The 112587-nt window shown below is 69.4% G+C and carries 102 protein-coding genes (2 of these 102 cut by a window edge); 45 read left to right on the top strand and 57 right to left on the bottom strand.

Annotation, left to right across the window (positions count from 1 at the left end):
- Positions 1-810, top strand: partial view of a YbdK family carboxylate-amine ligase gene (locus tag BM004_RS16085; protein WP_093127082.1) — the 3' portion only. Its footprint begins 399 nt before the window's first position; the window shows 810 of its 1209 coding nt (coding positions 400-1209); its start codon lies off the left edge, out of view; its stop codon occupies positions 808-810.
- Position 811: 1 nt separating this feature from the next.
- Here the strand turns inward: BM004_RS16085 and BM004_RS40655 are convergent, their stop codons facing one another.
- Positions 812-1282, bottom strand: coding sequence for a hypothetical protein (locus BM004_RS40655; protein WP_143072437.1), 471 nt, complete (start codon positions 1280-1282; stop codon positions 812-814).
- 99 nt (positions 1283-1381) lie between these two features.
- On the opposite strand from BM004_RS40655, the gene thiL reads away from it, so the two are divergent.
- Positions 1382-2338: a thiamine-phosphate kinase gene (gene thiL, locus BM004_RS16075; RefSeq protein WP_093214775.1), complete on the top strand. Its 957-nt coding sequence runs from the start codon at positions 1382-1384 to the stop codon at positions 2336-2338.
- 44 nt (positions 2339-2382) lie between these two features.
- On the opposite strand, the gene BM004_RS16070 is transcribed toward thiL, so the two are convergent.
- Positions 2383-3090: a DUF3053 domain-containing protein gene (locus tag BM004_RS16070; RefSeq protein ID WP_093127091.1), complete on the bottom strand. Its 708-nt coding sequence runs from the start codon at positions 3088-3090 to the stop codon at positions 2383-2385.
- Between the two features lie 35 nt (positions 3091-3125).
- Positions 3126-4022, bottom strand: coding sequence for a LysR family transcriptional regulator (locus tag BM004_RS16065; protein WP_093127093.1), 897 nt, complete (start codon positions 4020-4022; stop codon positions 3126-3128).
- 137 nt (positions 4023-4159) lie between these two features.
- Between BM004_RS16065 and BM004_RS16060 the strand changes: the two genes are divergently transcribed.
- Together BM004_RS16060 and BM004_RS16055 are read left to right on the top strand one after the other, a co-directional pair.
- A complete protein-coding gene (locus BM004_RS16060) occupies positions 4160-5176 on the top strand; it encodes a Bug family tripartite tricarboxylate transporter substrate binding protein (protein ID WP_093215005.1) in 1017 nt (338 codons plus the stop codon).
- 66 nt (positions 5177-5242) lie between these two features.
- Positions 5243-6955: an FAD-dependent oxidoreductase gene (locus tag BM004_RS16055; RefSeq protein WP_093127099.1), complete on the top strand. Its 1713-nt coding sequence runs from the start codon at positions 5243-5245 to the stop codon at positions 6953-6955.
- A gap of 46 nt (positions 6956-7001) precedes the next feature.
- On the opposite strand, the gene BM004_RS16050 is transcribed toward BM004_RS16055, so the two are convergent.
- The gene (locus tag BM004_RS16050; RefSeq protein WP_093214772.1) at positions 7002-8480 is read right to left on the bottom strand and encodes an MFS transporter; all 1479 of its coding nucleotides are present in this window, start codon (positions 8478-8480) and stop codon (positions 7002-7004) included.
- A 199-nt stretch (positions 8481-8679) separates the two neighbouring features.
- Here BM004_RS16050 and BM004_RS16045 point away from each other — a divergent pair, with 199 nt between their 5' ends.
- The 4 genes from BM004_RS16045 to BM004_RS16030 are packed head-to-tail and all read left to right on the top strand — an operon-like array spanning position 8680 to position 10613.
- Positions 8680-9207 carry a phosphatidylglycerophosphatase A family protein gene (locus BM004_RS16045; protein WP_093127104.1) on the top strand — a complete coding sequence of 176 codons (528 nt, stop codon included), beginning with the start codon at positions 8680-8682 and terminating at the stop codon, positions 9205-9207.
- A gap of 5 nt (positions 9208-9212) precedes the next feature.
- Positions 9213-9776: a CinA family protein gene (locus BM004_RS16040; RefSeq protein WP_093215004.1), complete on the top strand. Its 564-nt coding sequence runs from the start codon at positions 9213-9215 to the stop codon at positions 9774-9776.
- Positions 9777-9804: 28 nt separating this feature from the next.
- A complete protein-coding gene (locus BM004_RS16035) occupies positions 9805-10299 on the top strand; it encodes a nuclear transport factor 2 family protein (protein ID WP_093127107.1) in 495 nt (164 codons plus the stop codon).
- Entirely contained in the window at positions 10296-10613 is a 318-nt protein-coding gene (locus BM004_RS16030) for a GNAT family N-acetyltransferase (RefSeq protein WP_093214769.1), read from the top strand. The genes BM004_RS16035 and BM004_RS16030 overlap by 4 nt, the downstream gene beginning before the upstream one ends.
- A gap of 104 nt (positions 10614-10717) precedes the next feature.
- Here BM004_RS16030 and BM004_RS16025 read toward each other — a convergent pair whose 3' ends face one another.
- Together BM004_RS16025 and BM004_RS16020 are read right to left on the bottom strand one after the other, a co-directional pair.
- Complete coding sequence (locus BM004_RS16025) at positions 10718-11899, bottom strand: MFS transporter (RefSeq protein ID WP_093128076.1); 1182 nt, start codon at positions 11897-11899, stop codon at positions 10718-10720.
- A 52-nt stretch (positions 11900-11951) separates the two neighbouring features.
- Positions 11952-12767, bottom strand: a complete 816-nt coding sequence (locus tag BM004_RS16020) for a YecA/YgfB family protein (RefSeq protein ID WP_093127112.1) — start codon at positions 12765-12767, stop codon at positions 11952-11954.
- 55 nt (positions 12768-12822) lie between these two features.
- Here BM004_RS16020 and BM004_RS16015 point away from each other — a divergent pair, with 55 nt between their 5' ends.
- Entirely contained in the window at positions 12823-14520 is a 1698-nt protein-coding gene (locus BM004_RS16015) for an FMN-binding glutamate synthase family protein (protein WP_093214766.1), read from the top strand.
- Positions 14517-15422, top strand: coding sequence for a BUD32 family EKC/KEOPS complex subunit (locus BM004_RS16010; RefSeq protein ID WP_093214762.1), 906 nt, complete (start codon positions 14517-14519; stop codon positions 15420-15422). The genes BM004_RS16015 and BM004_RS16010 overlap by 4 nt, the downstream gene beginning before the upstream one ends.
- A 34-nt stretch (positions 15423-15456) precedes the next feature.
- Here BM004_RS16010 and BM004_RS16005 read toward each other — a convergent pair whose 3' ends face one another.
- The 15 genes from BM004_RS16005 to BM004_RS15935 form a co-directional block, all read right to left on the bottom strand.
- Positions 15457-17730: a spermidine synthase gene (locus BM004_RS16005; RefSeq protein WP_093214759.1), complete on the bottom strand. Its 2274-nt coding sequence runs from the start codon at positions 17728-17730 to the stop codon at positions 15457-15459.
- Entirely contained in the window at positions 17730-18929 is a 1200-nt protein-coding gene (locus BM004_RS16000) for a TadE/TadG family type IV pilus assembly protein (protein ID WP_093214756.1), read from the bottom strand. Before BM004_RS16000 ends, BM004_RS16005 begins: the two co-directional genes overlap by 1 nt.
- Positions 18930-18950: 21 nt before the next feature.
- Positions 18951-19298 (bottom strand): DUF192 domain-containing protein, encoded by a 348-nt coding sequence (locus tag BM004_RS15995; RefSeq protein ID WP_093127125.1) that lies wholly within the window; start codon positions 19296-19298, stop codon positions 18951-18953.
- A gap of 19 nt (positions 19299-19317) precedes the next feature.
- Positions 19318-20208 carry a type II secretion system F family protein gene (locus BM004_RS15990; RefSeq protein WP_093127127.1) on the bottom strand — a complete coding sequence of 297 codons (891 nt, stop codon included), beginning with the start codon at positions 20206-20208 and terminating at the stop codon, positions 19318-19320.
- Positions 20209-20226: 18 nt separating this feature from the next.
- Positions 20227-21084: a type II secretion system F family protein gene (locus BM004_RS15985; RefSeq protein ID WP_093214753.1), complete on the bottom strand. Its 858-nt coding sequence runs from the start codon at positions 21082-21084 to the stop codon at positions 20227-20229.
- Positions 21081-22724 carry a TadA family conjugal transfer-associated ATPase gene (locus tag BM004_RS15980; protein ID WP_093214751.1) on the bottom strand — a complete coding sequence of 548 codons (1644 nt, stop codon included), beginning with the start codon at positions 22722-22724 and terminating at the stop codon, positions 21081-21083. Before BM004_RS15980 ends, BM004_RS15985 begins: the two co-directional genes overlap by 4 nt.
- An 11-nt stretch (positions 22725-22735) precedes the next feature.
- Positions 22736-24379 carry a type II and III secretion system protein family protein gene (locus tag BM004_RS15975; RefSeq protein ID WP_093214748.1) on the bottom strand — a complete coding sequence of 548 codons (1644 nt, stop codon included), beginning with the start codon at positions 24377-24379 and terminating at the stop codon, positions 22736-22738.
- A gap of 52 nt (positions 24380-24431) precedes the next feature.
- Complete coding sequence (cpaB, locus tag BM004_RS15970) at positions 24432-25391, bottom strand: Flp pilus assembly protein CpaB (RefSeq protein ID WP_093127139.1); 960 nt, start codon at positions 25389-25391, stop codon at positions 24432-24434.
- Between the two features lie 6 nt (positions 25392-25397).
- Positions 25398-25622 carry a hypothetical protein gene (locus BM004_RS15965; protein ID WP_093127141.1) on the bottom strand — a complete coding sequence of 75 codons (225 nt, stop codon included), beginning with the start codon at positions 25620-25622 and terminating at the stop codon, positions 25398-25400.
- 11 nt (positions 25623-25633) lie between these two features.
- Positions 25634-26365, bottom strand: coding sequence for a hypothetical protein (locus BM004_RS15960; protein ID WP_093214744.1), 732 nt, complete (start codon positions 26363-26365; stop codon positions 25634-25636).
- Complete coding sequence (locus BM004_RS15955) at positions 26365-27327, bottom strand: hypothetical protein (RefSeq protein WP_256219914.1); 963 nt, start codon at positions 27325-27327, stop codon at positions 26365-26367. Before BM004_RS15955 ends, BM004_RS15960 begins: the two co-directional genes overlap by 1 nt.
- A gap of 70 nt (positions 27328-27397) precedes the next feature.
- Positions 27398-29311, bottom strand: coding sequence for a pilus assembly protein TadG-related protein (locus tag BM004_RS15950; protein ID WP_093214741.1), 1914 nt, complete (start codon positions 29309-29311; stop codon positions 27398-27400).
- A 36-nt stretch (positions 29312-29347) separates the two neighbouring features.
- Positions 29348-29653, bottom strand: a complete 306-nt coding sequence (locus BM004_RS15945; protein WP_093127150.1) for a Flp family type IVb pilin — start codon at positions 29651-29653, stop codon at positions 29348-29350.
- A 136-nt stretch (positions 29654-29789) separates the two neighbouring features.
- The gene (locus tag BM004_RS15940) at positions 29790-30728 is read right to left on the bottom strand and encodes an AraC family transcriptional regulator (protein WP_093127153.1); all 939 of its coding nucleotides are present in this window, start codon (positions 30726-30728) and stop codon (positions 29790-29792) included.
- Positions 30729-31117: 389 nt separating this feature from the next.
- A complete protein-coding gene (locus tag BM004_RS15935; protein ID WP_093127156.1) occupies positions 31118-31561 on the bottom strand; it encodes a putative toxin-antitoxin system toxin component, PIN family in 444 nt (147 codons plus the stop codon).
- Positions 31562-31680: 119 nt separating this feature from the next.
- Between BM004_RS15935 and BM004_RS15930 the strand changes: the two genes are divergently transcribed.
- Complete coding sequence (locus BM004_RS15930; protein WP_177206513.1) at positions 31681-32175, top strand: surface-adhesin E family protein; 495 nt, start codon at positions 31681-31683, stop codon at positions 32173-32175.
- On the opposite strand, the gene BM004_RS15925 is transcribed toward BM004_RS15930, so the two are convergent.
- Positions 32161-33417 carry a THUMP domain-containing class I SAM-dependent RNA methyltransferase gene (locus BM004_RS15925; protein ID WP_093214737.1) on the bottom strand — a complete coding sequence of 419 codons (1257 nt, stop codon included), beginning with the start codon at positions 33415-33417 and terminating at the stop codon, positions 32161-32163. The genes BM004_RS15930 and BM004_RS15925 overlap by 15 nt on opposite strands.
- 82 nt (positions 33418-33499) lie before the next feature.
- Here BM004_RS15925 and BM004_RS15920 point away from each other — a divergent pair, with 82 nt between their 5' ends.
- The 4 genes from BM004_RS15920 (at position 33500) to BM004_RS15905 (ending at position 37406) form a co-directional block, all read left to right on the top strand.
- Positions 33500-35299: an ATP-binding response regulator gene (locus tag BM004_RS15920; RefSeq protein WP_177206512.1), complete on the top strand. Its 1800-nt coding sequence runs from the start codon at positions 33500-33502 to the stop codon at positions 35297-35299.
- Positions 35300-35464: 165 nt separating this feature from the next.
- Complete coding sequence (locus BM004_RS15915) at positions 35465-36067, top strand: cytochrome b (protein WP_093214731.1); 603 nt, start codon at positions 35465-35467, stop codon at positions 36065-36067.
- Complete coding sequence (locus BM004_RS15910; RefSeq protein WP_093214728.1) at positions 36064-36699, top strand: YceI family protein; 636 nt, start codon at positions 36064-36066, stop codon at positions 36697-36699. The genes BM004_RS15915 and BM004_RS15910 overlap by 4 nt, the downstream gene beginning before the upstream one ends.
- A 71-nt stretch (positions 36700-36770) precedes the next feature.
- Positions 36771-37406, top strand: coding sequence for a YceI family protein (locus BM004_RS15905; RefSeq protein WP_093127169.1), 636 nt, complete (start codon positions 36771-36773; stop codon positions 37404-37406).
- A gap of 54 nt (positions 37407-37460) precedes the next feature.
- Here the strand turns inward: BM004_RS15905 and BM004_RS15900 are convergent, their stop codons facing one another.
- Positions 37461-37724 (bottom strand): hypothetical protein, encoded by a 264-nt coding sequence (locus BM004_RS15900; RefSeq protein ID WP_143072436.1) that lies wholly within the window; start codon positions 37722-37724, stop codon positions 37461-37463.
- A 136-nt stretch (positions 37725-37860) separates the two neighbouring features.
- On the opposite strand from BM004_RS15900, the gene BM004_RS15895 reads away from it, so the two are divergent.
- Positions 37861-38511 carry a LysE family translocator gene (locus BM004_RS15895; protein ID WP_093214726.1) on the top strand — a complete coding sequence of 217 codons (651 nt, stop codon included), beginning with the start codon at positions 37861-37863 and terminating at the stop codon, positions 38509-38511.
- Positions 38512-38536: 25 nt separating this feature from the next.
- Here the strand turns inward: BM004_RS15895 and BM004_RS15890 are convergent, their stop codons facing one another.
- The 7 genes from BM004_RS15890 to argS all read right to left on the bottom strand — a co-directional run bounded on the left by BM004_RS15890 (position 38537) and on the right by argS (position 46675).
- A complete protein-coding gene (locus BM004_RS15890; RefSeq protein ID WP_093214724.1) occupies positions 38537-40138 on the bottom strand; it encodes a phospholipase D family protein in 1602 nt (533 codons plus the stop codon).
- A 10-nt stretch (positions 40139-40148) separates the two neighbouring features.
- The gene (rpoN, locus tag BM004_RS15885; protein WP_093214722.1) at positions 40149-41750 is read right to left on the bottom strand and encodes an RNA polymerase factor sigma-54; all 1602 of its coding nucleotides are present in this window, start codon (positions 41748-41750) and stop codon (positions 40149-40151) included.
- A gap of 18 nt (positions 41751-41768) precedes the next feature.
- Positions 41769-42563 carry an LPS export ABC transporter ATP-binding protein gene (gene lptB, locus BM004_RS15880; protein ID WP_093127181.1) on the bottom strand — a complete coding sequence of 265 codons (795 nt, stop codon included), beginning with the start codon at positions 42561-42563 and terminating at the stop codon, positions 41769-41771.
- On the bottom strand, positions 42560-43267 hold the full coding sequence (gene lptA, locus BM004_RS15875; RefSeq protein ID WP_093214721.1) for a lipopolysaccharide transport periplasmic protein LptA: 708 nt from the start codon (positions 43265-43267) through the stop codon (positions 42560-42562). Before lptA ends, lptB begins: the two co-directional genes overlap by 4 nt.
- Positions 43268-43430: 163 nt before the next feature.
- The gene (locus BM004_RS15870; RefSeq protein ID WP_093127187.1) at positions 43431-44078 is read right to left on the bottom strand and encodes a thiol:disulfide interchange protein DsbA/DsbL; all 648 of its coding nucleotides are present in this window, start codon (positions 44076-44078) and stop codon (positions 43431-43433) included.
- A gap of 150 nt (positions 44079-44228) precedes the next feature.
- The gene (locus BM004_RS15865; RefSeq protein WP_093215000.1) at positions 44229-44978 is read right to left on the bottom strand and encodes an SPOR domain-containing protein; all 750 of its coding nucleotides are present in this window, start codon (positions 44976-44978) and stop codon (positions 44229-44231) included.
- An 11-nt stretch (positions 44979-44989) separates the two neighbouring features.
- The gene (argS, locus tag BM004_RS15860; RefSeq protein ID WP_093214719.1) at positions 44990-46675 is read right to left on the bottom strand and encodes an arginine--tRNA ligase; all 1686 of its coding nucleotides are present in this window, start codon (positions 46673-46675) and stop codon (positions 44990-44992) included.
- Between the two features lie 134 nt (positions 46676-46809).
- On the opposite strand from argS, the gene BM004_RS15855 reads away from it, so the two are divergent.
- A complete protein-coding gene (locus BM004_RS15855; protein WP_093127192.1) occupies positions 46810-47151 on the top strand; it encodes a hypothetical protein in 342 nt (113 codons plus the stop codon).
- A gap of 134 nt (positions 47152-47285) precedes the next feature.
- On the opposite strand, the gene BM004_RS15850 is transcribed toward BM004_RS15855, so the two are convergent.
- From BM004_RS15850 to BM004_RS15825, 6 genes are all read right to left on the bottom strand, one after another.
- The gene (locus BM004_RS15850) at positions 47286-49328 is read right to left on the bottom strand and encodes a fused MFS/spermidine synthase (RefSeq protein ID WP_093214715.1); all 2043 of its coding nucleotides are present in this window, start codon (positions 49326-49328) and stop codon (positions 47286-47288) included.
- Between the two features lie 22 nt (positions 49329-49350).
- A complete protein-coding gene (locus BM004_RS15845) occupies positions 49351-49803 on the bottom strand; it encodes a DUF2214 family protein (protein ID WP_093127197.1) in 453 nt (150 codons plus the stop codon).
- Between the two features lie 75 nt (positions 49804-49878).
- Positions 49879-50805, bottom strand: coding sequence for a LysR family transcriptional regulator (locus tag BM004_RS15840; RefSeq protein WP_093127199.1), 927 nt, complete (start codon positions 50803-50805; stop codon positions 49879-49881).
- A gap of 63 nt (positions 50806-50868) precedes the next feature.
- On the bottom strand, positions 50869-51855 hold the full coding sequence (locus BM004_RS15835; protein WP_093127201.1) for a Bug family tripartite tricarboxylate transporter substrate binding protein: 987 nt from the start codon (positions 51853-51855) through the stop codon (positions 50869-50871).
- Between the two features lie 4 nt (positions 51856-51859).
- Positions 51860-53062 carry a CaiB/BaiF CoA transferase family protein gene (locus BM004_RS15830; protein ID WP_093127203.1) on the bottom strand — a complete coding sequence of 401 codons (1203 nt, stop codon included), beginning with the start codon at positions 53060-53062 and terminating at the stop codon, positions 51860-51862.
- Positions 53055-54002 carry a hydroxymethylglutaryl-CoA lyase gene (locus tag BM004_RS15825; protein ID WP_093214713.1) on the bottom strand — a complete coding sequence of 316 codons (948 nt, stop codon included), beginning with the start codon at positions 54000-54002 and terminating at the stop codon, positions 53055-53057. Before BM004_RS15825 ends, BM004_RS15830 begins: the two co-directional genes overlap by 8 nt.
- 148 nt (positions 54003-54150) lie before the next feature.
- Between BM004_RS15825 and BM004_RS15820 the strand changes: the two genes are divergently transcribed.
- Positions 54151-54891: an IclR family transcriptional regulator gene (locus tag BM004_RS15820; RefSeq protein WP_093214710.1), complete on the top strand. Its 741-nt coding sequence runs from the start codon at positions 54151-54153 to the stop codon at positions 54889-54891.
- A gap of 146 nt (positions 54892-55037) precedes the next feature.
- Here BM004_RS15820 and BM004_RS15815 read toward each other — a convergent pair whose 3' ends face one another.
- Both BM004_RS15815 and hisC read right to left on the bottom strand, forming a co-directional pair.
- Positions 55038-56006 (bottom strand): Bug family tripartite tricarboxylate transporter substrate binding protein, encoded by a 969-nt coding sequence (locus tag BM004_RS15815; protein WP_093214708.1) that lies wholly within the window; start codon positions 56004-56006, stop codon positions 55038-55040.
- 96 nt (positions 56007-56102) lie between these two features.
- On the bottom strand, positions 56103-57080 hold the full coding sequence (gene hisC / locus BM004_RS15810; protein WP_093214705.1) for a histidinol-phosphate transaminase: 978 nt from the start codon (positions 57078-57080) through the stop codon (positions 56103-56105).
- Positions 57081-57286: 206 nt separating this feature from the next.
- On the opposite strand from hisC, the gene BM004_RS15805 reads away from it, so the two are divergent.
- The 4 genes from BM004_RS15805 (at position 57287) to BM004_RS15790 (ending at position 62285) form a co-directional block, all read left to right on the top strand.
- Entirely contained in the window at positions 57287-59461 is a 2175-nt protein-coding gene (locus tag BM004_RS15805) for a malate synthase G (RefSeq protein WP_093214702.1), read from the top strand.
- Positions 59462-59603: 142 nt separating this feature from the next.
- Positions 59604-59846, top strand: coding sequence for a hypothetical protein (locus BM004_RS15800; protein ID WP_093214700.1), 243 nt, complete (start codon positions 59604-59606; stop codon positions 59844-59846).
- 2 nt (positions 59847-59848) lie between these two features.
- A complete protein-coding gene (locus tag BM004_RS15795; RefSeq protein WP_093214697.1) occupies positions 59849-60883 on the top strand; it encodes a hypothetical protein in 1035 nt (344 codons plus the stop codon).
- Between the two features lie 67 nt (positions 60884-60950).
- The gene (locus BM004_RS15790) at positions 60951-62285 is read left to right on the top strand and encodes an MFS transporter (RefSeq protein ID WP_093214694.1); all 1335 of its coding nucleotides are present in this window, start codon (positions 60951-60953) and stop codon (positions 62283-62285) included.
- Between the two features lie 27 nt (positions 62286-62312).
- On the opposite strand, the gene BM004_RS15785 is transcribed toward BM004_RS15790, so the two are convergent.
- Together BM004_RS15785 and BM004_RS15780 are read right to left on the bottom strand one after the other, a co-directional pair.
- Positions 62313-63116, bottom strand: a complete 804-nt coding sequence (locus BM004_RS15785) for a hypothetical protein (protein WP_093214692.1) — start codon at positions 63114-63116, stop codon at positions 62313-62315.
- On the bottom strand, positions 63109-63336 hold the full coding sequence (locus BM004_RS15780) for a hypothetical protein (RefSeq protein WP_093214689.1): 228 nt from the start codon (positions 63334-63336) through the stop codon (positions 63109-63111). The genes BM004_RS15785 and BM004_RS15780 overlap by 8 nt, the downstream gene beginning before the upstream one ends.
- Positions 63337-63532: 196 nt before the next feature.
- Between BM004_RS15780 and BM004_RS40650 the strand changes: the two genes are divergently transcribed.
- Together BM004_RS40650 and BM004_RS15775 are read left to right on the top strand one after the other, a co-directional pair.
- Entirely contained in the window at positions 63533-63754 is a 222-nt protein-coding gene (locus BM004_RS40650) for a hypothetical protein (RefSeq protein ID WP_143072435.1), read from the top strand.
- Positions 63751-64335: a fasciclin domain-containing protein gene (locus BM004_RS15775; RefSeq protein ID WP_093214687.1), complete on the top strand. Its 585-nt coding sequence runs from the start codon at positions 63751-63753 to the stop codon at positions 64333-64335. Before BM004_RS40650 ends, BM004_RS15775 begins: the two co-directional genes overlap by 4 nt.
- 47 nt (positions 64336-64382) lie before the next feature.
- Here the strand turns inward: BM004_RS15775 and BM004_RS15770 are convergent, their stop codons facing one another.
- Positions 64383-65345: a LysR substrate-binding domain-containing protein gene (locus tag BM004_RS15770; protein WP_093214684.1), complete on the bottom strand. Its 963-nt coding sequence runs from the start codon at positions 65343-65345 to the stop codon at positions 64383-64385.
- A gap of 82 nt (positions 65346-65427) precedes the next feature.
- On the opposite strand from BM004_RS15770, the gene BM004_RS15765 reads away from it, so the two are divergent.
- The 3 genes from BM004_RS15765 (at position 65428) to BM004_RS15755 (ending at position 67903) form a co-directional block, all read left to right on the top strand.
- Positions 65428-65778: a DUF2917 domain-containing protein gene (locus tag BM004_RS15765; protein ID WP_256219913.1), complete on the top strand. Its 351-nt coding sequence runs from the start codon at positions 65428-65430 to the stop codon at positions 65776-65778.
- 128 nt (positions 65779-65906) lie between these two features.
- Positions 65907-67085 (top strand): acetyl-CoA C-acetyltransferase, encoded by a 1179-nt coding sequence (locus BM004_RS15760; protein WP_093214998.1) that lies wholly within the window; start codon positions 65907-65909, stop codon positions 67083-67085.
- A 2-nt stretch (positions 67086-67087) separates the two neighbouring features.
- Entirely contained in the window at positions 67088-67903 is an 816-nt protein-coding gene (locus tag BM004_RS15755; RefSeq protein WP_093127241.1) for an enoyl-CoA hydratase-related protein, read from the top strand.
- Positions 67904-67956: 53 nt separating this feature from the next.
- Here BM004_RS15755 and BM004_RS15750 read toward each other — a convergent pair whose 3' ends face one another.
- Positions 67957-68862 (bottom strand): DUF4261 domain-containing protein, encoded by a 906-nt coding sequence (locus tag BM004_RS15750; protein WP_093214682.1) that lies wholly within the window; start codon positions 68860-68862, stop codon positions 67957-67959.
- Positions 68863-69019: 157 nt separating this feature from the next.
- Between BM004_RS15750 and BM004_RS15745 the strand changes: the two genes are divergently transcribed.
- Together BM004_RS15745 and BM004_RS15740 are read left to right on the top strand one after the other, a co-directional pair.
- On the top strand, positions 69020-70282 hold the full coding sequence (locus tag BM004_RS15745) for a 6-phosphofructokinase (RefSeq protein WP_093214679.1): 1263 nt from the start codon (positions 69020-69022) through the stop codon (positions 70280-70282).
- Positions 70279-70515: a cysteine-rich CWC family protein gene (locus BM004_RS15740; protein WP_093214676.1), complete on the top strand. Its 237-nt coding sequence runs from the start codon at positions 70279-70281 to the stop codon at positions 70513-70515. The genes BM004_RS15745 and BM004_RS15740 overlap by 4 nt, the downstream gene beginning before the upstream one ends.
- Here the strand turns inward: BM004_RS15740 and BM004_RS15735 are convergent.
- Positions 70506-71834: a zinc-binding metallopeptidase family protein gene (locus BM004_RS15735; RefSeq protein WP_093214673.1), complete on the bottom strand. Its 1329-nt coding sequence runs from the start codon at positions 71832-71834 to the stop codon at positions 70506-70508. The genes BM004_RS15740 and BM004_RS15735 overlap by 10 nt on opposite strands.
- A 123-nt stretch (positions 71835-71957) precedes the next feature.
- Here BM004_RS15735 and BM004_RS15730 point away from each other — a divergent pair, with 123 nt between their 5' ends.
- The 5 genes from BM004_RS15730 to BM004_RS15710 all read left to right on the top strand — a co-directional run bounded on the left by BM004_RS15730 (position 71958) and on the right by BM004_RS15710 (position 79155).
- Positions 71958-73487, top strand: coding sequence for a DHA2 family efflux MFS transporter permease subunit (locus tag BM004_RS15730; protein WP_093214670.1), 1530 nt, complete (start codon positions 71958-71960; stop codon positions 73485-73487).
- A 72-nt stretch (positions 73488-73559) separates the two neighbouring features.
- Entirely contained in the window at positions 73560-74699 is a 1140-nt protein-coding gene (locus BM004_RS15725; protein ID WP_093214667.1) for an ABC transporter substrate-binding protein, read from the top strand.
- Positions 74700-74774: 75 nt separating this feature from the next.
- Positions 74775-75542 carry a class II glutamine amidotransferase gene (locus tag BM004_RS15720; protein ID WP_093127256.1) on the top strand — a complete coding sequence of 256 codons (768 nt, stop codon included), beginning with the start codon at positions 74775-74777 and terminating at the stop codon, positions 75540-75542.
- 120 nt (positions 75543-75662) lie between these two features.
- Complete coding sequence (locus tag BM004_RS15715; protein ID WP_093214664.1) at positions 75663-77879, top strand: TonB-dependent receptor; 2217 nt, start codon at positions 75663-75665, stop codon at positions 77877-77879.
- Positions 77880-77886: 7 nt separating this feature from the next.
- Entirely contained in the window at positions 77887-79155 is a 1269-nt protein-coding gene (locus tag BM004_RS15710) for a PepSY-associated TM helix domain-containing protein (protein WP_093214661.1), read from the top strand.
- A gap of 24 nt (positions 79156-79179) precedes the next feature.
- Here BM004_RS15710 and gshB read toward each other — a convergent pair whose 3' ends face one another.
- From gshB to BM004_RS15685, 5 genes are read right to left on the bottom strand one after another with little or no spacing between them, the layout of a single operon-like run.
- A complete protein-coding gene (gshB, locus tag BM004_RS15705; protein ID WP_093214658.1) occupies positions 79180-80139 on the bottom strand; it encodes a glutathione synthase in 960 nt (319 codons plus the stop codon).
- Entirely contained in the window at positions 80139-81458 is a 1320-nt protein-coding gene (locus BM004_RS15700) for a benzoate/H(+) symporter BenE family transporter (protein WP_256219912.1), read from the bottom strand. The genes gshB and BM004_RS15700 overlap by 1 nt, the downstream gene beginning before the upstream one ends.
- Positions 81459-81494: 36 nt before the next feature.
- Positions 81495-83996, bottom strand: coding sequence for a branched-chain amino acid ABC transporter ATP-binding protein/permease (locus BM004_RS15695; RefSeq protein ID WP_218152698.1), 2502 nt, complete (start codon positions 83994-83996; stop codon positions 81495-81497).
- Complete coding sequence (locus BM004_RS15690) at positions 83993-84868, bottom strand: branched-chain amino acid ABC transporter permease (protein ID WP_093127266.1); 876 nt, start codon at positions 84866-84868, stop codon at positions 83993-83995. The genes BM004_RS15695 and BM004_RS15690 overlap by 4 nt, the downstream gene beginning before the upstream one ends.
- A 30-nt stretch (positions 84869-84898) precedes the next feature.
- A complete protein-coding gene (locus BM004_RS15685; protein ID WP_093214652.1) occupies positions 84899-86095 on the bottom strand; it encodes an ABC transporter substrate-binding protein in 1197 nt (398 codons plus the stop codon).
- 266 nt (positions 86096-86361) lie between these two features.
- Between BM004_RS15685 and BM004_RS15680 the strand changes: the two genes are divergently transcribed.
- From BM004_RS15680 to BM004_RS15670, 3 genes are all read left to right on the top strand, one after another.
- Positions 86362-86790, top strand: a complete 429-nt coding sequence (locus tag BM004_RS15680; RefSeq protein WP_093127270.1) for a hypothetical protein — start codon at positions 86362-86364, stop codon at positions 86788-86790.
- Positions 86791-86800: 10 nt separating this feature from the next.
- Complete coding sequence (locus BM004_RS15675; RefSeq protein WP_093214649.1) at positions 86801-87724, top strand: polysaccharide deacetylase family protein; 924 nt, start codon at positions 86801-86803, stop codon at positions 87722-87724.
- Positions 87725-87795: 71 nt separating this feature from the next.
- Positions 87796-88584 (top strand): GntR family transcriptional regulator, encoded by a 789-nt coding sequence (locus BM004_RS15670; RefSeq protein ID WP_093214646.1) that lies wholly within the window; start codon positions 87796-87798, stop codon positions 88582-88584.
- Between the two features lie 42 nt (positions 88585-88626).
- Here BM004_RS15670 and BM004_RS15665 read toward each other — a convergent pair whose 3' ends face one another.
- The 6 genes from BM004_RS15665 to leuS all read right to left on the bottom strand — a co-directional run bounded on the left by BM004_RS15665 (position 88627) and on the right by leuS (position 97796).
- Positions 88627-90495: a potassium transporter Kup gene (locus BM004_RS15665; protein WP_093127278.1), complete on the bottom strand. Its 1869-nt coding sequence runs from the start codon at positions 90493-90495 to the stop codon at positions 88627-88629.
- A 178-nt stretch (positions 90496-90673) separates the two neighbouring features.
- Entirely contained in the window at positions 90674-92008 is a 1335-nt protein-coding gene (gshA, locus tag BM004_RS15660) for a glutamate--cysteine ligase (RefSeq protein ID WP_093214643.1), read from the bottom strand.
- Positions 92009-92134: 126 nt separating this feature from the next.
- A complete protein-coding gene (locus BM004_RS15655) occupies positions 92135-93427 on the bottom strand; it encodes a glutamate-5-semialdehyde dehydrogenase (protein ID WP_093214991.1) in 1293 nt (430 codons plus the stop codon).
- Between the two features lie 73 nt (positions 93428-93500).
- Positions 93501-94571, bottom strand: coding sequence for a DNA polymerase III subunit delta (gene holA, locus BM004_RS15650; RefSeq protein ID WP_093127283.1), 1071 nt, complete (start codon positions 94569-94571; stop codon positions 93501-93503).
- 28 nt (positions 94572-94599) lie between these two features.
- Complete coding sequence (lptE, locus tag BM004_RS15645) at positions 94600-95145, bottom strand: LPS-assembly lipoprotein LptE (protein ID WP_093214641.1); 546 nt, start codon at positions 95143-95145, stop codon at positions 94600-94602.
- 11 nt (positions 95146-95156) lie between these two features.
- On the bottom strand, positions 95157-97796 hold the full coding sequence (leuS, locus tag BM004_RS15640; protein WP_093214638.1) for a leucine--tRNA ligase: 2640 nt from the start codon (positions 97794-97796) through the stop codon (positions 95157-95159).
- Positions 97797-97956: 160 nt separating this feature from the next.
- Here leuS and BM004_RS15635 point away from each other — a divergent pair, with 160 nt between their 5' ends.
- Entirely contained in the window at positions 97957-98931 is a 975-nt protein-coding gene (locus tag BM004_RS15635) for a Bug family tripartite tricarboxylate transporter substrate binding protein (RefSeq protein ID WP_093214636.1), read from the top strand.
- A complete protein-coding gene (locus tag BM004_RS15630) occupies positions 98924-100003 on the top strand; it encodes an NAD/NADP octopine/nopaline dehydrogenase family protein (RefSeq protein WP_093214633.1) in 1080 nt (359 codons plus the stop codon). The genes BM004_RS15635 and BM004_RS15630 overlap by 8 nt, the downstream gene beginning before the upstream one ends.
- Here BM004_RS15630 and BM004_RS41980 read toward each other — a convergent pair whose 3' ends face one another.
- The 3 genes from BM004_RS41980 to BM004_RS15615 are packed head-to-tail and all read right to left on the bottom strand — an operon-like array spanning position 100004 to position 102567.
- Positions 100004-100600, bottom strand: a complete 597-nt coding sequence (locus tag BM004_RS41980) for a peroxidase-related enzyme (RefSeq protein WP_093214631.1) — start codon at positions 100598-100600, stop codon at positions 100004-100006.
- The gene (locus BM004_RS41975; RefSeq protein WP_093214628.1) at positions 100597-101112 is read right to left on the bottom strand and encodes a CMD domain-containing protein; all 516 of its coding nucleotides are present in this window, start codon (positions 101110-101112) and stop codon (positions 100597-100599) included. The genes BM004_RS41980 and BM004_RS41975 overlap by 4 nt, the downstream gene beginning before the upstream one ends.
- Positions 101113-101115: 3 nt before the next feature.
- The gene (locus BM004_RS15615; RefSeq protein ID WP_093214625.1) at positions 101116-102567 is read right to left on the bottom strand and encodes an NAD(P)-binding domain-containing protein; all 1452 of its coding nucleotides are present in this window, start codon (positions 102565-102567) and stop codon (positions 101116-101118) included.
- A 142-nt stretch (positions 102568-102709) separates the two neighbouring features.
- Between BM004_RS15615 and BM004_RS15610 the strand changes: the two genes are divergently transcribed.
- The 6 genes from BM004_RS15610 to BM004_RS15580 all read left to right on the top strand — a co-directional run.
- Positions 102710-104377 carry an alpha-glucosidase gene (locus BM004_RS15610; RefSeq protein ID WP_093214623.1) on the top strand — a complete coding sequence of 556 codons (1668 nt, stop codon included), beginning with the start codon at positions 102710-102712 and terminating at the stop codon, positions 104375-104377.
- 5 nt (positions 104378-104382) lie between these two features.
- Positions 104383-106554, top strand: coding sequence for a 1,4-alpha-glucan branching protein GlgB (gene glgB, locus BM004_RS15605; RefSeq protein ID WP_093127306.1), 2172 nt, complete (start codon positions 104383-104385; stop codon positions 106552-106554).
- Between the two features lie 607 nt (positions 106555-107161).
- Positions 107162-109312 carry a glycogen debranching protein GlgX gene (gene glgX / locus BM004_RS15595; RefSeq protein WP_093214620.1) on the top strand — a complete coding sequence of 717 codons (2151 nt, stop codon included), beginning with the start codon at positions 107162-107164 and terminating at the stop codon, positions 109310-109312.
- An 83-nt stretch (positions 109313-109395) separates the two neighbouring features.
- Positions 109396-110718, top strand: a complete 1323-nt coding sequence (gene glgC, locus BM004_RS15590; RefSeq protein WP_093127311.1) for a glucose-1-phosphate adenylyltransferase — start codon at positions 109396-109398, stop codon at positions 110716-110718.
- Positions 110719-110720: 2 nt separating this feature from the next.
- Entirely contained in the window at positions 110721-112217 is a 1497-nt protein-coding gene (gene glgA / locus BM004_RS15585; RefSeq protein WP_093214617.1) for a glycogen synthase GlgA, read from the top strand.
- Positions 112218-112307: 90 nt separating this feature from the next.
- Positions 112308-112587, top strand: partial view of a glycogen/starch/alpha-glucan phosphorylase gene (locus tag BM004_RS15580; RefSeq protein ID WP_093127316.1) — the 5' end (the start) only. The gene runs 2204 nt beyond the window's last position; the window shows 280 of its 2484 coding nt (coding positions 1-280); the start codon lies at positions 112308-112310; its stop codon lies beyond the right edge, outside the window.

Raw genomic sequence — 112587 nt, 5'->3', positions numbered from 1 at the left:
TGGCACGAGCGGCGCATCTATGACAAACCGCGCTTTCGCGAACTGTCGGAGCTGTACGGCTACCTGAGCAAGCAGTTCACCATCTTCGGCCAGCACGTGCACATCGGCTGCCCCGATGCCGACGCGGCGCTGCTCATGCTGCACCGCATGTCGCGCTACATCCCGCACTTCATCGCGCTGTCGGCGTCCTCGCCCTTCGTGCAGGGGCAGGACACGCAGTTCGACTCGGCGCGGCTGAACTCGGTGTTCGCGTTTCCGCTGTCGGGCCGCGCGCCCTTCACCACCAGCTGGAAGGAGTTCGAGGCCTACTTCGAGCGCATGACCCGCACCGGCGTCGTGCGCAGCATGAAGGACTTCTACTGGGACATCCGCCCCAAGCCCGAGTTCGGCACCATCGAGATCCGCGTGTTCGACACGCCGCTCACCGTGGAGCGCGCCGCCGCGCTGGCGGGCTACGTGCAGTCGCTGGCCGCGTGGTTCCTGCAGGAGCAGCCCTTCGAGCCGAGCGAGGACGACTACCTCGTGTACACCTACAACCGCTTCCAGGCCTGCCGCTTCGGGCTCGACGCGGTGTACGTCGACCCGGCCACCGGCCAGCACATGCCGCTGCGCGACCACATCCTGATGACGATGACCCAGCTCGAATGGCACAGCGAGGCGCTCAACGCCACGCAGGCATTGGGCGAGTTGCGCACCAGCGTGGAGGCCAACCGCAACGATGCGCGCTGGCTGCGCGAGAAGCAGGGCAAGGAACGGCTGCTGGCGGAGGTGGTGCGGCAGGCGGCGTTGAGGTTCCGCGGGAAGGCCTGAGTCAGGCTTCGTCGTCCAGGAACGGCGCGGCGACCGTCCTGCATTGCGGCAGCAGCGCCGGGAGTTCGTTGCGCACGAATGCAAGGGCGGCCGCTTCGTCCTCGCAGTCGATGAGCAGGTGGTCGAGCCGGTAGCCGAACGCCACCGCGGGCTCGGACAGCTCCTCGCCCATGCAGCCGCGCGCAGCCCAGTGGGCGAAGGCCAGCGCCGACACCGGCGAGTCGAGTTCCGTCTCGATGGCACGAACGCAGAACTGCTGCAGGTAGCTCATCCGTGCAGGCCGTGGAGAAAAATCGTGCCGGGCCCGCTTCAGGCATTGCTCGGGGCCGTAGGTGACCAGCTCGAAAAGCTCCTGCCTGGAGTCATCGGGCATATCGGGCCTGGCAACGGCCGTGCCGGCCCAGTCGACAATCGCCTGCGACGATCGCAGACCCGAAGCCCAGAGGCCGAGCATGTTCTCGATCGATCGCATCAACGAAGTCCTGTTTCGGGCATGGCGCGTTTGTAGCATTGCACCCCGCCTGCCCACTCCGACCACTCGGCCCAGTCCCACCCCTTATGCTCGCTCCCCATGGGTGAATTCGACCTGATCACACGCTACTTCAAGCGCCCCGCCACGCGTTCCCCGCTCGGCGTGGGCGACGACTGCGCCTTGCTTGCGCCGGCGCCGGGCATGCAGCTCGCCGTCTCTTCCGACATGCTGGTCGAGGGGCGGCACTTTCTGTCCACCGTCGAGCCCGCGCGGCTCGGCCACAAGGCGCTGGCGGTGAACCTCAGCGACCTGGCGGCCTGCGGCGCGAAGCCGCTGGCCTTCACGCTGGCGCTGGCGCTGCCGGGTGTCGACGAGCACTGGCTCGAAGGCTTCTCGCGCGGCCTGTTCGCACTGGCCGACGCGCACGGCTGCGAACTGGTGGGCGGCGACACCACGCGCGGCCCGCTCAACATCTGCATCACGGTGTTCGGCGAGGTGCCGGCCGGCGCGGCGCTGCTGCGCTCGGGCGCGCGCGCGAGCGACGACATCTGGGTGAGCGGCACGCTGGGCGACGCACGGCTGGCGCTCGAGGTGTTTCGCGGCACGATCGCGCTGTCGGCCGAGGCCTTCGAATCGGCCCGCGCCCGCATGGAGCAACCGGCGCCGCGCGTGGCGCTCGGGCAGGCCCTGCGCGGCATCGCCACGTCGGCGGTGGACGTGAGCGACGGACTGATCGGCGACCTGGGCCACATCCTCGCGGCCAGCCGCGTGGGCGCCACGCTCGACGCCGACGCAACCACGGCGCTGATCGCCGCCGAGGCGCCGGGCCTGAGCACCGAGATCCTGCGCACCTGCGCGCTCTCGGGCGGCGACGACTACGAGCTGGTCTTCACCGCACCGGCCTCGGCGCGCGATGCGGTCGAAGCGGCCGGCTCACGCAGCGCCACGCGCGTCACGCGCATCGGCCGCATCGAGGCCGATGCCGGCCTGCGCATCGTCGACGCGGCCGGCGCGCCGGTGTCGCAGCGCTTCGGCTCGTTCGACCACTTCGTCTGAGAAGCCTGGCGCGCGAAGCCGAGAGACAAGCCTGGAAGCCTCGGTTAGCCGCGCACCATTGCCTGCATCTTGCGCTGCGCGGCGTTGATGGCGGCCGACTGGCCGTTGAGCTGCTGCAGCATCTTGTTGAGTTCCGCCTGCACGGCCGGATCGCTCACGGTCACGCTGCTGCCCGAGATCTGGATCTTCGACTTGTTCTTCTCGAGGAAGTCGCCGATGGCCAGCGCGCTGTCGAACACGGTGTCGAGCGCGGGGAACACTTCCTTGAAGGTGGTGGACGGCGCGGTCACGGTCTTGTCGTAGGCCTTGTCGTAGACCTGCTTCAGGTCGTCGGGCTGCTTGAGTTGCGCGTGCGCGGCGTCGGCCTTGGCGGTCTGCTGGTCGAGCGCGGTGCGCAGGCCGCCCAGCCCTTCCTTGGCGGCCTTGAGGTCGTCGCGGCGCGAAGACAGGTCGGCAATGGAACGCAGCGCGCCCTTGGCCATGATCTGCGTCATGGGCTGGCTCACCGACTGGTTCATGCCTTCGTTGAAATCGGTGATCACCGCGTAGTGCTGCGCGTAGTCGCCGAACGAGGTCTTCTCTTCGGCCGTGGGCGTGGGCACGCGCAGGCCGGGCTTGTCGAGCACGCGGGTCTGCAGGAACGAGATGAAGGCCTTGCGCTGCTCGGCCTCCTTGTTGCCGCAGCCCGCCAGCGCGAAGCTGAAAGCCACGAGGAGCGACAGGGCCCCGAGACGTTGAATGAAAGTTCTCATGGAGCGAAGACTCCCGTATGTTGTGAATCGAAAAATTATAGGGAGCGCTTCAGTGCGTCGATGAAGGCGCGCGCCGCGGCCGAGAGCGAGTGGCCGCGCTTGGTGACGATGGAAATGTCGCGCGCCACGCGCGGCGAACTCAGCATCTTGATGACCAGCGACGGATCGGCCTCGGCGCGCGCGAAGGCCGAGGGCATGATCGACGCGCCCATGCCGGCCGCGGTCATCCAGATGGCGGTGGACAGGAACGACACCTCGTTCACCACGTCCAGCGCCACGCCCGCCTCCGCGGCGGTGCCGTCGATGAGCGGGCGCACGCCGTAGCCCGGGCGCACGGTGATGACGGGGTGGTGCGCAAGGTCGGTCCAGCGCACCACGCGCGCCTTGGCCAGCGGATGGTCTTCCCGGCACACCAGCGCGAGGTGGTCGCGCATGAGCCGCTGCACCTCGACCTCGGCGCCGGGGCGTTCGGGCGTGCCGATGCCGAAGTCGACATGCTCGCCGAGGATGCGCGAGATGAACTGGTCGGGCGCGCAGTCGTTCACCAGGATGCGCACGCCGGGATGCTGTTCGGTGAACGCGCGCACGGCGTCGGGCAGCAGGAAGCCCGCGAGCGTGGGCGTGATGGCCAGCGTGACGCGCCCGCGCTCCAGCGTGGCGAGCTCGCGGAAGTCCGCCGACAGCGAATCGACGTCGCGCAGGATGCGCTCGACCGTCACCATCATCTGCTCGCCCGCGGCCGTGGCCTTCAGCGAACGCGTGGTGCGGTCGAACAGCCGCGTGTCCAGCCCGTCCTCGAGCTGGCGGATCAACATGCTCACCGCCGACTGCGTGACGAACAGCTTCTGCGCCGCCGCGCTGAGCTTCTTCAGCTGGTAGACGGCGAGGAACGCACGCAGCTGGCGGATCGTAGGACTGAAGTTCGCATTCATCAGGAAAGATGATATTTCATTAGAAATTTCTTGATTTACGAATGAATCGGCGCATCGTTCAATCTTCGCCGGAACCGACCACGGCACCACGGCACCATGGCACCACGCAAGACGCGCACGACACGCAAGGAGTCTCGATGACCGCACCCCTGGCTGGCGGGACGAACGCACGGCGCCGGCAGCTGACGCTGGCCGCCGCGTGCACGCTGCTCGGCGGCGCGGCCTTCGCGCAAGCACCTTCGCCGTCGGCGGTCGACTTCCCGAACCGGCCGATCCGCCTGGTCGTCACCTTCCCGCCCGGCGGCAGCGCCGACGCGGTGGTGCGCCTGCTGGTGCCGCGGCTCAACGAGAAGCTGGGCCAGCCCGTGGTGGTCGACAACAAGCCCGGTGCCGGCGGCAACGTGGGCCTCTCGCTGGTGGCCAAGACGCCGGGCGACGGCTACACGCTGGGCCTGGGCGCGGCCGGTGCGCTCACCGCCAACGTGAACCTCTACGCGCAGATGCCCTTCGACCCGGTGAAGGACTTCAGGCCCGTGGGCATGGTCGCGGCCACGCCCTTCGTGATCGTGGGGCATCCGTCGATCGGCGCGCGCACGCAGCGCGAGCTGATCGCGCTGGCCAAGGCGAAGCCGGGCACGCTGTCGATCGGCCACGGCGGCAACGGCACAGCCATGCACCTGTCGGCGGCGCTGTTCGCGCAGATGGCCGACGTGAAGCTGGTCGAGGTGCCGTACCGCGGCTCGGGCCCCGCCGCGCTCGACGCCATGGCGGGGCAGATTCCGCTCGCGCTGGTCGACCTGCCCGCCTCGCTGCAGCAGATCAAGGCCGGCAAGCTGGTGGCCTTCGCGGTGACGAGCGCGCAGCGCGTGCCGATGCTGCCCGACGTGCCCACGGTGGCCGAGGCCGGCCTGCCCGGCTACGACTCCACCGGCTGGTTCGGCGTGGTGGCGCCGGCCGGCACGCCCGCGCCGGTCGTGGCGCGGCTCAACGCAGAAATCAACGCCGCGCTGGGCGACGAGCAGATCAAGGCGTCGATCCGCAACCTGGGCGCGGAGCCCGCGCCGACCTCGAGCGAGGCCTTCGAGGCCTACATCCAGTCCGAGACGAAGAAGTGGGCCAAGGTGATCCAGGCGGCGCACATCCGCCTCGACTGACGCACATCCTCCGTACCTCCCTCCGTCCTCCTGCGTTCCTGCGCCCGTGCATTGCCACCTTTCGACATGACCGACAACACCGCCACCACACTGAAGGCCGACGTGCTGATCGTCGGCGCGGGGCCCGTGGGCCTCACCCTGGCCATGGACCTCGCCTCGCGCGGCGTGTCGGTGGTCATCTGCGAAACGCGCCGCTTCGCCGAGCCGCCGAACGTCAAGTGCAACCACGTGGCCTCGCGCACCATGGAGCAGTTCCGCCGCCTGGGCGTGGCGCAGAAGCTGCGCGACGCGGGCCTGCCGGCGGACCATCCGAACGACGTGGTGTTCCGCACCAGCGTGACGGGCATCGAGCTCACGCGCATTCCCATTCCGTGCCGCCGCGACCGCTACACCGAGACCGAAGGCCCCGACGCCTGGTGGCCCACGCCCGAGCCGCCGCACCGCATCAACCAGATCTACCTGGAGCCGATTCTCCTGAAGCACACGGCCGCGCTGCCGGGCGTGCAGCTGCTCAACCGCACGCGCTTCGAGGCCTTCACCCAGGACGCCGACGGCGTGTGCGCGGTGGTGAGCAACCTGGACGACAGCAGGATGCGCACCGTGCGCTGCCGCTACATGGTGGGCTGCGACGGCGGCAGCTCGGTGGTGCGCAAGCAGATCGGCGCGAAGCTCGAGGGCACGGCGGTGATCCAGCGCGTGCAGTCGACCTTCATCCGCGCCCCGCAACTGCGCGGCATGATTCCCGGCAAGCCGGCGTGGTCGTACTACTCGATGAACCCGCGCCGCTGCGGCACGATGTTCGCCATCGACGGGCACGAGACCTGGCTGGTGCACAACCACCTGAACGCCGAGGAGCCCGAGTTCGATTCGGTCGACCGCGACCAGTCGCTGCGCAGCATCCTCGGCGTGGGCCCCGACTTCGCGTACGAGGTCATCAGCAAGGAAGACTGGGTCGGCCGGCGGCTGGTGGCCAACCGCTTCCGCGAAGGCCGCGTGTTCCTCGCCGGCGACGCGGCGCACCTGTGGGTGCCCTACGCGGGCTACGGCATGAACGCCGGCATTGCCGACGCGCTCAACCTCTCGTGGCTGCTGGGCGCGGCGGTGCAGGGCTGGGGCGACGAAGCCATCCTGGACGCCTACGAGGCCGAGCGGCAACCGATCACCGAGCAGGTGTCGAACTTCGCGATGGACCATGCGCAGAAGATGATCCGCGCACGCCGCGCGGTGCCGCCCGACATCGAGGAACCCGGCCCGGCCGGCGACGCGCTGCGCGCCGACATCGGGCGCGAGGCCTACGAGCTCAACGTGCAGCAGTTCTGCTGCGGCGGCCTGAACTTCGGCTACTTCTACAGCGGCTCGCCGATCATCGTGGCCGACGGCGAGCACACGGCGCCGCCTTATTCGATGGGCGATTTCACGCCCTCGACCGTGCCGGGCTGCCGCGCGCCGCACTTCTGGCTGGCGGACGGCCGCTCGCTCTACGACGCCTTCGGCCCCGGCTACACGCTGCTGCGCTTCGACCGCAGCGTGGACGTGCGCCCGCTGGAGCGCGCCGCGGCCGCCTACAGCATGCCGCTCACGCTGCTGGACATCGAGACCGAGGACGTGCCCAAGGCCTACACCCACGCGCTGGTGCTGTGCCGCGCCGACCAGCACGTGGCCTGGCGCGGCGCGCACCTGCCGGCCGAGGTCTACGACCTGGTGGGCCTGCTGCGCGGCGAAGGCCTGCGGCTGCGGGCACGCCGGCGGGCGCTGGCCTGGGAGGGCGTGGTGGCCTGAACCTGATGCGGCTGGTGAATCTGGTGGACCCGGCGGTTCAGCCGGTTCACCAGCCGCGCCGTGCCAGGGCCCGGTACGCGAGCCACACCGCCACGGCGGGTGCGAGCGCAAAGCTCGCGAACAGCCACACCGCGGCCGACTGCGCACCCGCCACGCCGCCCGGCGCGGTGAGCCCGGCCGCGTTCGCCACCAGCCCCGCCACCGCCGCGCCCACGGCCATGCCGTAGAGCTGCACGGTGGTGATGGAGGCCGACGCCAGGCCCTCTTCGCCCTTGGGCGCCAGCGACATCACGCGCGTGAGCAGGTGCGGCCAGCCGATGCCCACGCCGAGCCCCACGGCGGCCAAGGCGATGGCGACGATCGAGGTCTCGACGCCAGCACCGAGCACGCCCGGCGACGGCAACAGCCACGCCAGCGCCACCAGCCCCAGCGTGCAGATCACCGGCCCGGCGCGCAGCATGCGGTCGGCGCCGGCGCCGCTGCGTCCCGACGACAGCAGCGACCCCGCGCTCCAGCCGCCCGCCATCGCGGCCGTGAGGTAGCCCGCCGCCAGCGGCGAATGGCCGTGCAGCAGCTGCAGGAAGTACGGCACGAAGATCTCTGTGGTGGTGCCGACCAGCAGCAGCGCCACGCTCGTGTAGATGGCGCCCAGCGGCGCGCTCATCGAATACGCGCCGCTGGGCAGCACGCGCACGGTGGCGCGGCTGTCGATGCGGGTGGCGGCGAAGCCGATGGCCAGCCCCAGCACCACGCCGGCGGCCTGCCAGCGCAGGTCGGGCCACAGGCCGCTGGCCGCGATCACCAGCACCGACAGCGCGAGCAGGCCGATCTGCGGGCCCGGCACCCGCGGCAGGACCGCGGGCCGCGCGTGCGTCACGCCGGCCGAGGGCCGCAGCTGCACCAGCACCAGCAGCGCCTGCGCCGCGGCCACGGGCAGCAGGAACCAGAAGGCCCAGCGCCAGTGCCCGGCCTGCGCGAACAGGCCGCCCACGGCCGGCCCGCAGAGCGTGGCGACGCCCCACATGCCCGACACCAGCGCCACCGCGCGCGGCCACAGCCGCTGCGCGAACACCAGCTGGATCAGGCCGTAGCTCAGCGCCGCGAGCAGGCCGCCGCCCAGCCCCTGCACCGTGCGGCCCGCGAGCATCCAGGGCATGGACGACGCCATCGCGCAGCCGATGGAGCCGGCGCTGAACACCGCCAGCGCGGCCAGGCAGGCGCCGCGCGGCCCGAGCACGGCGAGCAGCCGCACCGACAGCGTGGCGCCCAGGATCGAGCCGACCACGAACAGCGTGGTGCTCCAGGCATACCAGTCGAGCCCGCCGATCTCGCGCACCACCGACGGCAGCACGGTGGTCACGATGTGCACGTTGACGGCATGCAGCGCGACGCCGCCGGTCAGCGCGAGCGCGCGCCAGCCGTTGCGGCCGGTGAAGAGTTCGCGCCAGGCTGCGGGGGCGGGAGGGGCGGCAGGAGCGGCAGGGGGCGAAGAAGCGGGCCGCAGGGCGGCGCAAGGCGAAGACATGACGAGATGCAGGAAGCGGAAAGAAGCCCGGATACTAGGCGGCGGGCGTTAATTAAACAAGCTATTGCTTTGATTAATAAAGCCATGGCCACGCGGGCGCGACACGGGCGCCGCCGCAGAATGCGCGACACTCCTGCCCCTGATGCACGCTGCTTCTTCCTCTCCTTCTTCCGCCGCCACCACATCCGCTTCCGGCGCCATGCCCCAACCCTCGATGCGCCGCCCCACGCTGCGCTTCATGCTCTCGCACCCCGCGCACTTCATCGCGCTGGGCTTCGGCTCGGGCCTGCCGCGCATCGCGCCGGGCACCGTGGGCACGCTGTGGGCCTGGGTGGCCTTCGTGGTGATGCAGCTGTGGTTCACACCGGCCACCATCGGCTGGATCATCCTGGCGTCGCTGCCCATCGGCTGGTGGGCCTGCACCGTGACCGCGCGCGACATGAACATCGCCGACCCCGGCGCGGTGGTGTGGGACGAAGTGGTCGCCTTCTGGATCGTGCTCTGGCTGGTCACGCCGGCCGGGCTGCTGGCGCAGGCCATCGCCTTCGGGCTGTTCCGTTACTTCGATGCCGCCAAGCCCGGCCCCGTGGCCTGGGCCGACGGCCTCTTCAAGCAGCGCGACGCGGCGCAGGTGCGCTGGTGGCACGCCGGCTTCGGCATCATCCTCGACGACCTCGTGGCGGCCTTCTGCACGCTGCTGGTCATTGCGCTGTGGCGCGCCTGGTGAACACGATGGCTTCCTTTTCGACGACCCCCTCGACGCCCCCCGCGACGACTTCCTCGACATCCGCTGCGTCACCGGCCCTGGCCGACCTGGACACCCCCGACCTCGTCGCCGCGCTGGCCGCCCTGCTGCAGCGCAAGGGCTGGATGCTGACCACCGCCGAAAGCTGCACGGGCGGGCTGATCGGCGCGGCCTGCACCGAGCTCGCGGGCTCTAGCGTGTGGTTCGAACGCGGCTTCATCACCTATTCGAACGAAGCCAAGACCCAGCTGCTGGGCGTGGACGCGGCAACCATCGCGGCGCACGGCGCGGTCAGCGAGCCGGTGGCGCGCGCCATGGCCACGGGTGCCATCGCGCATTCGGCGCCGTCGCGGGTGGCCCTGGCCGTCACCGGCGTGGCCGGCCCGACCGGCGGCACCAGCGAGAAGCCGGTGGGCACGGTGTGGTTCGGCTGGTCGGTCGACGGCGACGTGCGCACCGAGCGCCGCCGCTTCGACGGCGACCGCGCCACCGTGCGCGCGGCCACGGTGCGCCACGCACTGCAGACGCTGGTCGAGTTGCTCGGCCGCTGACCCGATTTTTCACAACCCCAGAGGCCTCATGACCGCAGCCACCAACGCACAGACCATCGAGCGCTTCTACAGCGCCTTCGCGAAGCTCGACGCCGCCACCATGCAAGCCTGCTACGCCAGCGACGCGGTGTTCGACGACGAGGCCTTCTCGCTGCGCGGGCGCCGCGAGGTCGGTGGCATGTGGCGCATGCTGTCGGAAGCCACCAAGGCCAAGGGCGCGGACGTGTGGCGCCTGACCTGGCGCGACGCGAAGGCCGACGACACCACGGGCAGCGCCCACTGGGACGCGCACTACCGCTTCAGCGCCACCGGCCGCATCGTGGACAACAGCGTCGACGCGCGCTTCACCTTCACGCCCGACGGGCTCATTGCGACGCACCGCGACACCTTCCCGTTCTGGACCTGGTCGCGCCAGGCGCTGGGCACGCCGGGCCTGCTGCTCGGCTGGACGCCGGTGCTGCGCAAGAAGGTGCGCGCCACCGCGGCCGCCAACCTCGCCAACTACCTCGCACGCCAACCATGAGCAACGACATCGCCCTCGCCTTTTCCAGCAACGACGCGCTGCACCGCTACGAGGCCGCGCTCGACGGCAAGCTCGCGGCCTATGCCGAATACAACCTGCTGACCGACGCCATCATGTTCACGCACACCGAGGTGCTGCCCGCGTACGAAGGCAAGGGCGTGGGCTCGGCCATTGCGCGGCACGTGCTCGACGAGGCCCGCACGAAGGGGCTGCATGTGATTCCGGTGTGCCAGTTCATCGCGGGCTACATCCGCAAGCACCGCGAGTACGCGGACCTGGTGCGCCCCGACATCCAACGCGCCTTCAAGATCTAGACAAGGCTCGCCCCCAGGCTTCGCGCACCTCGTGTCGCGTCTCCAACCCCCTGCCGGGGGCAACACCAGCGGCCCGGCAAGGCCGGCTGCGCGGTGTTCCTTGATCAGACAGCCGTCGACTTCGGCGCGGGCAGCCAGGCGAAGGCCGCGATGCCCACCACCAGCAGCACGGCGATGGTGGCCAGCACGGCCGTGAGCGGGTCGCCGCCATGCGCCGAGGCCACCGAGGCGGCCACGCCGGTGCCCCACTGCATGAGCGCCACGCCCAGGAACATCGCCATCGTGAACACCGCCATCGCGCGGCCGGTGAGGGTGGTCGGGTAGGCGCCGCGCACGTCGGCGTACTGCCACACGATGAAGCCCGAGAGCACGCCGATCAGCACCATGCCGGTGATGTCGAGCCAGGCCGAATGCAGCACCGCGATGAGCGCGAAGAGCGCCGCGTAGCCGAGCGCGCAAATGACGATCCAGCGGCGGCGCCCGGCGCCGTCGCGGTCGAGGCGGCCGAACAGCGGCGCGCCGAACAGCGAGATCACCGACACCGCCAGCGCGACGTTGCCGCTCTGCACCAGTGAATAACCATGGCGCTCCATCATCAGCGGGCCGAGCCACAGGCCGCGCAGCGAGATGAAGGCCGCATACGTGACCGCGCCCAGCACGATGATGCCGAGCGTGTGCGGCATGGCGAACAGCGCGCCGAACTGCCGGATGGCCTCGGGAATCGATTCCTTGGTCTGCGGCACGGCGGAAGCGGGCTCGTGCACCCAGCGCCAGATGGCCAGCCAGGCCAGCGCCGCGGCCACCGCCAGCACCACGAAGCCCGCGCGCCACGAGTACGCCTGCACCAGCCACGCGAGCGGCGTGCCGGTGACCAGCATGCCGAGGCCGCCGATGGCCAGCACCATGCCCGAGACGGTGGCGAAGCGCGCCGCCGGAAAGTGCCGCGCGATGAACACGGTGCACACCAGGAAGGCCGGCGCGCAGCCCACGCCGATCAGCGCCTGCCCGGCCACCAGCATGAGGTAGCTGGACGACACCGCCGACAGCAGCGCGCCCGCGATGGCAATGGGAAACGCCACCAGCACCGTGCGGCGCACGCCGTGCAGGTCGATGCCGATGCCCATGAAGAGCTGCATTGCGCCGAACGCAAAATGAAAAGCCCCCGAGAAGATCCCGAGGGCCTGGGCGGACAGGTGGAAGTCGGCCTGCAGCGGGCTGGCCATGATGGCGCCGACCGTGCGAAAGGCCTGGCTGAGCGCCACCCCGGCGCACAGCGCCAGGACCATGACCCACGCCGAGCGCAGCGTCAGCGGCGTGGCATCACCGTCCGGACCGGTGCTAGCCGGCACCGTGGCACTTCTTGTACTTCTTGCCGCTGCCGCAGGGGCAGGGGTCGTTGCGGCCGGGCTCGGCTTCCTTGCGGATCGTCTCGACTTTCGGGCCCAGGCTCTTCCAGAGCTGGCGCAGGTCGTACACGGCCCAGATGGCGGCGCCGAAGTCGTCCAGCCGCTGCTGGCTCACGCTGGGCGGCGCGTCGTCGCTGTACATCGACAGCGTGGGCTTGGCCTTGTCGTCCTCGGTGAGCGCGACGATGTTGTCGAGCGCGTCGTCCAGCATCTGCGCGGCGTCCTTGTCGCGCGGCGTGGCCCAGTCTTCGGGCCAGTTCTCCACGGCGTACATGAAGCCCAGCGCCCAGACCTGCGCGAACGAGGGAATCTCCTCGCCGGCGATCTCGGCACGTTCTTCTTCCGGCAGGGAGGCGATGGCGCCGCGGGTGTCGAGCACCTCGGGCTGCCAGCTGCGTTCGTCGTCGAGGGTCTCGACCGGGGCGTCCAGGCCTTCCTCGATCTCGATCCAGCGGCGCTTCCAGTTCCAGACGAACTCCATGTGCTGGGCCGACGAGAAGCTGTCGCCCAGCAGCACGGGCCAGTATTCGGAGGGCAGGATGGGGCGGCGGGTGCAGATCAGCGCGGCCATGAAGCCTTCGCAGAACTCCCACTGGGGAATTTCCTCGTCGTGCTCGCGCATGGCGTCCAGCGCCTGGTCGAGGGCGTCGAAGTCATCGGGGCCGAGGGGCGTCTGGGCGGATGTGGCTTCGGCAGGGGTGTCAGGGGTGGCTTCAGGAGCCGGAATGGGGTCGGGAATGGTCGTCATGGCAAGTTCGGGGCAGCCCTCTATGATGCAGCAGGCTTCGGTCGACACTATTTCTATGCCCACGATTATTCCGTTTCCGGCGCGCTACAGCGCTTTCGCCCTGTGCGTGGCCGGTCTGGTGGCCTGCCTTGCCTTCGTGCTGGTGTCACCGCACCTGTGGCTCGCCTGGATCGGCGTGGTCGCTTTCGCGGTACTTTCAGGTACCGGCATCCACGACCTGCGGCAGGCCCGGCACGCCATCCTGCGCAACTACCCGGTCATCGGGCACCTGCGCTTTCTGCTGGAGTTCATCCGCCCGGAAATGCGGCAGTACTTCATCGAGAGCGACTCCGAGGCAGCCCCCTTCTCCCGCGCGCAGCGCTCGCTGGTCTACCAGCGCGCCAAGGGCGACCCCGACAACCGGCCCTTCGGCACCCAGCTGAACGTGACCATCGCGGGCTACGAGTGGATCAACCACTCGATGCAGCCGACCAAACTCGCGAACCACGATTTCCGCATCGTGATCGGCGGCACGCCGCAGCCGGCCGGCGCCAACCCGGCGCAGGTCTGCACGCAGCCCTACAGCGCCAGCGTGTTCAACATTTCCGCCATGAGCTTCGGCGCACTGTCGGCCAACGCCATCCTCGCGCTCAACCAGGGCGCCAAGATGGGCGGCTTCGCGCACGACACCGGCGAAGGCTCGATCTCGCAGCACCACCGGGTGCACGGCGGCGACCTGATCTGGGAAATCGGCTCGGGCTACTTCGGCTGCCGCAACGACGACGGCAGCTTCAACCCCGAGCGCTTTGCCACCAACGCGCGCGACCCGCAGGTCAAGATGATCGAGGTCAAGCTGAGCCAGGGCGCCAAGCCCGGGCACGGCGGCGTGCTGCCGGCGCCCAAGGTCACGCCCGAGATCGCGGCGGCGCGCGGCGTGCCGGTGGGCGTGGACTGCATCTCGCCCTCGTCGCACAGCGCGTTCTCCACGCCCACGGAGATGATGCATTTCATCGCCAAGCTGCGCGAACTCTCGGGCGGCAAGCCGACCGGCTTCAAGTTCTGCCTGGGCCACCCGTGGGAATGGTTCGGCATCGTCAAGGCGATGCAGGCCACCGGCATCACGCCCGACTTCATCGTGGTCGACGGCGCCGAGGGCGGCACCGGCGCGGCGCCGGTCGAGTTCAGCGACCACGTGGGCGCGCCGCTGCAGGAAGGCCTGCTGCTGGTGCACAACACGCTGGTGGGCGTCAACCTGCGGCACCGCATCAAGATCGGCTGCGCCGCCAAGGTGATCACCGCCTTCGACGTGGCCCGCATGATGGCGCTGGGCGCCGACTGGTGCAACGCGGCGCGCGGCTTCATGATGGCACTGGGCTGCATCCAGGCGCAGAGCTGCCACACCGGCCACTGCCCCACCGGCGTGACCACGCAGGACCCGCTGCGCCAGCAGGCACTGGTGGTGCCCACCAAGGCCGACCGCGTGCGCAACTTCCACCGCAGCACGCTGCATGCGCTGCAGGAGCTGGTGCAGGCCGCCGGCCTGGACCATCCGCAGCAGATCACCGCGCACCACATCGTGCGCCGCATTTCCGACACCGAAGTGCGCCTGTTGAGCAACCTGGTGATGCAGGTGCAGCCGGGCGCCTTGCTCGGCCCGCTCGACGAGCAGCACAATGTCTTTCGCACCTACTGGCCGCTGGCCAGTGCGGAGAGTTTCCAGCCCTTGACACAGGGCCCGCAAGGGCTGGTGGCGGGCTTTGCAATGGCCGCATGAACCCACTGAGACGAGGAGGCGCCAACGGGCGCCTGCAATCGCGCAAGGGCGCCGCTTCGGCGCCCGCGCCCCTGGACGCGCTGGCGCGCACGCCGGCGCCCGGCGACTACGCCGAGTTCCTGCGCACCACCCTGCCCCGGCAGGAGAAGAACGTGGCCAGCCACCGCTTCGGCAGCGAACGCGTGTGGCTCAAGAAGGCCGGCCCGCGCCACGGCAAATGGGGCTACCGCGTGATGGCGGCCGTGGCGCGCATGGCGCGGCTGGACATCATCAAGCCCGTGCCCAACCCGGGCGGCGAAGCGGCCATCGCCACCGAGGCGCGGCGGCTCAAGCAGTTGGCCGCCGCCGGCCTGCGCGTGCCGACGGTGCTGGCGCAACAGGCCGACGGCCTGCTGATCTCGGACCTGGGCGAAAGCGGCCGCGCCACCGTGGTGCTGCAGGAGCGCATCGACCAGGCCGCCGCCGCCGGCCCCGCCGCGCTGCTGGCGGTGTGGCGCGAAGGCCTGACCGCCATTGCCGCCGTGCACGTGTGCGGCCAGCACCTGAGCCAGGCCTTCGACCGCAACCTGGTGCAGTGCCCCGACGGCGTGATCGGCTACATCGATTTCGAGGACGACCCCGCCGAGGTCATGACGCTGGCCGAATGCCAGGCGCGCGACTGGCTGAGCTACCTGCACTCCACGGCCATGATGCTCGAGGCCGCCGCACCGCAGGCCGCGGGCCAGCACTGGCATGCCGCGCTGAGCGGCGTGAGCGACGAGGTGCGCGAGCGCATCCAGAACGCGGCGCGGCGCATGAAGTGGGCGCAGAAGCTGCCGGCCAGCCGGCGCTGGGGGCGCGACACGCAGCGGGTGCGCGCCGTGGCGCGGTTGCTGGGGCAGTGGCACCCGGCCACCACCTGAGCCCACACCATCTGAACTCACTACGGCTTGCGCCTCACTGCCACTTCAGCACGCCCAGCAGGTTGCTGAAGTCGTCCGTCCACAGCGCCGCACGGGCGCCGCTGGCTGCTTCCATGGGTTCGGCGCGCTCCCGCACCATCGGGTCCGCCAGGAAGCGCGCGTCGCGCGTGAGCAGCACGTAGTCCGAGGTGTGCTCCAGCGTGGCGTTGCCGCGCTCGGGCTCGAAGCGCACGCGCAGCGCCTGCAGGCCCGCGTCGTCCCCCAGGCGCTTCAGCACGGGCGCCAGGTCCAGGTGCCGGTTGCTGATGTGGAACGCGATCACGCCGGTGGGCTTCAGGTGCCGCAGGTACAGCGCCAGCGCTTCGCGCGTCATCAGGTGCATGGGAATCGCATCGCCGGAGAACGCATCGACCACCAGCACGTCGAAACGCTGCGGCCCTTGCGCGTCGAGCTCCTGTTGCAGCAGCAGCCGCGCGTCACCCGGCACCACCTCGACATGCGCGGCCGAGTCCGCAAGAAACGTGAAGTGCGCGCGCGCCGCCGCCGTCACCAGCGGGTTGATCTCGTAGAAGCGCATCGTGTCGCCCGCGCGCCCGTAGGCCGCGAGCGTGCCCACGCCCAGGCCGATGACACCCACGCGCTGCGGCGCGGCCCGGTTCGCGCGCAGCGCCACGCCGGCGCCCGACTGGGGTCCGTAGTAGGTCGTCGGCAGCCGCCGGTAGATGGCGCCCATCACCTGCTCGCCGTGCGAGATCACGCCGTGCATCAGCCGGCGCGACGAGGTCAGCGCACCCGGAATGCCGAACTGCTCCACGCGCAGCGCGCCGTAGAAATTGCGCACGCGCAGCAGGGTCCGGTTGTCGGCTTCGAGCACGCTGGACACCGACAGCCACGCCACGGCCGCCGCAGCCAGCGCACCGGCCAGCCCCGCGCCCGCGGCCCATGCGCGCGCGCGCCATGCGGTGTAGCCGGCCGCGAAGCAGGACAGCGCGGCCACCGCCGCATGAAAGACGTTCAGCGACACCGCGACCGCATCCATCTTCAGGAAGGCGCCGAAGCCCAGCACCACCGCGAAGGCGAACACCAGCCACACCCACTGCTGGCGCGCACGCGCGAGCCACAGCATGACCAGCCCCGGCACCGCCAGGCTCGCCGGCAGCTCCCAGTAGCCGTTGAAGAAGTGCGGCGCGAACACGCCCGCGAAGAGGCCGCCCACGGCACCGCCGAGCGCCAGCAGCAGGTAGAAGCGCGTGAGCCGCGCGGGCCCGGGCCGCGCCCGCGCAAGCTCGCCGTTCGCGAACATGCAGATCGCGAACAGCCCCGCGCAGTACAGCCCGATGGCCGCGGCAATCGGCAGCGAGCGCTGCGGCGTGTTCAGGTACCAGCCCATCACCGGCGTGAGCAGCAGCACCGCGGGCCAGAAGAGCCAGCGCCGGTACCAGAAGTCGCTGTCGAAGCACAGCACGAAGCTCAGCAGGTACAGCGCGAGCGGCACGATCCACAGCATCGGCACCGAGGCGATGTCCTGCGTGATGAAGGCCGACACCGCGAGCAGCGCGACCGTGCCGAGCGCGGCCAGCACCAGCCACAGGAGCTGGTCGCGCCACGACAGCGGCGCCGCGGGTGCAGCCGATGCCGCCGCGGCTTCGGCGCCGGCCTGTGCTGGCCGCGCCTTCTCCACCGCCACCACCGCCACCACCGACGCGATCGCCAGCACCGCGAACAACCCGAAGCCCGCCGACCACGCCACGGCCTGCACGCGCAGCGCGAACACCGGCTCCAGCACGAAGGGGTACACCACCAGCGCCGCCAGCGCCGCGAGGTTCGACAGCGCGAACAGCCGGTAGACCTTCGCCTGGCGCAACTCGGCGCCCGCATGCAGCCGCGCGACCCAGCTCTGCACCAGCGGCCCGGTGGTGCACACGGCGAGGTACGGCAGCCCGACGGTGGCGGCCAGCACCGCGAGCACGCCCGCCGCGGGGTCGCCCTGGCCGGTCGGCTTCCATGCGGCATCGGGGATCACCGGCAGCATCGTGCAGGCCGCGAGCAGCAGCAGCGCGTGCACCACGGCCTGCGTGCGCAGCGGCCGGCGCGACAGCCGGTCGGCATAGAAGTAGCCCAGCAGCAGCACCACCTGGAAGAACACCAGGCACAGCGTCCACACCGCGGCCGAGCCGCCGAACCACGGCAAGATCTGCCGCGCGATCAGCGGCTGCACCAGGAACAGCAGGAAGGCCGAGACGAAGATCGTCGATGCGCACAGCGCCAGCGCGCCCCCACCGCGCGCAGCGTTCGCCGCCTTGCGCATCAGGGGGCGGTGCCCGGGTTCGGCACCTTGTCGAGCTGGCCCTTCACCGAGCCGTCCCAGATGGCCGGGCAGAAGGAATTGCCATCGCCGATCTTGTCGGCCGCCGCGTCGACGCCCTTGGCCAGCAGCTGCGAGGCCCACTCGGTGCTGTTGTTGCGCACGAAGGCGAAGATGTTGGTCATGGCGTCCTGCGGCTTTTCCAGCACGTTGATGCCGGCGTTGTTGCTCCACGCCGGGTCCCACTGCAGGTCGATGCTGCGGTCGCTCTTGGGCCCGAACGAATAGAACGGGTGCCAGTACATCGGCGACTCCATGCCCGCCACGCCGTCGGCGGCCAGCGGGATCTTGCCGTTGGCGATGTAGTAGGCGTCGAGCTGGTTCAGGCGGAAGTCGGTGCCCGGCGCGCTGGCGCCGTCGGTCGACAGCAGCTTGAACCATGCCTCGGCCGCGAACTGGTAGCCCTTGAGCGCCGTCAGGATGATCCTGTTGGCCACCGGAATCCCGAGGCGGTAGCCGTAGTGCACGCGCAGGTGCAGCACGCTGGATTCACCGAGCGTCTTGTTCGACACGTTGCCGCGCAGCTCCGCGTCGGGCGGCAGCGGATCGTCGATGCCCACGGTGGTGCTCATGGCCTTGGCCTTGAAGTCGTAGGGCAGCGGCTTGCGATAGCGCATGGTGTCGTTGGGGATCTGCATGATCCAGCGGTTCTCGCCGAAGTTCTCGATGAAGGCCCAGTCGACGAAGGCGGTCTGCGTCGGGTTCAGGTACTCGATGCAGGCCGACTCGATCAGGTCGGTGTTGGTGTCTATCCATCCCTTGAACATGCCGCCCACGCTGGCGTCGCGCACGTTCAGCGGCATCATGCCCTTGACCAGCCCCTGCCACACGCTGCCGCGCGTGAGCGCGTTGGTGGTGAGCTCGAGCGCGGCGCTGTTGAGCGTGCTCAGGCCCGGCGTGGTCGAGTTGCCGATGCGAAAGACGAAGGGCAGTGGCATGCCGTTGTTGAGCGAGCCGGCGCGCGCGGCCTCGTGCGCGGCGTACTCCAGCGTGAGGCGCGCGCGGTAGATCAGGCCGAACTGCACCACGCACATCACGAAGAGGATCAGCAGCGGCAGCGCGATCATCGTCTCGGTCATGGAGGCGCCGCGCTGCGCACGCGCCAGGCGATGCCCGCGAAGCTTGTGAGGGATGGAATGCATGGCCTTCTCCTTCGAGTGTGTTCACCAGCCCGACAACTGCAACCCCGGACTCAGCGCCAGCCGGCGCGCCTGGCCCGCGGCCAGCTCGAGCACGCTGGCCGCGCCCAGGCACATGGCCATGCGCATCGGGCGCAGGCTCTCGACCACGCGCGCGATGCCGCCGTGCCGGTCCAGAAAGACGACGTCGATCGGATAGCGCATGCCCACCGTGTGCACCGAGCTGCAGCGCATGATCAGCAGGCCTTCGCAGGCGGCGAGCTTCGGCCGGCCGAGCAGCCCGCGCGTGCGGTCCCAGCCGCGCTCGGCCACGCGCACGGGACCGAAGGGCTGGGCCTGGGGGGATCGGGATCGGAGGGAGACGATGCGCATCGGCTTTTTCTCGGCGTTTTCAGCGGTTCTGGGTTTCGAGGAACTGCATCACCAGCGGGAAGAAGATGATGATGAAGGTCACCGGAAAGATGAAGATCACCAGCGGCCCGATCATCTTCACGGGCGCTTCCATGGCGAGCTTCTCGGCCATCTGGAAGCGCTCGGTGCGGCGCTGGTCCGAGATGGCGGAGAGCGTGTCGGCCAGGCTTGCACCCAGCGACTCGGCCTGCGTGAGGTTCGACACCAGGCTCTTGATGTGCTTGTTGTCCAGGCGGTCGGCCAGCGCGTTGAGCGCGTCCATGCGGCTCGCGCCGGTGCGCATCTCGCGCATCATGCGGTCGAACTCCTGGCCCAGCGCGCCGCCCGGGCCCTTCTGCACCGCCTGCGCGATCGCGCCGGTGAGGCTCAGGCCGGCCTGGCAGCACAGCGTGATCATGTCCAGGTAGCCCGGCAGCGTGCGCAGGATGTCCTTCTCGCGCTTCTTGCGGCGGTCCCGCATCCACATCACCGGGTACAGCCACCCCGCCACGCACGACGACAGCGTGACCCACACCTTGGTGGCGGCCATCGCGTCGAGCAGGCCGGCGGTCCACAGGCCGAGCGCGGCCACCACGATCAGCGACACCACCTGCACCGCGATGAACTCCTCGGCCTTCAGCACGAACTCCAGGCCCGCGAGCTGCAGCTGGCGCTTGCGCTTGACCAGCATCGAGGTGGGCGCGATCTCCGACACGTGGAACTGCAGGATGTTCACCACCGGCCACACCAGCCGCAGCATGCGCGGCAGCGGGTCCATGTGCGTGCGCTCCGAAGGCCTGGCCTTGCGGATCAGCGAGATCATGTACAGCAGCAGGATCACGCCCGTGGTCGCGCACAGGAAGATGATGGCCAGGAGGATCAGCGAGCGCATGGTCTGGTGCCTCCGGCCTCAAATGTCGATGGCCACGATCTTGCGGATCATCGCGTAGCCCAAGAGCAGCATCACGGCGACCACCGTCAGCACGACCCAGCCGATGGTCGTGGTGAACAGCAGGCTCATGGTGGGCTGCATCAGGTAGAGCACGCCCATCAGCAGCAGCGGAAAGAGCGTCATCACCAGGCCCTGGATGCGGCCCTGCGCCGTCAGCGCCTTGATGCGGCCTTCCAGGATGGCCTTGCGGCGCAGCGTCTCGGCCAGCACCTGCAGCGGCTCCGACAGGTTGCCGCCCACCTCCTTGGACACGCGCAGCGCCACCACCACCAGCACGAAGTCGGGGATTCCCAGGCGCTGCGACATCTTCTGGATGGCGTCGTCGAAGCTCACGCCCAGGCGCTGCTCCTTGAGCACCAGGCCGAACTCCTGCCCCAGCGGCCCCACCTGGTCGCGCACCAGCACCTGGATGGCGACCGACAGCGCGCTGCCGGCGCGCAGCGCGCTGGCAATGAAGAGCAGCGCGTCGGGCAGCTCCGATTCGATCTGCTGCCTGCGTTTCTTGCGCTGCCACGCGAACCAGCGCGCGGGCAGCAGGTACAGCACGATCGCCGCCACCACGCCGCCGATGAGGTTGCCCGAGATGAGCCATCCGACGGCGCCGCACAGCGCCACCAGGAAGGCATGGCCCGACGCGAACGCCACCGCGTGCTGCGCCTGGAACTCCGACAGGTTCAGCGTGCGCCGGCCGCTGGCCTGCAGCTTGGCCATGACCTTGCCGACCAGCTCCGGCGAGCGCTGCAGCAGCAGGTAGCCGCACAGCGTGATGAAGCCCATGCCGCAGAGCACGGAGGCCAGCAGGATCATTCCCTTCATGGCACGGTCTCCCCGAAGAGATATTCCAGGTCGAGCTTCAGGCCGTGCTCCTGCAGGCGCGTGAAGAACTCGGGCACGGTGCCCGCGGCGGTGAAGTGGCCCACGGTCTTGAAGGTGTCGTCCACGCCGGTCTTGCGGAAGGCGTACACGTCCTGCATCTGGATCACGCCGTCGGCGAAGCCGGTGATCTCGGTGATCTGCGTGACCTTGCGGCTGCCGCACGGAAAGCGCGTGAGCTGCACGATCAGGTCGACCGCCGAGGCGATCTGCTCGCGGATGGCCGCCACCGGGATGTTCATGCCCGCCATGGTCACCAGCACCTCCAGCCGCGACATCGCGTCGCGCGGCGAGTTCGAGTGCAGCGTGGTCAGCGAGCCGTCGTGGCCGGTGTTCATGGCCTGCAGCATGTCCAGCGCCTCGCCGCCGCGGCACTCGCCCACCACGATGCGGTCGGGCCGCATCCGCAGCGAGTTGCGCACCAGGTCGCGAATAGCGATGGCGCCCTTGCCTTCGATGTTGGCCGGGCGCGATTCCAGCGACACCAGGTTGGGCTGGCCCAGCGAGAGCTCGGCCGCGTCCTCGATGGTCACGATGCGCTCGTTGGGCGGGATGAAGTTCGACACCATGTTCAGCAGCGTCGTCTTGCCGGTGCCGGTGCCGCCCGAGACGATGATGTTGAGCTTTTCCTCCACCGCGATGCGCATGAATTCCACCATCTGCGCGGTGATCGAGCCGGTGCGGATCATGCCCTCGTGGCCCATGCGGTTCTTCGGAAACTTCCGGATCGTGACGCTGGGCCCGCGCAGCGCCAGCGGCGGAATGATGGCGTTCACGCGCGAGCCGTCCTTCAGCCGCGCGTCCACCATCGGCGAGCTCTCGTCGATGCGCCGGCCCAGCGGCGTCACGATGCGCTCGATGGCCCCCAGCACCGCAATGTTGCTGGTGAAGGCGACGTTGGTGCGCTCCAGCCGGCCCGCGCGCTCGATCCAGATCTCGTCGAAGCGGTTGACCATCACTTCGGTCACGCTCTCGTCCTTCAGCAGCACCTCCAGCGGGCCCAGGCCGATGGCTTCGTCCAGCAGCTGCTGGCTCAGCAGCGCCCGGTCGAGCTCCGCCGGCATGTCGCGCGTGTCGCGGATGATCTCGCTGATCAGCGCGCGGATGTTGGAGCGCAGCTCCTCGTCCTTCATCTGCGCGGTGTCGATGCGGCGGTTGTCCAGCTGCTGCAGCAGCGTGCGATGCAGCGAGCGGCGCCATTGCAGCAGCGGGTCTTCGATGGCCAGCGAGGTCTCGGCCAGCTGCGTGGCGTCGGCCGCGTCCTGCGGTTCGGTGCCCGCGGGCCGCAGCGCCGTGTCCAGCGACACCACCAGCGTGTGGCCGCCGATGATGATCTCTTCTCCGCCCTTCATGGGGCCGAAGCGCGTGACGCGGTTGCCGTCGACCCAGGTGCCGAAGAGGCTGCCCAGGTCCTGCACGAACACCTCCTCGTCGTGCAGCACGAACTGGGCGTGCAGCTTCGCGACGTTCCAGCCCGACAGCACGATGTGGCTGCCGCTGTCCTTGCCGACCTGGAGTTCCGCGATGTCGATCGGGACCTCGCGCACGGCCTGCTGCGGGGAATTGACGAAGACCTTGTGCATGGCGGCGGGCCTCAGGGAGCAACGGGCTGGCCGGGCGTGCCGACCGGCGTGGTGCCGATGTCGCCGATGTCACCGTTCGTGGCCGGCGGGCGGGCACCGCCGGGGTCCGACTTGTCCTCGGTCAGCGTGCCGAAGTTGCGGCCCACGTCCTGCTGCAGCTGGCGCGCGCGCTCGATGCGCGGCTGGCCGTAGGCCGGGTCGACCACGCGCGGCGTGATGAACACCACCACTTCCTGTTCCTTGTCGGTGTCGTTGTCGGCGCGGAAGGCGCGCCCGATGATCGGCGCCTTGCGCAGGCCCGGCACGCCGTCGCTGGAGCGCGTGGACTCGCGGCTGAGCAGGCCCGACAGCACGATGGTCTCGCCGGCCTTCACGTTGAACTCGGTGTCGGTGCGCCGGATCAGGAGGCCCGGAATGCCCTGCACCGCCACGCTGCGGTCGATGCTGCTGACCTCGGTGAGGATGCTGCCCGAGATGTTGCCCTCGCCGTCGGCGATGGGCTTGATGTTCAGCCGCACGCCGTAGGGCTTGAACTCGACCGAGCCCGCGCCCTGCGTGCTGAGCGCGGGCAGCGGGATCTCGCCGCCGGCCAGGAACTTGGCCTCGCCGCCGCTGCGCGTGGACAGGTTGGGCGAGGCCAGCAGGAAGGCGTTGCCGCGCTGCACCAGCAGGTTGATGCGCGAGCTCAGCGTGAGGCCGATGCCGAAGTAGGCCTCGGGCATGCGGCGGTTCTGGGTCAGCAGGTTCGGGGTGTTGGCGCTGTTGAAGGCGGTGCCGTCGGGCAGCACGCGGTAGCTGCCGCTGGAGGCGATGTCCGAGAACAGGCCGAAGTTGAAGCCGTCGCCCGAGCTCTGCCAGCGCACGCCCAGGTCGTCCAGCGCGGTCTTGCTGAACTCGACGATGCGCACCTGGATGTCCACCATGCGGTCCACGCGGATGCGCTCCGCCGTGGCCAGCGACACCACCGCGGGCGCATACAGCTGCGCCACCGTGTTCAGGCGCTCGACCGCGGCGGGGTCGAGGCTGTTGCCGTCCATGATGATGCGCTCGCCGATGCGGCGGATGTTCACGCCCGAGATGCCGTGCGTGATCTCGCGCAGCTCGTCGGCGATGCGGTCGAGGTCGACCACGTTCACGCGCACCTTGAGCTTGCGCACGGTGCCGTTCTTGTCCCAGACGTGCAGGGTGCTGTCGCCCGCGTCCTGCGCGGTGATGAGCATGTTGGCGCCGTCGAGCACGCGCGCCTCCAGCACCTTGCCGCTGCCGATCGCCACGCGGGCCACGCCCGGCATCTTGACCAGCACCATCTGCCCGACGTACAGCGTGAGCGTGTCGGGCAGCCGCTGCAGCACGGTGGCGCGCGCGGCGATGCGCTGCAGTTCACCCTCGGTGATGGAAGCCTGCTGCGGTGGCGGTGCGGGCGCGCGGATGCCCGGCGAGGTTTCGGGGGCGCGGGACACCGGCACGCCGGAGGGCCTCGCCGGGAACGACGATGCACCCGAAGGTGCTGCCGAGGCACCTGTACCCGAAGGCGCCACCGTGCCGAGGGGCACCGGCGAGGCCGCCGCGCCGGGGTACGGACCCTGGGCCTGGGCCTGGGCCTGGAAAACAAGACACAGCGCCGTCGCTGCCAAGGTGCATCGCTTGAGATTCATCGAACTTTTCTGGAGATCAGGAAAACGCACGCGCCTGGGGGGCGGGAAGACTTCAGCGCACCGGCAGTTCTGCCGGCGGCAGCGCGGCGCCCAGGCCCGCGCCACCGGCCCGGCTCTGGTTGCCGGCGCCGCCCACGATGTATTCGACGCCGGGCCGCGCGGGTGCGCTGGACACCGCCATCGGGCGCGCGCGCTGCGGCCTGAAGCCGCTCACGATGGCGTCGAGGTCGACCGCGTCGACCCCGCTGGTCATGGTGGCGCGGTCATCGGGGTTGCGCAGCGTGGCGATGATCTTGCCCAGGCGCTGGGCCAGGATGAGCTTCTGCGCGTCCTGCGGCTGGATCGCCACGGTGACGGTGGAATAGCGTTGCTGCGCGTACGGGTCGGTGTCGGCCGAGACGTCGGAGCGCTTGCGCATCGCGGCGAACTGCTCCGAGGTGATCTGGCCGGTGGCGCGCACCTCCACGTCCTGCAGCAGCGGGATCACCACCGAAGGATCGTTGGCGGCGTTCTTGTCGACCATGTACATGAAGTCGATGCGGTCGCCCGCGCGCAGCATGCCCGAGATGGAGCTGATCTCGTCCACCGGGATGGTGATGGCGCGCACGCCCTGCTCGATCTCCTGCGCGAACACCTTGCGCGGCGCCGAGAAGAACGAGGCCAGCAGCGGCTTGCCCGCGGCCACCGGCACGGAGAGCTGGCGGCCCGCGAACTGCGCGAAGGTCTCGGGCGTGAGCGCGTCGTTGTGCACGTACTCGTTGGGCACCGAGCGCTTGGCCACCATGCCGGGCAGCACCGTGGTGCCGTCGCCCAGCGCCTGGCGCGCCACCACCACGTCGCGGCGCTGGCTGTCGGCGTCCTTCTCGAGGCTGGCGGCGATCTCGCGCTCGCTGGCCCGCAGGTAATACCAGCCCAGGCCCGCGGCCAGCAGGCCCAGCATCAGGGCACCGATCAGGGGGGACAGCCGTTTGACGCTTTGCTTGAACTTGAGAAGTCCCGGAGATGATTTCATGCCTGGCTACAAAGGATAGGAAAGGGTGTACGAGTAGGTCGACCAGGCATCGCGGAAGGCCTTGATGAGCAGGCCGATCACGGAACGGTCGGCGCCCGGGAAGGTGGCGAACAGCATCACGGCCAGGATGCCGGCGACGATCACGTATTCGGCGATGACCTGCCCGCGCTGGGCGCCGCGGGAAGAAGAACGACGGTGACTGCCGTGAAGGCGGCGGTGACGTGGGCGCATGGCGGTCGCTCTCATTCCGGCGTGGTCTGGCTGGCGACGATGAAGTAGCCGTCGTCGCGCTTGGAGATGGTCACGACCATCTCCTCGCTGTTGCGGCGGAACACCAGCGCCGAGCGCGTGCCGCCCTCCACGGTGCGGTCCTGCAGCAGGGTCCAGCCCAGGCGGATCATCTGTTCGCGCAGGTAGAGCGCATTGGTCTCCACGCTCACGCCGTTGGTGACGACGATGGTGCGGTTGCGCTGGCCCTCGTCGAAGGAGAGCGTGTCCGACACCACCTGCGAGCCGGCCGGGCGCGGAAAGCCCTTGCCGATGCGCTCGGCACGCTCCTGCATGCGCTGCTCGCTCTGCACTTCGTCGTAGACCCTGGCGGCCACCAGCCGCCCCGCCGTGCCCTCGGGCCGTGCGCGCAGCTGCACCGTGACCTGGTACATGCCCAAGCGCGCGCCGAGCACGCGCAAGGCGCCGACGGTGCTCACGCCGTAGCCGGCCTTGTCGGCCAGCCATTTCTCGTAGTAGCGCGACACGGCCTCCATGGACTCCGTGGACTCGATGCCGCGGATCTGCATGGGAACGGTGTTCTGCTCGATGTACTCGGCGATCCAGAAGGTCTTGGCGCCCGAGGGCGACGGAATCGCCGGCCAGTCCAGTTGCGGCGGTGCCGCGGCGGCCACCTGCGGGGCGCCGCACAGGCAAAGCCAGGCGGCAACGAGCATCCATCGCAGGAACGGCGCGGGCACGGTCATCAGGGCAGCGTGTTGACCACGGGGGTCGGCGGAAAGGCGCGGTAGTAGCGGAAGTGGTCCTTGACGCTGCCGCCGTTCGCCTCGCCGTCGCCGCCGGTCTCGCCGGTCGCTCCGGGCGGAATGCGCTCGAAGCGGTCCAGCGGGGTCTTCTCCAGGGCGTCGCCCGGCGTGAAACCCATGGTGAGGTTGTTCATGTCGAAGGCCGGAAAGATCTGCTTGATCTGGTAGGCCGTCTGGTGCATGCCGCCGCGCAGCTGCTGGTAGAAGGCGCCGTCGAGCAGCTTCAGCGGCACCAGGCCCTGGATCTTGGATTCCTCGCGGTTCGTGCCGCCGGCGTTCCAGGCTTCGGTGAGCATGGTGACCTGCTCGCTCATGTCCAGCGCGGGCACCAGCGTGAACTTCGTGTTGGTCTGGCTCACCTTCACCTCGTGGCGCAGGTAGCCGCTGCTCACCATCTGGAACTTGCCCAGCGGCCCGGTGATCGCGTTGCCCCCCAGCGCGGCTTGCGCCACGCGGATGCCGTCGAACACCACGTCGCTGGCATTGAGCAGCGACGGCATGGGCGCGGCCGTGCTCGACGCGGTGACCGCCGTGGTGCGCGGATCGATCGCCGGCAGCGTCGGCTCGAACTCCGCGATGTCGGCGGCGTGGATGGAGATGCCGGGCTCGGTGCGATCGCGAAAGATGTGGCGGCGCAGGTCGCGCGTGATTTCCGCATCGGTCTTCTTGATGGCACCCGACGCACCCTTGGCTTCGGTGGCGGCGATGCCCTGCTCTTCCGGCATCCACACGGTGCGCTGCCAGGCCACCAGCTTGGCCGCGGCCACGGTCTGCATGCGCTTGGTGCCGTACTCGGCAATGGCCGGAATGGCGGCCAGCGTGATGGCGGCGAAGCTCACGATGAGCAGGGTCTCGACCATCGCATGGCCGGCGGCAGCGGCAGTGCGCGAAAGACGGCGCACGCGAGGCAGGCGTCCGGACGGGCGCCGAGGCGAGCATCGAGGTGGGCGGGTCATGCGCGGGCGTCCTTCATCAGTTGCCGTTGTCTTCGTCGGGCGAGCCGCCGACGGCCGCGCCGCCCATGGCGATGGCACGCGCCCACAGCGAGGGCTCCACGTTGTGCACGTGCCAGTAGGGGCTGAAGAGGCTGCGGTGCTCGATGTAGCCGCCCGCGAAGCCCACGTTGTATTTGCCCACTTTCGAAGGATCGGCGACCGCGTTGTCGCGGCGCGCCCAGCGGTCCTGCGGCCGGCGGAAGTAGACCTGCGAGGTCGACACCGCCTTGATCTCCCGGCCCTGGAAGTTGTCGCGCAGGCCGGCCTTGCCGTCGGCCGCCGAGTTGCCGAAGCCGGCGACCTCGCCCGTGCGCACCTTGTCGCCGCCCTTTTGCACCACGAGCGTGAAGGCCGGGCCCTTGTCGGTGTTCTTGCCCCACTTGAGCGGGTTGGCGCCCTTGAAGCCGTTCTGCGCGAGCCAGTTGTCCGACTCGTTGGCCACCATCGGCGGGTGGTCCTTGATCTCGGTGAAGCGGGGCATGGCCCAGCTCTTGGTGACGGTGCCGATGTCGGTGCGCGGGCTGTAGTGCAGCTTGGCGTTGAACACCAGCACGGCCATCGGGGCCAGCAATATCTCGCCGTTGCTGTCGCGGCCGGCCCGCTCGAAGGACTCGCGCTCCATGTACGCGGTGTCGCCGATCTCGCCGTTCAGGCCGCCGTAGGTGCGGCCCTCGCGGGCGTAGCTGCGCAGCGTGAGGCGCTGGCCTTCCCAGCTTTTCATGTAGTTGGGGCCGCCCGCGGCGGCCGCGCCGGCGCCCAGGCCGAAGCGCCCGCGCAGGATGTCGTCCCAGCCGCCGATGAGGTCGGTGTAGAGCACGCCGATGGGCAGCTTGATCTCGATCGAATCGGCCGACTGCCAGCGGATGCGCCCGGTCTCGTCGCCCACGATGCCTTCGGTCGCGACCAGTTCGGTGCCGCCCTTCCACTCGAGCAGCCCGCCCATCATGTCGCCGGTGACATCGCCGAAGCCCGGCGGCGTGACCGGGCTGCTGGAAATCATGCCCTGCATGGCGCCGGACATGCCCGAGGCGACCCAGCCGAGCACGTTGGGCAGGAAGCGGCGGTTCTTGGTCCAGTCGTCGCGCGTGGCCTGCGCGGCATGCGCGAAGCGCAGCACCTCGTTGAACTCGTCGTCGTCGAACGCGAGGCTGCCCGACTGGTGGTAGCTCTTGAGATAGGTGCCCACGTCGGCCACGAACTTGATGACGAAGATCGCGGTCTCCGCCGGCGGCACCGACGCGTCGGGGTCGTTCGAGTTGACGACGTCCTTCACCAGCTGCGGCAACTGCGCCGTCGTGCCCACGAGCATCGCGACCTGGCTGGCCGAGATGCCCTGGTTGAACGCGCGAAGGATGTCGGCCCCGATCTGCAGCGGCTTGGCCGAGGGCTCGACGAAGCCGGCAATGCGGTCCGCCGTGCGCTGCAGGCGCTGTGCCTTGGCGAGGTTGCCCAGGTACTGCAGGAAGAAGATGGGGCCCACGATCGGGATGCGGCTGCGCTCCAGGTTGCGCACGCCCTTCAGCGCCTCGGCGACGACCAGCCCCTCCTGGATGTTGGCCGCGCTCGTGATGAGCATGGCCATCGAGGTCTGCACGCTCGCCAGCGTCGCGATGCTCGCCTCGTTGGCGGCCATCGCGCGGTTGGTATAGGCCAGGTAGTTGAGGCTGCGCGCGGTGAGCACGCTGGCGCTGTAGGTGGTCGCGTCGGCCGTGTTCTGCAGCTTCATCTTCTCGCGCGTGGAGGTGGCGGTGTTGTAGACCACCAGCACGCTGAGAAAGATGATCGGCAGCATCGCCACCAGGTACACGATCGCCTGGCCCGACTGGCGCCGGCGCGCACCGGCAGTGGCCAGGCAGAGGGAGCGGGAGAGCGAAGCGGCCGTCGGGAGCATCACGCGATCTGTTTCAGGACGTGATGTGTGCGAGGCTTACTTCGCGCCGTCCGCGCCGCCCTTGGTGTAGGTGCTCATGTTCATGTTCACGTCGGCGTTGGTGGACGCCTTGCCGGCCGCGGTCTGTGCCTTGGTGACTTCGGCCGAGCCGGTCTTGCCGCCCACTTCCTGCGCCATGCCGGCGACCTGGTTGCGCATGGTCTGGCCGAAGAAGCTGAACACGGCGATGGCGGCGATGGCGATGAGCCCGAGGATCACCAGGTACTCCGTCATGCCCTGTCCGCGAATCTTGATCTTCGAGGCAACGAGACGGCTCAGAGGGGTCAGGCGATTGATTTGCATGAAAGAGGTTCCTGAATGATGTGACTGAAGAAGCAGCCGGATCGTAGGGACGCTCGTGCATTGCGTTCGATACACTTTTTGCGATTGCCAATACAAATTGACGTTTTGATAATGGTGTCGCAATAAGCCGTGGTCTTTAGTTCTCCGAACTCATCGCGCCTTCCAATCGCAGCTGGCTCTGCCTGCGAAATTCGGTCGGCGTGAGGCCCTTGATCTCCAGGAACTTTCGATTGAAGTTGGAGACGTTGTTGAAGCCGACCTCGTAGCAGATCGAGGTCACGTAGCGGTCGCTGTGCATCAGCATGAGGCAGGCCTTGTTCACGCGCACCTGGTTCACGTAGCTCAGGAAGCTGTGGCCAGTGGCGCGACGAAAGAGCCTGCTGAAGCGCCCCGCATGCATGCCGAGCTCGGCGGCGATGTCGGCCGCGCACACGTCCTTCGAAGGCTCGTTGGCGATGCGAGTGACCACGTCGTTGATGCTCTCCAGGTGCGGGTCGCCGTCGGTCTGCATGCCCGACAGCAGCCGGTAGTCGTCGCATTGCGCCATGTCCGCGAGGAAGTCGCAGAACAGGCTGAAGCGCTTGAGTCCGCGCGCGGCCTTCACGCGGCGAAAGTGCTGCTCGGCGCGTTCGGCCATGCCGAAGAACTCGATGCCGAAGCGCGCGCGCTCGAGCATGCGCACCGCTTCGAGCAATTCGGGAATGCGCTGCGCGGCCTCGAAGATGGGGTCGTGCAGGAACTGGATCACCAGGTCGCGCTGCGCGACGCCCTCCGCTGGTGCATCGAGCGAGATCCAGTTGTGCGGCAGCTTCGGCCCGCACAGCACGAGGTGGCCCGGATCGAAGGAGCCGATCCAGTCGCCGACGAAGGCCTGCCCCGACGTGGCCACGATGAGATGCAGCTCGTACTCCTCGTGGCAATGCCAGCGCGCCAGCGGCGTGGGAAACCCGTGCTCGAGGCAACGCACGAGGCCGACTTCTTCGGCAGGCTCGTAGCCCAGGTCGGTGGAGCGTGCGAGCTCTACCTCGAGTTCGGGCAACAGATGACGCGGCGATCGCAGATGAGGACTCGGCATGGCTTTGCTTGAAGGACTGAAAGCATTTCCCGCAACCGGCCGCACCGCGCACGGAGTGCGCGGCGGCGGTGAACGATCGCGGTCTTCGAAGTCGGCATGGTTCGCTTCAGGCACGCCCGCGTGGGGGCCGTGCGAACCGCTTCGGCGCGCCGGAAGATAGTGGGGAGCCCTTGCAAATGCCAGACCCTATGCGGTCGACGGCAGACGATATGCGCGCATGGCAAGCACCCCGGGCAGGTGCGATGCACACCCGCCGGGTTTGTCTATACAGCTGAGACAACGGCAACTCCCTCCGTGATTTGCCGATCAGTAGACCCGAGAGGCCCGGTTGTCTAGAAGTCGAAGCGATGCCGTCGCGAAGTAAGCCTTTTTCGCGCGGCGACGAAGGTTCACATCGCGGCGAGCACCGCCTGCACCACGACGCCTTGCGCGGCCAAACGTTTGCGCATGGTGAGCACCGCCTGGTCCTTGCTGATGAGGCGCGCGCGCTGCGCCACCGCGAGATCGATGAAGACCTGGTCGTCGGGGTCCTTGCACACGCACGGTGCACGCGGCGGCGTGTCGGCCAGCAGGTGCACGCGCGCATCGAAGGCCGCGAGCACGCTGGCCGCTTCCATCTGCCGCTGCGCGAGCCGCTTCACGATGAGCGGGTAGCCGAGCACGCGCGCGAGCTCGTTGCGCATCGGCGCGGTGGCGAGCCAGCGCAGTTCGCCGGCGGCGAGCGCACTGGCCAGGGGCGCGCAGTCGGGGTTGTCGAACACGAACAGGTCGAGCGCGATGTTGGTGTCGATGACGACGGGGCCGGCTTGCTGCGAGGGTTCTGTCAACGTCATGGGATGTGTGGGGTATTTCGCCGATGTTGCACCATGCGGGCTCACGTCAGCCTCGCGTCGGTTGGGCGCGGGACAATGCCGCCTCCGCTGCGCCTTCACGTCCTTTGCCTTCTTCCTTCATGAAACGATTTCCGCTGCTCTGCCTGGCCCTGCTCGTCTGCGCGGGTGCGCGGGCCGAGTGGCTGACCCTCGCGGGCTCGGCCGGCGACGCCGGCAACGACTATGTGCAGGTCGATCCGACCAGCGTCGAAGCCGAGGGAACGCACCGCATCGTGAAGTTGCGCCTGAGCTTGGCGCAGCCGCGCACCACGCGCGACGGCATCATGTTCCGTTCGTTCGATGCCAAGGTCGATGCCGATTGCGCGGCGCGCAATGCACGCTATGTGAGTGCTACCTACTTCGCGCAGCCCAACTTCGTGGGCGAGCCGATGGCCGTGCGGCACTTCGCCGAAGACGATGTGCGCCCGATGACGCTGGGCGGCGCGCCGCGCGAACTGGCCACGCGGACCATCAATGCGGCGTGCAGCGTGCGGCCGAAGGAAGCCAGGGAGTCCAGGGAGTCCGCCGAGCCCCGGGACCCGCCTCCGCCCGAAGGCGAGCTACTTCCGCGCTGAGCCGGCCACCATGTCGAAGCGGAACAGCCGGCATTCGATCGGGCCGTTCCACATCGGCACGCGGCGCGACTCCTTCAGGCGCATCTGCTTGGGCAGCTTGAGGTCGGGCGTGAGCACCCAGGCGGTCCAGCCGGCATAGTTCTTCTTCCAGTGGGTGGCCAGCTGCGGGAAGAATTCGCCGCCGTCGCCTCCTTCACCTCCGTCACCTTCCGCGCCTCGTTCGACCTGCGCCGATTCGCGCGCACCGAAACGGCCCGTGCCCGCCACGCCGCCCACCTCGATGCGCTCGCCGTACGGCGGGTTGAGCATGATCACGCCGCTCTCGACCGGCGGCATGCGCTGCAGCGCGTCGCCGCCGCGGAACTCGATGGCCTGCGCCACGCCGGCACGCTCTGCATTGCGTTCGGCGAAGTCGACCATGCGGTGCGACACGTCGGAGCCGAAGATGGCCACGCTGCGGTCGCTGGCGGCCGCCTCGGCCTCCTGCTTGATGGCGGCCCACACATGCGCCTGGAACGGCAGCAGCTTCTCGAAGCCGAAGCGCCGCAGCGCGCCGGCCGCCATGCCGCGCGCGATCTGCGCGGCCTCGATGGCGATGGTGCCGCTGCCGCAGCATGGGTCGTACAGCGGCTGCTCCGACACGGTGCCCGTTTCGGGGTTCCACCAGCCGCTGGCGGCCAGCATGGCGGCGGCCAGGGTTTCCTTCAGCGGCGCATCGCCCTTGTCCTGGCGCCAGCCGCGCTTGAACAGCGGCTCGCCCGAGGTGTCGATGTACAGCGTGCAGCTGTCGGTGGTCAGGTGGGCGAACACGCGGCAGTCGGGCCACTGCGTCTCGATGCTCGGGCGCACGCCGTTGGCCTTGGCCCGGAAGCGGTCGGCCACGGCGTCCTTGATGCGCAGGGTGGCGAAGTTCAGGCTCTGCAGCGGGCTGTGCTGGGCGGTGGTCTCGATCTTGAAGGTCTGCTTCGGGGTGAACCAGATCTCCCAGGCCACGCCGCTGGCAATGGCATAGAGGTCGTTCTCGTTGCGGTAGGGCGCATGGGCCAGCTCGACCAGCACGCGCTGCGCGAGGCGGCTGTGCAGGTTGAGCTTCAGGGCGTCGCGCCAGTCGGCGCGCACGCGCACGCCGCCGCGCAGGGTGAGCAGGTCCTGGCCGGCGCGGCCGGTCAGGGCGTGCACCTCCTGGGCTAGGAATTCCTCGACGCCGGCGGCGCAAGGCAGGAAAAAGGAGAGATCGTTCACGGAAAGTTGGCCATCGGGAAGCCCGACTAGGGGACTCCATTGTCGCCGCGTCACGCACCTTCTCTATATAGTCGATTCGCCGATGAATCCCACCCCACCCGCCCCTTCGTCTTTGCCATCGGTACCGCAGGCGGCCGCCGGCAGCGACGGCTTCGCGATCCAGTGCGAGGTGCTGCGGCTGTCGATCCGCCCCATCGGCCCCGTGCTGCTGGTGCAGTACCTGCTGAATTGCGGCGTGGCGGCGCTCTTTGCCTGGCAGTACTCGCCGGTGCGCGCGCTGCTCTGGATCGCGCTGGTGACCGGGGTGACGCTCATGCGCGGCTTCTTCCCGCAACGGCTGCCCGAGCCCTTCACGCCCGGAACGCTGCGCGCAGCGCAGCGCACCCACACGCTGCGCACCGCCGTCTGGGAGCTGGCGCACGGGCTGGCCGGCGTGCTGCTGTTCAACCCCGAGCGCGCCGACCTGCAGTTGCTGCTGGGCCTGATCCTGATGGGCATGACGCTGTCGTCGGCCTTCTCGGTATCGTTCTACACGCCGGCCACGCAGCTGGCGATCACGCTGCTGCTGGCGCCGGTGATCGTCACCGGGCTCTGGCTGGGCGCGCCGGTGATGATGGCCGTGGCGGTCATCGGCATCGGCCTCACGGCCATGATGTGGAAGCTGGTGGCCGAGCGCTCGCGCCAGCTCGAGGAAAACATCGGCCTGCGGCTCAACGAGCGCACGCTGCGCGAACAGGCGCTGGCCGGCCTGCGCGCCTCCGAGCATGCGCAGGCCGAGCGGCTGCGCTTCTTCTCGGCCGCCAACCACGACCTGCGCCAGCCGGTGATGGCCATCGGCCTGCAGGCCGAGGTGCTGCGCCAGCAGCTGAACAGCGGCGCCGACATGGCCGCGGTGCAGCACACGGTCGGCTCGCTGGCGCGCGCGCAGCAGGCGCTCGAAGGGCTGACCAACCAGTTGCTCGAAATCGGCCGCATCGAGGCCGCCGTCGATCCGCTGCGCCCCGCGGCGGTGGCGCTGGCGCCGCTGCTGCAGGAGCTGGCGCGGCAGGCGGGCGACGCCCGCGTGGGCGTGCGCTGCCCGCCGGGTGCCGTGGCCTGGACCGACACCGTGTCGCTGCGCCGCGTGCTGGCCAACCTGGTGGACAACGCCGTCAAGTTCACGCCGCGCGGCCGGGTGCTGCTGGCGGTGCGCGCGCGCCGGCGCGCCAACGGGCCGGCCTGGCGCGTCGAGGTGCGCGACAACGGCATCGGCATTGCGGCGGATGCGCAGGCGCGCGTGTTCAACGACTTCGAGCAGATCGGCAACGTGGAGCGCAACCTGCAGCGCGGCCACGGCCTGGGGCTGGCGATCGTGCGGCGGCTGGCCACGCAGCTCGGCATTGCGGTGTCGCTGCGTTCGGCGCCGGGGCGCGGGTCGGTGTTCAGTTTCGAATTGCCGGCGGCGGCGCCCGATGCGGCGCTGGCCGTGCCCGCCGCGGCACCGGCCAAGGGCGATGCCGGAACCGGCGCGCTGCGCCCCGGCATGGCCGTGCTGGTGGTGGAAGACAACGCGGTGGTGGCCGACAGCCTGGCCGCGCTGCTGCGCCAGTGGTCGGTGGAGCCGCGCGTGTACGCCAGCGCGGCCGAGGCGCTGGCGCTGGCCGACCTGCGCGCGCTCGACGCGGCGCTGTGCGACATCCGCCTGCCGGGCGCGCTCGACGGCATCGCGCTGGCCGAGCGGCTGCAGCGGCAGAAGCCCTCGCTGGCGATCGCACTGATCTCGGCCGACATCAACGAAGCCACGCACCGGCTCGCCGTCGAGCGCGGCTGGCATGCGCTGCGCAAGCCGGTGCAGCCGGAAGAGCTGCGCGGCGTGCTGCTGAGGGCGCAGCAGCGCGGCTGAGCGAGCGAGCGGGCGGGCGGGCACGGGCGCGCCGATGTGCCGATGTGCCGGCGCACTTGGCACGAGACTTGGCACGAGACTTGGCACGAGGCTTGGCACGGGCCGTGCAGTGCTGTCACGGCTTCCGATATATGCTCCGCGCACAGGCCGCAGGTCCTGCCCCCGATGTCCGCCGACCCCCCCCCCGCCTCCTCTTCTCCTCTCGCCACCGCGCCGCGCAGCCAGCGCTACGACTCGTTCGCGATGGCGCTGCACTGGCTGCTGGCGACGCTGATCGTCGGCTCGCTCGGCGTCGGGCTCTACATGACGGGGCTGCCGTTTTCGCCGCTGCGCCTGAAGGTCTACAGCTGGCACAAATGGGCCGGCCTCACGATCCTCGCGCTGTCGGCGCTGCGGCTGCTGTGGCGGCTCGGGCACCGGCCGCCGGCGCTGCCGCCGGGCATGTCGCGCCTGCAGCTGTCGGGCTACCGCGTGAGCCACGCGCTGATGTACCTGCTGTTCTTCGCGGTGCCGCTGACCGGCTGGGCCTACAGCTCGGCCATGGGGATGCCGGTGGCGTGGTTCGGCGTGCTCGCGCTGCCCGACTTCGTGGCGGTCGACCAGCCCTTTGCCGAGGCGGTGCTGCAGCCGCTGCACCGCAACTGCGCCTTTGCGCTGGCGGGCGTCGCGCTGCTGCACGTGGCGGCGGTGCTCAAGCACCACTGGATCGACCGCGACGGTCTTCTGAAACGCATGTGGCCCGCGCCACGCAAGGAATCTGCCCGATGAAGCCCCATCTTTTGCGCCTGCCGCCCTTTTCGGCACCGGCCATCTCGGCGTCGGCCATCTCGTCGGCCATCTCGTCGGCCTTCGCGGCGCTGGCCTTCGCCGCGGCGCTGCCAGCGCTCGCCGAACCCGCGGCCACCCGGCTGGTGGCCGACAAGAGCCAGATCGTCTTCGTCAGCAAGCAGATGGGCGTGCCGGTGGAAGGCAGCTTCAAGAAGTTCGAGGCGCAGGTCGCCTTCGATCCGAAGAAGCCCGAAGGCGGCACCGTCGCGCTGCAGATCGACACGGCCAGCGCCGGCTTCGGCATTCCGATGAGCGACGCCGAGCTGCCCAAGGCGCCATGGTTCGACGCCGCGCATTTCCCGCAGGCCAGCTTCCAGTCGGGCGCCATCAAGGCATTGGGCGACGGCAGGTTCGAGATGGCCGGCAAGCTCACGCTCAAGGGCACGACGAAGCCGGTGACGGTGCCGGTGGCCATCACCGCGTCCGGCGGCTACGCGGTGGCCACCGGAAGCTTTACGATCCAGCGGCTCGACTACAAGGTGGGCGACGGCGAATGGACCGACACCTCGATGGTCGGCAACGACGTGCAGGTTCGCTTCAAGTTCACGCTCTCCGGGCTGGGCCCGCTGTGAGCCGCGCGCCTTCCCCGTCGACCCCAGACGCATTCACGATCCACCGCTCCCAGCAGCACAGAACGCACGCCATGAAGAAGCTCCTTTTCGCCGCCACGCTGTGTGCCGCGGCCCTCGCCTGCGCGAGCGCCTCGGCCCAGGACTACACGGCGCCGGCGGTGGCCGCCAAGCCATCGGGCGGACCGGTGAAGAACGCCAGCTACGTGGTCGACCCGACCCACACCTTCGTGATGTACGAGATGGGCCACTACGGCACCACCACCAACCGCGGGCGCTTCAGCACGAAGGACGGCTCGGTGAAGATCGACGGCGCCGGCAACAGCGGCTCGGTCGACATCACGATGGACATCAGCTCCATCAACACCGGCGTCGACCTGCTCAACCGGCATGTGCAGAGCAAGGATTTCTTCAACGTGGCGGAGTTTCCGACCGGGCGCTTCGTGGCCGAGCGCATCGAGTTCAGCGGCGACAAGGTGGTCGACGTGCCCGGCAAGCTCACGCTGATGGGCCAGACCCGTCCGGTGACGCTGAAGGCGGTGCGCTTCAACTGCTACCTGAGCCCGCTCATCAACCGCCAGGTGTGCGGCGGCGACTTCGAGACCACGGTGGAGCGCAGCGACTGGGGAATCACCTGGGGACTGAACTTCGGCTTCGAGAACAAGGTGAAATTGCTGGTTCAGGTGGAAGCGGTGAACATCCAGCCCTGAACCAGGCCCGGCCGCAGCCGGTGCGCCCCGCCCCCGCCCGGCTGGCCGGCCGGCTCAGCGCGCGACCGGCTTGTGCGAATCGGCGGCGCCCAGGTGCTCTTCAGCGTCCTTGGGCGATTTCAGCCAATTGCGCGCGGCGATGATGGCGCGCGGAAGATTCAGCAGGGCGAGCATCCAGGCACCGGTGGCGACAGTCATCAACGCGCCGAACAGCAGTTGCTCGGCGACGGGGGCGTCGCTCCAGTAGAAGAAACTGAGCAAAAACGCCAGCACTGCTGCCCATACGGCCAGAAGAAGTAGGTTTTTCATGTTTTGCATCGTTGTTACCTCGATGGACAAAATGTAAACCAAAAGTTATCCGTGTACTACTTAGAGTTTACTTTTCAATCTCCGATGAACGTGCGTTTGTGCACGTTGTTCGGCAATTCGTAACAAGAACAGGAGACAAGACCCGATGAACAGCACCCTTTCCCTGCTCGGCATTGCCGGCGCGATGGCCGTGGGCGCCATGAGCCCGGGCCCCAGTTTCGTGATGGTCGCCCGCACGGCGGTGGCCTCGCGCACCGAGGGGCTGGCGGCCGCGCTGGGCATGGGCGCGGGCGGGCTGGTCTTTGCGATCGCGGCGCTGGCCGGGCTGCAGGCGGCATTCCTGGCGGTACCCGGGCTGTACCTGGCCATCAAGGGATTCGGCGGTGCCTACCTGGTGTACCTGGGGGTACGCATCTGGCGCGGCGCCCGCCAGCCGCTGCCGGTGGCGCAGGAAGCAGGTAACCCGCGCGCCGGCCAGGGCCGCGGCGGGCGTACCTTCCGTACCTTTCTTTTCGGCCTGGCCACCCAGGTCAGCAACCCGAAGACGGCGGTGGTCTACGCCAGCATCTTTGCCGCCTTCCTGCCGCACGACGTGCCGCTCGCGCTGGCACTGGCGGTGCCGGCCGTCATCTTCTGCATCGAGACCGGCTGGTACACCGTGGTGGCGCTGGCCCTGTCGTCGGCCGCGCCGCGCTCGGCCTACCTGCGCTACAAGGTCTGGATCGACCGCGTGGCCGGCGGCGTGATGGGGCTGCTGGGCGTCCGGCTGGTGTGGTCGGCGGTTCGCGGCAACTAGCTAGCCCCGGCCCGGACCGCGCAGGCTAGAGCAGGCTCTCCGGCGTCAGCGGCGCCAGGATCTCGAGCATGGTGCGGTCCCAGAAGCCCGAGTCGGGCTCCTCGGTCAGCACGGTGAGCTTGCCGGCCTCCTCGCTGGTCCATTCGATGCGCGACTCGTTGCTGCCCTCGGCAAAGCGCAGCCGGTAGGCGCCCTGTTGCTTGAGCACGTCGAGCAGCTTGAGCATCTGCTGCGCCATTTCGGGGCTGTGAATGATCAGGCCGATCTCGGTATTGGCCGACTCCGAGCGCGGATCGAAATTCATCGACCCCACGAACAGCGTGCGCCGGTCGATCACCGCCGACTTGGCGTGCAGCCGGCCCACCGAGGTGCCGAACAGCCCCAGCCGCACGCTGCGCCGGGTGCGCGTGGAGCTCAGCTCGTACAGGTCGGCGCCCAGCTTGAGCATGTCCGGGCGGTAGCGCCGGTAGGCGGTGTGCACCAGCGGCTCGTCGGTGGCGGCCAGCGAATTGGTGACCACGCTGATCTTCACGTCGCGCCGGCGGATCTCGCGCATCACTTCCAGCCCCGTGGCGCCCGGGATCAGGTACGGCGAGACGATGGTCACCTCGGCGCGCGCACGGCGCATCTGCTCGACCACGTTGTAGCGCACGCTGTCCACGTCCAGCAGCGGCACCCCGCCGTACGAGGCGGTCTTGCCGATCACGCGGTCGGGCGAATCGGCGTAGGCCTCGGCCAGGGTCCAGATCAGGTTGAGCTTGCCGCTGTCCAGGTCGTCGGCCATCGGGCTGTAGCCCAGCAGGTCGTTGGGCGCGGGCGGCGGCGGGGGTGGCGTGGTGCCGGGCGCGGTGGCGGCCTCGAAGCGGCGCTGCAGCTCCTCGCGCGACAGGTCGCTGGCCACGACCGACGCCACCGGCCGCACGTAGACGCTGTTCCAGTACTGGTCGAACAGGCCGCCCAGCCGCGGGATCAGCGCGCCGGTGACGAAGGTGTCCAGGTCGAGGAAGTTCTCGCCCGCCGTGCGCCGGAAGTACTGGTTGCCGATGTTGCGTCCGCCCGCCACCGCCATCGCGCCGTCGGCGATGAACAGCTTGTTGTGCATGCGCCGGTTCACGCGGCTGAAGTCGAACAGCGACGCGGTGAAGCGCTTCAGGATGCTGCCGCGCCCGGCCGGGAACGGGTTGAACAGGCGCAGCTCCACGTTGGGCGTGGCGGCGAAGCCGCGCAGCAGCTCGTCCTCGCCCGAGGTGTAGAGGTCGTCCATGAGCAGCCGCACGCGCACGCCGCGCAGCGCGGCGTCGCGCAGGGTGCGCAGCAGGTAGCGGCCGGTCTCGTCGTTCTCGATCTGGTAGTACTGCACGTCGAGCGTGCGCTGGGCGCGGCGGGCCAGCTGGATGCGGGTGTCGAAGGCGAAGTCGCCGCCGGGCATCAGGCGAAAGCCGCTCAGGTCGGGGTCGGGCTGGGCGGCCAGCGCGATCTTGCCCAGTGCGGTGTCGGCCGACGCGGCCATGGCCTTGGTGGGCGGGCGCGGGGCCTCGTCGGGCAAGGTGGCGCAGCCGGAAAAAAGCAGCACGGCAAGCAAAGCCGACATCCAATGCCCCCAGCGCGACATCGGGCGACGGCTCATCGGCGGCTTTCTACAGCGCCTTGCGCAGGTTGGCGGGGGCGATGCGCAGCGCTTCGCGGTACTTGGCCACGGTGCGGCGCGCGCACTCGATGCCCTGCTCCTTCAGCATCTCGGAGATCTGGCTGTCCGACAGCGGCTTCTTGATGCTCTCGGAGCTCACGAACTGCTTGATCAGCGCGCGCACCGCGGTGCTCGACGCGTTGCCGCCGGTCTCGGTGCCCAGCGCCGAGCCGAAGAAGTACTTGAGCTCGACCGTGCCGTACGGCGTGGACATGTACTTGGCGGTGGTCACGCGCGAGATGGTCGACTCGTGCAGGCCCAGCTCGTCGGCGATCTCGCGCAGCACCAGCGGGCGCATGGCGAGCTCGCCGTGCACGAAGTAGCTCTTCTGCCGCTCGACGATGGCGTTGCTCACGCGCAGGATGGTGTCGAAGCGCTGCTGGATGTTCTTGATGAACCAGCGCGCCTCCTGCAGCCGCTGCGACAGCGCCTGGCTGCCCTCGCCCTTGTGCGCCTTGAGCGCGCCGGCGTAGATGTCGTGCACGCGCAGGCGCGGCATGACCTCGGGGTTCAGCATGACGCGGAACTTGATGTTGGTGCCGCGGCCCGTCTTGGTGACGATCACGTCGGGAATGACGATGTTGCGCTCGACGTCCACGAAGCGCCGGCCTGGCTTGGGCTCCAGGCGCGCGATGATCTGCAGCGCCGAGCGCACCAGCTCCTCGTTGGTGCGGGTGAGCGTGGCCAGCCGCTTGAAGTCGCGCCGCGCGAGCAGCTCCATCGGCAGCTTGCAGATGGCGATGGCGGTCTTGCGGACCAGCGCTTGGTCGTCGCTCTCGTCCTCGCTGGCCAGCGCGCGCAGCTGGATGCTCAGGCATTCGCCCAGGTCGCGCGCGCCGACGCCGGCGGGCTCCAGGCTCTGCAGCAGGCCCAACGCCACCTGGAAGTGGTGCACGAGGTCGTCGAACTGGTCGTTGTCGTCGCCGGCCAGGCCGGAGGCCAGCGCGGGCAGCGAGTCTTCGAGGTAGCCGTCGTCGTTGAGCGATTCGATCAGGAAGCGCAGCGCGGCGTTGTCGTTCTCGTTCAGCCGCAGGCTCAGCGCCTGGCGGTGCAGGAACGACTGCAGCGACTCCTGGCTGCGCGCGAGCTCGGTGGCGTCGGCGCGTTCGTCGTCGCCCAGGTTGTTCTGGCGCGCGGGCGCGTCGCTGCCCCACTCGCTGTCGTCGGGCGCCGCCATGTCGACGGTGCCGTCGCCTTCCCAGTCGGGCTCGCGCTCGGTGATTTCGGCGGCCGGGCCGTCGGACTCCGTGCTGCCGGTGCTGGTTTCCGTGGACGTGCTGGAGGTGCTTGCGGATGGAGTGAAGTCGCCCTCGCCGCCATCGGCGCTGTCGCCTGCGTCATCGCGCGGCACCGGCGCATCGGCCGTGTCGAGCCCGAACTCCTCGCGCGCCGCCTCTTCCGCGGTGCGCTCCAGGAACGGGTTCTCGTCCAGCATCTGCTCCACCTCCTGGCTCAGTTCGAGCGTGGAGAGCTGCAGCAGCCGAATGGACTGCTGGAGCTGGGGCGTCAGCGCAAGATGCTGCGAGACGCGAAGGGACAGCCCTTGCTTCATGGAGAACCCGACCCTCCCTTACATCCGGAAGTGCTCGCCGAGGTACACCCTGCGTACTTCGGCGTTGTCGACGATCTCCGAAGGCGTGCCTTGTGCCAGCACGTGCCCGTCGCTGATGATGAACGCGTGGTCGCAGATGCCCAGCGTCTCACGCACGTTGTGGTCGGTGATGAGCACGCCGATGCCACGTTCCTTCAGGAAACTGATGATCCGCTGGATCTCGATCACGGCGATCGGGTCGATACCGGCAAAGGGCTCGTCCAGCAGGATGAAGCGTGGCTGGGTGGCCAGCGCGCGCGCGATCTCGACGCGGCGGCGCTCGCCGCCCGACAGCGCCAGCGCGGGCGAATCGCGCAGATGGTCCACGCGCAGGTCGGCCAGCAGCTCGGACAGGCGCTCTTCGATGTGCTGCTTGGACAGCGCCGCCATCTTGCCGTTGGCGTCGGGCTCCTGCTGCAGCTCGAGCACGGCGCGCACGTTTTCCTCGACCGTGAGCTTGCGGAAGATCGAGGCTTCCTGCGGCAGGTAGCTCAGGCCCATGCGGGCGCGGCGGTGGATCGGCATGTGGGCGATCGGCTCGCCGTCGATGGTGATGTCGCCCGCGTCGGCACGCACCAGCCCGACGATCATGTAGAACGAAGTGGTCTTGCCCGCGCCGTTCGGCCCGAGCAGCCCGACGACTTCACCCTTCTGCACGTCGAGAGAGACGTCCTTCACGACCGTGCGGCTGCCGTAGCTCTTCTTCAGGCCGCGCGCGACCAGGCGGCTGCCCGGCGTGCCGTTGGCGTCCTGCGTTCCAGCGGTTTCGATCACTTGCGGGTTTCTCCCTCGTCACTGAGCGTGGTGCTCGGGCGCAGGCCCTTGCCGGGCGCCGGGGTGGGTGCCGGCGGTGGCGCCTTGGCACCGGCCGGAACGGCAGCGCCGGGCGCGGTCGCGGCCTTGGGGGTCAGGATGGTCTTCACGCGGCCACCCGGGGTGGACGCGTTGACGGCGGTGTTCGGCGGCACGGTGGAACCGTTGACCGTGTAGGTGTCGTTGCTCTGGTCGTAGACGATCAGCGCGCCCTGGCTCTCGTCGTTCGGCGTGGCGCCGAGCAGGCGGCGCATCACGGCGTTGCGGATGAACTTGACGTTGTCGGCGCGGCTGTCGTACTCGATGACTTCCGACTCGCCCTCGATCCACTCGTCGGGCGCGTTGCGCTTCTGCTTGTAGTAAGCGCGCTTGCCGGGGGCCGCGGTGACCACGCCGTACTGGTAGCCCTCGGCGTCCTGGCGCACGTCCAGGCGTGCGCCGCGGATGATGATCGTGCCCTTGGTGACCAGCACGTTGCCCGTGAACACGCTGGTCTGCTTCAGGTCGTCGTAACGCATGGCGTCCGACTCGATGTTCATCGGCTTGGTGCGGTCGGCGGTCTCGGCCAGCGCGCCCGAAGCGAAGCCGGCCAGCAGGAGCGCGGCGGCGGCCAGGCGGCCGACGCGACGCAGGAGGGGAGTGGTGGGGTAAGAGTGCAATGTCATAGAGGCACGAAACTTGCTCGGCATTGTATGCGGCTGATTGCGTCAGCCCCGCACGCACAGATGAAAAAGCCCGCCGAGGCGGGCCAGGTATCCCTTGCAAAAAGGGAGAAGGCAGCGGCAGGAAATGCGCGCGGCCTCGGGCGTCAGCCCTTCTTTGCTTCGGTCAGCCCTTCTTTGCTTCGCCGACCAGATAGTTCACGACCTGAAGCACCTTGGTCATGTTACCGGCGGTCTCGCCATCCACATACCAGCGGCCGGCCACTGCCATCGCGGGAACGCCGGCCACCTTGTAGGCGTCGGTCATCTGCGTGGCGCGCTTGGCCTTGCTGGCCACGCCGAACGAGGTGAAGGTTTCCTTGAACTTGGCGCCGTCCAGGCCGTTGGCCGAGGCCCAGGCAATGATGTTGGCGTCGCCGTTCACGTTCTGGCGCTGCGCGTGGATCGCGCTGAACACCTTCGGCTGGAACTCGTCGACCTTGCCCATGGCTTCCAGCGCGTAGTACAGGCGCTGCTTGGCTTCGACGTCGTTGCCCACGAACGGCACGGGAATGCGGCGGAACGCGACTTCCTTCGGCAGCGTCTTGACCCAGGCTTCGAGGGACGGTTCGAAGTCGTTGCAATGCGGGCAGTTGTACGAGAAGAACTCGACCACTTCGATCTTGCCGGCCGGTGCGTCGACCGGTGCGCGCTTGTCGAGCACCAGGTACTCGGTGCCGGCCTTGGGCACGCGCGCCTGGGCGTGAGCCGGGTTGGCGGCCAGGGACAACAGCCCGAGCGAAGTGGCGGCCAGCGAAAAGTCACGACGTTTCATTGAAAGGGTTCTCCAGTTGGTACGGCAGACTGAGCCGGCGCGCGGCGGGGAGTTCCCCCCGCCCACGGTGCGCACAGGGCTTAGAGCGATGAATGGTGGCGGCAAACGCCGCCGCGCGAAGCTTAAGGGCTATTCGTGTCGGCCGCCGGCTCAGCGCTGCACGCGGACCAGCGCCGATTCCATGCCGCCGCCGTCGAGACGGTCCTTCAGGCGGTCGGCGTCGTCCTTCTTGTTGAACGGGCCGGCGCGCACGCGATAGACGGTGCGGCCCGCCTGTTCGCGCTCGGTGACCTTGGCTTCCACGCCCATCAGCGAGAGCTTGGCGCGCTGCGCCTCGGCGTCGTCGGTGGTGCGGAAGGCGCCGGCCTGCACGAAGTACATGAACGGATCGGCGCCCGAGCTGCTGGCGGCGCTGTTGTTGTTGCTGCTGCTCGGCGCGGCAGAAGCGGTGGTCGTGCTGCCCGAGCGCGCCCGGGCGAGGTCGCCCAGCGGATCGTTCGACGGCGGCAGCGCGTTGGCTTCGGCCGGCACCGGTGCCGTGCGCGGCGGCTTGGGCGTCACCACCACGGGCACCGGCGGTGCGGTCGTGGGCGGCGGGGTGCCGGGGGCGACGGCGGCGGTGGCCGGCTCGCCGGTGATCGGGTTGACCGGGCCGGTCGCGGCCGGCGCCGGCTTGGCCGCGCCCGCCTTGCCGGCCAGCGGCGCGTTCGGGTCCCAGTCGCGGTTCTTGCGGGCCTCGGCCTCGTCCTGCTCGGCGCCGCCGCGCTGCGTCTTGGTCACGAACGGGATCGGCACCTTGGTCACGTAGACCGCGATGCCCAGCGCGACGCCCAGGCCGAGCACCAGCCCGATGATCAGGCCGATGACGATGTTGCCGCGTTGTCTGGTTGTCTTCTTCATGTTGAGGTGGTTCACATCTTGCTCGGCGCACTGACGCCGAGAATCGCGAGGCCATTGTGCAGCACCTGCGCGGTCGCGGCGACGAGCGCCAGGCGGGCCAGCTTGACCTGTTCGTCGTCGACCAGGATGCGCTCGGCGTCGTAGTAGCTGTGGTAGCTGGCGGCCAGTTCGCGCAGGTAGAAAGTGACGTCGTGCGGGGCGAAATCCTTGGACGCGGCCGTGAGCATGGCCGGGTACTTGGCCAGCAGCAGCATCAGCGCCTGGGCCGCCGGGCTTTCCAGCGGCGACAGGTCGACGTCCTTCAGCGTGGCGGCGTCGCCGCCCCAGCCGGCCAGCACCGAGCAGATGCGCGCATGCGCGTACTGCACGTAGTACACCGGGTTGTCGTTGTTCTTGGTGACGGCCAGGTCGACGTCGAAGGTGTACTCGGTGTCGGGCTTGCGGCTCAGCAGGAAGAAGCGCACGGCGTCGGTACTGGTCCACTCGATCAGGTCGCGCAGCGTGACGTAGCTGCCGGCGCGCTTGCTGATCTTGACCTCTTCACCGCCCTTCATGACGCGCACCATGGTGTGCAGCACGTAGTCGGGGTAGCCCTCGGGTATGCCCTCGCCCGCTGCCTGCAGCCCGGCGCGCACCCGCGCGATGGTGCCGTGGTGGTCGGTGCCCTGGATGTTGATGACCTTGTGGAAGCCGCGCTCCCACTTGGCGATGTGGTACGCGACGTCGGGCACGAAGTACGTGTACGTACCGTCCTGCTTCTTCATCACGCGGTCCTTGTCGTCGCCGTAGTCGGTCGACTTCAGCCACAGCGCGCCGTCCTGCTCGTAGGTCTTGCCTGCGGCCACGAGCTTGCGCACCGCGGCCTCGACGCGCCCGCTGGTGTACAGGCTGGACTCCAGGTAGTACTGGTCGAAACGCACGCGGAAGGCCTGCAGGTCCAGGTCCTGCTCGCGGCGCAGGTAGGCCACGGCGAACTCCCGGATGGCCTCGATGTCCTCGATGTCGCCGGTGCCGGTGACTTCGCGGTCTTCCGACTTGACGGTCTTCTGGGCCTTGAAGTCGGCGGCGATCTCGGCGATGTAGTCGCCGTTGTACGCCGGCGCCTTCTCGCCGCTGGGCCATTCGGCGTCGCCGGGCTTGAAGCCGCGCGCGCGCAGTTGCGTGCTGTTGGCCAGCGTCTGGATCTGCACGCCGGCGTCGTTGTAGTAGTACTCGCGCCACACGCTCTCGCCCTGCGAGGCGCGCAGGTTGCAGATGGCGTCGCCCAGGGCGGCCTGGCGGCCGTGGCCCACGTGCAGCGGGCCGGTCGGGTTGGCCGAGACGAACTCGACCAGCACCTTCTCGCCCGTGGCGGGCTGCTGGCCGAAGCCGCCGCCCGCGGCCAGCACTTCGCGCACGATCTGCTGCTTGGCGGCCGTCTTGAGACGGATGTTGAGAAAACCGGGACCGGCGATCTCGATCGCCTCCACCCATTGGGTGAAAGCGGGGGTGGCGAGCAGCGCAGTGCTCAGGCGCTCGGCCAGGTCGCGGGGCTTCTGGCCCAGCGGTTTGGCGAGCTGCATGGCGGCCGTGCTGGCGAAATCGCCATGGGCAGCCACCTTGGGCGACTCGAACGCGGCTTTGGAGCCAGCGCCGGGCGAGAGGGATTCGAGCGTGTTCGCGAGCGCCGCGAGCAGCTCCTGTTTGACCAATAGCATCCGCAAATTTTACCGGGGGCAAACCCGGGAGCTGTTGACGATCGTCATCCAACCGGCAACTTCGACCGTTGAGGTGGTCGGCCCCGGGGCGGGGCAACCGTCAGATAACCCAACCTTGCAAGGACATATCCATCATGAAGAAGCTCCTTTCCCTGGTCGCGTCCACCGTCGCGCTCGGCGCCTGCCTGTCGTTCAGCGCCTACGCGCAGGACAAGGCCGCCGCCCCCGCGGCAGCCCCCGCCATGGCCGCACCGGCTGCCGGCGCCACCTGTGACGCCAAGGCCGTCGACAAGAACGGCAAGGCTTTGGCCGGCGCCGCCAAGGCCAGCTCCATCAAGAAGTGCGAGAAGGAAACCAAGGCCGCCGCGGCACCCGCCTGCGCGACCAAGGCGGTCGACAAGAACGGCAAGGCCCTGGCCGGTGCCGCGAAGAACAGCTTCATGAAGAAGTGCGAAGCCGACGCCGCCAAGGGCTGAGCGCTGTCGTCGGCGAGCGGCCGAAGCCGCTGACATAGCCGACATGGCTGACATTTGTGAAAAGAGGCCCGCCGCGTGCGGGCCTTTTTCGTGGCCGCGCCGCCAAGCTGGCCCCTGAAGCCTGGACCCTGAAGCTACTTCAACGCGCCAAGCAAGTTGTTGAAGTCGTCGGTCCAGGGCCGCTGGCCGGGCTCGGTGGCAATCGGCGCCGCCGCCGCGCGCACCGGCTCGCGCGCCAGCACCTGCGGGTTGCGCGCCACCAGCACCCAGTCGGTGCGCCGCAGCCAGTCGGCCTGGGCGGCATCGTCGTGCACCAGCACCGCGTGCAGCCCGCGCACCTCGGCCACCTTGGCGATCACCGGCGCCAGCGCCAGGAAGCGGTTGGTCACGTGGAAGGCGATCACGCCGTCGGGCCGCATGTGGCGCAGGTAGGTGTCCATCGCCTCGGCCGTGAGCAGGTGCACCGGCACCGAGTCGCCCGAGAAGGCGTCCACCGCGAGCACGTCGAAACCCTGCACCGGCTCGCGCTCCAGCGCCAGCCGGGCGTCGCCGAGCACGCGCTCGATGCGGGCGCGGCTGTCGCGCAGGAAGGTGAACTCCTCGTCCGCCAACGCGAACACCTGCGGATTGATCTCGTAGATGCGGTAGACGTCGCCGCTGCGGCCATAGGTGGCCAGCGTGCCGGTGCCCAGCCCGATCAGTCCCACGCGGCGCGGCCCGGCCGGCGCGGCGGCAATCGCGCGGCCGATGCCCGAGGTCTCGCCGTAGTAGGTGGTCGGCTCGCGCCGGCGCGCCGGGTCGAGGAACTGCGCGCCGTGCTTGACCGAGCCGTGCGCCAGCTCGCGCACGCTGTCGGACGGCGGCGTGGCCGGGGTGTCGTACGCCAGCAGCGCGCCGTAGAAGTTGCGCTGCAGGCTGCGCGCGCCCGCGCGGTCGCTGCCCACCTGCACCAGCAGGAACAGCGTGCAGCAGGCCGCCAGCGCCACGCAGCACACCCGCAGGCGCACCTGCCGGCGCAGCACGAACGCCGCGGCCAGCGCGGTCAGCATCAGGCCGAGCCCCAGCTCGTAGTACGCCGCCAGCACATGCGGCGCGACCAGCCCCACCGTCACCCCGCCCAGCGCGCCGCCGAGCGACAGCATCAGGTAGAAGCGCGTCAGGTAGCGCGGCCCCGGCCGCAGCTTCGCGGTTTCGCCGTGCAGGAACATGCACAGCACGAACAGCCCCGCCACGTACAGCGGCAGCGCCACGCGCACCTCGGCGACGAAGTGGCGCTGCAGGCCGAAGGCGCACAGCAGCAGCATGGCGGCGGCCAGCGGCAGGAACACGCCGCGCCGGTACCAGCGGTCGCTCTCGAAGCACAGCACGAAGGTCAGCAGGTACAGCGACAGCGGCAGCACCCACAGGAACGGCACCGCGGCAACGTTCTGGGTGATGTGGTTCGTCACGGCCAGCAGCAGCCACGAGGCCAGCGCCGGCAGCGCGAGCCACAACAGGTAGTCGGCCACGCGCGGCGGCGTGTCGGGCACGCCCGCCTGGCTGGGCGCCGGGGAAGGCAGGGGCATCGCGCCGGCGGGCCAGCGCCGGGCCATGTACAGCGTGGTGCCCGCGCACAACAGCACGAACGCCGCGTAGCCCCACGACCAGCCGTTGGCCTGCTGCAGCAGCGAGCTGCGCGGCTCGATCAGCACCGGGTAGCTCAGCAGCGACAGCAGCGAGGCCAGGTTCGACAGCGAGAAATAGCGGTACACCTGCGCGCCCCAGGGCGTGCGCGCCACCCACGACTGCACCAGCGGCCCGGTGGTCGAGAGCAGGAAGTACGGCAGGCCGATGGTGCCGAACAGCAGGCCCAGGATCCGCCAGGCCGGGTCTTCGGTGCCCGTGGGCTTCCACTGGGCGCCCACCACGATCGGCAGCAGCGCCAGGCTCGCGAGCAGCAGCGCCACGTGCAGCACGGCCTGCGCCCGCATGCGCAGGTGGCGTGTGACCCAGTCGGCGTACGCGTAGCCCGCGAGCAGCACGACCTGGAAGAACACCATGCAGATCGACCACACCGCGGCCGAGCCGCCGAACCACGGCAGGATCTGCTTGGCGATCAGCGGTTGGACCAGGAACAGCAGGAATGCGCTGCTGAAGATGGTGCCGGCAAACAGGAGCTGGATGCCGGGGTGTCCCATGTGACGGGTTGCCTGCTTGCGCTTACTTGCCGAAGCCGCGTGCCAGGAACACCGCCACCAGCGGAATCAGCGCGATCAGGTGCGCCTGCACCATCACCAGCTTGCGCGTCTTCTTCACGTCGGCCTCGGCCGGCAGCTTGCCGGTGGCGCGCAGCGTCTTGCGCCAGCGGAAGTAGGTGAGCGTCGGAAAGATCGACACCACGCCCACGATGATGAAGAGCCCCAGTTTCACGTGCAGCAGCGGGTTGGTCCAGTACCAGGCCGTGCCTTTCACGCCCCACCAGGTGCGCGCGATGCCGGTGGCCAGCACCGCGATGGCCGCGATGCCGTAGACCATGTCGAGCTTCGCCAGCCGCTCCACCACCGCGGCGTTGAGCCACTGCACGCGGCACAGCGCGGCCTCGCTGGAAATGAACACGACCATCGTGAGGATGGCCAGCAAGTGCAGGTACGCGAGGATGGCTTCGAGGGTCATCGATGGCTTTCTTCTCAGGAGCGGCGGATTTGCAGATGGGAGCGTTGAACGGATTCTGCCGCCGCTCCCCCGCCCTCAGGCCCTTCCACCCCAGAATTCCGGATTCCCGTACTGCTCCTTGAGGAAATCAAGCCACAGTCGCACCCGCAGCGGCAGGTGCTTGGCGCCGGCGAACACCGCATAGATGCCGTTGGGCGGCGCGGCGAACTCGTCGAGCAGAGGCACCAGCAGGCCGGCATCGATCTCGGCCTCGACCTCCCAGGTGCTGCGCCAGGCGATGCCGTGGCCGGCCAGGCACCAGTCGTGCAGCACCTGGCCGTCGGAGCAGTCGAGCGGGCCGCTGGGGCGCAGGTGGATCAGCTCCTGCGCGCCGGCCTCGGTGGTAATGCGAAAGGCCCAGCCGCGCGTTTGCGAGGCGTCGCTCGACAGCGTGAGGCAGGCGAAGCGCGACAACTCGCCCGGGTGCCTGGGCTTGCCGTGCCGGCGCACGAACTCCGGCGTGGCGACGCAGCGGCGGCGGTTGTCGGCCAGCCGCACGCTCACCAGCGACGAGTCGGGCAGGTCGCCCACACGCACCGCGCAGTCGAAGCTCTCGCCGGTGACGTCGACCACGCGGTCGCTGAGGTTCAGCGAGATCGTCACTTCCGGGTGCAGCGCATGAAAGCGCGGCACCAGCGGCGCGACGTGGCGGCGGCCGAAACCGGCCGGCGCGGTCACGCGCAGGTGGCCGCTGGCCTTGACGCCGCCGGCGCTCACGCTGGCTTCGGCGTTGGCGAACTCGGTGAGCAGGCGCTGGCAGTCTTCCAGGAAGGCGCTGCCCTCGTGCGTGAGCGTGATGCGCCGCGTGGTGCGCACCAGCAGCTTCACGCCCAGGCGCTCTTCCAGGGCGTCGAGCCGGCGGCCCATGATGGCCGGCGCCACGCCCTCGGCCTTGGCCGCGGCCGTGAGCCCGCCCCGGGTTGCGACCGAGACGAAGGATTCGAGCTGCTTGAGGCGGTCCATGGGGCGGAAACTATAGCCCGCCCCCGCCTTCCGCCGCCCTCCTACCCTCGCAAGCAGCCACCCTTATTCGGGCCGCACCCCGGCCTCGCGCACCGCCGCGCCCCAGCGCGCGTGCTCCGCCTTGATGTACTGCGCCGCCTTCTCGGCGCTGCCGCCGACCGGCGTGCTGCCTTCGGCCAGCAGCTGCGAGATGGTCGCGGGCTTGGCCAGCGCCTTGTCGACGGCGGCGTTGAGCTTCTTCACGATGTCGGCGGGCGTGCCGGCCGGCACCACCAGCGCCTTCCAGTCCACCGCCTCGAAGCCCTTGTAGCTCTCGCCCACGGTCGGCACGTCGGCCATCACCGGCAGGCGCTTGGCCGAGGTGACGGCCAGCGCGCGCAGCTTGCCGCCCTTCACCATGGCCAGCGCGCCTTGCGGCGTGGCGAACATGTAGTCGGTCTGGCCGCCGAGCAGGTCGGTGATGGCGGGCGCGGCGCCCTTGTACGGCACGTTCAGCACCTTGAAGCCCGCGCGCCTGGCCAGCACCTCGCCGGCCATGTGGCCCAGCGTGCCGGTGCCGGCCAGCGCCTGCTTGATCTCGCCGGGCTGGGCCTTGGCGGCCGCGACCAGGTCGGCCAGCGACTTGTAGGGCGCGTCCGCGCGCACCACCAGCACCACCGGCTGCGAGGCCACCACCGCCACCGGCACCAGGTCCTTCAGCGCGTCGTAGGGCATCTTGGGGAACAGCGTCGGGTTGATCGCCAGGTTGGCGGTCTGGCCCAGGCCGACGGTGTAGCCGTCGGGCTTGGACTTGGCCACCACGTCCATGCCGATGTTGCCGTTGCCGCCCGCGCGGTTGTCGACGATGAAGGTCCAGTGGGTGTCGTCGATGAGCTTCTGCGCGATCAGCCGCGCCACGATGTCGGTGGCGCCGCCGGGCGTGTAGGGCACGACCAGGCGCACCGGCTTGTCGGGCCAGGCGGTGTCGGCCAGGGCGAGGGAGGGAGCGGCGCTCAGGCATGCGGCAGCCGCGGCGCACGCCAGCAAGGCGCGCCGTGAAGTGAAAAACATGGTGTCAGTCTCCGAGGGTGATGTGTCGTGTCTCGAGCGCAGCGATTGCTTCATCGCTGTAGCCCACTTCTTTCAGCAGCTCGCGGCTGTGCTCGCCGATGTGCGGCGGCTGAAGGCGGATGCCGGGGCGTTCGCCGCCCAGCGTGAACGGCGCCAGCGGCACCTTGGCCATGCTGCCGTCGTTCATGCGCACCGGCGCCAGGCCGCCGGTGGCGTTCAGGTGCGGGTCGTCGAACAGCTCCTGCGGCCTGGTGATGGGCGCGAACGGCAGCTCGTTCTTCTCGAACACCGCCGCGAGCTCGCCCGCGCTGTGGTTCGCCAGGTGCGAGCGCAGGATCGGCATCATCCATTCGCGCGCGCGCACGCGGTCGTTGTTGGTCTTCAGGCGCGGGTCGGCCAGCATGTCTTCCAGGCCGAAGGCCTTGCAGAAGATGAGCCACTGCTTGTCGCTCACGGCGGCCAGGAAGATCTGCTCGCCGTCCTTCACGGTGAACACGTCGTACACGGCCCAGGCCGAGATGCGGCTGGGCATCGGGTCGGCCGCCTTGCCGGTGGCGGCGAACTGCATCATGTGCTGCGCCACCAGGAACACGTTGTTCTCGAACAGCGCGGACTGCACCTCGCAGCCCTTGCCGGTGAGCTCGCGCTGGCGCAGCGCGGCCATGGCGCCGATGGCGCCGAACATGCCGCCCATGATGTCGTTCACGCTGGTGCCCGCGCGCAGCGGGTCTCCGGAGCGCCCGGTCATGTAGGCCAGGCCGCCCATCATCTGCACCACCTCGTCGAGCGCGGTGCGGTGGTCGTAGGGGCCGGGCAGGAAGCCCTTGTGGCTCACGTAGATCAGGCGCGGGTTGAGCTTGGCCAGCGTCTCGTAGTCGAGCCCCAGCTTCTTCATGGTGCCGGGCTTGAAGTTCTCGCTCACGATGTCGGCCGTGGCGATGAGCCGCAGCGCGGCCTCCACGCCTTCGGGCTGCTTCAGGTCGAGCGCGATGCTCTTCTTGTTGCGGTTGAAGGTCGGGAAGAAGCCCGAGCCCGAGCCCAGCAGGCGGCGCGTGTTGTCGCCCTCGATGGGCTCGACCTTGATGACCTCGGCGCCCAGGTCGGCCAGCAGCAGGCCGCAGGTCGGGCCCATGACCATGTGGGTGAACTCGACGACGCGGATGCCGGCGTAGGGCAAGGGATTCGGCGGTGGATTGGCTTCAGACATGTGCGGTGTTTTCCTGGGCAAGGCCCTGAACGAAACCCTTGGGCAGGCCGGCCTCGGGCGTCATGCCGTAGACCGGTTCGCCGGGCAGGCCGGCCATGAGCGGCGCGCGCGCCGCGATGAGTTTGAGGATGTCGATGCCCGTGCGCACGCCCATCGCCTCGAACATGAACACGAGGTCTTCGGTGACCGCGTTGCCCGAGGCGCCTGGCGCGTACGGGCAGCCGCCCAGGCCGCCGAGCGAAGCGTCGAAGGTGCGCACGCCCTCGTCCCATGCCGCCAGGCAGTTGGCGATGCCCAGGCCGCGCGTGTTGTGCATGTGGGCCGCACCGGCATGCCTGCCGACTTCGGCGCGCAGGCGCTTGAACAGGCGGCGCACCTGCGCGGGGTTGGCGTAGCCCACGGTGTCTGAAAGACCCGATTCGTCGGCACCGGCCTCGATGCATTGCGCGGCCAGGCGGATCACGTCGTCTTCCGGCACCAGGCCCTGCAGCGTGCAGCCGAAGGCGGTGGAAATGCCCGCCTCGAGCTTCACCTGCGGCGCCATGGCGCGGCGCAGCTCGGAGATGGCGCGCACCTCTTCCACCATCTCGGTGGGCGTCTTGCGCACGTTGGCCAGCGAATGCGCCACGCTGGCCGACACCGGCATGGTGAGCTTGTGCACGCCGGCTTCCAGCGCGGCCTGCGCGCCCTTGCGGTTGGGCACCAGCGCCATCACCACCAGGCCGGGCAGCGTGACGGCGTGGCGCACCACGTCGGCGGCATCGGCCATCTGCGGCAGCAGCTTGGCGGGCACGAAGGACGCGACCTCGATCTCGCGCACGCCGGCGGCGTAGAGCGCGTCGATCCAGCGCAGCTTGTCGGCCGTGGGCATGGTGGCCTTGACCGATTGCAGGCCGTCGCGCGGGCCGACCTCGCTGATGAGGACGTCGGGGGGTGTCATCGAGGGTGTCTCCTGGAGTGGAAGCTTTCTTGAAGCTTCGCTTGACAGTTCTATCAGACAGAACTAAATTCCGTTAAACAGAATTAGACCGTCGAACGCATCGACTGTCAAGCCGAGCCATTCCCCCACTCCGCCACTGCCTCACCCCATGCCCCGCAAAGCCCAGACCGAATCGGTGTCCGACCTCAACGCAGCCCCCGGCGGCGCCGCCGCGGTCGACCGTGCGCTGAGCCTGCTCTCGGCCTTCCGGGCGGGCGACGAGGCGCTCACGCTCGCGCAGTTCGCCGAGCGCACGCAGCTCTACAAGAGCACGGTGCTGCGGCTGCTGGCGTCGCTGGAACACGCACGGCTGATTCGCCGGCAGGACGACGGGCGCTACGCGCTGGGCATGGAGATCGCGCGGCTGCACGGGCTCTATGCGGCGTCGCAGTCGCTCGACCGCATCGTGCTGCCGGTGCTGCGCACACTGGCCGCCGACACGGGCGAGAGCGCGGCCTACCACGTGCGGCAGGACCAGGGCGAAAGCTGGGTGCGCCTGTGCCAGTTCCGGGTCGATTCGTCGCACGTGGTGCGCGACCACGTGCGCGCGGGCGACCTGCTGCCCAACGACCGGGGCGCCGGGGCGCGCGTGCTGATCGCCTTCGGGCCCGAGGCCGAGCGGCCGCGCGGCGCGAAGGAACGCAAGCTGTACGACGCGATCCGCGCGCAGGGCTACTGCGCGCTGGTGGGCGACCGCACGGCCGAACTCGCGGGCATCTCCGCGCCGGTGTTCCACGCGGACGGCCGCCTGGCCGCGGCGGTCACGCTGACGATGCCGGCGCACCGGTACGACGAGGCCTACATCGAGCCTGTGCGCGCCGCGGCGAAGGACCTCAGCGCGCAGGTGTAAGACACCAGCGCCGCGTCGGCGGTCTTGCTCATTCCCCTCCCGGGGGAAGCCCGGGAGGGGGGCACGCGGCCTTCAACGCCGCGCGCGCTCAAAGGTTGCTGGCCCCACCCCGCCCTCCCCCGGAACGGGAGGGAGAAATGCCAGGCTCAGGACTCGGCCTTGAATCCCGAGTTCCTGATCGGCATCTCCCAGCGCTTCAGGTGCGCCGCCTGGACCGCCGCCAGCTCGGCCGGCCCGGCATGCGTGGGCACGAGCCCCAGCGAATGGATTTTTTCCTGCACGTCGGGCATGCGCAGCGCATCGGCCACCGACCGGTCGATGCGCGCGACCAGTTCGGGCGGCATGCCCGGCGGCCCGTACAGCCCGAAGAAGGCGTCGGCCGTCACGTCGATGCCCGCCTCCTTCAGCGTCGGCACCTCGGGCAGCGCGCGGCTGCGCTGCTCGCCCGTCACCGCGAGGATGCGGACCTTGCCCGCGCGGTGGTGCTCGATGGTTTCCAAGGCCGTGTCGACCATCAGCGGCACCTGCCCGCCGATGAGGTCCTGCGCGGCGGGCGCGCCGCCGCGGTAGGCCACGTGCGTCATCGGCACGCCGGCCGCCTGCGCGATCAGCTGTCCCGCGAAGTGCGGCACCGTGCCCGCGCCCGAGGTGGCGTAGTTGGCCTTGCCGGGGTTGGCCTTCATCCAGGCCAGCACCGTCCTCAGGTCGCCCGCGGGCGCGCCGGGGCCGGCCGTCACCGCGAAGTCGAAGGTGCTGCCGAGCGCGATCGGCGCGAAGTCCTTCGCCGGGTCGTAGCCGAGGTTCGGATAGAGCCAGGGGTGGATCACCATCGCGCCGCTGGGCGAGAACGCCAGCGTGGCACCGTCCGGCGCGGCGCGCCTGAGTTCGCCCAGCGCAAGCCGGCCGGCCGCGCCGGGCTTGTTGTCGATGATCACGTTCTGCCCCAGCGACACGCGCATCTTCTCGGCGAGCACCCGCGCCACCACGTCCGCCGAGCCGCCCGGCGGAAAGCCGACCAGGATCCGCACCGTGCGGTCTTGCGCGAACACCCACGGCGCGGCGGCCGTGGCGGCAAAGGCGGCAGCGGTGCGCGCTGCGAACTGACGGCGTTTCATGGTCCTTGTCTCCTCGGAGGGTTGTCGGAAAAAACAGTCACGCGCGCGAAGTCCGCCTTGGCCTGGCTCGACCTGGCCCAGCCCGGCCCGTCCGGGTCAGCGCAGCGCGGCCAGCACCGCGCGGTTCTGCTCGGGCAGCCCGATGCTGATGCGGAGCCACTCGCCCAGCCCGTAGTTGCCGAGCAGCGAAACCTCGATGCCCGCCGCCAGCAGGCGCGTGTGCACGGCCTGCGCGTCGCCGACCTGCACCATCAGGAAGTTGCCCGACGAGGGCACGTACGGCAGGCCGAGCTCGGTGAAGCCCGCCGCGAGCTGCTCGCGGCCGGCCGTGTTGAGCGCATAGGTGCGCGCCAGGTAGTCCGTGTCGCCCAGCGCGGCCACCGCGGCGGCCTGCGCCGGCGTGGTCACGTTGAAGCGCGGGCGCTGCGCGTTCATGCGCAGGGCCAGCGCCGGCTGCGACACGCCGTAGCCGATGCGCAGCCCCGCCAGCCCGAAGGCCTTGGAGAAGGTGCGCGCCACGATCAGGTTCGGCAGGCGCCGCACCCACTCGATGCTGTTGTAGCGCTGCGCGGGCGACAGGTACTCGGTGTAGGCCTCGTCCAGCAGCACCGTCACGTGCGAAGGCACCGACTGCAGGAAGGCCAGCAGCGGCGCGGCGTCGATGAAGGTGCCGGTCGGGTTGTTCGGGTTGGCGACGAACACCAGCTGGGTGTCGTCGCCGATGGCGGCACGCATGGCCCCGAGGTCGTGGCCGTGTTCGCGCGCCGGCACGACGGTGGCGCGCGCATGGGCGTGGGCCGCGGCCTGTGCATAGACCACGAAGCCGTACTGGGAGTAGACGACGCCCTCGCCCGGCTTCAGACTCACCTGCGCCGCGAGTTCGAGGATCTCGCTCGAGCCGCTGCCGAGCGTGAGCCAGTCCGGCGGCACATCGAGCCGGGCGGCCAGCGCGTTCTTCAGCGCGGTGCCGTTGCTGTCGGGGTAGTTGCCGGCGCCTTCGAGCGCCGCGGCCGCCGCGCGGCGGGCCGACTCGGGCATGCCGAGCGGGTTTTCATTGGAAGCCAGGAGGATCATGGGAACAGGCCGGATTTATTTAAGAAGTTAAATATATCCCTCGCCTCCGGTGCCCTTATCAGTGCCTACCCTTGGCACGCCGGGCGCCCGCGCGCTGCATTACCTTCATTTTTGTCACAGATAAATCCCGCCAGCGGCTCTTACTGGCCATCGAGGTATCGAATAAAGTTCGTCCCAAGACTGCATCTTTCTCAAGGAGAACCCCCATGACCGCCCGCACCACCGCCCACGGACTCCAGGTCGCGACCGAGCTCCACCGTTTCATCGAGGACAAGGTCCTGCCCGCCACCGGCGTGGCCAGCGACGTCTTCTGGAAGGGCTTCGACGCCATCGTCCACGACCTCGCGCCGAAGAACATCGCCCTGCTGGCCGAACGCGACCGCCTGCAGGCCGAGCTCGACGCCTGGCACAAGAAGAACCCCGGCCCGATCGCCGACATGCCGGCCTACCGCGCCTTCCTGGAAAAGATCGGCTACCTGCTGCCGCAACCCCAGGGCACGAAGGCCACCACCACCAACGTCGACTCCGAGCTCGCGCTGCAGGCCGGCCCGCAGCTGGTGGTGCCCATCCTGAACGCGCGCTACGCACTGAACGCCGCCAACGCGCGCTGGGGCTCGCTGTACGACGCGCTGTACGGCACCGACGCCATTCCCGAGACCGGCGGCGCCGAAAAGGGCAAGGGCTACAACCCCGTGCGCGGCGCCAAGGTCATCGAGTTCGCGCGCAACGTGCTCGACCAGGCCGCGCCGCTGGAAAACGGTTCGCACAAAATGGCCACCGGCTACAGCGTGAAGGACGGCAAGCTCGTCGTCGCGCTGCAAAGCAGCAGCACCGGCCTGGCCGATGCCTCGCAGTTCATCGGCTACCAGGGCGACGCCGCCGCGCCGTCGTCGGTGCTGCTCAAGCACAACGGCATCCACCTGGACATCCGCATCGACCGCAGCACGCCCATCGGCAAGACCGACGCGGCCGGCGTGAGCGACCTGGTGCTGGAAGCCGCGCTTTCCACCATCCTCGACCTCGAAGACTCGGTGGCCGTGGTGGACGCGGCCGACAAGGTGGTGGCGTACGCGAACTGGCTCGGCATCGTCGAAGGCTCGCTCACCGAAGAAGTCGCCAAGGGCGGCAAGACCTTCACGCGCGGCCTGAACCCCGACCGCGAATACACCGGCGCCAACGGCCAGCCCGTGAAGCTGCACGGCCGCTCGCTCATGTTCCTGCGCAACGTGGGCCACCTGATGACCAACCCGGCCGTGCTGTACGAAGCCGGCAAGGAAATCCCCGAAGGCATCCTGGACGCCGTGGTGACCACCACCATCGCCACCATCGACCTGAAGCGCAAGGGCAACTCGCGCACCGGCAGCATCTACATCGTCAAGCCGAAGATGCACGGCCCGGCCGAAGTGGCTTTCGCCAGCGAGCTGTTCGGCCGCGTCGAGCAGCTGCTCGGCCTGCCCGCCAACACCGTGAAGCTCGGCATCATGGACGAGGAGCGCCGCACCAGCGTGAACCTGAAGGCCTGCATCGCCGAGGCCGCCGCGCGCGTGGCCTTCATCAACACCGGCTTCCTCGACCGCACCGGCGACGAGATGCACACCGCCATGCAGGGCGGCCCGATGATCCGCAAGGGCGACATGAAGTCCAGCGCGTGGATCGGCGCGTACGAGAAGAACAACGTGCTGGTGGGCCTGTCCAGCGGCCTGCGCGGCAAGGCGCAGATCGGCAAGGGCATGTGGGCCATGCCCGACCTGATGGCCGCGATGCTCGAGCAGAAGATCGCCCACCCCAAGGCCGGCGCCAACACCGCCTGGGTGCCCTCGCCCACCGCCGCCACGCTGCACGCGCTGCACTACCACCAGGTCAGCGTGACCGCGGTGCAGCAGGAGCTGGAGAAGATCGACGCCGACGGCGAGCGCGACAACATCCTCAACGCCCTGCTGCAGGTGCCCATCGCGGCCGAAGCGAAGTGGACCGACGCCGAGAAGCAGCAGGAGATCGACAACAACGTGCAGGGCATCCTGGGCTACGTGGTGCGCTGGATCGACCAGGGCGTGGGCTGCTCGAAGGTGCCCGACATCCACAACGTCGGCCTGATGGAAGACCGCGCCACGCTGCGCATCTCCAGCCAGCACATCGCCAACTGGCTGCTGCACGGCGTGGTGACCAGGGCGCAGGTCGACGAGACCTTCCAGCGCATGGCCAAGGTGGTCGACGAACAGAACGCAGGCGACGCGCAGTACCTGCCCATGGCCGGCCACTTCGACACCTCGGCCGCCTACAAGGCCGCGCAGGACCTGGTGTTCAAGGGCATCGAGCAGCCGAGCGGGTACACGGAGCCGCTGCTGCACGCGTGGCGGCTGAAGGTGAAGGGCGAGGCTTGAGCCCCGGCACCAGCGAATGAATGAAAGCCGGGCTCTTGCAGCCCGGCTTTTTTTCTGGCGGCGCGCAACCGGCGCTCCTATCATGCGCGGTCGCACACCCGCGTGTCTTCGGCCGCGTGAGCCAGGACCGTCGCACACCGCAATGAAATCGACCACCTTGATCCTTGCAGGAACGGCGCTGGGCGCCGTCATCGGGTTTCTCATGGGCGCGGGCCCGCGTGTTGCCGGTAGCGGCGCGGTCATCGGCGGACTCGCCGCACCGGTCCATGCGTCGATGGGCGCGGGCATCGGCCTGCTGTGCGGCGCGGTGGCCGCGATGCTCCGGTCGGCCGTGCGGGAAGCATCGCCCACCGACGCGCCCCACCCACCAGACCCGAGGCCTTAGCCATGGACCCGCGCATTCAAGACGCCCTCACGCGCTGCATCCGCGCGATCGAACTCGACGATGCCATCGGCTACCACCCCAGCGACGAACAGCGGGCGCAACTCGATGCGCTGGCCGCCGAGGTGCAGCCGCTGATCGATGCCCTTGCCGGCGAACCGTACACAGGCAAGGGCCTGGGCTGCGGCTACCTGGGGCACCGCGGCTACCGCACGCCGTGGGCCGACATGATGAAGCGGCTGCGCGGAAACCGCAGCGGCCACGGCCTGGGCTGGATGGAGCGCATCGAGGTGCTGTTCGACACGGCCGGCCTCGGCGCGGACGAGATGCTGGCGTGGACGCTGCAGGTGCCCGACGAGATCCTGCGCGGCCACCTGCTGCTGCACATCGCCGCGGACCTCGCCATGCAGGGCGAGATGGCACGCGTCGACCGGGACATCGCGCCGCGCCTGCGCTCCGGCATGGCGCATCGCGCGGACCGCGTGCTGCTGATGCAGCACGCGCGAAACGGCGACGCCGCGGGCTTCCTCGCGAAGCACAAGAAGGCCGACCAGCGCCCGGAGCGGCACACGCTGCTCGATGCGCGCGAGTTGCTGGTCGAGCAGGTCGCCGCGCGGCACGGGCTCGATGCGGCACTGCAGCTCTGCGACACGGCCAAGGGCTTCGGCGACAACTACCGCGCGACGGCGCTGCGCGCCTACGCCGGCACGGCGGACCTCGCCACGCTGCGCGCGTGGATCGCCACGCACCGCGGCATGTTCACCGCGGCCACGGGCACGGGGCTCGAAGAAGAACTGCTGGTGCGCGCGTACGCCAAGGCGCCCCGGCCTGCCGCCGACGCGGACGGCGACGGCAGCGATGCCTTCGACGAGCTGCTGGCCAGGGTCGACGCCCTCGACAAATCGCTGCGCCATGGCGACGCGCGCTTGCGCGACGCCCTGCTGCTCGACCTCGGCATGGCCGCCGGGCCCGGGGCGCGCCGGCTGCTGTGCCGCAGGAAGATCGGCAACGCCTCGCTCAAGCGCGAACTCGACGGCTAGCGGCTGCACGCTGCGCGTCGATCCATTAGCATTCAGGCCGCTCCCATCCTTCCCGGCCTCCTCTCTCATGAATCCGAACGCGGCACCCAAGCCCGCGCAGCGCAGCGGCGACACCGCGCCGCGCTCACGCACCTCCCGCTTTTTCCGCTTTTTCCGTTTCTCGCATGGGTCGGCTTCCGCCGCCGCCATGCTGGTTGCACTGGCCTCGGCCTTCGCGCTGAGCCAGGCCTTCCGCACGGTCGGCGCCATGATGGCCACGCCGCTCACCGGCTACTTCGGCCTGACGCCCCAGCAGCTCGGCATCTGGGCGGGCACCTTTCATTTCGCCTTCGGCATCATGCAGCTCGCGATGGGCGTGTCGATCGACATGTTCGGCGTGCGCCGCACGGTGCTCACCGCCTTTCCGCTCGCCGTGGCGGGCGCCGTGCTGTGCGCCATGGCGCCGAACTACCACGCGCTGCTGCTGGGGCAGGCACTGATCGGCGTGGGCTGCGCGCCGGCGTTCCTGGCCTGCACGGTGTTCATCGCGCGGCACTTCGACGCCTCTCGCTTCACGGCCATGTCGGGGCTGGTGATGAGCATGGCCGGACTGGGCATCGTGTTCACCGGCACGCCGCTGGCGCTGCTGATCGAAGCCGCCTCGTGGCGCGCCGGCTATGCGGTGCTGGCTGGCTTCGCGGTGCTCTCGTGGCTGGTCATCTTCTGGCGCGTGCGCGAGCCCGCGCGCGCGGTGGATCCTGAAAGCGCGCAGGCTGCACCGGCCGAGCGCCAGTCGCTGCGCAAGGCCGTGCGCGAGTTGCTGCCGCTGTTCGCGATGCCGCACACGCTGGGCCTGATCTGCTTCGCATGCGTGTCGTACGCGGCGTTCATCACGCTGCGCGGCCTGTGGCTCGGGCCCGTGCTGCACGACCGCCATGGCCTGTCGCTGGTGTCCAGCGGCAACGTGGCGCTGGTGATGACGGTCGCCGGCATGATCAGCCCGGCGCTGTTCGGGCGCATGGACCCGGGCGGTGCGCGGCGCGCCCGCTGGATGATGGGCTGCGCACTGGCCGCCGCGCTGATGTTCGCCACCATGGCGCTCACGCATTCGAGCGCGGTGGACATCGGCCTGCCGATTGCCTACGGCCTGCTCTCGGGCTACAGCGTGCTGCAGTACGCGTACACGAAGACCTCCTACCCGGCGGCGATGACGGGCCGCGCGATGGCGCTGCTGAACATGGCGATGTTCCTGGGCGTGTCGCTCATGCAGTGGACCACCGGCGTGGCCGCGTCGTGGGCCGTGGCGCACGGCACGGAACCGTTTCGCGCGGTGTTCCTTACCATCGCGGGCATGCTGGCCGCGGGCACCTTCGCCTTTCTGGTGCTGCCTCGGGCGCACGTGCCGGCACGCCCCGGCGCATGACCGCCGCCGTGGCGCCGGCCTCGGCCCTCAGCTGGCGAAGCGCTCCCGCACCACCCGCTGGCTGAGCCTTCGCATGGCGGCGGCATAGACGTGATCGCGTCCGTACATCTCCCGGTCGTCGGCTGAGCCGAACGCCGGCTTCTCGCAACCGCCGCGCCGTGTCACGGCACAGCGGCGCAGCACATCGTGGTACGTCACGTCGAGCATGGTTCGCCGCAACTCGGGCAGCGCGGCGAGCGTGATCTCGAACCAGCAGCCGTCGACCCGGTGCCATTGCGTGACGTCGTCGATCACGTGAAAGACCTGCGGCGTGCCGGCCGTCCTGCTTCTGCCGAAAGCCTCGCGGCAGGCCTGCTCGCGCACCGCGCGCGCCTCGCGCGCCTCGCGCGCCTCGCGCAGACGCCGGTTGGGCAGCAGGATGCCGGTGACCGGATGCACGAACAACTCGACGTGCGCCGCTTCGCGCAATGGCACGCACGGGCCGTTGTTGCACCGGCGCGAGGGCACCCGCACCTCGCCATTGCGCAGCACGGCCGCGCGTTCGACGAAGTTGCCGATGTGCTCGAAGACGTGCGCCTGCACGGTGCTGCGCCGGTCGATGCCGCTGCACAGGTCCGCGTACACCTTGTCCCACGGCCGGTGCACCTGCTTGTGCAGCCAGCGCTTGAGCGGCGCGAGGTTCTCGCTGAGCCACTTCGGATGGCCGTAGCCACGCTTCATGCCCAGGTGCGAGCCCCGCTCTCTGCTGTTGCGCCACTGGCGCCCATCGCCCTGCACGCGCCAGCCGCCTCGCGGCCGCTCGACGATGACCTTGTCCATGTCGTCACGCATCGTCGCCCCCCCTGTGCAGGCCGTGCGCCGCCTTCTGCAACGCCACCTTCTGCGCGCGCCGCTCCGCGCGGTGCGTGCGCAGGTGACGGCCTGCGCCCTGGTTGGATTCGCCGCGTGCCATTGCGGCCACCACGGGATTGCGCGGTGCCGCGCCGGGCACCGAAAAGTAAAACCGGCCCAGACGCTTGTCGTCGTCGCGGGCCCTTCGTTGAGCACTCATATGTGCGCACACTCCAGAAACAAAAAGGCCCCGGCGAATGGCTGCGCGGGGCCTTTGTCGATGGGCCTCGGCGGATGCGTGGATGCACCTCCGGCCGGGGCGGTCGGTGTGCGGGTCAGGTGTTCAGGAAACGGTTCATTGATGAGTTGAGGCGCCCGGGAGGTCGATCGTCACCAGGCGCGGTGAAAAGAAACTGTTGCTGAAAAACGAAGGGCGGATTCTGTCGAGCGCGCGTGCGATGCGCAAGCGCGGCGCGCGCGGCTGTGGCGCAAAGCCGACGCGCAACAAATCTGAAACCGGGTGCGAATCCAAACGCGCGCAGGCCCCGTATTCGACTCAAGCGCAACGCGCCTCCGAGCTGCTGGCGGTTTCCACAGACACCTTCCAAGAACCATTTCTTTTCAGGAGCCTTCAATGAAAAAACTCGTGATTGCACTCGGCGTTTCGGTCCTGCTCGGCGCCTGCGCTGGCGGCATGGGCATGAGCGGCAGCGGCAGCGGCAGCAGCGCCATGGCGTCGAACCCGATGGTCGGCGGCGCCGCGATGTACCCGACGAAGGACATCGTCGACAACGCGGTGAATTCGAAGGACCACACGACGCTGGTCGCCGCGGTGAAGGCCGCGGGCCTGGTCGACACGCTGAAGAGCCCCGGCCCGTTCACCGTGTTCGCACCGACCAACGCGGCCTTTGCCGCGCTGCCGGCCGGCACCGTCGACACGCTGCTCAAGCCCGAGAACAAGCCCACGCTGACCAAGGTGCTCACGTACCACGTGGTGCCCGGCAAGATGGACGGCGCCGCGCTGATGAGCGCCATCAACGCAGGCGGCGGCAAGGCCACGCTGAAGACCGCCAGCGGCGGCACGCTGACCGCGACGATGAGCGGCGGCAACGTCATGGTGACCGATGCCAAGGGCGGCACGGCGATGGTGACGATCGCCAACGTGTACCAGTCGAACGGCGTGATCCACGTCGTGAACAAGGTGCTGCTGCCGGGTTGATGCGCCCGGGTTGAGCAGACAGCGGTACCTCCGGCGCTGCGGGCCTTTCAGGCTCGCTGCGCCGTTTCCATCTGCTCGGCCTCGTCGCGCAGCCATTGCGCGAACTCCAGCGCGTCGCGGTTGCCTGCGGCGCGCCTCGCAGTCTCGACGAAGTAGCCGCGGCGCGACGCGGCGCCCTCGCCCAGCGGCGCCACCAGCCGCCCTTCGCGCAGCAGTTCGCGAAGCAGCGGCAGCCGCCCGATGACCACGCCCTGCCCCGCCACCGCGGCGGCCACGGCGTCGGCGTATTGCGTGAAGCGCAGCGTGCTCTTCATGCGCAGGTCGTCCAGCCCCATCACCTTGAGCCACGGCTCCCAGTCGGCCGTGGGCGCTTCGCTGTGGTCGGGGTAGTCGACCGTCAGCAGCGTGTGCCTGGCCAGGTCGGCGGGCACGCGCAGGGCATCGGCCAGCGCGGGCGAGCACAGCGGCACCACCGTTTCCTCGAACAGCGCGGGGCCCACGCCCCTGGCGATCGGCATGAGCCGCACGGCGACGTCGATGCGGCTGCGCTCCAGGTCGAGCACGTCGAGCGTGGCCGACACGCGCACGTCGACCTGCGGATGGTTGCCGGTGAAGCGCGCGAGCCGCGGAATGAGCCACAGCGATGCGAAGCCCGGCGTGGTGGTGATGGCCACCTGGCGCGGCGCGGAACTCGCGCGCACGCGCGCCGTGGCGTCGCGCAACCGCTCCAGGCTGTCGGTGACGGCACGCTGCAGCACGCCGCCGGCCTCGGTGAGCGACAGCGCGCGGTGGTGGCGCTCGAACAGCAGAACGCCCAGGTGGGCCTCGAGCTGCTGGATCTGCCGGCTCACGGCGGATTGCGTGAGGTGCAGCTCGCCGGCCGCCAGCGTGAAGCTCAGCCGGCGCGCGGCCGCCTCGAAGCTGCGCAGCAGCTCGAGCGGCGGCAGCTCACCGCCGCTGCCGCCAGCTGCGCCGGGGGCGCCAAGCGCTTTCGCATTCTCTGGGTGCATGCAACGAGTTCCGAATGACCGCGTGTAAAGAGGGCGTCGGCTCACTATATTCATTCGTATCACGAATGCAATGGAGCTTGCCATGAGCACCGCCACCCTCTCTTCCTGCCCGTCTTACCCGTCCTCGGATGCCTCCCGCTTCCACGTGAGCCTGCCCACGCGCGCCGTCTTCGCCGTGCCCGACGGCGCCGGCGTGGGCATCGAGTGCCGCAGCGGTTCGGTCTGGGTCACGCTGGACCGCGATCCGCGCGACATCGTGCTGGCACCGGGCGAGCGCTTCGAAAGCACCGACCACCGGCGCGTGCTGGTGTCGGCGCTGGAGGCCTCGTGCATCACCGTGTCGGACGCGCAACCGGCTGCGATCCCGCTGGCGCGGCGCGCACGCGCGCGGTCGCCTTGGCGACTTCTGCCCCACGGGTTGTCCCCGGCTTGACCCGGCTCCATGGGCGTCGAACCATCGATGCCCATGAGCTCCCTCGCATCGCTGGCCGCCGTTGTTCGTGACGGGCGGCTTTTTTGCGTCCGGACCTCTCCGATTTCCCTTTCGTGAAGGACATGAAGATGGCAGAGGCATACATCGTGGCCGCGGCGCGCACGGCCGGCGGCCGGCGCGGCGGCAAACTCGCGGGCTGGCACCCGGCGGACCTGGCGGCACAGGTGATCGACGCGCTGCTGGCGCGCAGCGGCATCGACCCCGCGGCGGTGGAGGACGTGATCCTCGGCTGCGTGAGCCAGGTGGGCGAACAGGCCACCAACATCGCGCGCAACGCGGTGCTGGCCTCGAAGCTGCCCGAGTCGGTGCCGGGCACCTCGGTCGACCGGCAATGCGGCTCGTCGCAGCAGGCGCTGCACTTCGCGGCGCAGGCGGTGATGTCGGGCGCCATGGACGCGGTGATCGCGGGCGGCGTCGAGAGCATGACGCGCGTGCCCATGTTCACGCCCAACGTGCTGCCGGCCAAGGCGGGCCTGGGCAGCTACATGAGCCCGGCCATGAAGGCGCGCTACCCCGGCGTGGAGTTCAGCCAGTTCACCGGCGCGGAGATGATCGCGAAGAACTACGGCATCCAGAAAGACGCGCTCGACCGCTATGCGCTCGAGAGCCACCACCGCGCCATCGCCGCGACCCGTGCGGGCGTCTTCAACGACGAGATCGTGCCCATCGACGTGCTGCTGGCCGACGGCACGCGCAGCGGCGAACAGCACACGGTGGACGAAGGCATCCGCTTCGAAGCCACGCTGGAAGGCATCGCGGGCGTGAAGCTCATCGCCGAAGGCGGGCGCTGCACCGCGGCCACCGCGAGCCAGATCTGCGACGGCGCCAGCGGCGTGCTGGTGGTGAACGAGCGCGGCCTGAAGGCGCTGGGCGTGAAGCCGCTCGCGCGCATCCACCACATGAGCGTGATGGGCCACGACCCGGTCATCATGCTGGAGGCGCCGCTGCCGGCCACGCAGCGTGCGCTGAAGAAGGCCGGCATGAGCATCGGCGACATCGACCTGTACGAAGTGAACGAGGCCTTCGCCCCCGTGCCCATCGCATGGCTGCAGGCGCTGGACGCCGACCCGGCGCGCCTGAACGTGAACGGCGGCGCCATCGCGCTGGGCCATCCGCTGGGCGCCTCGGGCACCAAGCTGATGACCACGCTGATTCATGCCCTGGGCCAGCGCGGCAAGCGCTACGGCCTGCAGACCATGTGCGAAGGCGGCGGCATGGCCAACGTGACCATCGTCGAAAGGCTCTGAAGATGACGCCGAAGACGAGCGACCAGCCCTTCGTCCTCTGCGAGCTGAACGACGGCATCGCGACCCTCACGCTGAACCTGCCCGCCAAGCTCAACCCCATCGCGCGCGACCTGCAGGTCGAGTTGCGCGACACGCTGGAGCGCATCCGCGACGACCGCGCGGTGCGCGCCGTGATCCTCACGGGCGCGGGCAAGGCCTTCTGCGTGGGCGCGGACCTGAGCGCGATGTCACCGGGAGAAGAAGGCAAGTCGCTGGGCACGCAGACGGCCGAGTGGATGCAGACGCTCAGCAACCCGCTGATCGAAACGCTGCGCACGCTGCCGGTGCCGGTGGTGGCTGCCGTGAACGGCCCGGCGGCCGGCGCGGGCGTGGGCCTGGCGCTGGCGGCCGACGTGACCATTGCGGCGCGCAGCGCGTACTTCTACCTGCCCTTCCTGCCCAAGCTGGGCATCGTGCCCGACCTGGGCTGCACCTGGGCCATTCCGCGCCGCGCGGGCCGCGCGCGCGCCATGGGCATGGCGCTGCTCGACGAGCGCGTGGGCGCGGGGCGTGCCGTGCAGTGGGGCCTGATCTGGGCCTGCGTGGACGACGAGCAGCTGCTGGAGGAAGCCAGGGGCATCGCGCTGCGCCTGGCGCGCCTGCCGGCGCACGCGGTGGTCGAGGCGCGCGAAGCCTTCGAGGCCTCGGAGCGCCACACGCTGAAGGAGCAGCTGCACTACGAGAGCGAGCGCCAGCGCGAGCTGATCGACAGCCCGAGCTTCCGCGAGGGCGTGAGCGCGTTCCTGCAGAAGCGCGCGCCCGAGTTTCCGGGCCGCTGAGCGACAGGCCCACCGGGCCAGGCTTGCTGGGCTTGCATGGCCCGGGCGCCGTCTCAGTGGGGCCGCTGCGCGATCTCGTCGGCGCCGATCATCTCGGCCACCATCACCGTGCCGGGGCCGTCGAGAAAGTACTCGGTCTCGGCCGGCGCGCGCAGCCGCATGAAGCGGTCCTCGCCCACCTGCATGGTGTGGCCCGCCCCCATTTCCGCACCGCTGTCGACCAGGTAGCGCAGGACGTTGCCGAACAGCTGGAAGTAGGTCTGGCCCTCGTGGTGGCCCTCGGCCAGCACGGCGAAGTCGGGATGGCCGAAGCGGTCGGCGCCATGGGTGCGCATCCACACGCCCTGGACGCCTTCGACCTCGTACTTGACGAAGCCGCAGTACAGCGCGGGCAGGTCGAGCTCGCGCAGCAGCTCGATGCTGTCGCCGCCGTTTCCAGTCTCGGCGTCGGCGTCGAACACGGCCGCCGGCATCGAGGTGCGGGCCGCCTCGTTCACCACCGCCAGCGCCCCGAGGCGGGCCAGCGCGCCGGCCACGGTGGCCAGCGCGACGTACTGCTCGAGCACCGAGGCTTCGCGCCCGGCGTAGTAGAGGATCACGTGGCCGCGGTGGGCGCGCACCTGCGCCTTGAGTTCCTGCGGGTAGTGCGCCGGTGCGACGCAGGCCTCGAGCGCGTCGGCCGGCATCGGCGCATCGAAGCCGACCAGCCGCACCACGTGCTTTCGCCAGCCCACCAGCGCGATGAAGGCGCCCGGGTCGGGCGAGACCTCGCAACGCGCGTCGCCGGTCGACCGGTGGTAGGCGCGCAGCGCCTGGCCGAGCGCGGCGATGTCGATCTTCTGCGCATCGGGGAACAGGACCGTCAGCGCGACGGGATCTTCCAGGTCGGGGTTGGCCACCAGCGCGCCAGCGTCGGCCGGTTCGTCCTTGCGGCCGAAGAAACGGGAAAAGATGCTCACTGAAGGACTCCTTGGATGGCTCTGCGGCGCCGCTGCACGGCGCCCAAGGAAAGGAACTGTAATCGCGGCCGAATCGCCGGCTTGGCGGTTGGCCCCGCGGTTGGCCTGAAGGAGGCGATTGCGCCAGAATGGCCCTCCCCGCGCGCGAAGGAATTCCATGTCCACCCATCTCACCAATGCCTTCTACGCCCAGTCGGGCGGCGTCACCTCGGTCATCAACGCGTCGGCCTGCGGCGTGATCGAAACGGCACGCCGGCACCCGCAGCGCATCGGCAAGCTCTATGCCGGGCGCAACGGCATCATCGGCGCGCTCGCCGAAGAGCTGATCGACACCGGCGCCGAATCGGCCGAGGCCATTGCGGCGCTGCGCAGCACGCCGTCGGGCGCGTTCGGCTCGTGCCGCTACAAGCTCAAGTCGCTCGAGAAGAACCGCCGCGAGTACGAACGGCTCATCGAGGTGTTCAAGGCGCACGGCATCGGCTACTTCTTCTACAACGGGGGCGGCGACTCGGCCGACACCTGCTTCAAGGTGAGCCAGCTGTCGCAGTCGATGGGCTACCCGCTGCAGGCCATCCACGTGCCCAAGACCATCGACAACGACCTGCCGCTGACCGACTGCTGCCCGGGCTTCGGCTCGGTCGCGAAGTACGTGGCGGTATCGACCATCGAGGCCTCGTTCGATGTGCGCTCGATGGCGGCCACGTCCACCAAGGTGTTCGTGCTCGAGGTGATGGGGCGGCACGCGGGCTGGATCGCGGCGGCCGGCGGCCTCGCGGCGGACCAGGGCATTCCGGTGGTGGTGCTGTTCCCGGAAATCGAGTTCGACAAGGCGCGCTTCATCGCGCGGGTCGACGAACTGGTGAAGCAGCACGGCTACTGCTCGGTGGTGGTGTCCGAAGGCTGCCACCACCCCGACGGCACCTTCCTGGCCGAGCAGGGCACGCGCGATGCGTTCGGCCATGCGCAGCTCGGCGGCGCGGCGCCGGTGGTGGCGCAGATGGTGAAGGACGCGCTGGGCCACAAGTTCCACTGGGCCGTGGCCGACTACCTGCAGCGCGCGGCGCGCCACATTGCCTCGGCCACCGACGTGAAGCAGGCCTACGAGCTGGGCCAGCGCGCGGTCGAGCTCGCACTGGAAGGCCGCAACGCGGTGATGCCGACCATCGAGCGCACGTCCGACCTGCCCTATGCCTACACCCTGGGCAGCGCGCCGCTCGAATCGGTGGCCAATGTCGAGAAGCCGATGCCGCGCGATTTCATCTCGGACGACGGCTACGGCATCACCGAGAAATGCCGGCGCTACCTGCTGCCGCTGATCGAAGGCGAGGACTACCCGGCCTACCGCGGCGGCCTGCCGGTGTACGTGACGCTGCGCAACGTGGCCGTCGCGAAGAAGCTGCCGGCCTTCGAGATCGCATGACCATGGCCACCGCGGGCCCCGGCCTGATCGACGCCACGCGCTGCCCGCTGTGCGGCGAACAGAACCGCTGTGCGATGGAGATCGAACGCGAGACCGGCCAGGCGCAGCCGCCGTGCTGGTGCATGCAGGTCGACTTCAGCAAGGCACCGCTGACGAACCTGCCGGAGTCGATGCGCGGGCTGGCGTGCATCTGCCAGCGCTGCGCAACAGGCACGCCCTTGCCTCAGGACTGAACGAACCCCTGCGACTGGGATTGCGCTTGTGCTTGCGCCTGCGCCGGCTCTGCTGCCTGTTCGGGCACAGCTGCCGCCACCTCGCTGGCCACCACCATCGTCGGCGCATCGCCCGGCCTCTGCTGCGTGACCACCTGGTGGATGAACTGCAGCTTGCCCACCGCCGCGCGCGGCAGCACGAAGGGGTAGTAGTCGGGCTGGCCCATGCTGCGCGACAGCTCGTTGAGCACGTTGGTCAGCCGCACCCAGCCGTTGATGAAGTCCAGGAACTTGCCGGCGTCCGCATGGCCGGGCTGCCACAGGTCGTCGGGCGTGAAGAGGTCGCTGGTGAGTTCGACGTTGGTGGCGTCGACGCCGAAACTCATCGCCGTGTCGGCCGTGTCGGCCATGTGCAGGTAGTGGGCCCAGGTCTCGGCCCAGTCCTCCCAGGGGTGCGTGCTGGCGTAGCTGCTCACGAAGCGGTCGGCCCAGTCGGGCGGCGGACCCTGGTCGTAGTGGGTCTGCAGCGCGGCGGCGTAGTCGGCGCGGTCGTCGCCGAAGAGCGCGCGGAAGTCGTCGATCCACGGCGTGGGCAGCACCAGCAAGTCCCAGTAGTAGTGGCCGATCTCGTGGCGGAAGTGGCCCAGCAGCGTGCGGTAGGGCTCGCGCATCTCGGCGCGGATGCGCTCGCGCACGGCGTCCTCGGCCTCCTCGGCGTTCAGCGTGATCACGCCGTCGTCGTGGCCCGTCATCACGTGCGGGCCGCCGGGCATGTTGCTGAGGAAGTCGAAGGCCAGGCCGTGCACCGGGTCGGCATGGCGGCTCACCACCGGCAGGCCCAGCGCCAGCAGTTGCGAGATGAGGCGGCGCTTGGCCTGCTCGAGCTTGCCCCAGAACACGCCGTTGACCTCCTGCGACAGGTCGGGAATGGTGCGCGTCACGCTGCACGCGAGGCAGTAGCCCGGCGCGAGGCCGTGCACGTCGACGGGCGGTGCCTCGCCGTCGCGCGCGGCGGGCACCATCCAGCTGCAGGCCGCGGGGGTCATGAGGTTCGCGCAGCGGCGGTAGGTGGGGCCGTGCGGGTCGCCGAACACGGTGAAGGTGTCGGGCTGCGCGCCGCCGCCTTCGGCCGGTGCGAGCGGCATCACGCCCAGGCGGTCGATCACGTAACCCAGCGGCGTGTGGCAGGCCAGGCACTGGCTGTTGCGCAGGAACACCGGGCGCCCGCACTGGCAGCGGTAGGACCGCGTGACCGTCGGCGCGGCCAGTTCCGTGGCGAGCGTGGGGGCGCCTTCGGGAGAGGGCGGCATGCCGGCGGGGTCGTTCACGGGTGAGTTCATTTGTTGTATGGGTCTTGACGCGGAGGAGACAGCCGCTGCATTGTGCGATTCGCCGCCCCGCCTTCCGCCATGCAATCGCCGATATGCTTGTAGGACGACGGACCCGAGACATTCCGCCGCCCCATGACATCCCCACAGACACCCGAAGCCGCGACCACGCCGGCCACGCCGCCCATCCCCGGCATCCCCACCATCGGCACCCTGCGCGAGCGCTACGGCGAGCGCTACCGCTGGTACCTGCTGCTCTCGGTCATGGTGGGGACGATGGCGTCGATCATGTCCTCGACCATCGTCAACGTGGCGATCCCCGGCATGAGCCACCACTTCTCGCTGGGCCAGGAACGCGCGCAGTGGGTGAGCTCGGGCTTCATGGTGGCGATGACGGTGTCGATGCTCACCACGCCGTGGCTGCTGTCGCGCTACGGCTACCGGCGCACCTACGTGGGCACGATGCTGTTGTTGCTGGTGGGCGGCATCGTGGGCGGGCTGGCCAACAACTTCTCGCTGGTGCTGTTCGCGCGCGTGGCCGAAGGGCTGGCCGCGGGCGTGGTGCAGCCCATTCCGGCCATCATCATCCTGCGCGCCTTCGAGCCGCACGAGCAGGGACGCGCGAGCGGCATCTTCGGCATGGGCGTGGTGCTGGCGCCGGCCATCGGGCCGAGCATCGGCGGGGTGCTGGTCGACCTGTTCGGCTGGCGCTCGATCTTCTTCATGGTGGTGCCGTTCTGCCTGGCCTCGATCTGGCTGGCCTACAAGTTCGTGCCCAAGACCGCGCCCGGCGGCGTGGCCGCGGTGCGCGGCAGCGGCCTCGACGCGCGCGGCCTTGCGCTGGGCACGGTGGGCACGCTGTGCCTGCTGAACGGGCTGGTCGAGCTGCGCGGCGATTCACCGCTGCAGGCCGCGCTGCTGCTGGCCGGCGCGCTGGCTTCGTTCGCCGCCTTCGTGTGGTGGCAGCGCCGGCTGGCGGCCGCGGGCGGCACGCCGCTGATGAACCTGGCGCTCTTCAAGTACCGGCAGTTCGCCATGGGCAGCGTGGTGGCCTTCATCTACGGCACGGCGCTGTTCGGCTCGACCTACCTGCTGCCGGTGTACATGCAGGTGGGGCTGCAGCTGTCGGCCTCGCACGTGGGCACCATCCTGCTGCCGGCGGGCCTGGTGCTGGCGTTGACCATCGCCGGCGTGGGCCGGCTGGCCGACAGGCACCCGACCTGGCTGCTGGTGACCATCGGCCTGGCGCTGCTGGCCGCCTCGTTCGCGCTGATGATGGTGCTGCGGCTGGACAGCGCGCTGTGGCTGCTGGTGGCCTTTGCCGTGATCGGGCGCATCGGGCTGGGCTTCATCCTGCCCTCGCTCAACCTGGGCTCGATGCGGCCGCTGGCCAAGCCGCTCATTCCGCAGGGCGCGAGCGCCATCAACTTCGTGCGCATGCTGGGCGGCGCGGCCGGCGTGAGCCTGTGCGCCATCGTGCTCGAGTGGCGGCTGGCGGCGCATGGCGACTCGCTGGCCAACCCGATGACCAGCCCGGCGCGGCTGGCCGCGTTCGACGAGGTGTTCGCGATGCTGGCGGGGCTGTGCGCCTTGGCGATCTGCGCGGCATGGCAACTGCGCCAGCAGCCGAGCACGCCGAACGGGCCGGCGCGCAACACGGGGTAAACACCGGCGGCGGAAGGCGGGGCTTTCGCATTCAATTGTTTTCAGTTGTATCTCGGCGCCCGCCCATCCCCCATGCATCGCAGAAATTTCATTGCCGCCTCGGCTGCGGCCGTGGCCAGTCTTGGCCCTCTGTCTTCCGTTCATGCCGCGGAGAGCGGCGTCAGCGACAGCGAGATCGTGCTCGGCCACACCGGCATCCTGAGCGGCTCGCTGGGCGCGCCCATCAAGGTGGTGATGGCCGGCGCGGGGCTGGCTTTCGACACCGTCAATGCACAGGGCGGGCTCGCGGGCCGCAAGATCAGGCTGGTGTCGCTCGACGACGAACTCGTGCCCGAGAAGGCCGTGGCCAACTACGAGAAGCTGCTGGGCGAGCACCGCGCCTTCGCCTTCTTCGGCTGCGTGGGCTCGGGCACCACCGCGGCGGCGGCCAAGGTGCTGAACCAGAGCGGCGCGCCGATGGTGGGCGGCTATGCCGTGTCGGATTCGGCGCGCGAGAAGGTCGCGGGCTCCGGCTACTTCGTGCGCGCCACCTTCGCGCGCGAGGCGCAGGCGCTGGTGCAGCACCTGACGACCATCGGCGTCTCGCGCATCGCGGTGGCCTACCTGGACAACCCGGGCGGCGCGGAAGTCGCCAAGCTGGTCGACACCGCGCTGACCGCGCTGCAACTCAAGCCCGCGGCCGCCGTGCCGGTGAAAGGCGACGGCTCGACCAACGAAAGCGCCGGCAAGACGCTGGCCGACAGCAAGGCGCAGGCCGTGATCATGTACCTGGGCGGCGGCATCGGCGGCGAGGTGATGAAGAGCGCCTGGGCCGCGGGCGGGCGCCAGATGTTCTACGGCATGTCGATCGTGCCGGGCGACGTCACGGCCAGGCTGGTGGGCGACAAGACCAGCGGGCTGGCCATTTCGCAGATCGTGCCGTACCCGTGGAGCGAGGTCGATGCCGGCACCAAGGAATACCGCCAGCTGGCCGAGCGCGCCAAGGTCGACATCGGCTACCTCAGCTACGAGGGCTATGTGAACGCGATGGTGATGATCGAGGCGCTGCGCCGCACCGGGCGCGACCTCACGCGCGCCAGGCTGCACGCCACGCTCAAGACCATGAAGCTGCGCGTGAGCAACATGGAGGTCGACTTCACCGGCGCGAGCAACACGGGTTCGCGCTTCATCGAGATGGTGCGGGTGACGAAGGAAGGCAAGTTCCTGCGCTGAACACCCGAGCTGAACTGCCGAGCTGAACGCCCGCGCCGAACCAGGGACGCGCCGAATCGCGTTCTAATGGCACCCATGTGCCAATTGCTAGGGATGAACTGCAACACGCCGACCGACGTGACCTTCAGCTTCACGGGGTTCGCGCAACGCGGCGGCCGCACCGACCACCATGCCGACGGATGGGGCATCGCGTTCTTCGAGGACCGCGGGCTGCGCCATTTCGTCGACCACCAGCCGGCGTGCGAATCGCCGGTGGCGGAGCTGATTCGCCGCTACCCCATTCAAAGCCGCAACGTCATCGCGCACATCCGCAAGGCGACGCAGGGCGAGGTGAACCTGCAGAACTGCCACCCCTTCGTGCGCGAGCTGTGGGGCCGCTACTGGGTGTTCGCCCACAACGGCGACCTGAAGGACTTTCGCCCGCGCCTGCACGGCAACTTCCACCCGGTGGGCAACACCGACAGCGAGCACGCCTTCTGCTGGATCATGCAGGAGCTGGCCAAGTCGCACGCCGGCGTGCCGAGCATCGAGGAGCTGACGCTCACGCTGCGCGAACTGGCGCCGCAGCTCGCGAGCCACGGCACCTTCAACTTCATGCTGTCCAACGGCCAGGCGCTGTGGGCGCATGCCTCCACCAACCTCTGGTACGTGGAGCGCCGCCACCCGTTCGTGACGGCGCAGCTGTCGGACGAAGACCTCGCCATCGACTTCGCGCAGCACACCACGCCCACCGACCGCGTGGCCGTGGTGGTGACCGCGCCGCTCACCACCAACGAGACGTGGACGCAGTTCGCGCCGGGCGAGCTGCATGTGTTCGTGGACGGGCAGTTGGCGGGGCGCTGATTGCAAACAAAAGTGCGAGCTTTTTACTGACACATTTTCGCAACAGCGCAACAAAGTATCAGTGGGCGGGTGCAAACAGATGAACAATAACGGTTCTCATTTGCATTTTTCGAACCGTCCATGCCCGCTCCTCACTTCTATCTCCGGCCGACCGTGGTCGCAACGCTGCTCGCGCTCAACGCCGTGGCAGCACTGGCACAAACCACCACGGCCGAGCCGGCTGCAGGGGCAGCGTCGAGCGGCACGCTGACCACGGTGAACGTGGAAGCCAGCGCCGACGCATCGGCCGAAGGCCTGACCAAGCCCTTCGCCGGCGGCCAGGTGGCCCGCGGCGGGCGCGCCGGGATCCTGGGCAACCAGGACATGATGAGCACGCCGTTCTCGAGCACCAACTACACCAACGAACTGATCCAGGACCAGCAGGCCAAGAGCGTGGCCGACGTGCTGCTGAACGACCCGTCGGTGCGCCAGGCGCGCGGCTTCGGCAACTTCCAGGAGCTGTACGTGGTGCGCGGCTTCCCGGTGTACTCGGACGACGTGTCGTACAACGGCCTGTACGGCATGCTGCCGCGCCAGTACATCGCCTCCGAATTCTTCGAGCGCGTGGAAGTGTTCCGCGGCGCCAACACCTTCCTGAACGGCGCGGCCCCCGGCGGCAGCGGCATCGGCGGCGCGATCAACCTGCTGCCCAAGCGCGCGCCCAACGAGCCGCTCACGCGTGTCGGCTTCGGCGTGCAGACCGGCGGCCAGGGCTTCGTCAACCTCGACCTGGCACGCCGCTTCGGTCCCGACGACAGCCTGGGCGTGCGCGTGAACGCGGTGCGCCGCGAAGGCGGCACCGGCGTGAAGAACGAGAGCCAGCAGCTCAGCGCCTTCGGCATCGGCCTGGACTGGCACAACCGCAACGTGCGCCTGTCGGCCGACTTCGGCTACCAGGACTTCGACCTGAAGGACGGCCGCCCGAGCCTCACGCCGTCGTCCTCGCTGCCGATTCCGCGCGCGCCCGACGCCCGCACCAACTTCGCCCAGCCCTGGAGCTACTCCAAGGAAAAGGACAAGTTCGCCACCTTCCGCGGCGAGGTCGACATCACCGACAACATCACGGCCTGGGCCGCCGGCGGCGTGCGCCGCAGCGACGAAGACAACGTGCTGTCGAACCCGACGCTGACCAACGCGTTCGGCGACACCAGCAACACGCGCTTCAGCAACACCCGCAAGGACCGCATCGGCACCGCCGAGATCGGCGTGCGCGGCAACTTCGTTACCGGCCCGGTGAAGCACAGCGTGGTGGTGTCGGCGGCCAAGTACAGCAACGACCGCGACAACGCCTACGCCATCTCGGCGAACAGCGTGCGCAACAACATCTACACGCCGTACGCATCGCTCTACCCGGTGGCCAACGGTGCATTCGTGGGCAACACGCTGGACAACCCGCGCCTGACCGACAAGATCGACACCTCGAGCGTGGCCGTTGCCGACACCATGTCGTTCATGGAAGACCGCCTGCTCGTCACGCTCGGCGCGCGCCGCCAGACCATCGAGCAGACCAGCTTCGCCTACACCACGCTCGCGCAGAGCAGCACCTACGACAAGAGCAAGACCACGCCGGTGGCCGGCGTCGTCTACAAGTTCACGCCGACCGTCTCGGCCTACGCCAACTACATCGAAGGCCTGGTCAAGGGCAACGTGGCGGCCAGCACTGTGAACAACCGCCCGGTCACCAATGCCGGCGAAATCTTCGCGCCTTACCAGGCCAAGCAGAAGGAAATCGGCGTCAAGTACGACGGCGGCACGCTCGGCGCCAGCGCCGCGTTCTTCACCACCGACCAGCCGACGTACTACTACATCGGCCAGACCTACGGCCCCTACGGCAAGCAACGCAACCAGGGCCTGGAGTTCTCGGTCTTCGGCCAGCCCACCAAGGGCCTGCGCCTGCTCGGCGGCCTGACGCTGCTCGACGCCAAGCAGAAGGACACGCAAGGCGGCGCCACCGACGGCCTGACCGCCATCGGCGTGGCCAAGCAGCAAGCCAACCTGGGCGCCGAGTGGGACGTGCCCGGCCTGCGCAACCTCGCGTTGAACGCACGCGTGCTCTACACCTCCAAGCAGTACGCCAACGCCACCAACACGCAGTCGGTGCCGTCGTGGACGCGCGTGGACATCGGCGCGCGCTACCTGGTCGACCTGGGCAACGGCCGCGCGCTCACGCTGCGCGCGCGCATCGACAACCTGTTCAACAAGTCGTACTGGGCGTCGGTGGGCGGCACGCAAGGCTCCAACTACCTGGTGCTGGGCGCACCGCGCACCTTCGCCGTGAGCGGCACGATCGACTTCTGATCCCGCCATGCGCGCCTTCGCGACCGCGGTGCACCGCTGGGCGGGACTGGCGGTCGCGCTGTTTCTCGTCGTCTCGGGCCTGACCGGCGCCGTCATCTCGTGGGACCACGAGATCGACGGCTGGCTCAACCGCACGCTCTACGACACCCCCGCGCGCGGCCCGTTCAAGGACCCCTTCGAACTGGCCGCCGCCGTCGAATCCCACGACCCGCGCGCGCGGGTCGCCTACCTTCCGCTGGGCTTCGAAGAGGGCCATGCGGCCGGCTACTTCGTGCAGCCGCGCACCGACCCCGCCACCGGCAAGCCCTACAGGCTCGGCTACAACCAGGTCTTCGTCGACCCGGTCACGGCCGAGGTGCGCGGGCGGCGCGACGCCAGCGCCGTCTCGCTCAAGCCCGAGACGCTGATGCCCTTCCTGCGCAAGCTGCACTACATGCTGCACGTGCCGGCGATGTGGGGCAGCGACCGCGTCGGCTGGTGGATCATGGGCACGGTGGCGCTGGTGTGGCTGCTCGACAGCTTCGTGGCGCTCTACCTGACCCTGCCGCGCCGGCTGCGCAAGGCGGTGCAGCCCGAACACAGGCCCCCTGCCGCGTGGTGGCAACGCTGGAAGCCGGCTTGGACCGTGCGCTGGGCCGCCGGCGGCTACAAGCTCAACTTCGACCTGCACCGCGCGGGCGGGCTGTGGGTCTGGCTGCTGATCATCGTCATCGCCTTCACCTCGTTCTCGCTGAACCTCTACAAGGAAGTGTTCTACCCGGTGCTGTCGCTGGTCTCCAAGACCACGCCGGGGCCCTCGGCGCTGGTGCCGCTCGCGCCGCTGGGCACGCGCATCGAGCCGGTCATCGGGTTTCGCGAGGTGGTGGCCCAGGCCGACGCCGAGGCACGGCGCCGCGGCTGGACCACGCCGCTGGGCGGCGTGTTCTACAACGCGCGCGGCGGCTTCTACAACGTGTCCTTCTTCGACCACGCCACGCACGACGACAGCGACGGCATGGGCCTGTCGAACCTGTACGTCGACGGCCGCGACAGCCATGTCATCGGCAGCAACCGGCCGTGGCACGGCACCGCGGCCGACGTGTTCTCGCAGTTGCAATTGCCGCTGCACGGCGGGCGCATCCTCGGCCTGCCGGGGCGCATCCTGATGTCGGCGATGGGGCTGCTGGTGGCGATGCTGTCGGTCACCGGCATCGTCATCTGGGCACGCAAGCGGCGCTCGCGCGTGCTGCAGCAACGGCGTCAGCGCAAGGCCGGCGCGCCGCTATCTTTTCGATAGTGCACCACGCACGCCGGACGTGCGTCAGCGGCCTTTTTGACTCAGATGCGCTTCCAGCGCATCGATGAACATCTTCGGCACGTCGAAGCCGGTCTGCTCGGTGATTTCCTGGAAGCAGGTCGGGCTGGTCACGTTGATCTCGGTGACCGAGTCGCCGATCACGTCGAGCCCGATCAGCAGCAGCCCGCGCGGCGCCAGCGCGCGGCCCACGGCCTCGGCGATCTCGCGGTTGCGCGCGGTGAGCGGCTGGGCCACGCCCTTGCCGCCGGCGGCCAGGTTGCCGCGCACCTCGGTGCCCTGCGGAATGCGCGCCAGCACGAAGGGTGCCGGCTCGCCCGCGATGATCAGGATGCGCTTGTCGCCCTGCACCACCTCCGGCACGAAGCGCTGAACCATGATGGTCTCGGCGCCGTCCTTGTTGAGCGTCTCGACGATGGAGCCCAGGTTCAGCGCGTCCTGCTTCACGCGGAAGATGCCCATGCCGCCCATGCCGTCGAGCGGCTTGAGGATGATGTCGCCGTGCTCCGCGTGGAAGTCGCGCACGGCCTGCGCGCTGCGCGTGACCAGCGTGGGCGTGACGAACTGCGGAAACTCCATGATCGCGAGCTTCTCGGGGTGGTCGCGCAGCGCGCGTGGCGAGTTGACCACCTGCGCGCCCTCGCGCTCGGCCTGCTGCAGCAGGTGCGTGGCGTAGATGTACTCGGCGTCGAAGGGCGGGTCCTTGCGCATCAGCACGGCGTCGAAGTCCTTCAGCGCCTTCGACTCGGCGATGTCGACCGTGTACCAGTCCTTCGCGTCGCCCGTGAGCGTGATCTGCTGCACGTTGGCCGTCACCTGGCCGCCCGATTTCCACTGGACGTCCTGCGGCAGGCAGGCCGCGATGCGATGGCCGCGGCGCTGCGCCTCGCGCATCATCGAGAAGGTCGTGTCCTTGTAGATCTTGAACTGGTCGAGCGGATCGGCGACGAAGAGGATGTTTTTCATCAGGTGTTCTTTCCGGCGCCGGGAACGGCAGCCTCAGGGGTATCGGGCGCGATGTTGCCGGAAGCGGCGATGTCCTTGCCGGCGGGGGCCTTTTCAGGCTGCTTTTCCAGATGCCGCGGATGTCGCTCGCGGCCGATCTGCTGCACCGCCAGCGCCACCGCCCCGGCCACCACGCCCCAGAAGGCCGAGCCGATGCCCGCCAGCGTGACGCCCGAGAGCGTCACCAGGAAGGTGATGAGCGCCGCCTCGCGGTGCGATTCGTCGCGCACCGCGGCCGCCAGCCCGCCGCCGATGGTGCCCAGCAGCGCCAGCCCGGCAATGGCCGCGACCAGTTCCTTGGGGAACGCGGTGAGCAGGCCCGTGACGGCCGCGCCGAACAGCCCGATCACCACGTAGATGGCGCCGCAGCTCACGGCCGCCGTGTAGCGCCGCGCCGGGTCTTCGTGCGCCTCGCGGCCCATGCAGATGGCCGCGGTGATGGCGCTCAGGTTCAGCGCGAAGGCGCCGAAGGGCGCCAGTACCAGCGTGGTCAGCCCGCTGATGGTGATGAGCTTGCTGACCGGCAGCTCGCCATAGCCGGCCGCGCGAATGGCCGCCACGCCCGGCAGGTTCTGCGAGGCCATGGTCACCACGAACAGCGGCAGCGCCAGGCTCACGATGGCCTGCCAGGTGAAGACCGGCAGGGTGAACACCGGCCAGGTGAGCGAGAAATGCACCGCCGACCACGCCAACTGGCCGCGCGCCGCCACGTAGACGATGGCCACCAACAGCGTGAGCGGCACCGCGTAGCGCGGCAGCAGCCGCTTGGTGACGAGGTAGGTGCCCAGCATCAGCAGCACCAGAGGCAGCGCGGTTTGCGCCGCGATGAAGGCGCCCAGCCCGAAGCGCGCCAGCACGCCCGCGAGCAGCGCGGAGGCGATGGCCATGGGAATCCTGTTCATCACGCGCTCGAACCAGCCGGTGGCGCCCGCCAGCACCATCAGCACCGCGCAGACGATGAAGGCGCCCACCGCCTCGTTCATGCTGTAGCCCATGCCGGCCACCGCCAGCACGGCCGCGCCGGGCGTGCTCCAGGCGATCATCACGGGCTTGCGCCACCACAGCGAGGGCAGCGCCGACGCCAGCCCCATGCCGATGCCCAGCGCCCACATCCACGAGGCCGCCATCTCCGGCGTGGCGCCGAAGGCCTGGGCGGCCTGGAACACGATGGCCACCGAACTCGTGAAACCCACGAGCACGGCGACGAAGCCCGCGGTGAAAGCCGAGAGGCTCAGATCCTTGAAAAAACGCATCGCGCGATTGTGCCGGGAGGCCGACACAGCCGCATCGGGCGGCTTCAGGGGCTCAATCAGCGCTCAGCCGGCGCCCAGGTAAGCCTTGGCCAAGGCACCGTCCGCGGCGATTTCGGCCGCGCTGCCCTGCGCCACGATGCGCCCGCCTTCCATCACATAGGCGCGGTCGCACAGTGCCAGCGCCAGCGCCGCCATCTGGTCGACCAGCAGCACGGTGAGGCCTTCGGCGCGCAGCGCGTCGAGCGCCTCGAACAGCTCCGCGATGATCTTCGGCGCCAGCCCCAGCGAGGGCTCGTCGAGCAGCAGCACGCGCGGCCGAGACATCAGCCCGCGCGCAATGGCCAGCATCTGCTGCTCGCCGCCCGACAGCAGCCCCGCGCGCTGGTGCAGCCGCTCGCGCAGGCGCGGGAAGCGCCCGAGCATCGCCTCGGTGCGCGCGTCGATGTCGCGGCCGTCGAGGAACGCGCCCAGGCGGATGTTGTCGCGCACGCTGAGCTCGGGGAACACCTGGCGTCCTTCGGGCACCAGCACCAGCCCGCGCGCCACGATGCGTTCGGCCGGCAGGCCCGCGAGCTCGGTGCCTTCGAGGTGGATGCCGCCCTGCACCGGCCGGTGCAGCCCGGCCAGCGAGCGCATCAGCGTCGACTTGCCCGCGCCGTTGGCGCCCAGCAGCGCCACCAGTTCGCCGCGCCGCACGCGCAGGTCGATGCCGTGCAGCACCGGCTCCGCGCCGTAGCCCGCCACCAGCGCGCCGATGCCGAGCACCTCGGGCGCGTCCGCCGCCAAGGCGGGACGCGGGGCCTTGGTGGATGCGCCGGCCGTCAGCGCTTCGCCCAGGTAGGCCTTGCGCACCGCCGGGTCGGCCTGGATCGCGGCGACGTCGCCCACGGCCAGCCGCTGCCCGGCATCGAGCACCACGAGGTGGTCGGAGATGCCCATGACCAGCTCCATGTCGTGCTCGACCAGCAGCACGCCGATGCCAGCCGCCGCGATGCGCTGCAGCAGCGCAGCGAGCTGCGTCTTGTCTTCGCGCGAGAGGCCGGCCGCGGGCTCGTCGAGCAGCAGCGCCTGCGGCGACGTGGCCAGCGCGCGTGCGATCTCCACGAGCCGGCGGTCGACGTGCGCGAGGTCCGCCGCCGGCGTATCAGGCGAACCGGCATAGCCGCAGAAGGCCAGCAGCTGCCGCGCCTGCGCGCGCGCTGCGCCCGAGCGGTAGCGCCGCGCGCCGAGCAGCGGCCCGAGCGTGCCGCGCCCCAGCGCAAGCGCCACGTTGTCTTCCACGCTGAGGCTGCCGAAAAGCTGCGAGGTCTGGTAGGTGCGCGCCACGCCGGCGCGCGCGATGCGAAAGGCGCGCAGCCCCTGCAGCGGCGCCTCGCCCAGCCGGAAGCCGCCGCCCGTGGGCCTGTAGAAGCCGCTCAGCATGTTCAGCACGGTCGTCTTGCCCGCGCCGTTCGGCCCGATCAGGCTGGTGATGCCGCCCGCGTGCGTGCCGAAGGCCAGGTCGCTCACGGCGCGCACGCCGCCGAACTGCATCGTGAGGCCGTCGGTGCGGATCGGTGCGCCGGCCTGGCGCGGCGGCAGGCCGGTGCCGTCGGCTTGCAGCGGCACCGCCGGCGGACGCTTCGCGAACCGCGCCGTCACGCGCCGCCACAACCCTGCGGCACCGTCCGGTGCCGCCCACAGCACGACCAGCAGCAGCAGGCCGAAGAACAGCAGCCGGTATTCCTCCAGGCTCGCCAGCACCTCGGGCAGCAACGCCACCACCAGCGCGCCCACCACCGGCCCGGCGACCGAGCCGGCGCCGCCGATCATCACCACCAGCACGAACAGGATCGACTGCCCGAAGCCGAAGGTGTGCGGCGTGACGAAGCCCGACAGCGGCGCGAACAGCCCGCCCGCCGCGCCCGCGCACAGCGCCGACAGCGCGAAGGCCACCGTCTTGATGCGCAGCGGGTCGAGCCCGACCGACTCGGCCGCCGTCTCGCTGTCGCGCACCGCGCGCATCGCCGCGCCCCAGCCGCCGCGCGACAGCAGCGCGAAGGCCACGAGCGCCACGCCCGCCGTGAGCACCGCCAGCATCGCCGCGGCGCGCTCGCCCTGCGCCAGGCCGAAGAGCGACGGCCCCGCGATGCCCATGATGCCGTTCTGCCCGCCCGTGAGGTCGCGCGCCTCGACGATGGCGTGCTCCACGATGAAGCCGAAGGCGATGGTGATCATCGCGAGGTAAGGCCCCTTCGCGCGCAATGCAGGCAGTGCCAGCAAGGCGCCCATCGCGCCCGCAATGAGCGCGCCCACCGGCCATGCGGCCCAGAAGCTCCAGCCGGCCTTGCTCGTGAGGATGGCGACCGCGTACGCGCCGATCGCATAGAAGCCCACGTGCCCGAACGACATCTGCCCCGTGAGCCCGAGCAGCACGTTGAGCCCGATGCCCACGATCGCGAACAGCGCGACGTTGGCCAGCACGAAGACGTAGTAGCCGTTGACCGTGGCCGCGAGCGCCACGCCCGCCGCCATGGTCAGCACGAGCCCGATCAGCGCGGGCCAGCGCATGCCGGCGGCGCTCATACCTTCTTCACCGCCGCGCGGCCGAAGAGCCCTTGCGGCCGCAGCGCCAGCACCACGATCACCAGGCCGAAGGTCAGGATCTGCGTGTAGCCCGAGCCCAGCGTGGCGGTGATGAGCGCCTCGGCCAGGCCGAACAGCAGCCCCGCGCCCATCACGCCCCACGCGCTGGTGATGCCGCCCAGGATGGCGACCGCGAAGGCCTTCAGGCCGAACAGCGTGCCCATGTCGGCCTGCACGTTGAACAGCGGCGCGATCAGCACGCCCGCCACGCCCGCGAACACGGCCGACAGCGCAAAGGCCGCGGCCACCGCGCGCCGGATCGGAATGCCCATGAGCCGCGCGGCCGCCGGGTTCTGCACCACGGCCAGCATGCCCACGCCCCAGCGCGTGCGCCGCGCCACCACGTGCAGCGCGGCAGCCAGTGCCAGCCCCGCCACCGGAATCAGCAACTGCAGCGGGTACACGCCCAGCCCCACGTCGCCGACCTGCAGCGGCGTGACCGCCAGCGGCGACGGCAGGCTGCGCGGCTCCTTGCCGAAGGTGAACATCACGAGGTTGTCGACCACGATGCCGAGCGCCACCGTGGCCATGAGCCAGGCCTCGGAGCCGCGGCTCGCGAACGGGCGCACCGCCACGAACTCGACCACCAGCCCATACACGCCGCACAGCGCGAGCGCCACCGCGATGGCCAGCGGCATCGGCCAGCCCAGCGTCCGCGCGAGCCAGAAGGTGAAGACCGCGCCCAGCATCATCGCGCTGCCCTGCGCGAAGTTGACGGTGCCCGAAACGGCGTAGGTGACGTAGAAGCCCAGGGCGATCAGCCCGTACATGCTCCCCAGCCCCAACCCGCTGATCCATGCGGAAAGCAGCATTGCGCGCGGTCCTCTTTCTTGCCTGCCGGCTTACTTCGACGCGACCATGCCCACGGGCAGGATGCGGTTGTCGATGAACTGCGCCCACACGTAGTCGCCGGCGGTCACGGCGTCGTGCACCGCGGGCGAGAAGGGCTTGTCGTAGGTCTTGATGAGGCCTTCGTACCTGCCGATCTTGTAGAAGCCCTGGCGCACCGCGTCGCCGTCGGTGGAGCCCGCGGCGGCGATGGCCAGCGCGGCCAACTGCATGCCGTCGTAGGCGTTGGCCACGCCCACGGCGGGCGTGATGTCGTCCGGGCCCTTGATGGCCGGGTACTTGGCCTTGAGCGCGGCGATCACCCGCTCGCCCACCGGCGACTGCTTGCCGAAGAAGCTGTAGGTCTGCACGAAGTGCACGCTCTTGCCGTTGGGACCGGCCAGCTCGGTGAAGCGGCCGCCCGCCGGGCCCCAGTGCGACACGATGGGCACCTGCCAGCCCATGCGGTCGAGCGACTTCACCACCTGCGCCGACGGGCCGACGTTGCCGACCATGAAGAGCGTGTCGGCGCCCGCGGCCTTCAGGCGCGTGAGCTGCGGCACCACGTCGACGTCGTTGCCGTCGAACTTCTCCACGCCCACGGCCTTCAGGCCCTTGGCGGCGAGCGCGGCGTGCAGGCCCTTCTCGTTCGATTCGCCCCACGGGTTGTTCACCAGGATCATGCCGAACTTGCTCGACTTGAACGTCTTCTGCGCGTAGTCGAGCATGCCCACGTTGACGATCTCGTCGACCGCCGATACGCGGAAGGCGTAGTTGGGGTTGGCGCCGTTCTTGGTGATGGGCGTGCCCGCGGCCCAGGGGCCCATGAAGGGCGTCTTCTCCTGGTTGGCAACGGGCACGATGGCCATCGACACCGGCGTGTCGAGCCCGCCGAACAGCACGGCCACCTTCTCCTTGAAGATCAGTTCGCGCGCGGCCACCACGCCCTTGGCGGGGTTGGCCTCGTCGTCGCGGCGCACCAGCTCGAGCTTGCGCCCGCCCAGCAGGCCGCCCTTGGCGTTGATCTCGTCGATGGCCACCGCGAGGCCGCGCGTGATGGCTTCACCGGCCAGCGCCGACTGGCCCGACAGCGCCGTGACCAGGCCGATCTTGATGGGCTCGGCGGCGAACGAGGCGCCGTGCGAAAGGCAGGCGGCGGCAACGGCTGCAAGGCACAGCGTGCGGCGGTGGAAGCGAAGCGGGTGGGTCATTGACGGGCTCCTGGTTCGAAAGAAAGAGGGAAAGACGGTGGAGGGACAGTGGAGGGACAGCGGCGACGCACCCATCGAGGTGCATCGGAATGCGCCGAAGCGACCGGCTCGAACCGGATGCAAGCGGCATGCCAAGTTAACAATTTGAATTAGAAATTGTCGACAATCTGAAATTCATCGTGTAGACAATCAGGCACGGGAATTGCACGATTCCCGCCACCGCAGCCGCCATGCACCGCCATGGCCCACAAAGACCGGAGAACCTCATGGACACGCCCGCTTCGCAAGACACCCCCCTGCTCGACCCCGCCGCGGTGGTCGACGAGTTCCTTCGCCTGGTGATGATTCCCGACCCGCAGTCGGCCTCGCGCTTCACCGCGCCCGGCATCCGCATCCGCTTCACCGGCAACCGGCCGATGAGCGCGCCGGGCGACACCTCGGCCTTCAATGCCAAGCGCTATGCGTGGGTCAAGAAGAAGATCGAGCGCACCGAGACGGTGGCCGGCGGCACGCCCGAGGAAACCGTGGTCTACAGCCTCGGCACGCTGTACGGCGCGTGGCCCGACGGCACCGCCTTCGAGGACAACCGCTACGTCGACCGCTACGTGGTGCGCCACGGCCTCATCGTGCAGATGGACGTGTGGAACGACAGCGCCGAATGGCTGCTGGTGCGCGCCGGCCTCGCGGTGCTGTGAGGCCGCGGGCATGACGACGCGCTGGCCCGAGCGGCTTCCCACGCACGACCGCTTCGACTACCGCCCCATCACGCGGCGGCCCGACTACGTGTGGCCCAACGGCGCGCGGCTGGCGGTGTACCTGGGCTTCAACGTCGAGCACTTCGCCTTCGGCGACGGGCTGGGCGCCTGCATCGGCCCGGCCTCGCCGCAGCCCGACGTGCTCAACCACGGCTGGCGCGAGTACGGCAACCGCGTGGGCGCGTGGCGCTGCCTGGAGCTGTTCGACGCGCTCGCGCTGCCGACCGGCGCGCTGGTCAACACCGCGCTGTACGACCACTGCCCGGAACTGGTGCGGGCACTGGTGGCGCGCGGCGACGAGCTCATCGGCCACGGCCACAGCAACGCCGAACGCCAGGGCGTGCTCGACGAAACACACGAGCGCGCGCTGCTGCAGCGCTGCCGCGAACGCATGGTGCGCGAGAGCGGCCAGGCGCCCGCGGGGTGGCTCTCGCCCTGGATCTCGGAGAGCGCCGTCACGCCCGACCTGCTGGCCGAGACCGGCTACAGCTACACGCTCAACTGGTGCCATGACGACCAGCCGATTCGCATGCGCACGCGCGGCGGCGGCTCGCTGTGGTCGGTGCCGTACCCGCAGGAGCTCAACGACATCCCGATGATCGTCGGGCGCCTGATGGACGCGAAGGACTTCAGCGCGATAGTGGTCGACAACTTCGAGGAGATGCTCGGCCAGTCGCGCGCGCAGCCGCTGGTGATGGGCCTTGCGCTGCATCCGTACATCGTGGGCCAGCCTTACCGGCTGCGCCACCTGCGCACCGCGCTGGCGCACCTGGCGCATGCGCGCGACCGCGGCGACATCTGGTTCACCACGCCGGGCGAGATCGCCTCGCACATGGCGCGGCTCGCGCTGGAACGGCCAGGCGCGTTCGACTGAGACGCTCGCAGCGCGTGGCAGGCGGAGGCGCTCGATAATCGGCGCGTTCCCCACCGCCTGCCTTCCATTCCATGGCCCGTTCCCCCTCGCCGCCGAAGCCCGCCGCAAGGCCCGCCAGCAAGCCCGCCACCAGGCCTGCCACCAAGGGCAAACCGTCTTCCCTTGCCGAAGCCGCCGCGCCGGCAGCCGATGACGGCGACATCGAGGAGCGCATCTACCGCTCGGTGTTCGAAGGCGTGACCCGCCAGCGCCTGGCGCCCGGCACCAAGCTGCCCGAGGCCTCGCTGTGCGAGCTGTTCGGCGTGAGCCGCGCGCTGGTGCGCAAGGTGCTGCAGCGGCTCGCGCACGACCACATCGTGGAGCTGCGGCCCAACCGCGGCGCCATCGTCGCGATGCCTTCACCGGAGGAAACGCGGCAGATCTTCGAGGCGCGCCGCGCCTTGGAGGCCGCGCTGGTGCGCATGGCGGTGCGCAACGCGACCAAGGCCGAAGTGGCCGAGCTGCGGCGGCACCTGAAGGAAGAGCACGCGGCAATGCACCGCTACACGCAGCCCGACTGGGCGCGGCTCGCGAGTTCGTTCCACCTGCGCGTGGCGCGGCTCGCGCGCAACCCGATCCTGGAGCGCTATTTGAGCGAGCTCATGTCGCGCTGCTCGCTGATCGTGGCGCTGTACGAGCCGCCCGGCAATGCCTCGTGCGAACACGACGAGCATGCGGTGGTGGTCGATGCGATCGCGCGGGGCGACGAAGACACCGCGGTGCGCGCGATGGAGGAGCACCTGCTGGTGCTCGAACGGAACATTGCGCTGGACCGTCCGGCGTCGCAGCGCAGCCTGGGGCAGATGCTGGGGCTGGGCTGAGCCAAGCCCCAGGGCCCAGGGCCCAGGGCCCAGGGCCGCGCCTCAGATCTCGATCTTCGAGCCCAGTTCCACCACCGCGTTGTTCGGCAGGCCCAGGAAGGCCGCCGCGCCGCTGGCGTTGTGGTGCATCTGCGCGAACAGCTTCTCGCGCCACGGTGCCATGCCGCTGCCCAGCGTGGGAATCACCACGTCGCGCGACAGGAAGTAGCTGGTGGTCATCGGCTCCAGCTGGCAGCCGCGCATGCGCGCGTTCTCCAGCGCGCGCGGCAGGTCGATGTCGTTCTTGAAGCCGTAGTGCACGATCACCTGCCAGCAGTGGTTGCCCAGCGCGTCGATCTCGATGCGCTTGTCCATCGGGATCCAGGGCACCTCGTGGTTGCGCACGGTGACGAACATGTTCTGCTCGTGCAGCACCTTGTTGTGCTTGAGGTTGTGCAGCAGCGCGTTGGGCACGGTGCCGGGCTCGGCCGTGAGGAACACGGCCGTGCCTTCCACGCGCACCGGCGGGCTCACGAACACGGAGTCGAGGAAGGACTTGAGGTCGATCGCGTCGGCATGCTGCGCCTCGCCCATCAGCCGGCGGCCTTCCTTCCACGTGATCATCAGCGTGAAGACGAAGCCGCCGATCATCAGCGGGAACCAGCCGCCCTCGAACAGCTTGAGCAGGTTCGAGGCGAAGAACATGAAGTCGACGAAGAAGAACACGGCCGTGGAACCGACGCACAGCAGCAGCGGCAGCTTCCACGCGTAGCGGATCACGAAGAAGGTCAGCACCGTGGTGATCAGCATGTCGGTGGTCACGGCGATGCCGTAGGCCGCGGCCAGGCTGCTCGACGAGCGGAACATCACCACCGCCAGCACGATGGCCACGAACAGGCCCCAGTTGACCAGCGGAATGTAGATCTGGCCGGCCGTGCGCACGCTGGTGTGCTCGATGTTCAGGCGCGGCAGGTAACCCAGCTGGATGACCTGGCGCGTGACGCTGAAGGCGCCGGTGATGAGGGCCTGCGACGCGATCACCGTGGCCGCGGTGGCCAGCAGCACCAGCGGCACCAGCGCCCATTCGGGGGCCATCATGAAGAACGGGTTCTTCACCGCCTCGGGGTTCTCCAGCAGCAGCGCGCCCTGGCCGAAGTAGTTCAGCGTGAGCGCGGGCATCACGACCGAGAACCACGCCACGCGGATCGGGCGCTTGCCGAAGTGGCCCAGGTCGGCGTACAGCGCCTCGGCGCCGGTCACGCACAGCACCGTGGCGCCCAGCAGGATGAAGCTGGTGCCGGGGTTGTCCCAGATGAACTTCAGCGCATAGAACGGGTTCAGCGCCTTCAGGATTTCAGGGTGGTGCAGGATCTGCGACACGCCGAGCACGGCAATGGCCAGGAACCACACCAGCGTGACCGGCCCGAAGAACTTGCCGATGCCCGCCGTGCCGCGCTTCTGCACCACGAAGAGGCAGAACAGCACGACCAGCGTGAGCGGAATGACGTAGTGCGAGAAGTGCGGCGACACCACCTCCAGGCCCTCGACCGCGGAGAGCACCGAGATCGCCGGGGTGATGACCCCGTCGCCATAGAAAAGAGAAGTGCCGAAGATGCCTACCACCAGCAGCACGTGGCGCAGCCTGGGTTTGTCGGCCACCGCGCGGGACGCCAGCGCGAGCATGGCCACGAGGCCGCCCTCGCCTTCGTTGTCCGCGCGCAGCACGAGCACGACGTACTTGATGGAGACGATGACGGTCAGTGTCCAGAAGAACATCGACAGGATGCCGTAGACGTTCTCGACGGTGAACGGCACATGGCCGTGACCGAACACTTCCTTGACGGCGTACAGCACGCTGGTGCCGATGTCGCCATAGACGACGCCGATGGCGCCGACGATGAGGCCGGCTGAGAGAGATTTGGGGGCTGACACGAAGTCGATGGGAAAAGGGCAGGCTGCTGGTGTCGGCGCGTCAGACGCGCCGGGGTGCGATGGAGGCGAACTTTAGTTCACCTCGGTGCCCCTCCCGCCCTTTTTTTTCCGTTGCTGTGGGGCCGCTATTCTGCCGTTGCCTGGGGGCGGCGCAAGTCGCCGCAGCCCGGCCCCACAATCATTCGTAGATTTCGGCGTCCGGGTCGGTCGCTTCCATCTCGTAGCTGGCGGCCACCATGGCCAGCCGCCCGACCACGCCGTACATGTAGAAGCGGTTGGGTGCACTGGCGCCAGGCTTGGCGCCGGGCTGAGGCAAGTGCGCACTCTCGGAGAACGCCAGCGGCACGAAGCTCGCGCCCGGCAGCTTGAGGTTCTCGTCGGCCGCCTGCTCGGCGTGCACGCGGTAGAAGCCGCCGACCACGTAGCGGTCCATCATGTAGACGACCGGCTCGGCCACGCCGTTGTGCACGCGCTCGTTGGTGAGCACGCCTTCCTGCACGATCAGTTCGGTGGGTTCGCGCAGATCGCGCGGTTCACGCGACAGGCTCGCCCGGATGGTCGCGGCGGGCGCGCTGCTGGCGCCGCGCGACTTGCCGATCAGCAATTCGACGTCCTTGGCATCGCGCACCGTCACCACGCCCGGGCTGCCGCTGCCGCTGTGGCCGCCCTTGACGACCACGAACGGCTTCTCGTTGATGCCGTATTCCTTGTACTTGCGGCGCACCTTGGTGAGCACCGCGTCCACGTGGCTGGTCAGCACGTCGATGCCGCGGCCTTCGGCCACGTCCACGCCTTCGGCGCGCGCATAGATCGGGTTGATGAGCCAGGGGTCGATGCCCAGCAGCTTGCCGAAGCGCTTGGACAGCTCTTCGTAGCTGTGCAGGTGGTTGCTCTTGCGGCGCACCGACCAGCCCGCGTGCAGCGGCGGCAGCAGGTACTGCTCGTGCAGGTCCTCGAGGATGCCGGGCGTTCCCGCGGAAAGCTCGTTGTTGAGCAGAATTGTGCAGGGATCGAAGTTCTTCAGGCCCAATCGGCGCTTGGTGCGCACCACCGGCTCGAGCGTCACGGTGTCGCCGTTGGGCAATTCGATCTTCTTGGGCGACTTGATGGCCGGGTCGATCGACCCGATGCGCACGTTGAGCCCCGCCATATGGAAGATGCGCACCAGTTGCGCGACGTTGGCCAGATAGAAGGTGTTTTTCGAGTGGTTCTCGGGAATGACGAGCAGGTTGCGCGCTTCCGGGCAGATCTTCTCGATGGCGGCCTGCGCGGCTTGCACGGCCAGCGGCAGCATTTCCTTGGTGAGGTTGTTCCAGCCGCCCGGGAACAGATTGGTGTCCACCGGCGCGAGCTTGAAGCCCGCGTTGCGGATGTCCACGGCGCTGTAGAACGGCGGCGTGTGCTCCATCCACTCGAGCCGGAACCAGCGCTCGATGGCGGGCATCGAGTCGAGCACCCGCTGCTCCAGTTCGTTGATCGGGCCGGTCAGGGCGGTGACGAGATGCGGAACCATGCGGCGGCCTTGTTGGTTTTGTGCTTAAAGGTGGAGCGGAATTGTAGGATTTGGGGATGGCCGCCCCAATGACAAGACCGGACAGGGCGGACTTGGTTCAACCCGTCCGCCTTGCACGGCAACGCCTCAGCTGCGGACTTCGCCTTGCCCGAGCACCACGTACTTGAGCGAGGTCAGTCCTTCGATGCCCACCGGGCCCCGGGCGTGGAACTTGTCGGTGCTGATGCCGATTTCGGCACCCAGCCCGAACTCGAAACCGTCCGCGAAGCGCGTGCTTGCATTGACCATCACGCTGGCCGAATCGACCTCGCGCAGGAAGCGCTGCGCGTGCACGTGGTCGCGCGTGACGATCGCGTCGGTGTGGTGGCTCGAGTAGCGGTTGATGTGGGCGATGGCCTCGTCCACACCCGACACCACCTTGATGCTGATGACCGCGGCGAGGTATTCCTCGGACCAGTCGGACTCCACGGCGTCGAGCACCTTCGCCTGCGGGCTGGCCGCGCCGTCGGCTCGCAGGATGGCGGCGGCGGCTGGGTCGCAGCGCATTTCCACGCCCTTGGCCGCGAAGATGGCGGCGATCTCGGGCAGGAAGTCTTCCGCCACCGTGGCCGACACCAGCAGGCCTTCGGCGGCGTTGCAGGGGCTGTACTTCTGGGTCTTGGCGTTGTCGACGATGCGCAGCGCCATGTCGAACTCGGCCGTGTCGTCCACGTAGACGTGGCAGTTGCCGTCCAGGTGCTTGATGACCGGCACCTTGGCGTCGCGGCTGATGCGCTCGATCAGGCCCTTGCCGCCGCGCGGAATGATCACGTCGACGAATTCGGGCATGGCGATCAGCTGGCCGACGGCTTCGCGGTCGGTGGTCTGCACCAACTGCACCGCGTCGACCGGCAGGCCGGCTTCGGCCAGCGCCTCGGACACCAGCAGCGCCAGCGCCTTGTTCGACTCGATGGCTTCCGAGCCGCCGCGCAGGATGGCCGCGTTACCGCTCTTGATGGCCAGGCTCGCGGCCTCGATGGTCACGTTGGGGCGGCTCTCGTAGATCATGCCGAAGACGCCGATCGGCACGCGCATCTGGCCCACGCGGATGCCGCTGGGCTGTTGCTTCATGCCGATGATCTCGCCGATCACGTCGGCCATGCCCGCGAGCTGCTCGCAGCCCAGGGCCACGGTCTCGACGACCTTGGGCGTGAGCTTGAGGCGGTCGACCATCGGCGCCGAGAGGCCGGCGGCCGTGGCGCGCTCCAGGTCTTTCTGGTTGGCGGCGGCCAACGCCGGGCCGGCGTCGCGAAGGCGCCGGGCGAGGGCCTTCAATGCTATGTTTTTGGTAGCTGCATCCGCACGGGCCATGAGGAATGCAGCGGCTTTGGCTTGCAGACCCAGGGTCTGCATGTGCTCGCTGACGTTGAACGCGTTCATGCGCGGCATTTTCCCACGCCGATACGTCGTCCGGCTGACGGAGGCTTTTTGATGCCTCGAGCCATCCGGAGGGTCAGGCCCTGCGCGGCGCCGCCGCGCTGCTGCAGGCACGGCACAGCATCAACGCCAGACGCTGCAAGGCCTGCCAGCCGCTGGCGGGCCAGTCGGGCTGCTTCAAGCCCTTGACGATGCCGTCCACCAGGTGGGCGGCGCGCAGCAGGCGCGCCAGCATGCGGTCGTCCAGCCGCGGCAGCACGCGTTCGAAGGCGCGCTCGCGCGGGCCCCAGATGCGGTTCTCGCGCAGCGCCATCGGCAGCGGGCGGCCCGACGCCATGGCGTCCTTCACGCGCTTGAGCGCACGGATGTCCTCGGCGATCGTGTAGTGCACCAGCACCTCGGCCTCGCCCTCGGCCTGCAGGCCGTCGAGCATGCGCGCCACGCGCTGCGGGTTGCCGGCCAGCACCGCCTCGGAGAGCTTGAACACGTCGTAGCGCGCCACGTTGTTCACGGCGCCTTCGACCTGCTCCCAGCTCAGCTCACCGGCCGGATGCAGCAGCGCGAGCTTCTGGATTTCCTGGTGCGCGGCGAGCAGGTTGCCCTCCACGCGGTCGGCGAAAAACTGCAGCGTGCGCTGGCCTTCGTCGCCGGGCATCACGCGCTGGCCCTGCTGGCCCAGGCGCTGCGCGATCCATTGCGGCAGCGCGTTGCGCTCGATCGGGTCGACCTGGATGCTCGCGCCGTTGTTCTCCAGCGCCGAGAACCAGGCGCCGGTGCGCGTGGCCTTGTCCAGGCGCGGCAGCATCACCAGCGTGAGCGTGCTGTCGTTGCCGGGCGCGGCCTCGGCCAGGTGCTGCAGCGCGGCGCTGCCGTCCTTGCCGGGCTTGCCCGACGGAATGCGGATCTCGACGATCTGCTTGTCCGCGAACAGCGAGAGCGAGCCGCCCGCGGCGAGCACCGCGCTCCAGTCGAAATGCGCGCCGGCGGCGGTGTACGAGCTGCGCTCGGTGTAGCCCTGCGCGCGCGCGGTGGCGCGGATGGCGTCGGCCGCTTCCTGCGCGAGCAACGGCTCGTCGCCGTGGATCGTGTAGAGCGGCTTGAGGCCCTTCTGCAGGTGGGCCCCGAGTTGGGCGCTGGCAAGTTGCATGGAGATGGAATGGCCGGAGCGCGCGGGCTCAGAGTTCCTTGACGGCGGCCAGGCGGCGCATCAGCTGCTGCGCGATGTCCGACTGCATGTCGCGGAACAGCAGGTCGGCTTCGCCTTCCTTGGCCAGCGCGTTGGTTTCGTTGAAGCTCAGGTCGCGCGTCTGCGAGACCTCGGTGGCCGGCAGCAGGTCCTTGCCGCCCGGGGTGCGCAGGCGAAAGCGCACGCGCAGTTGCAGCTGCAGTTCGCGCACCAGGCCGGCGGAATTGGTCGAGATGACGAATCGGTTGCGGTCCTCGCCCAGGATCTCGAGCACCACGTCGGCCGTGGAAGCCGGGGCCGGACTGCCGGCAACCGGCGCGTCGGTGGACACCAGCGTCACGGTGCCGGTCGCCCGCAGTTCGCGCCGGATCTGGTTGATCATGGCCGAGTTGCCCGACACCGACAGCGTCTTGAATGCGAAGACCGGCGCCTTGCGCAGCTCGAAGCCGCACCCGGCCAGGCCGAGCGAGGCGCCCGCCGCCGTCAGACCGAGGAGAAAGCCGCGGCGCGGCAGCGAGACATTGCGAGTGTTCATGCTTGAGTCGTTCAAATGACCACGTTGACCAGGCGGCCGGGAACCACGATCACGCGCTTGGGCTGCGCGCCCTCGGCGAAGGTGACGAAGTCGTCGCAGGCCAGCGCGAGCTTCTCGATCTCGTCCTTGGAGGCACCGGCCGGCACCAGCAGCTTGCCGCGCAGCTTGCCGTTGACCTGCAGCATCAGCTCGATCTCGTCCTGCACCAGCGCGCCCACGTCGACCGTCGGCCAGGCCGCGTCGAGCAGGCCGCCCAGGCCGCCCAGGCCGCTGTCGTAGCCGAGTTCGTTCCACAGCTGCTGGGCGATGTGCGGCGTGGCCGGGTACATGCAACGCAGCAGGATGCCGAAACCTTCGCGCAGCGCGGCCGCGTCGCCCTTGCTGCCGTCGGGCTTGAAGCCTTCCAGCGCGTTGAGCAGCTTCATGGCGCCCGACACCACCGTGTTGTATTGCATGCGCTGGTAGTCGTAGTCGACCTGGCGCAGCACGGTGTGCACCTCGCGGCGCAGCGCCTGGGCGCCCTTGCCGAAGGCCTGGCCGGCCAGCGCGACCGGGGCCACGTCCGCCTGCGCGGCGCCGAAGTTCCACACGCGGCGCAGGAAGCGGTAGCTGCCTTCCACGGCCGCGTCGTTCCACTCGAGCGTGGCTTCGGGCGGCGCGGTGAACATGGTGTACAGGCGGGCGGTGTCGGCGCCGTACTTTTCGATCAGGTCCTGCGGGTCGACGCCGTTGCGCTCGCTCTTGCCCATCTTGCCCACGCCGCCGTACTCGACCTTGGTGCCGTCGGCGGTGGTGCCGCCGGTGATGCGGCCCTGCGCGTCGAGCACGGTCGTGACCTCGGTGGGCGGGAAGTAGTCCTTGCCGCCCTTCTCGTTGCGCTTGTAGAAGATGTGGTTGAGCACCATGCCCTGCGTGAGCAGCTTGCTGAAGGGCTCGTCGGCCTTCACCAGGCCCAGGTCGCGCATGACCTTGGTCCAGAAGCGTGCGTACAGCAGGTGAAGAATGGCGTGCTCGATGCCGCCGATGTACTGGTCCATCGGCATCCAGTAGTCGGCGCCGCCGGCCACCATGGCCTCGTCGTTCTTCGGGTCGCAGTAGCGCATGAAGTACCACGAGCTGTCCACGAAGGTGTCCATCGTGTCGGTCTCGCGCCGCGCGGCCTTGCCGCACACCGGGCAGACCACGCCGGCATGGAAGCCTTCGTGCTTGTTCAGCGGGTTGCCGGAACCGTCGGGCACGCAGTCGGTGGGCAGCACCACCGGCAGGTCCTTCTCGGGCACCGGCACCGCGCCGTGTTCGTCGCAATGGATGATCGGGATCGGCGTGCCCCAGTAGCGCTGGCGGCTCACGCCCCAGTCGCGCAGGCGCCAGGTGGTCTGCAGCTCGCCCAGGCCCTTCTGGCCCAGCGCATGCGCCACGGCGGCCACGGCCTCCTTGTAGGTCATGCCGCTGAAGTTGTCGGAGTTGATGGTCACGCCGCGCGTCTTGTCGCCGTACCAGTCCTGCCACTTGTGATAGTCGAAGTGCGGCTCGTCGTCCACCAGCACCACCTGGATGATCTCGATGCCGTACTTGTTGGCGAAGGCGAAGTCGCGCTCGTCGTGCGCGGGCACGCCCATCACGGCGCCGTCGCCGTAGTTGATCAACACGTAGTTGCCGACCCACACCGGCACCTGCTCCTCGGTGATCGGGTGCGTCACGGTGAGGCCGGTGGGCACGCCCTTCTTTTCCTGCGTGGCCAGTTCGGCCTCGGTGGTACCGCCGTTCTTGCACTCCTCGATGAAGGCCGCGACCTTCGGGTCGAGCGTGGCGGCGTGGGCGGCCAGCGGGTGCTCGGGCGCCACGGCGCAGAAGGTGACGCCCATGATGGTGTCGGCACGCGTGGTGAACACGTACATGCGGCCGTCCTGGATGGGCTGGCCGCTCGCGTCCTTGATGTCATGCGTGAAGGCGAAGCGCAGGCCTTCGCTCTTGCCGATCCAGTTCTCCTGCATCAGCTTGACGCGCTCGGGCCAGCCCGGCAGCTTGTGCTGGGTGTGCTCGAGCAGTTCTTCGGCGTAGTCGCTGATCTTCAGGTAGTAGCCCGGGATCTCGCGGCGCTCGACCGTGGCGCCGGTGCGCCAGCCCTTGCCGTCGATCACCTGCTCGTTGGCCAGCACGGTCTGGTCGACCGGGTCCCAGTTCACGACCTGGGTCTTGCGGTAGGCAATGCCCTTTTCGAGCATCTTCAGGAACAGCCACTGGTTCCACTTGTAGTAGCTCGGGTCGCAGGTGGCGATCTCGCGGCTCCAGTCGATCGCCAGGCCCATGGCCTGAAGCTGGCCCTTCATGTAGGCGATGTTCTCGTAGGTCCACTTGGCCGGCGGCACGCCGTTCTTCAGCGCCGCGTTCTCGGCCGGCAGGCCGAAGGCGTCCCAGCCCATGGGCATCAGCACGTTGTAGCCGCTCATGCGCAGGTAGCGCGTGAGCATGTCGTTGATCGTGTAGTTGCGCACGTGGCCCATGTGCAGCTTGCCGCTGGGGTACGGCAGCATCGAGCAGGCGTAGTACTTCTTGCGGCTCGCGTCCTCGGTGACGCGGTAGGCATCGGCGGCGCTCCATTGCGCCTGGGCAGCGGACTCGACGTCGCTGGGTTTGTAGCTGGGATTCATGGCGGTTCGGCAAGAGCCCGGCGCAAGGCGGCCGGGAACGCGGGATTATCGCGCCCGGGAGAAAGCCCCGGAGCGCAGACTCTAGACTTGGGGCTCGTAACCCGCGTGTTGCGCGAGTAACGCCTGCCGCCCGGCAGGTTTTCGCACCGGCTGGAACACCATGACACTGCGCCTGAAACACCTCGCCCTGGCCCTCGCGGCTGCCGCCGGCCTTGCCGCCACGCCCCTGTGGGCCCAGCAGAACGACAAGCCCCTGCGCATCGTGGTGCCCTTCGCCACCGGCGGCGCGCAGGACATGATCGCCCGCTACCTGGGCGCCAAGCTGACCGACAAGCTGGGCCAGCCGGTCATCATCGACAACAAGGCCGGCGCCGGCGGCATCGTGGCCGCCGACGCGGTGGCCAAGGCGACCGACGGGGCCACGGTGCTGCTGGCCACCGGCGGCGCGGTGACTATCGCCCCCCATCTGCAGTCCAAGCTGCCCTATGACCCCGTGCACGAACTGGTGCCGGTGGCGCTGGTGGCCGACACGCCCATGACGCTGTCCGTGCGCACCGAAAGCCCCTACAAGACGGTGGCCGACGTGCTGCGCGACGCCAAGGCCCGCCCGGGCCTCGTCACTTACGCCTCGACCGGCAACGGCACCGTCTCGCACCTGACCGGCGCGTTGCTGGCCCAGGCCAGCGGCGTGGAGCTGCTGCACGTGCCCTACCGGGGCGCCGCCCCCGCCATGACCGACCTGCTGGGCGGGCAGGTGGCAACCATCGTGACCAGCGTGGCGTCCATCGAGCCGATGGTCGCCAGCGGCAAGGCGCGCGTGCTCGGCACCTTCTCGCGCGTGTCGCTGCCCAGCATGGGCTCGGCGCCCACCATCGGCGAGGCCACGAAGCTGCCGGGCATGGAAGTGCCGGTCTGGGTCGGCGTGATGGCGCCGGCGCGCATGCCGGCCGCCAGCGTCGAAAAACTGTCGGCCGCCCTGGTCGAGGTGTGCAACCTGCCGGAAACGAAGCAGCGTTTCGCCCAGCTGGGCGCGGTCAACACCTGCGGCGGCCCGGCCGCGCTGGGCAAGGTCGTGGCGGAAGACAGCCAGCGCTGGGCCAAGGTGATCAAGCAGGGCGGGATCAAGGTTGACTGAGGTTCCGGGCGAAAAATACCGCGTCGGCATCGCGGGCGCCGGCGCCATTGCGCTGGCCAGCGCGGCCTGGCTGCGGCGGGCGGGCCACGGTGTCACCGTGTGGTCGCCGGGCGGCCGGGGGGCCGACGCGTTGCGCACGCAGCCGCTGGAAGCCGGCGGCCTGCAGTCCTTTTCGGTGAGCGTCGAGGTCGCCGGCGACGCGGCCGGGCTCTGCGCCGCCTCCGACGTGCTGCTGCTGGCCCTGCCCGTCAACGGCCACAAGCGCGTGATGGACGCCCTGCTGCCCTTCCTGCGCGACGGCCAGACGGTGATCGTCAGCTCGATGGCCTCGCTGTCGTCGCTCTATCTGCACGAGGCGGCGCTGCGCGCCGGCCGGCAGGTCACGGTCGCCAGTTTCGGCACGACCGTGCTGACCGCGCGCCGCGAGTCCGGCACGCAGGTCAGGGTGATGACGCGGCGCAAGGCCGTCGGCGTCTCCGCCCTGCCCGCGGCCAGGGCGCACGAGGCGGTCGCGCTGTGCACCGCGCTGTTCGGCGACGGCTTCTCGGTGCAAGGCAGTGCGCTGGCCAGCGCGCTGGCCAACGTCAACCCGCAGTCGCACGGCCCGCTCGCGGTCTTCAACTGGACCCGCATCGAGCGCGCCGAGAACTGGCCGCAGTACCACTGCATGACGCCCGGCGTGTCGCGCGCGATCGAGGCGCTCGACCGGGAGCGGCGCGCCGTGGCGGCCGCCTTCGGCATCGAGGTCGGCCCCATCGAGGCGCATTTCGCGCGCTCCTTCGGCACCGCGTCGGAAAAACTCGCGGACATCGCCGCCGAGCTGCACGCCAAGCGCGGCGGCCCGCCCGGCCCCACGCAGGTCGACACCCGCTACGTGACCGAAGACATGCCCTACGGCCTGGCGTTCGTCGAGGCACTGGGCGCCATGGCCGGCGTGCCGACGCCCGCGACCCGCACCATCGTGGATGCGGCCTCGCTGGTCAACGGCATCGACTACCGGCGCGAGAACGACCTGCTCGAGCCGCTGGGCCTGGCCCGCGAGACCGTGGCCGGGCTGCTGGCCCGCCTGTGACTATGAAGCAGAGGCTTCGGGGAACACCGGTTCCCCGAGGTTGAGCATCAGCCGGTTGGCCCAGGCGAACAGGGCCACCGAATGGACCAGGTCGAGAATCTCGAGCTCGCCCAGCCCGGCCGCCTTCAGCGCCCGGATGTCCTCGGGCGACACCTTGTCGGGCTCGGCGCCCAGGCGGATCGAGAACGCGACGATGGCCTGCTCGCGCGGCGTGGTGCCGGCCGTGGCGGGCTCCTCGAACACCTGCGAAATCACGTCGTCGCGCCTGGCCAGCTGCGCGAAGCGCTGTGCATGCACCGACGCGCAGTACACGCAGCCGTTCACGCGCGACTCGACCGTGGCGCCCAGCTCGCGCTCGGCACGCGGCAGGCCGCCCGGCGCGAACATGATCGCGTTGAAGGCGATGGAGCGCTGCAGCAGGATCTCGGGCTGGTGCGCCAGCACCAGGAAGTACGGCGAGGTGCGCGCCTGCGGGCTCATCTCGTCCAGCGCCGCCAACTGGGTCGGCGTGGCGGTGTCGACGTTCACCGTGTCGAGCCATGGCTTCCACTTGAGCACGTCGGTGGTGAAGCCGTTGATTCGGATCGGGGTGCTCATGCGCTCACCTCCGCGGCGGCCAGCGCCTGCAGGCCGGCGGCCAGGCGGATCTGGTACGACAGGAACGCGATCAGCTGGCTCATCGCCACGATGGCGGGCGTCGACAGGCCGCTGTCGGCCAGCGACTGCACCGCCGCCCGGTCGCCCTCGATCGGGCGCTGGATCAGCTTGCCGGTGAAGGCCAGCACGGCCTGCAGGCGCGCGTCGGCCACGGGCTCGCCGGCGTCCACCGCGGCAATCAACGGCTCGCCGGCGCCCTCGGCCACCAGCCGGTCACGGTACTGCGCGGCCAGGCTGTCGGCCTTCGACACGCGGCAGGCATGCAGCGCCACCAGCAGGCGTTCCTGCACCGTCAGGCCTTCGACGGCCGGGGAAAACATGGCGTCGTGGCTGCCTTGGGTGGCGGCCACGACCTTCTCGCGCTGGCGCCGCAGCGCCCAGGTGGGGTGGCCGGGCGCCAGCGCCACAATTGCGTCGATCACGTCGATCACGTCGGGAATGCTTGTCGTCATCGGTCAGTTTCTTTCTTGCGGCGGCAGCGCGGGCGTCCATTCGTCGCCGAACAGCTCCGGCTCGGCGTAGGCCTCGAGGTAGGCGTAGTGGTGGTCGAAGTCTTCGCGGTAGAACAGGCTGGCGATGCCGCCGGCCAGGCGCCTGGCGCCTTCGCTGATGGCCGGGATGTCGCCCGACACCGTGCCGTGCGACAGCGCCGCCGGATAGCAGAAGCAGTGGATGCGCGACAGCCCCGGGCAGTCGCCCGGCACGCGCTCCTGGAATTCGAACACCGGCCCGAGGTCGGGCGAATCGGCCAGCTCCTGGTCTTCGTCGCCGGGCGCGGGCGTGAAGCGGTCCTTCCAGGTGCGAACGAAGGGGGCGATGCCGGCGAACTCCGGGCGGTGTTCCCAGTCGACCTTGAAGCCGGTCGAGACGATCAGGAAGTCGAATTCGAAGTCGCCCTTGGGCGTCGACACGCGCATCGCCTCGCCCTGTTGCGCGACCGACAGCACCGGGCAGCCGAAGTTGAAGAAGGCATGGGGATGGCGCGACACCCGCAGCGTGCTGCCGTGCGGCGGCGGCACGTTCAGCACGTTGATGTAGTGGCGCACGCGCCACTTGAGCGCGTCCGGCAGGTCGTAGTGCCCCTGCGTGAGGCCGGGCACGCCCGCGCCCTTGCCCTTGTTGACGCGCGGCAGGTCGGCGCGGCGGATCAGCAGTTCCACGCTGCGCGCGCCGGCTTCCAGCGCGGTCGCCGCGCTGTCCATGGCCGAGGAGCCCGCGCCGATCACGCCCACGCGCAGGCCCTTGAGCCGGCCGTAGTCCATCTCGTCGGACGAATGCGCCCACTTCGAGCGCGGCAGTGCGTCGACGAACGCCGGCACCGACGGCCCGCCGAGGCCGTCGCGCCCGGTGGCCAGCACGACGCGGCGCGCCAGCACGCTGCGTGGGCCTTGCGGCGTGCGCAGCGCGAGCCGCACGCCGGTGGCGTCGGGCAGCGGGTGAATGCCGGTCACCGTGGTGTCGTTGCGCACGTCCACGCCCATCACGCGGCGGTACCAGACCAGGTAGTCCATCCACTGCAGGCGCGGGATCTTGTCCATCGCCACCCAGGCCTCGCGCCCGAACTGGGCCTCGAACCACGCGCGGAAGGTGAGCGCGGGCAGCCCCATCGCCGGGCCGGTGAGTTCCTTGGGCGAGCGCAGCGTCTCCATGCGCGCCGTGGTCGCCCACGGGCCTTCGCTGCCGGCGGACGAGCGGTCGAACACCACGGGGCGGATGCCCTGCTGCATCAGCGCGACCGAGGCGGCGAGGCCGGCCTGGCCGCCGCCGATGATGGCCACGTCGAGCAGGGTCTCGCCATTCGCTTGCCGCGGCGGCATCCAGTTGCGGCCGGGCCAGCCGATGTAGTCGAGGTCCTGGGCGAGCCGTGCTTCGAGCGCGGCGAGGGAAGAAACGGAATCTGAGGTCATGTAAAAAAACGGCAACGGCGCCCAGTGTAGAAAGCTTCACGGACCGCCGGCGCGCGACCGTGGCGCGCGCAAGCCGTATCACTGCGGCATCACTGGCCCGAATTTCGCATGCCACAATGATTTTCAGACCACAGGGACCGGCATGGGCAACACGAGCAACAGCGAATGGTGGCGCGGCGCGGTGATCTACCAGATCTACCCCCGCAGTTTCATGGACAGCAACGGCGACGGCATCGGCGACCTGCCGGGCATCACGTCCCGGCTCGAACATGTGGCCCGCCTCGGCGTCGATGCCATCTGGGTCTCTCCCTTCTTCCGCTCGCCGATGAAGGACTTCGGCTACGACGTGTCCGACTACCGCGCGGTCGACCCGATCTTCGGCACGCTGGCCGACTTCGACGCCATGCTGGCGCGCATGCACGCGCTGGGCCTGAAGCTCATCATCGACCAGGTGCTCTCGCACACCTCCGACCAGCACGCCTGGTTCGCCGAAAGCCGCAGCTCGCGCGACAACCCCAAGGCCGACTGGTACGTGTGGGCCGACCCCCGCCCCGACGGCACGCCGCCGACCAACTGGTTGTCGGTGTTCGGCGGCTCGGCCTGGCAATGGGACGCGCGCCGCAGGCAGTACTACCTGCACAGCTTCCTGGCCGAGCAGCCCGACCTGAACTTCCATTGCGCCGAGGTGCAGGAAGCACTGCTGGGCGAGGTGCGCTTCTGGTGCGAACGCGGCGTGGACGGCTTTCGCTTCGACGCCTGCAACCACCAGTTCCACGACGCGCTGCTGCGCGACAACCCGCCGGCCTCGCTCGCGTCGATCGACGAGGTCAGCACGGTGCGCGCCGACAACCCGTATGCGATGCAGCAGCACCTGTACGACAAGAGCCAGGTCGAGAACCTGGCCTTTCTCGAAAGCCTGCGCCGGCTGCTCGACGGCTACGGCGCGGTGGCGCTGGGCGAGGTCGGCGACGAGAACGCGCCGCCCGTCATGGCGCAGTACACCGAGCTCGGCAAGCGCCTGCACCTGGCCTACAGCTTCAGCCTGCTGACGGCCGACCACCGCCCCGCCCACCTGCGCCACCAGGTCGAGGCGCTCGACAGCGCGCTCGCCCCCACCGGCGGCTGGGGCTGCTGGGCGGTGTCGAACCACGACGTGCCGCGCGTCGCCACGCGCTGGAGCGGCGGCGGCCCGGCCGACACCCGGCGCGACCGCCTCTGGCTCGCGCTGCTGCTCACGCTGCGCGGCAGCGCCAGCATCTACCAGGGCGAAGAGCTGGGCCTGCCCGAGGCCGAGGTGCCCTTCGAACTGTTGCAAGACCCGTACGGCCGCGCCTTCTGGCCCGAGTTCAAGGGCCGCGACGGCTGCCGCACGCCCATCGCGTGGACCGCCGAGGCGCCGCACGGCGGCTTCACCACCGGAGCGCCGTGGCTGCCCGTGTACGGGCCGCACCTGCCGCTGGCCGTCGAGCGGCAGGCCGACGACCCGGCGTCGATGCTCGCTTTCAGCCGCGCCCTGCTGCACTGGCGACGCACGCAGCCGCTGCTGCACACGGGCAGCATCGACTTCATCGACGCGCCCGAGCCCCTGCTGCATTTCGCGCGGCGCAGCGCCGACCGGTCGCTGCAGGCGATCTTCAACTTCAGCGGCGAGCCGGTGTCGCTTGCCCTGCCCGACGGCCTGCAGCCCCTTGTCGGACAGCCGCTGGCGTCCACCGCCGTCGTGCAGGGCACGGGTGAAAAGCGCATGCTGGTGCTGGCGCCGTACGGCGTTTTCATCGGCGCGCCTGCCGGTGAAGAAGGACAAAGCTGACCACCATGCCCTTGAAGCCGCTGCCCGAATCCGAAGTCCACGCGCTGATGCGTGCCGAGCATGGCAACCCGTTCGCCGTGCTCGGGCCGCACGAGACGCCCGAGGGCCTGGTGGTGCGCGCCCTGCTGCCCGGCGCGCAACGCGTGGCCGTGGTGCATTCGCGCACCGGCTGGCCGCTGGCCATCCTGACGCGGCACGAGGGCTCCGACCTGTTCAGCGGCCTGGTGCCCGCCGCGGAAGCCCGCATGGGCTATTCGTTCCAGGTCGACTGGGACTCGCACACCTCGCGGCTCGAAGACCCCTACCGCTTTGCCTTCGTGCTCGGCGAGACCGACGTGTGGCTGCTGGCCGAAGGCACGCACCTGCGGCCGTGGGAGCGGCTGGGCGCGCACCTGCGCGAGATCGACGGCGTGAAGGGCGTGGCCTTCGCGGTCTGGGCGCCGAATGCGCGGCGCGTGTCGGTGGTCGGCAACTTCAACAACTGGGACGGCCGGCGCCACGCGATGCGGCTGCGCCGCGAGTGCGGCGTGTGGGAAATCTTCGCGCCGCACGTGACGGTGGGCGACAGCTACGAGTTCGAGATTCTCTCGGCGCACGGCGAGGTGCTTCGCAAGGCCGACCCCTTCGCGTTCTCGGCGCAGCTGCGCCCCGACACCGCCTGCGTGGTGCAGCCCCTGCCGGCACCGGTGAAGATGCCCGAAGGCCGCGCCGCCGCCAACGAGCGCCATGCGCCCATCAGCATCTACGAGGTGCACCTGGGCTCATGGCGCCGCAAGAACGGCCACGAGTGGCTGGACTACCGCGAGCTGGCCGACACGCTGGTGCCGTATGTGCGCGACCTGGGCTTCACGCACATCGAGCTGCTGCCGATCACCGAGCACCCGTTCGACGGGTCGTGGGGCTACCAGCCGATCGGCCTGTACGCGCCGACCTCGCGCTTCGGCACGCCAGGCGACTTCCGGTACTTCGTGGAGGCCGCGCATGCGGCGGGGCTGGGCGTGATCCTCGACTGGGTGCCCGCGCACTTTCCGACCGACGCGCACGGCCTGGGCAACTTCGACGGCACCGCGCTGTACGAGTACGCCGACCCGCGCGAGGGTTTCCACAACGACTGGCAGACGCTGATCTTCAACTATGCGCGCACGGAGGTGCGCAACTACCTGGTCGGCAACGCGCTGTACTGGCTGGAGCGCTACGGCGTGGACGGCCTGCGCGTGGACGCGGTGGCGTCGATGCTGTACCGCGACTACAGCCGCAAGGCCGGCGAGTGGGTGCCGAACGCGCTCGGCGGGCGCGAGAACCTGGAGGCCATCGACTTCCTGCGGCGAATGAACCAGGTGGTGGGCGTCGAGCGGCCCGGTGCCGTGACGCTGGCCGAGGAGTCGACGAGCTTTCCGGGCGTGACGCGGCCGCCGGAGGACGGCGGGCTGGGGTTTCACTACAAGTGGAACATGGGGTGGATGAACGACACGCTGGCCTATGCCGGGACCGACCCGGTGTATCGCAAGCACCACCACCAGCAGATCACCTTCGGGCTGATGTACGCGCACAGCGAGAACTTCGTGCTGCCGCTGTCGCACGACGAGGTGGTGCACGGCAAGGGATCGATGATCGGGCGGATGCCCGGGGACGAGTGGCAGAAGTTCGCGGGCCTGCGCAACCTGTACGGGTACCTCTGGGCCTATCCGGGGAAGAAGCTGCTGTTCATGGGCGGGGAGTTTGCGCAGTACGCGGAGTGGAACGCGGACCGCGGGCTGGACTGGCACCTGCTGGAGCACGCGCCGCATCAAGGCGTGCGGCGGCTGGTGCGCGACCTGAACAACGTGTACCGGCACTTTCCTGCGTTGCACGAGCTCGACAACGACGGGGCGGGGTTCGAGTGGATCGTGCATGACGATGCGGACCAGTCGGTGTTCGCGTTCGTTCGCAAGGCGCGTGACGGGGCGTTCGTGATCGCGGTGTGCAACTTCACGCCGGTGCCTCGGCATGGGTATCGGCTGGGGGTGCCTTGCGCGGGGGCTTATCGGGAGATATTGAATACGGATGGGGTGGTTTATGGGGGGAGCGGGGTTGGGAACGGGGTTGTCGACAGCTCGGCTGTGGCTTGGCATGGGAAGGCGGACTCTGTTTGTGTCAGCGTGCCGCCGTTGGGGACTGTGATGTGGGTGTTGGCTTGAACTTCTTGGGTCTTGTTTGTGTTCCGAGGCCGGGTTTCGCCCCGGCGGGCGAGCTACTTTTCTTTGCTTCGCCAAGAAAACGTAGGCAAAAGAAAGGCGACCCTGTTGTCTGCGTCCCTTCGCTTCGCTACGGGCAACCTGCGGTGCTCACGTTTCGCGGGGTCTCGCAGAACTCGCTTCGCTCAAACAGCTGCGAGCCCTTGTCCGCGAAACGCTCCGCTCCTCGGCGCAGCCAGAAGGGCTTGGAGAGCGGAAACCGAACGCGCCATCGCTGCGCTCGGCGTGAACGGCTGCAGGCGCGCAGCGCCTGCAGCCGCATGGAGGCCGAGCGAAGCGAAGGCCCGACTTGTCTCCCCCTCCCCTCTGGCTGCGCCGAGGAGCGGAGCGTTTCGCGGATCAGGGCCCACCCTTGTTTGAGCGAAGCGAGTTTGGGTGGGACCCCGCGAAACGTGAGCACCGCAGGTTGCCCCGTAGCGAAGCGCAGGGGTCGCAGACAGTGGGGTCGCCTTTTCTTTGCTTACTTTCTTTTGGCGAAGCAAAAGAAAGTGAGTCCGCCGCCGGGCGGAATCCCGGCCTCGGGAAGCAACCCCACGGGGGAGCAACCAGCATGCTGAGCCCAGGCAAGCCCTTCCCCTTAGGCGCAACCCCCACGCAGCAGGGCGTCAACTTCGCCATAGCCGCCCCGACAGCAGTTTCAGTAGAGCTCTGCATCTTCGACAGCACAGGAAAGAGCGAACAGCAGCGCCTGCAACTCCAGTCCTTCACAGACGGCGTCTGGCACGGCCACCTCCCCAGCGCCAGCCCCGGCCTGGTCTACGGCTACCGGGTCCACGGTCCGTGGTCCCCCAAGGAGGGCCTTCGCTTCAACCCGAACAAGCTCCTCCTCGACCCCTACGCTCGAGAAATCCTCGGCACCTACGACGGCAGCGACCTGCACCTCGGTCACGTGCCGGCGAACCCCGCCGCGCAAGACCCGAGAGACAACGCCTCGACAGCCCTCAAGGCCCGCGTAGCCCCCACCCAAGAACACCCGCCAACCCCGGGTCACGCCCGCATCCCCTCCAGCGAGCGCATCCTCTACGAACTCCACCCCAAGGGCCAGACCAGGCGACACCCCGCAATCCCCGCCCCCCTCAGGGGCACCTACGCCGGCCTCGCGGAACCCGCCGCTCTCGACCACCTCCAGCGCCTGGGCATCACCACGCTGAGCCTCATGCCCGTGCAGCACCGCGCCGACGAGCAGCGCCTGCTGCACATGGGCCTGAGCAACTACTGGGGCTACACCACCATCGGCTGGTTCGCGCCCGAGTCGCGCTACTGGAGCGGCCGCCCCGGCACCAGCCCCGCCAGCGAATTCCGCGCCATGGCCGATGCCATCCACGCGCGCGGCATGGAACTGGTGATCGACGTCGTCTACAACCACAGCGCCGAGACCGACGAACTCGGCCCCACGCTGTCGATGCGCGGCATCGACAACGCCCTGTACTACCACCTGTGCCCCGGCGACCGCGCCCTCTACGAGAACTGGACCGGCACCGGCAACTGCCTGAACCTCGGCGAGCCGCGCGTGCTGCAACTGGTGATGGACAGCCTGCGCTTCTGGGCCTGCGAGATGGGCGTCGACGGCTTCCGCTTCGACCTGGCGCCGGTGCTCGCGCGCGACGCGCAACGCGGCTTCGACCCGCGCGCGCCCTTCTTCGCCGCCATCGCCCAAGACCCCGTGCTCTCGCGCACGCTCCTCATCGCCGAGCCCTGGGACATCGGCCCGGGCGGCTACCGGCTGGGCGACTTCCCGCCGGGCTGGCTCGAGTGGAACGACCGCTACCGCGACACGCAGCGCGGCTTCTGGCTGCGGCAGGCGCACGACGACAAGGCAGACATCGGCGACTTCGCGCACCGCTTCACCGCCTCCAGCACCCAGTTCGCCCACCGCGGCCGCGCGCCGACCGCCAGTGTCAACTTCGTCACCGCGCACGACGGCTTCACGCTGCGCGACCTCGTGAGCTACAACGAGCGCCACAACCAGGCCAACGGCGAGGACAACCTCGACGGCCACGGCCACAACATGAGCAACAACTGCGGCGTGGAAGGCCCGAGCGACGACCCCGCCGTGCGCGCCCTGCGCCACCGCCTGCAGCGTGCGCTGCTCGCCACGCTGCTGCTGTCCCAGGGCACGCCCATGCTGCTGGCCGGCGACGAACTCGGCCACACCCAGCAGGGCAACAACAACGCCTACTGCCAGGACAACGAAACCGCCTGGCTCGCCTGGGTCGGCGCCTCCGAGCCCGACAGCGACGCGGCGCAACTCAGCGCCTTCGTGGCCCGGCTCACCGCGCTGCGCCGCGAGGCGCCCGCCCTGCGCAGCAACCGCTGGTGGCCGGCCGACGCATCGCAGACGCAGGACCGCGCGGCCCCGGGCATCCGCTGGCTGCGCCCCGACGGCGAGCCCATGGCCCCCGCCGACTGGCACGCGGGCACGGCCCTTGCAATCCTGTTCACGGAAGCTGCAGCGACGACAACCGGCCACCACGACGGCAAGAACGACGGCAAGAACGATGGCAACGACAGCAACAGCGCAGGCGCCTGGCTGGTGATGGTGAACGCGGGCCCGCAGACCGTGTCCTTCAGGCTGCCCGCCGGCGCGTGGCGCAGTTGCCTCGCCAGCGACCCGGCGCTCGACGCGGCCGAGGGGTCGCAACCGCTTGGAAACGACGCGGTACAAGTGCCTTTCTCGAGCCTCAGGATTGCAAGAACGTAGCAGCCAGATGCACCGCGCGGTGCTAGTCTCGATGCAGAAACTCTGACGACGCATTCAAACGAACGAACGAACGGAGACACAGGATGGACACGCTCACACCCCAAGCGAAAGCGCAGCCGCAACCGGCGCACGAACTGCAGGCGCATCAACTGGTCCGCCGCACCATCGCCCTGGTGCTGGCCGGCGGGCGGGGCTCCCGCCTGAAGCAGCTGACCGACCGGCGCGCCAAGCCGGCCGTGTACTTCGGCGGCAAGTTCCGCATCATCGATTTCGCGCTGTCGAACTGCCTGAACTCCGGCATCCGCCGCATGGCGGTGGTCACGCAGTACAAGTCGCACTCGCTCATGCGCCACCTGCAGCGCGGCTGGAGCTTCCTGCGCGCCGAGCTCAACGAGATGGTCGACGTGCTGCCCGCGCAGCAGCGCGTGGGCGACGAGCACTGGTACCGCGGCACGGCCGACGCGGTGTTCCAGAACCTGGACATCATCCAGACCCGCTCCACGCCGCACGACTACGTGGTGGTGCTGGCCGGCGACCACATCTACAAGATGGACTACTCGATCATGGTGAAGGACCATGCCGAGCGCGGCATGGGCTGCACCGTCGGCTGCATCGAGGTGCCGCGCATGGAGGCCACCGCCTTCGGCGTGATGCACGTGGCCGAGGACCGCACGGTCACGGCCTTCCTGGAAAAACCCGCCGACCCGCCCGCGATGCCCGGCAAGCCCGACGTGGCGCTGGCCAGCATGGGCATCTACGTGTTCGACTCCGAATACCTGTACCGCCTGCTCGAGGAAGACAGCCTGGACCCGGACTCCGACCACGACTTCGGCAAGGACATCATCCCGCGCGCCGTGGCCGAGGGCCGCGCGCTGGCGCATCCGTTCGGCATGTCGTGCGTGACCCGCGCCACGCGCGGCGGCGACAGCCCGACCTACTGGCGCGACGTGGGCACGATTGATGCATTCTGGGCAGCCAACCTCGATCTGGCCTCGATCACCCCGGAGCTCGACATCTATGACACCAATTGGCCCATCTGGACCTACCAGCGCCAGCTGCCTCCGGCCAAGTTCGTGTTCGGGCGCGACGGCAAGCCCGGTCTCACGACCAACACCATCGTCTCGGGCGGCTGCATCGTGTCGGGGTCGTCGGTGACCGACTCGGTGCTGTTCTCGGGCGTGCGCATCCACTCGTTCTGCACGATCTCGCAGGCGGTGCTGCTGCCTGACGTCGAGGTGGGCCGCGGCTGCCGGCTGAGCAAGGTGGTCATCGACCGCGCCTGCGTCATTCCCGAGGACATGGTGATCGGCGAGGATGCCGAGGCCGATGCCGCGCGCTTCGAGCGCACCGAGACCGGCGTGGTGCTGGTCACACGCGAGATGCTGAAACGGCTGGCCGCCGCCTGACGATGCGGATCCTCCAGGTCAGCGCCGAACTCTTTCCCCTCCTCAAGACCGGCGGCCTGGCGGACATCGCGGGTGCCCTGCCGATCGCGCTCATGGCCGAAGGGCAGGACGCGCGCGTGCTCTTGCCGGGGTTCCCCGCCATCGTGGCGGGCGTGCGCGACCTGGCGCCGGTGGCCGAATTCGATGCGCCCTGGGGCGAGCGCTTCACGCTGCGCTTCGGCCACATCGCCATCGACGGCGCGCCGGCCATTCCGGCCTACGTGATCGACGCGCCGGCGCTCTACGACCGGCCCGGCAACCCCTACGAAGACACGTCGCGCCAGCCCTACGGCGACAACCACCGGCGCTTTGCCCTGCTCGGCTGGGCCGCGGCGCAGCTGGCGCAAGGGCTCGACCCGCTGTGGCAGCCCGAGGTGGTGCACGCGCACGACTGGCACGCGGCGCTGGCGCCGGCCTACCTGCACTTCGCGCGCGAGGCCGGCCAGCCGGGCGGGGCGCGCGGCGCGCGCGTGGGCAGCGTCTTCACGGTGCACAACCTGGCCTACCAGGGCCTCTTCGCGCCGTGGAACTTCACCGACCTGGGCCTGCCCGGCCCGGCCTTCCAGATGAACGGGCTCGAGTACCACGGCCAGGTCTCGTTCATGAAGGGCGGCCTCTGCTATGCCGACCGGCTCACCACCGTGAGCCCGACCTACGCGCAGGAAATCCAGACGCCCGAGCAGGGCTGCGGGCTCGACGGCCTGCTGCGCCAGCGCAGCGGCGTGCTCGGCGGCATCCTCAACGCGGTCGACGACAAGGTCTGGAACCCGGCGGACGATGCGGCGCTGGTGCAGGGCTATCACACGCCCGAAGGCCGCCACATGGCCGGCAAGGCGCGCTGCAAGTCGGTGCTGCAGCAACAGCTGGGGCTGGCCGACCGGCCCGACGCGCCGTTGTTCATCCTGGTGAGCCGGCTCACCGAACAGAAAGGCCTGCACCTGGTGCTCGGCGGCCTCGACGCGCTGCTCGCCCAGGGCGGCCAGCTGGCGCTGCTCGGTGCCGGCGAGACCTGGCTCGAGGAAGCCTTTCGCCAGCGCGCGGCGGCCGCGCCGCAATCGGTCAGCGTCACCATCGGCTACAACGAGACACTGGCGCACCAGCTCTTCGGCGCGGGCGACGTCACGCTGGTGCCCTCGCTCTTCGAGCCCTGCGGCCTCACGCAGATGTACGGCCTGAAGTACGGCAGCCTGCCGCTGGTGCGCCGCGTCGGCGGGCTGGCCGACACGGTGGTCGACAGCTCGCTGGAAGACATGGCCAGTGGCGACGCCACCGGCTTCGTGTTCGAGCGCTTCGAGGTGGCCGACTACGAACGCGCGGTGCGCCGCGCCTTCGCCCTCTACCAGCGCGCGCCCGACTGGCGCCGCGTGCGCGGCCATGCCATGCGCCGCCCCGCCGACTGGGCCACCGCGGCGGCCCGGTACATCGCCGTGTACCGGCAGGCCCTTGAAACAAGCCTCTGACACAAGCTCCTGAAACAAGCCCTTGAAACAATCCGTCAGCGCGACGGCCTGAACGCCACGGCGCCCCTCCACCCTTCACGGACCCCACCCATGACGATCAAAGACTTCGCCTACGACCATCCCGACCGCGACGTCGCGGCCTTCAAGCGCGCGGTGGCCAACAAGCTGATCTACGCGGTCGGCAAGGACCCGGTCGCCGCCAGCCAGGACGACTGGCTCAACGCCACCTCGCAGGCGGTGCGCGACCAGCTGGTCGAGCGCTGGATGATGACCACGCGCGCCAACTACGCGCAGGACCTGAAGCGCGTCTACTACCTCTCGATGGAGTTCCTCATCGGGCGCACCTTCACCAACGCGCTGCTGGCGGTGG

It is taken from the genome of Variovorax sp. OK212 (assembly GCF_900112425.1).
GTDB lineage: Bacteria > Pseudomonadota > Gammaproteobacteria > Burkholderiales > Burkholderiaceae_C > Variovorax.
Note: the sequence above shows the minus strand (reverse complement) of the source record. Positions and strands in the feature narration are given on the sequence as shown.

Excerpts from the sequence above, each read along its gene's own strand:
- BM004_RS40655 (WP_143072437.1), bottom strand. The coding sequence starts at position 1,282 with ATGCGATCGATCGAGAACATGCTCGGCCTCTGGGCTTCGGGTCTGCGA.
- thiL (WP_093214775.1), top strand. The coding sequence starts at position 1,382 with ATGGGTGAATTCGACCTGATCACACGCTACTTCAAGCGCCCCGCCACG.
- BM004_RS16070 (WP_093127091.1), bottom strand. The coding sequence starts at position 3,090 with ATGAGAACTTTCATTCAACGTCTCGGGGCCCTGTCGCTCCTCGTGGCT.
- BM004_RS16065 (WP_093127093.1), bottom strand. The coding sequence starts at position 4,022 with ATGAATGCGAACTTCAGTCCTACGATCCGCCAGCTGCGTGCGTTCCTC.
- BM004_RS16060 (WP_093215005.1), top strand. The coding sequence starts at position 4,160 with ATGACCGCACCCCTGGCTGGCGGGACGAACGCACGGCGCCGGCAGCTG.
- BM004_RS16055 (WP_093127099.1), top strand. The coding sequence starts at position 5,243 with ATGACCGACAACACCGCCACCACACTGAAGGCCGACGTGCTGATCGTC.
- BM004_RS16050 (WP_093214772.1), bottom strand. The coding sequence starts at position 8,480 with ATGTCTTCGCCTTGCGCCGCCCTGCGGCCCGCTTCTTCGCCCCCTGCC.
- BM004_RS16045 (WP_093127104.1), top strand. The coding sequence starts at position 8,680 with ATGCCCCAACCCTCGATGCGCCGCCCCACGCTGCGCTTCATGCTCTCG.
- BM004_RS16040 (WP_093215004.1), top strand. The coding sequence starts at position 9,213 with ATGGCTTCCTTTTCGACGACCCCCTCGACGCCCCCCGCGACGACTTCC.
- BM004_RS16035 (WP_093127107.1), top strand. The coding sequence starts at position 9,805 with ATGACCGCAGCCACCAACGCACAGACCATCGAGCGCTTCTACAGCGCC.
- BM004_RS16030 (WP_093214769.1), top strand. The coding sequence starts at position 10,296 with ATGAGCAACGACATCGCCCTCGCCTTTTCCAGCAACGACGCGCTGCAC.
- BM004_RS16025 (WP_093128076.1), bottom strand. The coding sequence starts at position 11,899 with ATGGTCCTGGCGCTGTGCGCCGGGGTGGCGCTCAGCCAGGCCTTTCGC.
- BM004_RS16020 (WP_093127112.1), bottom strand. The coding sequence starts at position 12,767 with ATGACGACCATTCCCGACCCCATTCCGGCTCCTGAAGCCACCCCTGAC.
- BM004_RS16015 (WP_093214766.1), top strand. The coding sequence starts at position 12,823 with ATGCCCACGATTATTCCGTTTCCGGCGCGCTACAGCGCTTTCGCCCTG.
- BM004_RS16010 (WP_093214762.1), top strand. The coding sequence starts at position 14,517 with ATGAACCCACTGAGACGAGGAGGCGCCAACGGGCGCCTGCAATCGCGC.
- BM004_RS16005 (WP_093214759.1), bottom strand. The coding sequence starts at position 17,730 with ATGCGCAAGGCGGCGAACGCTGCGCGCGGTGGGGGCGCGCTGGCGCTG.
- BM004_RS16000 (WP_093214756.1), bottom strand. The coding sequence starts at position 18,929 with ATGCATTCCATCCCTCACAAGCTTCGCGGGCATCGCCTGGCGCGTGCG.
- BM004_RS15995 (WP_093127125.1), bottom strand. The coding sequence starts at position 19,298 with ATGCGCATCGTCTCCCTCCGATCCCGATCCCCCCAGGCCCAGCCCTTC.
- BM004_RS15990 (WP_093127127.1), bottom strand. The coding sequence starts at position 20,208 with ATGCGCTCGCTGATCCTCCTGGCCATCATCTTCCTGTGCGCGACCACG.
- BM004_RS15985 (WP_093214753.1), bottom strand. The coding sequence starts at position 21,084 with ATGAAGGGAATGATCCTGCTGGCCTCCGTGCTCTGCGGCATGGGCTTC.
- BM004_RS15980 (WP_093214751.1), bottom strand. The coding sequence starts at position 22,724 with ATGCACAAGGTCTTCGTCAATTCCCCGCAGCAGGCCGTGCGCGAGGTC.
- BM004_RS15975 (WP_093214748.1), bottom strand. The coding sequence starts at position 24,379 with ATGAATCTCAAGCGATGCACCTTGGCAGCGACGGCGCTGTGTCTTGTT.
- cpaB (WP_093127139.1), bottom strand. The coding sequence starts at position 25,391 with ATGAAATCATCTCCGGGACTTCTCAAGTTCAAGCAAAGCGTCAAACGG.
- BM004_RS15965 (WP_093127141.1), bottom strand. The coding sequence starts at position 25,622 with ATGCGCCCACGTCACCGCCGCCTTCACGGCAGTCACCGTCGTTCTTCT.
- BM004_RS15960 (WP_093214744.1), bottom strand. The coding sequence starts at position 26,365 with ATGACCGTGCCCGCGCCGTTCCTGCGATGGATGCTCGTTGCCGCCTGG.
- BM004_RS15950 (WP_093214741.1), bottom strand. The coding sequence starts at position 29,311 with ATGCTCCCGACGGCCGCTTCGCTCTCCCGCTCCCTCTGCCTGGCCACT.
- BM004_RS15945 (WP_093127150.1), bottom strand. The coding sequence starts at position 29,653 with ATGCAAATCAATCGCCTGACCCCTCTGAGCCGTCTCGTTGCCTCGAAG.
- BM004_RS15940 (WP_093127153.1), bottom strand. The coding sequence starts at position 30,728 with ATGCCGAGTCCTCATCTGCGATCGCCGCGTCATCTGTTGCCCGAACTC.
- BM004_RS15935 (WP_093127156.1), bottom strand. The coding sequence starts at position 31,561 with ATGACGTTGACAGAACCCTCGCAGCAAGCCGGCCCCGTCGTCATCGAC.
- BM004_RS15930 (WP_177206513.1), top strand. The coding sequence starts at position 31,681 with ATGAAACGATTTCCGCTGCTCTGCCTGGCCCTGCTCGTCTGCGCGGGT.
- BM004_RS15920 (WP_177206512.1), top strand. The coding sequence starts at position 33,500 with ATGAATCCCACCCCACCCGCCCCTTCGTCTTTGCCATCGGTACCGCAG.
- BM004_RS15915 (WP_093214731.1), top strand. The coding sequence starts at position 35,465 with ATGTCCGCCGACCCCCCCCCCGCCTCCTCTTCTCCTCTCGCCACCGCG.
- BM004_RS15910 (WP_093214728.1), top strand. The coding sequence starts at position 36,064 with ATGAAGCCCCATCTTTTGCGCCTGCCGCCCTTTTCGGCACCGGCCATC.
- BM004_RS15905 (WP_093127169.1), top strand. The coding sequence starts at position 36,771 with ATGAAGAAGCTCCTTTTCGCCGCCACGCTGTGTGCCGCGGCCCTCGCC.
- BM004_RS15900 (WP_143072436.1), bottom strand. The coding sequence starts at position 37,724 with ATGCAAAACATGAAAAACCTACTTCTTCTGGCCGTATGGGCAGCAGTG.
- BM004_RS15895 (WP_093214726.1), top strand. The coding sequence starts at position 37,861 with ATGAACAGCACCCTTTCCCTGCTCGGCATTGCCGGCGCGATGGCCGTG.
- BM004_RS15890 (WP_093214724.1), bottom strand. The coding sequence starts at position 40,138 with ATGAGCCGTCGCCCGATGTCGCGCTGGGGGCATTGGATGTCGGCTTTG.
- rpoN (WP_093214722.1), bottom strand. The coding sequence starts at position 41,750 with ATGAAGCAAGGGCTGTCCCTTCGCGTCTCGCAGCATCTTGCGCTGACG.
- lptA (WP_093214721.1), bottom strand. The coding sequence starts at position 43,267 with ATGACATTGCACTCTTACCCCACCACTCCCCTCCTGCGTCGCGTCGGC.
- BM004_RS15870 (WP_093127187.1), bottom strand. The coding sequence starts at position 44,078 with ATGAAACGTCGTGACTTTTCGCTGGCCGCCACTTCGCTCGGGCTGTTG.
- BM004_RS15865 (WP_093215000.1), bottom strand. The coding sequence starts at position 44,978 with ATGAAGAAGACAACCAGACAACGCGGCAACATCGTCATCGGCCTGATC.
- argS (WP_093214719.1), bottom strand. The coding sequence starts at position 46,675 with ATGCTATTGGTCAAACAGGAGCTGCTCGCGGCGCTCGCGAACACGCTC.
- BM004_RS15855 (WP_093127192.1), top strand. The coding sequence starts at position 46,810 with ATGAAGAAGCTCCTTTCCCTGGTCGCGTCCACCGTCGCGCTCGGCGCC.
- BM004_RS15850 (WP_093214715.1), bottom strand. The coding sequence starts at position 49,328 with ATGGGACACCCCGGCATCCAGCTCCTGTTTGCCGGCACCATCTTCAGC.
- BM004_RS15845 (WP_093127197.1), bottom strand. The coding sequence starts at position 49,803 with ATGACCCTCGAAGCCATCCTCGCGTACCTGCACTTGCTGGCCATCCTC.
- BM004_RS15840 (WP_093127199.1), bottom strand. The coding sequence starts at position 50,805 with ATGGACCGCCTCAAGCAGCTCGAATCCTTCGTCTCGGTCGCAACCCGG.
- BM004_RS15835 (WP_093127201.1), bottom strand. The coding sequence starts at position 51,855 with ATGTTTTTCACTTCACGGCGCGCCTTGCTGGCGTGCGCCGCGGCTGCC.
- BM004_RS15830 (WP_093127203.1), bottom strand. The coding sequence starts at position 53,062 with ATGTCTGAAGCCAATCCACCGCCGAATCCCTTGCCCTACGCCGGCATC.
- BM004_RS15825 (WP_093214713.1), bottom strand. The coding sequence starts at position 54,002 with ATGACACCCCCCGACGTCCTCATCAGCGAGGTCGGCCCGCGCGACGGC.
- BM004_RS15820 (WP_093214710.1), top strand. The coding sequence starts at position 54,151 with ATGCCCCGCAAAGCCCAGACCGAATCGGTGTCCGACCTCAACGCAGCC.
- BM004_RS15815 (WP_093214708.1), bottom strand. The coding sequence starts at position 56,006 with ATGAAACGCCGTCAGTTCGCAGCGCGCACCGCTGCCGCCTTTGCCGCC.
- hisC (WP_093214705.1), bottom strand. The coding sequence starts at position 57,080 with ATGATCCTCCTGGCTTCCAATGAAAACCCGCTCGGCATGCCCGAGTCG.
- BM004_RS15805 (WP_093214702.1), top strand. The coding sequence starts at position 57,287 with ATGACCGCCCGCACCACCGCCCACGGACTCCAGGTCGCGACCGAGCTC.
- BM004_RS15800 (WP_093214700.1), top strand. The coding sequence starts at position 59,604 with ATGAAATCGACCACCTTGATCCTTGCAGGAACGGCGCTGGGCGCCGTC.
- BM004_RS15795 (WP_093214697.1), top strand. The coding sequence starts at position 59,849 with ATGGACCCGCGCATTCAAGACGCCCTCACGCGCTGCATCCGCGCGATC.
- BM004_RS15790 (WP_093214694.1), top strand. The coding sequence starts at position 60,951 with ATGAATCCGAACGCGGCACCCAAGCCCGCGCAGCGCAGCGGCGACACC.
- BM004_RS15785 (WP_093214692.1), bottom strand. The coding sequence starts at position 63,116 with ATGCGTGACGACATGGACAAGGTCATCGTCGAGCGGCCGCGAGGCGGC.
- BM004_RS15780 (WP_093214689.1), bottom strand. The coding sequence starts at position 63,336 with ATGAGTGCTCAACGAAGGGCCCGCGACGACGACAAGCGTCTGGGCCGG.
- BM004_RS15775 (WP_093214687.1), top strand. The coding sequence starts at position 63,751 with ATGAAAAAACTCGTGATTGCACTCGGCGTTTCGGTCCTGCTCGGCGCC.
- BM004_RS15770 (WP_093214684.1), bottom strand. The coding sequence starts at position 65,345 with ATGCACCCAGAGAATGCGAAAGCGCTTGGCGCCCCCGGCGCAGCTGGC.
- BM004_RS15765 (WP_256219913.1), top strand. The coding sequence starts at position 65,428 with ATGAGCACCGCCACCCTCTCTTCCTGCCCGTCTTACCCGTCCTCGGAT.
- BM004_RS15760 (WP_093214998.1), top strand. The coding sequence starts at position 65,907 with ATGGCAGAGGCATACATCGTGGCCGCGGCGCGCACGGCCGGCGGCCGG.
- BM004_RS15755 (WP_093127241.1), top strand. The coding sequence starts at position 67,088 with ATGACGCCGAAGACGAGCGACCAGCCCTTCGTCCTCTGCGAGCTGAAC.
- BM004_RS15745 (WP_093214679.1), top strand. The coding sequence starts at position 69,020 with ATGTCCACCCATCTCACCAATGCCTTCTACGCCCAGTCGGGCGGCGTC.
- BM004_RS15740 (WP_093214676.1), top strand. The coding sequence starts at position 70,279 with ATGACCATGGCCACCGCGGGCCCCGGCCTGATCGACGCCACGCGCTGC.
- BM004_RS15735 (WP_093214673.1), bottom strand. The coding sequence starts at position 71,834 with ATGAACTCACCCGTGAACGACCCCGCCGGCATGCCGCCCTCTCCCGAA.
- BM004_RS15730 (WP_093214670.1), top strand. The coding sequence starts at position 71,958 with ATGACATCCCCACAGACACCCGAAGCCGCGACCACGCCGGCCACGCCG.
- BM004_RS15725 (WP_093214667.1), top strand. The coding sequence starts at position 73,560 with ATGCATCGCAGAAATTTCATTGCCGCCTCGGCTGCGGCCGTGGCCAGT.
- BM004_RS15720 (WP_093127256.1), top strand. The coding sequence starts at position 74,775 with ATGTGCCAATTGCTAGGGATGAACTGCAACACGCCGACCGACGTGACC.
- BM004_RS15715 (WP_093214664.1), top strand. The coding sequence starts at position 75,663 with ATGCCCGCTCCTCACTTCTATCTCCGGCCGACCGTGGTCGCAACGCTG.
- BM004_RS15710 (WP_093214661.1), top strand. The coding sequence starts at position 77,887 with ATGCGCGCCTTCGCGACCGCGGTGCACCGCTGGGCGGGACTGGCGGTC.
- gshB (WP_093214658.1), bottom strand. The coding sequence starts at position 80,139 with ATGAAAAACATCCTCTTCGTCGCCGATCCGCTCGACCAGTTCAAGATC.
- BM004_RS15695 (WP_218152698.1), bottom strand. The coding sequence starts at position 83,996 with ATGAGCGCCGCCGGCATGCGCTGGCCCGCGCTGATCGGGCTCGTGCTG.
- BM004_RS15690 (WP_093127266.1), bottom strand. The coding sequence starts at position 84,868 with ATGCTGCTTTCCGCATGGATCAGCGGGTTGGGGCTGGGGAGCATGTAC.
- BM004_RS15685 (WP_093214652.1), bottom strand. The coding sequence starts at position 86,095 with ATGACCCACCCGCTTCGCTTCCACCGCCGCACGCTGTGCCTTGCAGCC.
- BM004_RS15680 (WP_093127270.1), top strand. The coding sequence starts at position 86,362 with ATGGACACGCCCGCTTCGCAAGACACCCCCCTGCTCGACCCCGCCGCG.
- BM004_RS15675 (WP_093214649.1), top strand. The coding sequence starts at position 86,801 with ATGACGACGCGCTGGCCCGAGCGGCTTCCCACGCACGACCGCTTCGAC.
- BM004_RS15670 (WP_093214646.1), top strand. The coding sequence starts at position 87,796 with ATGGCCCGTTCCCCCTCGCCGCCGAAGCCCGCCGCAAGGCCCGCCAGC.
- gshA (WP_093214643.1), bottom strand. The coding sequence starts at position 92,008 with ATGGTTCCGCATCTCGTCACCGCCCTGACCGGCCCGATCAACGAACTG.
- BM004_RS15655 (WP_093214991.1), bottom strand. The coding sequence starts at position 93,427 with ATGAACGCGTTCAACGTCAGCGAGCACATGCAGACCCTGGGTCTGCAA.
- holA (WP_093127283.1), bottom strand. The coding sequence starts at position 94,571 with ATGCAACTTGCCAGCGCCCAACTCGGGGCCCACCTGCAGAAGGGCCTC.
- lptE (WP_093214641.1), bottom strand. The coding sequence starts at position 95,145 with ATGAACACTCGCAATGTCTCGCTGCCGCGCCGCGGCTTTCTCCTCGGT.
- leuS (WP_093214638.1), bottom strand. The coding sequence starts at position 97,796 with ATGAATCCCAGCTACAAACCCAGCGACGTCGAGTCCGCTGCCCAGGCG.
- BM004_RS15635 (WP_093214636.1), top strand. The coding sequence starts at position 97,957 with ATGACACTGCGCCTGAAACACCTCGCCCTGGCCCTCGCGGCTGCCGCC.
- BM004_RS41980 (WP_093214631.1), bottom strand. The coding sequence starts at position 100,600 with ATGAGCACCCCGATCCGAATCAACGGCTTCACCACCGACGTGCTCAAG.
- BM004_RS41975 (WP_093214628.1), bottom strand. The coding sequence starts at position 101,112 with ATGACGACAAGCATTCCCGACGTGATCGACGTGATCGACGCAATTGTG.
- BM004_RS15615 (WP_093214625.1), bottom strand. The coding sequence starts at position 102,567 with ATGACCTCAGATTCCGTTTCTTCCCTCGCCGCGCTCGAAGCACGGCTC.
- BM004_RS15610 (WP_093214623.1), top strand. The coding sequence starts at position 102,710 with ATGGGCAACACGAGCAACAGCGAATGGTGGCGCGGCGCGGTGATCTAC.
- glgB (WP_093127306.1), top strand. The coding sequence starts at position 104,383 with ATGCCCTTGAAGCCGCTGCCCGAATCCGAAGTCCACGCGCTGATGCGT.
- glgX (WP_093214620.1), top strand. The coding sequence starts at position 107,162 with ATGCTGAGCCCAGGCAAGCCCTTCCCCTTAGGCGCAACCCCCACGCAG.
- glgC (WP_093127311.1), top strand. The coding sequence starts at position 109,396 with ATGGACACGCTCACACCCCAAGCGAAAGCGCAGCCGCAACCGGCGCAC.
- glgA (WP_093214617.1), top strand. The coding sequence starts at position 110,721 with ATGCGGATCCTCCAGGTCAGCGCCGAACTCTTTCCCCTCCTCAAGACC.